The 114,637-nt window shown below is 71.3% G+C and carries 108 protein-coding genes and 4 tRNA genes (2 of these 112 cut by a window edge); 67 read left to right on the top strand and 45 right to left on the bottom strand.

Translation table 11 applies throughout. The features are described 5' to 3' along the window. The 3 genes in view from DB033_RS02520 to DB033_RS02530 are tightly spaced (each overlapping or abutting the next) and all read left to right on the top strand, a layout consistent with a single transcriptional unit that may run on beyond the window. Positions 1-303 carry the final stretch of an NAD-glutamate dehydrogenase gene (locus DB033_RS02520; protein ID WP_111765314.1) on the top strand. Its footprint begins 4,653 nt before the window's first position, so the window shows 303 of its 4,956 coding nt (coding positions 4,654-4,956); its start codon lies beyond the left edge, outside the window; it ends in the stop codon at positions 301-303. Further along, positions 300-836: an acyl-CoA thioesterase gene (locus DB033_RS02525; protein WP_111765315.1), complete on the top strand. Its 537-nt coding sequence runs from the start codon at positions 300-302 to the stop codon at positions 834-836. The genes DB033_RS02520 and DB033_RS02525 overlap by 4 nt, the downstream gene beginning before the upstream one ends. Then, positions 833-1,531 (top strand): DUF8185 domain-containing protein, encoded by a 699-nt coding sequence (locus tag DB033_RS02530; RefSeq protein ID WP_240615700.1) that lies wholly within the window; start codon positions 833-835, stop codon positions 1,529-1,531. The genes DB033_RS02525 and DB033_RS02530 overlap by 4 nt, the downstream gene beginning before the upstream one ends. 12 nt (positions 1,532-1,543) lie before the next feature. On the opposite strand, the gene DB033_RS02535 is transcribed toward DB033_RS02530, so the two are convergent. After that, positions 1,544-1,945, bottom strand: coding sequence for a globin (locus DB033_RS02535; protein ID WP_111767178.1), 402 nt, complete (start codon positions 1,943-1,945; stop codon positions 1,544-1,546). Positions 1,946-2,160: 215 nt separating this feature from the next. Between DB033_RS02535 and DB033_RS02540 the strand changes: the two genes are divergently transcribed. Next, the gene (locus DB033_RS02540; RefSeq protein WP_240615701.1) at positions 2,161-2,688 is read left to right on the top strand and encodes an HNH endonuclease; all 528 of its coding nucleotides are present in this window, start codon (positions 2,161-2,163) and stop codon (positions 2,686-2,688) included. Positions 2,689-2,970: 282 nt separating this feature from the next. On the opposite strand, the gene DB033_RS21590 is transcribed toward DB033_RS02540, so the two are convergent. From DB033_RS21590 to DB033_RS20495, 3 genes are all read right to left on the bottom strand, one after another. Continuing rightward, positions 2,971-3,093 carry a hypothetical protein gene (locus DB033_RS21590; protein WP_276309184.1) on the bottom strand — a complete coding sequence of 41 codons (123 nt, stop codon included), beginning with the start codon at positions 3,091-3,093 and terminating at the stop codon, positions 2,971-2,973. A gap of 76 nt (positions 3,094-3,169) precedes the next feature. Further along, positions 3,170-3,292, bottom strand: a complete 123-nt coding sequence (locus DB033_RS21595; RefSeq protein ID WP_276309185.1) for a hypothetical protein — start codon at positions 3,290-3,292, stop codon at positions 3,170-3,172. Between the two features lie 76 nt (positions 3,293-3,368). Next, positions 3,369-3,518 (bottom strand): hypothetical protein, encoded by a 150-nt coding sequence (locus tag DB033_RS20495; protein WP_157970464.1) that lies wholly within the window; start codon positions 3,516-3,518, stop codon positions 3,369-3,371. A 908-nt stretch (positions 3,519-4,426) separates the two neighbouring features. Here DB033_RS20495 and DB033_RS02555 point away from each other — a divergent pair. The 3 genes from DB033_RS02555 to DB033_RS02565 are packed head-to-tail and all read left to right on the top strand — an operon-like array spanning position 4,427 to position 6,572. After that, positions 4,427-5,857 (top strand): amidase, encoded by a 1,431-nt coding sequence (locus tag DB033_RS02555; protein WP_111765317.1) that lies wholly within the window; start codon positions 4,427-4,429, stop codon positions 5,855-5,857. A 27-nt stretch (positions 5,858-5,884) separates the two neighbouring features. Then, positions 5,885-6,109 (top strand): hypothetical protein, encoded by a 225-nt coding sequence (locus DB033_RS02560; protein WP_111765318.1) that lies wholly within the window; start codon positions 5,885-5,887, stop codon positions 6,107-6,109. Further along, a complete protein-coding gene (locus DB033_RS02565; protein ID WP_157970465.1) occupies positions 6,096-6,572 on the top strand; it encodes a DUF5130 family protein in 477 nt (158 codons plus the stop codon). The genes DB033_RS02560 and DB033_RS02565 overlap by 14 nt, the downstream gene beginning before the upstream one ends. A gap of 232 nt (positions 6,573-6,804) precedes the next feature. Here the strand turns inward: DB033_RS02565 and pepN are convergent, their stop codons facing one another. Continuing rightward, positions 6,805-9,357, bottom strand: a complete 2,553-nt coding sequence (pepN, locus tag DB033_RS02570) for an aminopeptidase N (RefSeq protein ID WP_111765320.1) — start codon at positions 9,355-9,357, stop codon at positions 6,805-6,807. Between the two features lie 209 nt (positions 9,358-9,566). Between pepN and DB033_RS02575 the strand changes: the two genes are divergently transcribed. Continuing rightward, a complete protein-coding gene (locus tag DB033_RS02575; RefSeq protein ID WP_111765321.1) occupies positions 9,567-10,217 on the top strand; it encodes a mycothiol-dependent nitroreductase Rv2466c family protein in 651 nt (216 codons plus the stop codon). A gap of 90 nt (positions 10,218-10,307) precedes the next feature. Next, entirely contained in the window at positions 10,308-10,790 is a 483-nt protein-coding gene (locus tag DB033_RS02580; protein ID WP_111765322.1) for a universal stress protein, read from the top strand. A gap of 28 nt (positions 10,791-10,818) precedes the next feature. Here the strand turns inward: DB033_RS02580 and DB033_RS02585 are convergent, their stop codons facing one another. From DB033_RS02585 to DB033_RS02600, 5 genes are all read right to left on the bottom strand, one after another. Further along, entirely contained in the window at positions 10,819-11,340 is a 522-nt protein-coding gene (locus tag DB033_RS02585) for a hypothetical protein (protein ID WP_111765323.1), read from the bottom strand. An 8-nt stretch (positions 11,341-11,348) separates the two neighbouring features. After that, entirely contained in the window at positions 11,349-12,581 is a 1,233-nt protein-coding gene (locus DB033_RS02590; RefSeq protein WP_111765324.1) for a pyrophosphate--fructose-6-phosphate 1-phosphotransferase, read from the bottom strand. 51 nt (positions 12,582-12,632) lie between these two features. Beyond that, positions 12,633-13,799, bottom strand: a complete 1,167-nt coding sequence (locus tag DB033_RS02595; protein ID WP_205843616.1) for a benzoate/H(+) symporter BenE family transporter — start codon at positions 13,797-13,799, stop codon at positions 12,633-12,635. Positions 13,800-13,827: 28 nt separating this feature from the next. Beyond that, positions 13,828-13,968, bottom strand: a complete 141-nt coding sequence (locus tag DB033_RS20500; protein WP_157970466.1) for a hypothetical protein — start codon at positions 13,966-13,968, stop codon at positions 13,828-13,830. A gap of 163 nt (positions 13,969-14,131) precedes the next feature. Further along, positions 14,132-14,581 carry a MarR family winged helix-turn-helix transcriptional regulator gene (locus DB033_RS02600; RefSeq protein ID WP_111765325.1) on the bottom strand — a complete coding sequence of 150 codons (450 nt, stop codon included), beginning with the start codon at positions 14,579-14,581 and terminating at the stop codon, positions 14,132-14,134. A 191-nt stretch (positions 14,582-14,772) separates the two neighbouring features. Here DB033_RS02600 and DB033_RS02605 point away from each other — a divergent pair, with 191 nt between their 5' ends. Further along, entirely contained in the window at positions 14,773-17,157 is a 2,385-nt protein-coding gene (locus DB033_RS02605; RefSeq protein WP_111765326.1) for an MMPL family transporter, read from the top strand. A gap of 65 nt (positions 17,158-17,222) precedes the next feature. Here DB033_RS02605 and DB033_RS02610 read toward each other — a convergent pair whose 3' ends face one another. Together DB033_RS02610 and DB033_RS02615 are read right to left on the bottom strand one after the other, a co-directional pair. Further along, positions 17,223-17,528: a Dabb family protein gene (locus DB033_RS02610; protein ID WP_111765327.1), complete on the bottom strand. Its 306-nt coding sequence runs from the start codon at positions 17,526-17,528 to the stop codon at positions 17,223-17,225. Between the two features lie 102 nt (positions 17,529-17,630). Beyond that, positions 17,631-17,704, bottom strand: a tRNA-Gly gene (locus DB033_RS02615). Between the two features lie 143 nt (positions 17,705-17,847). On the opposite strand from DB033_RS02615, the gene DB033_RS02620 reads away from it, so the two are divergent. From DB033_RS02620 to clpX, 6 genes are all read left to right on the top strand, one after another. Further along, positions 17,848-17,921: transfer RNA gene (locus tag DB033_RS02620), tRNA-Pro, on the top strand. Positions 17,922-17,984: 63 nt separating this feature from the next. After that, entirely contained in the window at positions 17,985-18,194 is a 210-nt protein-coding gene (locus DB033_RS02625) for a hypothetical protein (RefSeq protein WP_111765328.1), read from the top strand. Positions 18,195-18,345: 151 nt separating this feature from the next. Next, entirely contained in the window at positions 18,346-19,836 is a 1,491-nt protein-coding gene (tig, locus tag DB033_RS02630) for a trigger factor (RefSeq protein ID WP_111765329.1), read from the top strand. A gap of 173 nt (positions 19,837-20,009) precedes the next feature. After that, positions 20,010-20,651, top strand: a complete 642-nt coding sequence (locus DB033_RS02635) for a ClpP family protease (RefSeq protein ID WP_338066244.1) — start codon at positions 20,010-20,012, stop codon at positions 20,649-20,651. Positions 20,652-20,662: 11 nt separating this feature from the next. Further along, the gene (locus DB033_RS02640; protein ID WP_111767183.1) at positions 20,663-21,319 is read left to right on the top strand and encodes an ATP-dependent Clp protease proteolytic subunit; all 657 of its coding nucleotides are present in this window, start codon (positions 20,663-20,665) and stop codon (positions 21,317-21,319) included. Positions 21,320-21,703: 384 nt separating this feature from the next. Then, positions 21,704-22,972, top strand: a complete 1,269-nt coding sequence (gene clpX / locus DB033_RS02645) for an ATP-dependent Clp protease ATP-binding subunit ClpX (RefSeq protein WP_111765330.1) — start codon at positions 21,704-21,706, stop codon at positions 22,970-22,972. 91 nt (positions 22,973-23,063) lie between these two features. Here the strand turns inward: clpX and DB033_RS21600 are convergent, their stop codons facing one another. Next, complete coding sequence (locus DB033_RS21600) at positions 23,064-23,279, bottom strand: formate dehydrogenase accessory sulfurtransferase FdhD (RefSeq protein ID WP_111765331.1); 216 nt, start codon at positions 23,277-23,279, stop codon at positions 23,064-23,066. After that, positions 23,209-23,781 (bottom strand): hypothetical protein, encoded by a 573-nt coding sequence (locus DB033_RS02655; protein WP_111765332.1) that lies wholly within the window; start codon positions 23,779-23,781, stop codon positions 23,209-23,211. Before DB033_RS02655 ends, DB033_RS21600 begins: the two co-directional genes overlap by 71 nt. Before the next feature lie 279 nt (positions 23,782-24,060). Between DB033_RS02655 and DB033_RS02660 the strand changes: the two genes are divergently transcribed. From DB033_RS02660 to DB033_RS02675, 4 genes are read left to right on the top strand one after another with little or no spacing between them, the layout of a single operon-like run. Beyond that, complete coding sequence (locus DB033_RS02660) at positions 24,061-29,511, top strand: DUF3320 domain-containing protein (protein ID WP_111765333.1); 5,451 nt, start codon at positions 24,061-24,063, stop codon at positions 29,509-29,511. Positions 29,512-29,567: 56 nt separating this feature from the next. Beyond that, complete coding sequence (locus DB033_RS02665) at positions 29,568-32,003, top strand: AAA family ATPase (protein WP_111765334.1); 2,436 nt, start codon at positions 29,568-29,570, stop codon at positions 32,001-32,003. Continuing rightward, positions 31,988-32,362, top strand: a complete 375-nt coding sequence (locus tag DB033_RS02670; RefSeq protein WP_157970467.1) for a hypothetical protein — start codon at positions 31,988-31,990, stop codon at positions 32,360-32,362. Before DB033_RS02665 ends, DB033_RS02670 begins: the two co-directional genes overlap by 16 nt. Before the next feature lie 17 nt (positions 32,363-32,379). Beyond that, a complete protein-coding gene (locus DB033_RS02675) occupies positions 32,380-33,495 on the top strand; it encodes a type I restriction enzyme subunit R domain-containing protein (RefSeq protein ID WP_111765336.1) in 1,116 nt (371 codons plus the stop codon). A 149-nt stretch (positions 33,496-33,644) separates the two neighbouring features. Here DB033_RS02675 and DB033_RS02680 read toward each other — a convergent pair whose 3' ends face one another. The 6 genes from DB033_RS02680 to DB033_RS02705 form a co-directional block, all read right to left on the bottom strand. Continuing rightward, positions 33,645-34,907, bottom strand: a complete 1,263-nt coding sequence (locus tag DB033_RS02680) for a hypothetical protein (protein ID WP_111765337.1) — start codon at positions 34,905-34,907, stop codon at positions 33,645-33,647. 264 nt (positions 34,908-35,171) lie between these two features. Beyond that, positions 35,172-36,020 carry an HNH endonuclease gene (locus DB033_RS02685; protein ID WP_205843618.1) on the bottom strand — a complete coding sequence of 283 codons (849 nt, stop codon included), beginning with the start codon at positions 36,018-36,020 and terminating at the stop codon, positions 35,172-35,174. After that, entirely contained in the window at positions 36,007-36,273 is a 267-nt protein-coding gene (locus DB033_RS02690; protein WP_157970468.1) for a hypothetical protein, read from the bottom strand. The genes DB033_RS02685 and DB033_RS02690 overlap by 14 nt, the downstream gene beginning before the upstream one ends. 374 nt (positions 36,274-36,647) lie before the next feature. Next, positions 36,648-37,709, bottom strand: coding sequence for a restriction endonuclease (locus tag DB033_RS02695; RefSeq protein WP_111765340.1), 1,062 nt, complete (start codon positions 37,707-37,709; stop codon positions 36,648-36,650). A gap of 153 nt (positions 37,710-37,862) precedes the next feature. Further along, positions 37,863-38,684, bottom strand: coding sequence for a formate dehydrogenase accessory sulfurtransferase FdhD (gene fdhD / locus DB033_RS02700; protein WP_111765341.1), 822 nt, complete (start codon positions 38,682-38,684; stop codon positions 37,863-37,865). Positions 38,685-38,714: 30 nt separating this feature from the next. Beyond that, positions 38,715-39,197 carry a GNAT family N-acetyltransferase gene (locus DB033_RS02705; protein ID WP_157970469.1) on the bottom strand — a complete coding sequence of 161 codons (483 nt, stop codon included), beginning with the start codon at positions 39,195-39,197 and terminating at the stop codon, positions 38,715-38,717. Positions 39,198-39,528: 331 nt separating this feature from the next. Here DB033_RS02705 and recO point away from each other — a divergent pair, with 331 nt between their 5' ends. From recO to DB033_RS02725, 4 genes are read left to right on the top strand one after another with little or no spacing between them, the layout of a single operon-like run. After that, positions 39,529-40,266: a DNA repair protein RecO gene (recO, locus tag DB033_RS02710; protein WP_111767184.1), complete on the top strand. Its 738-nt coding sequence runs from the start codon at positions 39,529-39,531 to the stop codon at positions 40,264-40,266. After that, positions 40,263-41,036 (top strand): isoprenyl transferase, encoded by a 774-nt coding sequence (locus DB033_RS02715; RefSeq protein ID WP_111765343.1) that lies wholly within the window; start codon positions 40,263-40,265, stop codon positions 41,034-41,036. The genes recO and DB033_RS02715 overlap by 4 nt, the downstream gene beginning before the upstream one ends. Then, positions 41,036-42,046, top strand: coding sequence for a permease (locus DB033_RS02720; RefSeq protein WP_111765344.1), 1,011 nt, complete (start codon positions 41,036-41,038; stop codon positions 42,044-42,046). Before DB033_RS02715 ends, DB033_RS02720 begins: the two co-directional genes overlap by 1 nt. A gap of 25 nt (positions 42,047-42,071) precedes the next feature. Then, on the top strand, positions 42,072-42,860 hold the full coding sequence (locus DB033_RS02725; RefSeq protein WP_111765345.1) for a TIGR03943 family putative permease subunit: 789 nt from the start codon (positions 42,072-42,074) through the stop codon (positions 42,858-42,860). 350 nt (positions 42,861-43,210) lie between these two features. On the opposite strand, the gene DB033_RS02730 is transcribed toward DB033_RS02725, so the two are convergent. The 3 genes from DB033_RS02730 to lpdA all read right to left on the bottom strand — a co-directional run bounded on the left by DB033_RS02730 (position 43,211) and on the right by lpdA (position 47,518). Beyond that, positions 43,211-44,098, bottom strand: a complete 888-nt coding sequence (locus tag DB033_RS02730) for a TIGR01777 family oxidoreductase (RefSeq protein WP_111765346.1) — start codon at positions 44,096-44,098, stop codon at positions 43,211-43,213. A gap of 3 nt (positions 44,099-44,101) precedes the next feature. Further along, positions 44,102-46,003: a 2-oxoglutarate dehydrogenase, E2 component, dihydrolipoamide succinyltransferase gene (sucB, locus tag DB033_RS02735; protein ID WP_111765347.1), complete on the bottom strand. Its 1,902-nt coding sequence runs from the start codon at positions 46,001-46,003 to the stop codon at positions 44,102-44,104. Positions 46,004-46,147: 144 nt separating this feature from the next. Next, positions 46,148-47,518 carry a dihydrolipoyl dehydrogenase gene (gene lpdA, locus DB033_RS02740; protein ID WP_111765348.1) on the bottom strand — a complete coding sequence of 457 codons (1,371 nt, stop codon included), beginning with the start codon at positions 47,516-47,518 and terminating at the stop codon, positions 46,148-46,150. 251 nt (positions 47,519-47,769) lie between these two features. Here lpdA and DB033_RS02745 point away from each other — a divergent pair, with 251 nt between their 5' ends. After that, on the top strand, positions 47,770-48,111 hold the full coding sequence (locus DB033_RS02745; RefSeq protein ID WP_111765349.1) for a hypothetical protein: 342 nt from the start codon (positions 47,770-47,772) through the stop codon (positions 48,109-48,111). Positions 48,112-48,177: 66 nt separating this feature from the next. On the opposite strand, the gene DB033_RS02750 is transcribed toward DB033_RS02745, so the two are convergent. Beyond that, positions 48,178-49,629 (bottom strand): leucyl aminopeptidase, encoded by a 1,452-nt coding sequence (locus DB033_RS02750; RefSeq protein WP_111765350.1) that lies wholly within the window; start codon positions 49,627-49,629, stop codon positions 48,178-48,180. 136 nt (positions 49,630-49,765) lie between these two features. Between DB033_RS02750 and gcvT the strand changes: the two genes are divergently transcribed. Further along, positions 49,766-50,869 (top strand): glycine cleavage system aminomethyltransferase GcvT, encoded by a 1,104-nt coding sequence (gene gcvT / locus DB033_RS02755; RefSeq protein ID WP_111765351.1) that lies wholly within the window; start codon positions 49,766-49,768, stop codon positions 50,867-50,869. A gap of 47 nt (positions 50,870-50,916) precedes the next feature. Further along, complete coding sequence (locus DB033_RS02760; RefSeq protein WP_420814019.1) at positions 50,917-52,035, top strand: branched-chain amino acid aminotransferase; 1,119 nt, start codon at positions 50,917-50,919, stop codon at positions 52,033-52,035. Positions 52,036-52,096: 61 nt separating this feature from the next. Here DB033_RS02760 and DB033_RS02765 read toward each other — a convergent pair whose 3' ends face one another. The 4 genes from DB033_RS02765 to DB033_RS02780 all read right to left on the bottom strand — a co-directional run bounded on the left by DB033_RS02765 (position 52,097) and on the right by DB033_RS02780 (position 54,156). Next, the gene (locus DB033_RS02765) at positions 52,097-52,534 is read right to left on the bottom strand and encodes an NUDIX hydrolase (protein WP_111765353.1); all 438 of its coding nucleotides are present in this window, start codon (positions 52,532-52,534) and stop codon (positions 52,097-52,099) included. Between the two features lie 79 nt (positions 52,535-52,613). Continuing rightward, on the bottom strand, positions 52,614-53,027 hold the full coding sequence (locus DB033_RS02770) for a VOC family protein (RefSeq protein ID WP_111765354.1): 414 nt from the start codon (positions 53,025-53,027) through the stop codon (positions 52,614-52,616). Positions 53,028-53,065: 38 nt separating this feature from the next. Next, a complete protein-coding gene (locus DB033_RS02775) occupies positions 53,066-53,494 on the bottom strand; it encodes a helix-turn-helix domain-containing protein (RefSeq protein WP_205843619.1) in 429 nt (142 codons plus the stop codon). Then, positions 53,491-54,156 (bottom strand): NAD-dependent epimerase/dehydratase family protein, encoded by a 666-nt coding sequence (locus DB033_RS02780; protein ID WP_111765355.1) that lies wholly within the window; start codon positions 54,154-54,156, stop codon positions 53,491-53,493. The genes DB033_RS02775 and DB033_RS02780 overlap by 4 nt, the downstream gene beginning before the upstream one ends. Before the next feature lie 34 nt (positions 54,157-54,190). Here DB033_RS02780 and DB033_RS02785 point away from each other — a divergent pair, with 34 nt between their 5' ends. Beyond that, entirely contained in the window at positions 54,191-54,985 is a 795-nt protein-coding gene (locus tag DB033_RS02785) for a uracil-DNA glycosylase (protein WP_111765356.1), read from the top strand. On the opposite strand, the gene DB033_RS02790 is transcribed toward DB033_RS02785, so the two are convergent. From DB033_RS02790 to DB033_RS02805, 4 genes are all read right to left on the bottom strand, one after another. Next, a complete protein-coding gene (locus tag DB033_RS02790) occupies positions 54,970-55,332 on the bottom strand; it encodes a VOC family protein (protein WP_111765357.1) in 363 nt (120 codons plus the stop codon). The two genes, DB033_RS02785 and DB033_RS02790, sit on opposite strands and share 16 nt — an antisense overlap. Before the next feature lie 27 nt (positions 55,333-55,359). Further along, positions 55,360-56,817 carry a DUF2252 domain-containing protein gene (locus tag DB033_RS02795; RefSeq protein WP_205843816.1) on the bottom strand — a complete coding sequence of 486 codons (1,458 nt, stop codon included), beginning with the start codon at positions 56,815-56,817 and terminating at the stop codon, positions 55,360-55,362. Between the two features lie 210 nt (positions 56,818-57,027). Beyond that, positions 57,028-57,222 (bottom strand): 50S ribosomal protein L28, encoded by a 195-nt coding sequence (gene rpmB / locus DB033_RS02800; RefSeq protein ID WP_111765358.1) that lies wholly within the window; start codon positions 57,220-57,222, stop codon positions 57,028-57,030. A 204-nt stretch (positions 57,223-57,426) separates the two neighbouring features. Continuing rightward, the gene (locus DB033_RS02805; protein WP_111767187.1) at positions 57,427-57,861 is read right to left on the bottom strand and encodes a VOC family protein; all 435 of its coding nucleotides are present in this window, start codon (positions 57,859-57,861) and stop codon (positions 57,427-57,429) included. Between the two features lie 56 nt (positions 57,862-57,917). On the opposite strand from DB033_RS02805, the gene DB033_RS02810 reads away from it, so the two are divergent. From DB033_RS02810 to DB033_RS02880, 15 genes are all read left to right on the top strand, one after another. Then, on the top strand, positions 57,918-58,664 hold the full coding sequence (locus tag DB033_RS02810) for a hypothetical protein (protein WP_157970470.1): 747 nt from the start codon (positions 57,918-57,920) through the stop codon (positions 58,662-58,664). A gap of 120 nt (positions 58,665-58,784) precedes the next feature. Next, positions 58,785-61,043, top strand: a complete 2,259-nt coding sequence (gene recG / locus DB033_RS02815) for an ATP-dependent DNA helicase RecG (protein ID WP_111765360.1) — start codon at positions 58,785-58,787, stop codon at positions 61,041-61,043. A gap of 236 nt (positions 61,044-61,279) precedes the next feature. Then, positions 61,280-64,660, top strand: coding sequence for a pyruvate carboxylase (locus tag DB033_RS02820; protein WP_111765361.1), 3,381 nt, complete (start codon positions 61,280-61,282; stop codon positions 64,658-64,660). Continuing rightward, positions 64,657-65,220, top strand: coding sequence for a 16S rRNA (guanine(966)-N(2))-methyltransferase RsmD (gene rsmD / locus DB033_RS02825; RefSeq protein WP_111765362.1), 564 nt, complete (start codon positions 64,657-64,659; stop codon positions 65,218-65,220). The genes DB033_RS02820 and rsmD overlap by 4 nt, the downstream gene beginning before the upstream one ends. A gap of 31 nt (positions 65,221-65,251) precedes the next feature. After that, the gene (gene coaD, locus DB033_RS02830; protein WP_111765363.1) at positions 65,252-65,728 is read left to right on the top strand and encodes a pantetheine-phosphate adenylyltransferase; all 477 of its coding nucleotides are present in this window, start codon (positions 65,252-65,254) and stop codon (positions 65,726-65,728) included. 127 nt (positions 65,729-65,855) lie between these two features. Further along, complete coding sequence (locus DB033_RS02835) at positions 65,856-66,587, top strand: DivIVA domain-containing protein (protein ID WP_111767188.1); 732 nt, start codon at positions 65,856-65,858, stop codon at positions 66,585-66,587. A gap of 266 nt (positions 66,588-66,853) precedes the next feature. Beyond that, the gene (locus DB033_RS02840) at positions 66,854-67,423 is read left to right on the top strand and encodes a YceD family protein (protein WP_240615704.1); all 570 of its coding nucleotides are present in this window, start codon (positions 66,854-66,856) and stop codon (positions 67,421-67,423) included. 20 nt (positions 67,424-67,443) lie between these two features. Further along, positions 67,444-67,623, top strand: a complete 180-nt coding sequence (gene rpmF, locus DB033_RS02845) for a 50S ribosomal protein L32 (RefSeq protein WP_111765364.1) — start codon at positions 67,444-67,446, stop codon at positions 67,621-67,623. A 19-nt stretch (positions 67,624-67,642) separates the two neighbouring features. Next, on the top strand, positions 67,643-68,461 hold the full coding sequence (rnc, locus tag DB033_RS02850) for a ribonuclease III (protein WP_111765365.1): 819 nt from the start codon (positions 67,643-67,645) through the stop codon (positions 68,459-68,461). A gap of 3 nt (positions 68,462-68,464) precedes the next feature. Continuing rightward, positions 68,465-69,325: a bifunctional DNA-formamidopyrimidine glycosylase/DNA-(apurinic or apyrimidinic site) lyase gene (mutM, locus tag DB033_RS02855; protein ID WP_111765366.1), complete on the top strand. Its 861-nt coding sequence runs from the start codon at positions 68,465-68,467 to the stop codon at positions 69,323-69,325. Positions 69,326-69,373: 48 nt separating this feature from the next. Beyond that, positions 69,374-70,819: a bifunctional phosphatase PAP2/diacylglycerol kinase family protein gene (locus tag DB033_RS02860; protein ID WP_240615705.1), complete on the top strand. Its 1,446-nt coding sequence runs from the start codon at positions 69,374-69,376 to the stop codon at positions 70,817-70,819. A gap of 6 nt (positions 70,820-70,825) precedes the next feature. Continuing rightward, positions 70,826-71,107: an acylphosphatase gene (locus DB033_RS02865; protein ID WP_111765368.1), complete on the top strand. Its 282-nt coding sequence runs from the start codon at positions 70,826-70,828 to the stop codon at positions 71,105-71,107. A gap of 118 nt (positions 71,108-71,225) precedes the next feature. Next, positions 71,226-74,837, top strand: a complete 3,612-nt coding sequence (gene smc, locus DB033_RS02870) for a chromosome segregation protein SMC (protein ID WP_111765369.1) — start codon at positions 71,226-71,228, stop codon at positions 74,835-74,837. Positions 74,838-74,960: 123 nt separating this feature from the next. Further along, positions 74,961-76,193, top strand: a complete 1,233-nt coding sequence (locus tag DB033_RS02875) for a Gfo/Idh/MocA family protein (protein ID WP_205843620.1) — start codon at positions 74,961-74,963, stop codon at positions 76,191-76,193. 19 nt (positions 76,194-76,212) lie between these two features. Continuing rightward, positions 76,213-77,226, top strand: a complete 1,014-nt coding sequence (locus tag DB033_RS02880) for a LacI family DNA-binding transcriptional regulator (protein ID WP_111765370.1) — start codon at positions 76,213-76,215, stop codon at positions 77,224-77,226. Positions 77,227-77,328: 102 nt separating this feature from the next. Here the strand turns inward: DB033_RS02880 and DB033_RS02885 are convergent, their stop codons facing one another. Continuing rightward, positions 77,329-77,616 carry a YciI family protein gene (locus DB033_RS02885; RefSeq protein WP_111765371.1) on the bottom strand — a complete coding sequence of 96 codons (288 nt, stop codon included), beginning with the start codon at positions 77,614-77,616 and terminating at the stop codon, positions 77,329-77,331. Between the two features lie 395 nt (positions 77,617-78,011). Further along, on the bottom strand, positions 78,012-79,433 hold the full coding sequence (glnA, locus tag DB033_RS02890) for a type I glutamate--ammonia ligase (RefSeq protein ID WP_111765372.1): 1,422 nt from the start codon (positions 79,431-79,433) through the stop codon (positions 78,012-78,014). Between the two features lie 345 nt (positions 79,434-79,778). On the opposite strand from glnA, the gene DB033_RS02895 reads away from it, so the two are divergent. Beyond that, the gene (locus tag DB033_RS02895; protein ID WP_205843621.1) at positions 79,779-80,222 is read left to right on the top strand and encodes an RDD family protein; all 444 of its coding nucleotides are present in this window, start codon (positions 79,779-79,781) and stop codon (positions 80,220-80,222) included. Between the two features lie 118 nt (positions 80,223-80,340). On the opposite strand, the gene DB033_RS02900 is transcribed toward DB033_RS02895, so the two are convergent. The 4 genes from DB033_RS02900 to lipB form a co-directional block, all read right to left on the bottom strand. Beyond that, positions 80,341-81,126 carry a DUF4191 domain-containing protein gene (locus DB033_RS02900; protein ID WP_111765373.1) on the bottom strand — a complete coding sequence of 262 codons (786 nt, stop codon included), beginning with the start codon at positions 81,124-81,126 and terminating at the stop codon, positions 80,341-80,343. Between the two features lie 74 nt (positions 81,127-81,200). After that, complete coding sequence (gene lipA, locus DB033_RS02905) at positions 81,201-82,154, bottom strand: lipoyl synthase (RefSeq protein ID WP_111765374.1); 954 nt, start codon at positions 82,152-82,154, stop codon at positions 81,201-81,203. A gap of 18 nt (positions 82,155-82,172) precedes the next feature. Further along, on the bottom strand, positions 82,173-83,198 hold the full coding sequence (locus DB033_RS02910) for a hypothetical protein (protein WP_157970471.1): 1,026 nt from the start codon (positions 83,196-83,198) through the stop codon (positions 82,173-82,175). 131 nt (positions 83,199-83,329) lie between these two features. Continuing rightward, complete coding sequence (gene lipB / locus DB033_RS02915) at positions 83,330-84,094, bottom strand: lipoyl(octanoyl) transferase LipB (RefSeq protein ID WP_111765376.1); 765 nt, start codon at positions 84,092-84,094, stop codon at positions 83,330-83,332. A 98-nt stretch (positions 84,095-84,192) separates the two neighbouring features. Between lipB and DB033_RS02920 the strand changes: the two genes are divergently transcribed. The 5 genes from DB033_RS02920 to DB033_RS02940 all read left to right on the top strand — a co-directional run bounded on the left by DB033_RS02920 (position 84,193) and on the right by DB033_RS02940 (position 91,993). Then, entirely contained in the window at positions 84,193-85,797 is a 1,605-nt protein-coding gene (locus DB033_RS02920) for a serine/threonine-protein kinase (RefSeq protein ID WP_111765377.1), read from the top strand. A 70-nt stretch (positions 85,798-85,867) separates the two neighbouring features. Next, positions 85,868-87,055, top strand: a complete 1,188-nt coding sequence (locus DB033_RS02925; protein WP_111765378.1) for an exonuclease SbcCD subunit D — start codon at positions 85,868-85,870, stop codon at positions 87,053-87,055. Next, entirely contained in the window at positions 87,052-90,087 is a 3,036-nt protein-coding gene (locus DB033_RS02930) for an AAA family ATPase (protein ID WP_111765379.1), read from the top strand. The genes DB033_RS02925 and DB033_RS02930 overlap by 4 nt, the downstream gene beginning before the upstream one ends. Further along, a complete protein-coding gene (locus DB033_RS02935; protein ID WP_111765380.1) occupies positions 90,084-90,416 on the top strand; it encodes an antibiotic biosynthesis monooxygenase in 333 nt (110 codons plus the stop codon). The genes DB033_RS02930 and DB033_RS02935 overlap by 4 nt, the downstream gene beginning before the upstream one ends. Before the next feature lie 194 nt (positions 90,417-90,610). Beyond that, positions 90,611-91,993 (top strand): glycine--tRNA ligase, encoded by a 1,383-nt coding sequence (locus DB033_RS02940; protein WP_111765381.1) that lies wholly within the window; start codon positions 90,611-90,613, stop codon positions 91,991-91,993. 42 nt (positions 91,994-92,035) lie between these two features. Here the strand turns inward: DB033_RS02940 and DB033_RS02945 are convergent, their stop codons facing one another. Then, entirely contained in the window at positions 92,036-93,622 is a 1,587-nt protein-coding gene (locus DB033_RS02945) for a M1 family metallopeptidase (RefSeq protein ID WP_111765382.1), read from the bottom strand. A 173-nt stretch (positions 93,623-93,795) separates the two neighbouring features. Here DB033_RS02945 and DB033_RS02950 point away from each other — a divergent pair, with 173 nt between their 5' ends. Genes DB033_RS02950 through DB033_RS02965 form a run of 4 tightly spaced genes read left to right on the top strand, consistent with a single transcriptional unit; the run spans position 93,796 to position 98,226 of the window. Continuing rightward, complete coding sequence (locus tag DB033_RS02950) at positions 93,796-94,431, top strand: YdcF family protein (RefSeq protein ID WP_276309188.1); 636 nt, start codon at positions 93,796-93,798, stop codon at positions 94,429-94,431. Between the two features lie 31 nt (positions 94,432-94,462). Next, entirely contained in the window at positions 94,463-95,746 is a 1,284-nt protein-coding gene (locus tag DB033_RS02955) for a deoxyguanosinetriphosphate triphosphohydrolase (RefSeq protein ID WP_240615706.1), read from the top strand. Positions 95,747-95,782: 36 nt separating this feature from the next. Continuing rightward, complete coding sequence (gene dnaG / locus DB033_RS02960; protein ID WP_111765383.1) at positions 95,783-97,699, top strand: DNA primase; 1,917 nt, start codon at positions 95,783-95,785, stop codon at positions 97,697-97,699. Further along, on the top strand, positions 97,699-98,226 hold the full coding sequence (locus DB033_RS02965) for a hypothetical protein (protein WP_111765384.1): 528 nt from the start codon (positions 97,699-97,701) through the stop codon (positions 98,224-98,226). The genes dnaG and DB033_RS02965 overlap by 1 nt, the downstream gene beginning before the upstream one ends. 18 nt (positions 98,227-98,244) lie before the next feature. On the opposite strand, the gene DB033_RS02970 is transcribed toward DB033_RS02965, so the two are convergent. From DB033_RS02970 to DB033_RS02980, 3 genes are all read right to left on the bottom strand, one after another. After that, positions 98,245-98,439 (bottom strand): hypothetical protein, encoded by a 195-nt coding sequence (locus DB033_RS02970; protein ID WP_111765385.1) that lies wholly within the window; start codon positions 98,437-98,439, stop codon positions 98,245-98,247. 143 nt (positions 98,440-98,582) lie between these two features. Further along, on the bottom strand, positions 98,583-99,146 hold the full coding sequence (locus DB033_RS02975) for a PH domain-containing protein (RefSeq protein ID WP_111765386.1): 564 nt from the start codon (positions 99,144-99,146) through the stop codon (positions 98,583-98,585). Between the two features lie 172 nt (positions 99,147-99,318). Then, positions 99,319-99,391, bottom strand: a tRNA-Asn gene (locus DB033_RS02980). A 104-nt stretch (positions 99,392-99,495) separates the two neighbouring features. Here DB033_RS02980 and DB033_RS02985 point away from each other — a divergent pair. The 5 genes from DB033_RS02985 to DB033_RS03005 all read left to right on the top strand — a co-directional run bounded on the left by DB033_RS02985 (position 99,496) and on the right by DB033_RS03005 (position 106,517). Then, entirely contained in the window at positions 99,496-101,715 is a 2,220-nt protein-coding gene (locus DB033_RS02985; RefSeq protein ID WP_111767194.1) for a RecQ family ATP-dependent DNA helicase, read from the top strand. 158 nt (positions 101,716-101,873) lie between these two features. Next, positions 101,874-102,806 carry an NAD(P)H-binding protein gene (locus tag DB033_RS02990; RefSeq protein WP_111765387.1) on the top strand — a complete coding sequence of 311 codons (933 nt, stop codon included), beginning with the start codon at positions 101,874-101,876 and terminating at the stop codon, positions 102,804-102,806. After that, a complete protein-coding gene (locus tag DB033_RS02995) occupies positions 102,806-103,525 on the top strand; it encodes a CPBP family intramembrane glutamic endopeptidase (protein ID WP_111765388.1) in 720 nt (239 codons plus the stop codon). The genes DB033_RS02990 and DB033_RS02995 overlap by 1 nt, the downstream gene beginning before the upstream one ends. A gap of 1 nt (position 103,526) precedes the next feature. Further along, a complete protein-coding gene (locus tag DB033_RS03000) occupies positions 103,527-104,801 on the top strand; it encodes a kynureninase (protein WP_111765389.1) in 1,275 nt (424 codons plus the stop codon). 687 nt (positions 104,802-105,488) lie between these two features. Continuing rightward, entirely contained in the window at positions 105,489-106,517 is a 1,029-nt protein-coding gene (locus tag DB033_RS03005) for a glycoside hydrolase family 76 protein (protein WP_240615708.1), read from the top strand. Between the two features lie 651 nt (positions 106,518-107,168). Here DB033_RS03005 and DB033_RS03010 read toward each other — a convergent pair. After that, positions 107,169-107,456 (bottom strand): hypothetical protein, encoded by a 288-nt coding sequence (locus DB033_RS03010; RefSeq protein WP_111765391.1) that lies wholly within the window; start codon positions 107,454-107,456, stop codon positions 107,169-107,171. Positions 107,457-107,532: 76 nt separating this feature from the next. On the opposite strand from DB033_RS03010, the gene DB033_RS21605 reads away from it, so the two are divergent. The 3 genes from DB033_RS21605 to DB033_RS03020 all read left to right on the top strand — a co-directional run bounded on the left by DB033_RS21605 (position 107,533) and on the right by DB033_RS03020 (position 108,755). Next, complete coding sequence (locus DB033_RS21605) at positions 107,533-107,667, top strand: hypothetical protein (RefSeq protein WP_276309189.1); 135 nt, start codon at positions 107,533-107,535, stop codon at positions 107,665-107,667. Positions 107,668-107,724: 57 nt separating this feature from the next. After that, the gene (locus DB033_RS03015; protein WP_111765392.1) at positions 107,725-108,162 is read left to right on the top strand and encodes an OsmC family peroxiredoxin; all 438 of its coding nucleotides are present in this window, start codon (positions 107,725-107,727) and stop codon (positions 108,160-108,162) included. A gap of 131 nt (positions 108,163-108,293) precedes the next feature. Further along, positions 108,294-108,755, top strand: a complete 462-nt coding sequence (locus DB033_RS03020; RefSeq protein ID WP_111765393.1) for an SRPBCC family protein — start codon at positions 108,294-108,296, stop codon at positions 108,753-108,755. 19 nt (positions 108,756-108,774) lie between these two features. On the opposite strand, the gene DB033_RS03025 is transcribed toward DB033_RS03020, so the two are convergent. Further along, positions 108,775-109,908 (bottom strand): MBL fold metallo-hydrolase, encoded by a 1,134-nt coding sequence (locus DB033_RS03025; protein WP_111765394.1) that lies wholly within the window; start codon positions 109,906-109,908, stop codon positions 108,775-108,777. Between the two features lie 88 nt (positions 109,909-109,996). On the opposite strand from DB033_RS03025, the gene DB033_RS03030 reads away from it, so the two are divergent. From DB033_RS03030 to DB033_RS03045, 4 genes are all read left to right on the top strand, one after another. Beyond that, positions 109,997-110,070: transfer RNA gene (locus tag DB033_RS03030), tRNA-Ile, on the top strand. A 17-nt stretch (positions 110,071-110,087) separates the two neighbouring features. Next, positions 110,088-110,303 (top strand): hypothetical protein, encoded by a 216-nt coding sequence (locus DB033_RS03035; protein ID WP_157970473.1) that lies wholly within the window; start codon positions 110,088-110,090, stop codon positions 110,301-110,303. 168 nt (positions 110,304-110,471) lie between these two features. Continuing rightward, the gene (locus DB033_RS03040; RefSeq protein ID WP_111765396.1) at positions 110,472-111,443 is read left to right on the top strand and encodes an ATP-binding cassette domain-containing protein; all 972 of its coding nucleotides are present in this window, start codon (positions 110,472-110,474) and stop codon (positions 111,441-111,443) included. Further along, positions 111,440-112,285, top strand: coding sequence for an ABC transporter permease (locus tag DB033_RS03045; RefSeq protein WP_111765397.1), 846 nt, complete (start codon positions 111,440-111,442; stop codon positions 112,283-112,285). Before DB033_RS03040 ends, DB033_RS03045 begins: the two co-directional genes overlap by 4 nt. A gap of 28 nt (positions 112,286-112,313) precedes the next feature. Here DB033_RS03045 and DB033_RS03050 read toward each other — a convergent pair whose 3' ends face one another. Next, positions 112,314-113,558, bottom strand: coding sequence for an APC family permease (locus tag DB033_RS03050; protein WP_111765398.1), 1,245 nt, complete (start codon positions 113,556-113,558; stop codon positions 112,314-112,316). A gap of 177 nt (positions 113,559-113,735) precedes the next feature. Between DB033_RS03050 and DB033_RS03055 the strand changes: the two genes are divergently transcribed. Beyond that, positions 113,736-114,344, top strand: a complete 609-nt coding sequence (locus DB033_RS03055; protein WP_111765399.1) for a YdeI/OmpD-associated family protein — start codon at positions 113,736-113,738, stop codon at positions 114,342-114,344. A gap of 212 nt (positions 114,345-114,556) precedes the next feature. Continuing rightward, positions 114,557-114,637: the 5' portion of a sigma-70 family RNA polymerase sigma factor gene (locus tag DB033_RS03060; protein WP_111767195.1), read on the top strand. Its footprint extends 945 nt past the window's final position; only the first 81 of its 1,026 coding nucleotides appear in the window; it begins with the start codon at positions 114,557-114,559; its stop codon lies off the right edge, out of view.

Below are 114,637 nucleotides of genomic sequence, written 5' to 3' on the forward strand. Positions count from 1 at the left end.
ATCGGCCTCGACCGCATCCTGTCGTCGGTGTCGGCGCTGGACCGCGGCGACCGCTGGCACTCGCTGGCCCGCCAGGCCATCCGCGACGGTCTCTACACCTCCGTGCGGGCCATCACCGCCGATGTGCTGTCCACCACCGGTGCCGACCTGAGCGCCGCGGACAAGATCGCCCAGTGGGAGGGGGAGAATCGATTCCGCCTGGAGCGCGCCCGGATCACCCTCGGTCAGATCGCCACCTCCGGCGTCGGCGACCTGGCCGCACTGTCGGTGGCCGCCCGCGAGATCCGTTCGATGGCCCGATGACCTCTGGAGACCCCGCAGTGACCGCAGGAACCCACCCGACGGCACGGCGTCACGTCACCGACGTCCGGGTCCGCTACTCCGACCTCGACGCGCAGGGCCACGTCAACAACGCCCGGGTGATCACGCTCCTCGAGGAGGCCCGGGTCGACTGGCTCTACCCCGAAGCCACCCGCCGCGGGGCGCACCAGCTGGTGCGGGCGATCGTGGTGGCCAGCCTCGAGATCCAGTACCGACGGCCCATCCCGTTCGGCCGCCCGGCACGCGTGTCCCTCGGGGTCACCGCCGTCGGCGGCGCCTCGTGCACCGTGGACTACGTGGTCACCACCGACGGGGTGCTCTCGGCCACCGCGAGCACCGTGCTGGTGGCGGTCGGGCCCGGCGACGGCCGCCCGCAGCGGCTCGGGGACGCCGAGCGCGCCTTCCTCGAGAGCTACCGGGCGCCCTACACGCCGGGCGAGGCACCGACCCCGCGGTCCGAGACCGACGCGGACGACGAGACGCCGGCCCCCGGCTACGCAGCCTGGAGCCGGTGACCGTGGTCATCCGGCTGGACGACGCGGGCGACCGCGAGGACCTGGGCGCGTTCGTGGCCCGCGCGGTACGGATGGATCCGCAGGCGCTGGTCCGACTCCGCAACTCACCGTCGCGACCGCCCCGGCCGCCGGTCGACGGCGACGCGCCGGTCGTGGGCGGGTCCGACGTCGCGGCCCGGCTGCAGGTGTGGGCCACGACGCCGTTCGACGCGCTCGTCACCCGCAGCGTCGCGGGCCGGGTCGACCCACCGGACATCACCGTGCACGCGGCGAACCTGCTCCCCGGGATCGCCGTGTCGCGATCCACCGAGATCGACCCGGGGCCGGTGGTGGATCCGCTGTGGCGCACGCAGCTCCCACCGCTGGCGGGGTGGTCGCTGGTGGACACGGTGCCGGCGGCGGTGGTCACCGACCTCGTGGATCGCGGCAGCGCCAGCGCCCGGGACAACGTCAGCCCGGCCGGCGGCACGTCGTCGTCGTTGCTGGACCAGCAGGTGCTGACGGTGTCCGGGGCCGGCTACACGGTGGCCGTACCGATGCGCTGCCTGTTCGCGCTGTCGGGCATGGGTTTCGCCGGCGGCGGCGGGGACGCCTCGGACGTCCGGGTGTTCGCCACCGACGCCTGGCTGCGGCTGGACGCGCGCTTCGGCGCCGTCGTCCGGCGGCGCCACTCGCTGCTGCCGCTCGTCTTCTGAGCCCCCGGGTGGTCAGCCCGCCGGTCCGGTGACCGGGTTGCTGTTGACCATCGAATCCGCCGCCATCACCAGGTAGGCCCACATCCGCTCGTCCTGGGCGGGGGTCAGGGCGACGTCGTCCAGGCTGGCGCGCATCGCCGCCAGCCAGGCGTCCCGCTCGACCGGGCCGATGACGAACGGCAGGTGCCGCATCCGCAACCGGGGATGACCCCGCTGGTCGGAGTAGGTCCGCGGACCGCCCCAGTACTGCTCGAGGAACATCCGGAACCGCACCTCCGCCGGACCGAGATCCTCCTCGGGGTACAGCGGCCGCAGGACAGGGTCGTCGACGACCCTCCGGTAGAAACCGCCGACGATCGCGTCGAACGTCGGGTGCCCACCGATCTCGTCGTAGAAGGTCGTGGGTGCGTTCATGACGTCCATTCTCTCCCGTGGCGCACGGCTGGTCCCACCCCGGCCGGCCCGGGCGCGGTGACCGTCCCGGGCGATGTTCACCCGATCGTCACGGAGGTGACGCCGCGTCGAGCAGAAATATCTGCAGATCCGGGCCACGCCGTAGTTCACTGGACAGGAGAACCTCGCACGAGCGGACAAGCCAGTCCCGCTCGGCGGCGCCGAAAGGTGGCACGGTGGTCGGAAGTTCCGCAGCGACGCCCATCCACGTCCTGCTGCTCAACGCGAGTCACGAACCACTCGCCGTCGTCACCGGGCGGCGTGCGCTGGTTCTCATCCTGGCCGGCAAGGCCGTCAGCCTCGAGGACCGGGCCGTCGTCCTGCGGTCCGCGCAGCTGTCGATGGCGCTACCTGCCGTCGTCCGGCTCAACCGGTACGTCCGGGTGCCGTACCGCCCGCCCACGTCGGTCAGCCGACAGGGCGTGCTGCGTCGAGACGGCCGTCGCTGCGCCTACTGCCACCTGCGCGGGGACACCATCGACCACGTGCTGCCGCGGTCACGCGGCGGGAAGCACAGCTGGGAGAACTGCGTGGCCTGCTGCAGTCGTTGCAACACGCGCAAGGCCGACCGCACTCTCGACGAGCTGGGGTGGTCGCTGGGGTTCACGCCGGGTCCGCCGCAGCGGATGACGTCCGGTGAACTGTGGATGAGCGACCACACGGATCCGGCCTGGCACCGCTGGCTGGACAGCGCTGCCGCCTGACGGCGGGAGGACGGGGTGGAGCAGCGGACGCCTCGGGCGTGGTGTGCTCCCGGGCCTCGGGACCCCTGATGCGGCGACGCGTCCGGAGGCCGTCCGCAGGGTCTCGATGCGGGCCGGTGCGGGCGCGACGGTGATCCGCCGTGGCGCGCGGCGGGCCGGCAACGGTCGAGCGCTGGTGCGGGTGGTGCAGGTACTGCCTGGTGCGGGTGCTGCAGGTACTGCCTGGTGCGGTGCTGGAGGTGCTGCAGGTACTTTCTGGTGCCGCTGCGGTGTTCCGGTGCGTCAGCCCACCCGGACGGCGCGACCGACCCGGACAGCGTGACCGACGCGGACGGCGCGACCGACGCGGACGGCGCGGCCGACGCGGACGGCGGTGGGGGCGGTGGCGGTGCGGGTGTGCGACATGGGGAGCTCCTGGGTTCGGATCGTGGGGGATGAGGGGTGGTCCGGGACTGCGGAACGGCGGGTGGTGCGGCCGGGGTCAGCCCACGCGGACGGCGCGACCCACGCGGACGGCGCGGCCGACGCGGACGGCGCGGCCGACGCGGACGGCGCGGCCGACGCGGACGGCGGTGGGGGCGGTGGCGGTGCAGGTGTGCGACATGGGGAGCTCCTGGGTGCGGATGGTGGGGGATGAGGGGTGGTCCGGGACTGCGGAACGGCGGGTGGTGCGGCCGGGGTCAGCCCACGCGGACGGCGCGACCCACGCGGACGGCGCGACCCACGCGGACGGCACGACCCACGCGGACGGCACGGCCGACGCGGACGGCACGGCCGACGCGGACGGCGGTGGGGGCGGTGGCAGCGGTGACGATGAGGGTGTGCGACATGGGGAGCTCCTGGCTTCGGATTCAGCGGCGGGTCGGTGAGGGTGCTGCGGTGTGGGGCGAGAGCGGTGAGAAGGCCTGCGGGAGAGCAGTTGTCAGCCGACGCGGACGGCGCGACCGACGCGGACAGCCCGGCCGACGCGGACAGCGCGACCGACGCGGACAGCCCGACCGACGCGGACAGCCCGGCCGACGCGGACAGCCCGACCGACGGGGATGGCCCGACCCACGCGGACGGCGGTGGGGGCGGTGGCGATGTGCGACATGGGAGCTCCTGGCGAGGTGGCGGGGGAGGCCGGACGGACCGGGTGGTCGGGTGCTGCGGTGGTCCGGCCGGCGACCGGCGGTTCTGGGATGGCGGGCTATCGGTTTTGGTCACTCACTGCGACTGATCGATCGCGGCAAATGAAATTGTAATCGCCGTTCGGAGGCCCATAACAAGGCCGGACATTGCGTGATCACGGGTGGTCACGAAATGGGAAACGCCGCCACCTGTGCGAAGCAGATGCGTTAACAGCGAATGGGTGGTTTCCACCGGTTAGCGGTACAATGAGGTACAAAACTTCACTCTGATGATTTGTCTGTACCGCATTCTCCGTGCGTCCGAACCGGTGGGCGGCACCGACACGCAGCACCAACGAGGGATCTGCAGCTTAGGCCGACAGGGGGCGACAATCGGTCGTATCGGGCGCCGCGGCCAGGTGACGCGGCCCCTTTGAATGTCCCGCCGACATTGTTGTGAACCGACGATTACGACCGGTCGTCGTTGTGTGGGTGAACGCCGGATGATTACCCAGAGACACCGTCGGATCACCGCGGGCCCGCGAGGTCGCGGGTACAGCAGCTCGGACCCCTCCCAGAACGCCCGGGCCGCGGCGTCCGGTCGGCCGTCAACGGATACCGTCGCGCGGGTGACCCGCATCCACGACCTGACCGCGATCGAACTGGCGGCCGGCATCGCCACCGGTGAGCTGTCGTCGTCCGACGTCGTCGGTCACTATCTGGACCGCATCGCGCGGCACGACGCGGGCCTCGGTGCCTTCCGCACGGTGACGCCCGACCTCGCGCTGGCCGCCGCCCGGCGCGCCGACGCCGCCGTGGCGGCCCGACGCGGTCGCGGCCCGGAACTGCCTGCGTTGCACGGCGTACCGCTGGCGGTGAAGGACCTGACTGCGACGGCGGGGGTGCGCACCACCTTCGGTTCGGCGTTGTACGCCGACCTCGTGCCTGACGTCAGTGACGACGTCGTCGCACACCTGGAGACCGCGGGCACCATCAGCCTCGGCAAGACCAACGCCCCCGAGTTCGGTCTGCCCTGTTACACCGAGAACCGGCTCGGGCCCCCCGCGCGGACGCCGCACGACCCGGGGCGGATGGCCGGTGGCTCGTCCGGTGGTGCGGCGGCCGCGGTCGCCGGCGGTCTGCTGCCCTTCGCGCACGGCACCGACGGCGGCGGCTCGCTGCGCATACCGGCGGCGATGTGCGGCCTGGTCGGGCTCAAGACCACCCGGGGCCTCGTCTCCCGGGGACCGGTCGGCAGCGATGCCCTGGGGCTGTCCGTCCACGGGCCGCTGGCCCGGACCGCCGCCGACGCCGCCGCGCTGCTGGAGGCGATGCAGACGCCGGTGTGGAGCGAGCCCTACGTCAGTCCACGACAGAGCGGACTGGTGGCGGCGGCCGGCCGGGACCCGGGGCGGTTGCGCATCGGACGGTCCCTGGACACCGCCATCGCCGCGGTGGCCGACGTGGTCGTCGATCCCGAGGTGCGCGCCGCGTGGGAGGACACCAGTGCGCTGCTCGCGGAGCTCGGCCACGAGGTGGTCGACCTCGACATCCCCGATCCGCCCGGGCTGGTGCCCGCCTTCCTGACGGTGTGGGCCGCGTTCACCCATGCCCGTCCGCTGCCGCCGGAGGCTGTGGATCTGCTGATGCCGTTGACCCGTCATCTGTGGGAGCGGGGCGCGGGGGTGGGCGGGCCCGAGCTGGTGCAGGCGATGGGCACGGTGCAGGCCGCCGGCCGGACGCTGGCCCGGGCGATGGGCGGGTGCGACGCCGTGCTGTTCCCCACCGTGGCCCGACTGCCGCCGCCGGTGGGCTGGTTCACCGACCCCTGCGACCCGGCGGAGGACTTCCGGCGGCAGCTGGTCTTCACGCCCTGGACCGCGCAGATCAACATCACCGGCCAGCCCGCGGTCAGCGTCCCGCTGCAGTGGACCGCCGACGGTCTGCCGGTCGGGATGCAGTTCGTGGGCCGGCACGGCGCGGAGGCCCTGCTGCTGTCCCTGACCGGCCAACTCGAGCGTGCCCGACCGTGGCGACACCACCTGCCCGGCATGTGGTGATCGGCCGTTCTGGGTTAGGTTTCCCGGGTGAACTTCTTCGAGGGCCTACTCGTGTTCGTGGGCATTCCCGTCGTGGTGGTGCTCGGTCTGTTCCTGCTGACCGTGCTGCCCGGCCGCAGCCGGGCCCGCCCCCCGTACAAGCCGGGCGGCCCGTGGGACTACTCCGACCGCTTCTACACCGGTGACACGTCCGTCGACGTGCCCCCGCATCTGACCGATTCGCCGCTGGGAGGCGCACGTGGCACATGGTGAACTGTCCGCCCGCCTGACGGAGCTGGAAGCCCGGCAGGAGAGCCACAACCGCGGCTACGCGATCGTGGGACCGCAGGGTGACGTCGACTCACCGCTGGACCGTGAGCAGCTCGAGCTCCTGGACGACGTGCTGATCGAGGCCGAGCGCAAGACCGGTCTGCGGTTCACCGCCTACCTCGGCGGCCTGGGCAGCGACACCCGGTCGACCGCGGAGGACCTGTTGAAGTCCCTCGGCCACGAGGCTCCGGTCGCGGTGCTGCTGGCCGTGTCACCCGCGCAGCGGGTCGTCGAGGTGGTCACCGGTGGTGAGGCGTCCCGTCGGATCAGCGACCGGGCGGCGCGCCTGGCCGTGCTGACCGTGACCGCGGCGTGCGGCGTCGGGGAGATCGCCGACGGCATGGTCAACGGCCTGCGCATCCTCGCCGACCAGGCCGGCACGCTGCCCGACCGCTCGAACTGGTGACCCGTCCGCCGGCGGCGCCGGCGCCCTGAAGTCCTGCAGTACCGAGATCCTGGTGGTTCCTCCGTGTGACGGACGAACCACCAGGATCTCGTCGTTCGCGGGATCGGGCGGGGTCGACCGCTGGAGACGGATCTACCCTCCCCGCGATTCCGGCGGTCACCGCTCGCCTCGCGAGGGCGGCCGCCGGGATCGCGGAGCAGGATCCACCCGGACCGTCCGGGTCGGTCCGGGATCAGCCCCGGTCGGTCCGCTGCGCGGCCAGTGCCCGCTGCAGACCGGCGCGGCCCTCGGAGACCAGTCGGCGCAACGCGGCCGGATGGTCCTGCGCCTCCCACGCCAGCGCCCGGTCGATCGTGGCCTGATCGACCGACCAGCGCGGGAACAGCCCGACGGCGACCTTCTGGCCGACCTCGCTGGAGCGCCGCGCCCAGACGTCGGCGACGGTGTCGAAGTACTGGTCGGTGAACGGCAGCAGCAGCTCCCGCTGCGCCGGGTGGGCGAACCCGCTGATGGAGGCGTCCTGGAAGGCGTTGGCCATCGTGTCGTCGTGGGTCAGCCGGTCGAAGATCGCCTGCTTGGACTCCGGCGTGGGCACCAGCGCCCGGACCAGGGCGGCCTTGCGGTCACCGGATGCGGTCGCGTCGGCGGCCGCGGCGGCCGCGATGTCGTCCTCCCCGCGCCAGCCGTGGGCCACCAGCGCCCCCAGCATCGTCCACGACAGGTCGGTGTCGACGGTGAGGCCGTCCAGCGGTGCGCTCCCGTCGAGCCAGCCCGCCAGGGCGGTGAGCTGCTCGGGGCCCAGGCGTGCACCGGAGAGCGCGTTGACGCCGGCGAGCTGCAGGTCGCTGCCCGCCGGGGCGGCCAGGACGAGCCGGTGCAACCCGTCCGCGACCGTCGGCCACCCCACCGCGTCGGCCCACGCCGGATCGGCGTAGGACCCGACGGCCACCGAGAGCTGCGAGAGCACCCGCTGGACGACGCCGATCTCGTCCTCCGCCGGCAGTCCGCGCAGGGCCAGCGCCACGAAGTCGCGGGCCCGGGTCAGCGCGTCCCGGGTCATCTCCCAGGTGGCCGACCAGATGAGCGTCCGCGGCAGCGACTCGGCGAAGTCCCCGATCCGCTCGACCGCCGTCGCCAGCGACGCGTCGTCCAGCCGCACCTTGCCGTAGGTCAGGTCGTCGTCGTTGACCAGCACCAGGGCCGGCCGCCGGACCCCGACGAGTTCGGGCACCTCGGTGCGGGCGCCGGTGACGTCCAGCTCCACCCGGTGCACCCGCACCAGGGGACCGTCGGCACCCTCGCTGTCGTACAGCCCGACCGCGAGCCGGTGCGTCCGCAGCTCACCCGCACCCGGTGCCGCGCCCGTCTGCACCAGGGTGAACGCGGTGAACCTGCCGTCGTCGTCGACCTCGAACTCGGCGGACAACCCGTTCAGCCCGGTGGTCAGCAGCCACTGCGCGCTCCAGCCGGACAGATCGCGGCCGGAGGCCTCCTCGAGCGCGTCCAGCAGATCCTGCAGCTCGGCGTTGCCGAAGGCGTGGGCGGCGAAGTAGGCGCGCAGCCCGGTGAGGAACGGCTCGTACCCGACGTAGGCGGCGAGCTGCTTGAGCACCGACGCGCCCTTGGCGTAGGTGATGCCGTCGAAGTTCACCTCGACGGCCTGCAGGTCCACCATGTCCGAGGCGATCGGATGCGTGGAGGGCAGCTGGTCCTGCACGTACGCCCATGACTTCTCGATGTTGGCGAACGTGGTCCACGACGAGGTGAACTCGGTCGCGTCGACCTGCGCCACCACCGAGGCCCAGGTCGCGAACGACTCGTTGAGCCACAGGTCGTCCCACCAGCGCATGGTGACCAGGTCACCGAACCACATGTGCGCCATCTCGTGCAGGATCGTCTCGCAGCGCCGTTCGTGCAGGTAGCGGGTCACCCGCGAGCGGAACACGAAGTCCTCGCGGAAGGTGACCGCGCCGGCGTTCTCCATCGCCCCGGCGTTGAACTCCGGCACGAACAACTGGTCGTACTTGCCGAACGGGTAGCGCACACCGAACGCGGCGTGGAAGAAGTCGAAGCCCTGGACGGTCTGCTCGAACAGCTCGTCGGCGTCGAGGAACTCGGCGAGGGACTTGCGGCAGTACAGGCCCAGGTCGATGCCGTCGTGGGTGCGCCGCACCACCGCGTACGGCCCGGCGACCAGCGCGGTGACGTAGGTGCTCATCCGGGCGGTGGTGCGGAACGTGTGGGTGTTGGCGCGGCCGGCCGGGGTCACCGACGCGGTCGCACCGTTGGTGACGACCTGCCACGTCCCCGGGGCGGTCACCGTCATGGTGAACGTGGCCTTGAGGTCCGGCTGGTCGAAGCAGGCGTACATCCGCTTCGCGTCGGCGGTCTCGAACTGGCTGTACAGGTAGACCGCGCCGTCGACGGGGTCGACGAAACGGTGCAGCCCCTCACCGGTGTTGGTGTACACCCCGACGGCGTCGACGACGAGTTCGTTCTCGGCGGCCAGCGGCGGCAGCGCCAGGCCACCCTCGGTGGTCCATCCGGAGACGTCCAGCGACTCACCGTTGAGCGTCGCCGCGGTGACCGACTCGCCGACGAAGTCCACGAACGTCGAGGCGCCCGGTTCGGCGTCGAACCGGATGGTCACGTGCGTGGCGAAGGTCCGTTCGCCCGGGTCGCCGTGGCCGTCGGTGAGGTCGAGTTCGATGCGGTAGCTGTGGGTCCGAAGCACCGCGGCCCGCGCACGCGCCTGGTCACGGGTCAGATTGGGGGGTTGGGACACGGCGTGGTGATCCTTCGGGTCTGCATCACATCGGTCGGATCTGCGATGTCGGGGAATAAATCTAACCTCCCGGTCGGCTGTACCCCGACGAGCGGGCGGAGACCCGGACGACCGGATCCGCACCGGACCGGGTATCGGTCCGCCGACCGACCTTTCGGCCCACCGCACGACACGCCGCCCCGCGGGCGGCACGAGACCAGGGAGTTCCGTTGAGCACCGACACCGCTGCCACCCCCGACACCGCGCCCGCCGGCGGGACGAGGGACCGGGCCGACTTCTGGTTCGACCCGCTGTGCCCCTTCTGCTGGATCACCTCCCGCTGGATCCTCGAGGTCGAGAAGGTGCGCGACATCGAGACCCACTTCCACGTGATGAGCCTGGCCGTGCTCAACGAGGGTCAGGACATCCCGGCCGACTACGCCGAGATGATGAAGAAGGCCTGGGGGCCGGTGCGGGTCGCCATCGCGGCGGCGCAGCGGCACGGTGACGAGATCCTGTCGCCGCTGTACACCGAGATGGGCACCCGCATCCACAACGAGGGCAACAAGGACTTCGCCGACGTGATCGCCGGGTCGCTGGCCGCGCTCGACCTCGACCCGGAGCTGGCGAAGGCGGCCGACACCGACGAGTTCGACGGCGCCCTGCGCACCTCCCACCACGCCGGCATGGACAAGGTCGGCAAGGGTGTCGGCACCCCGACCATCCACATCAACGACGTGGCCTTCTTCGGCCCGGTCATCACCCGCATCCCGCGCGGCGAGGATGCGGGCCGGCTGTGGGACGCCAGCGTGACCCTGGCGTCGTTCCCGTACTTCTTCGAGATCAAGCGTGAGCGCACCGAGGCGCCGCAGTTCGACTGAGCCGGCCCGGCCACGCACCCCCGGGTCGGGTTCCGGCCCGGGGGTGTGGTGACCGTGCCACCCGGCCCACGGCGCGCGATACTCGGACCCATGACGAACGCATGGGGTGTGCGGCTGCCGCGGGACCTGCGCAGTGGGCCGGTGGTGGTCGGCATCGACAGTGCCGAGAACTCCGGCCGGCCGCTGCGAGCGGCCGCCTTCCTCGCCGAGTGCCTCGGGCGTGAGGTGGTGCTGGTGCACGTCCGGCGACGGTTGATGCCGTTGGCCGAGGGCTACCTGCCCGTCGGCGAGGACCTCCAGCTGTCGGCGGAGGTCGAACGCGAGCTCGACCAGGAGCTGATGGAGCAGATCACCGCGAGCGGGGACCTCGACGGTGTGCGCTGGCAGTTGATCTCCAGCTACGGCGAGGCCGCGACGGAACTCATCCGGATCGCCCAGGACCGGGACGCGGCGGTCGTGGTCGTCGGGAAGCGGCACTCCGGGTTCGCCGAGTTCCTGCACCGCATCACGTCGGGCTCGGTGTCCCGGGCGATCGTGGCGGCACAGAAGTGCCCCGTGATGGTGGTGCCCTGACGTCCGGTCGGCGGACGGCCGGCTGCGGTCAGCCGGGCCGGCGGCGGGGCCGATCGCCGGTGCGGCCGTTGCGCAACGGCTCCGGCGGCGTGTAGTTACGCCGCACGACGACCACTTCCTCCTCGGCCCTCGCGAGATCGTCGGCGGTGGGCCGGCCCACCTCGCGGGCCCGGGTCGCCGCCGCCCAGGGCACCTGGGTGCCCCGGGTGGTGACCAGACCGCGCAGGGCCCGCTCCGCATGGTCGACCCGCCGGTCGCGGCCGGACGCCGGTGGCGGTGGCGGTGGCGCGGAGGCGACCGTGGCCGTCTCCGGGGAGTCCGCGGCCCGGGGCGCGTCGGGTGCCTCCGGTCGTCCCACCGGCATCGGGGACGCGTCGGCCGACCGGAGGCGGGGGCGCTTGCGCAGCCGCGGTGGTCGATCCTCCGGGGCGGCCGCCGGGTCGGTGACGCCGGCGGGGCCGGCGTCGGGCGCCGGAGTGGACGGCGGGCCCTGCTCGCGGCGCGCGCTGCGACGCCGGCGTGGGGCCGGTCCGTCCGGGGTCTGCGACACGGCCGGACTCAGTGCGCCGCGGCCACGGCGGCCGGGACCGCGCGCGGCTGGCCGATCTCGGACAGCATCTCGGTGAACCAGTCGGTCGTCAGGTCGAACTGCTTCCCACCGCGGAGCCGGTCGAACTCGACCGCGCGCAGCTGCCCCCCGTGCTCCTCGTCGTGCCCGATCACCCCGGACTCGCCACGCAGCGCGCACTCCACCGCGTAGTCGGTCATCGACTTGATCAGCATCAGGTCGTCGGGGTTCGGCGGCGCGGAACGCGAGTAGTAGCCGGACTTCTGGACCATCACCTTCTCCGCGCCGAGCTTGGCCGCGAACTGCTTGGCCAGCCACGCGCCGGGGTTGACGAGGTCCAGCTTGACGTGGCCGAAGGGGTCCCGCGGCACGTCCTGGCCCGAGCGCTCCATCTCGGCGACGATGGTGTCCACGCCGGCGCCCTCGGAGACGAAGATCGTCACGTTGCCGACCCGGTCCATCACCTCGCGGAGGCGCTCCGCCTCCCGCTCGATGTCGAACTCCGCCTCGGGCAGGTACACCGCGTGGATGTCCCAGGCGGCCCGGTCCAGGCCGATCTCGGGCAGCCACTCGCGGCTGTCGAGCCACTCGCGGTACTTCTGCGCGGTGGCTGCGGTCAGCCAGCCACAGTGCCGGCCCATCACCTCGTGCACCAGCAGGGTCTTGACGTTGGCGTTGTGCTCGGCCACCACGTTCTGCGCGAACCGGGAGCCCTGCTCCGCGGCGGTCCAGGCACCCAGCGACTGCCGGATCGGCACGATGTCGTTGTCGATCGTCTTGGGCAGACCGACGACGGTCAGGTCGTAGTCGTTGTCCTTGAGGTACCGCGCGAGATCGGCGGCGGTGAGGCTGGTGTCGTCGCCGCCGATGGTGTGCAGCACGTCGACGCCGTCGATGGTCAGCCGGATGGCCGCCACCATCAGCGGGTCCTCACCCTCCGAGGTCAGCCCCCGCTTCACCAGGTCCTTCGCGTTGGTCAGCTTCACGCGCGAATTGCCGACCGGTGACCCGCCGTAGGAGTGCAGCAGGTGCGCCTTCTCCCGGACGGCCGGCGTGATCGTGCGGTAGCGGCCGGTCAGCAGGCCCTGGTAGCCGTTCTCGTAGGCGATGATCTCGATGTCGGGGGCCAGCTCGGTGTAACGCTCGATCAGGCCACCGACCGCCGAGGACAGACACGGTGCGAACCCGCCCGCGGTGAGCAGCGCCACCTTCCGGATGGTCATGGGTGTCATCAAACCTCTCTGGCCGAGATCTCCGAGCCACTCCGGCGAAGATCAACGAGCCACGGTACCTGCGCGCACGACCAGCAGGTACAGCCCGCCGGCGACGAGCGCCCAGAAGGCGGCGCTGACACCGCCGACGGCGATCCCGGAGGCGGCCACGACGAAGGTGACGGCTCCCGCCTCGCGGTGTCGCGCGTCGGCCAGGGCGGCACCGGCGGACTGCGCGAAGGCCCCGATCAGAGCGACCCCGGCGATGGCGGCGATGATGCCGGGCGGGGCGGCGACGCTCACCGCGGCGATGACCGCACTCAACGGCCCGAACGCGAGATAGGTGGCTCCGGCGGCGATCCCGGCGATCCACCGGCGGTCGGGATCGGGATGCGCCTCGGGTCCGGCGGCCAGCGCCGCCGAGATCGCCGCGAGATTGATGCTGAACCCCCCCAGGCCCGCGGTGGCCACCGTGGCGGTCCCGCTGTACAGCAGCGACGGCGCCAGCGGCGCCCGGTACCCGAAGGATCCCAGCACGGCCACGCCCGGGATGTTCTGCCCCGTCATGGTGACCAGGTACAGCGGGAGGCCGACCGCCAGCACGGTCGGCAGGTCCCACGCCGGTGTCGTCCACACCAGGGTCGGAGCGAGCCGCATCCCCGCCAGCCCGGCGAGCGAGCCGTCGAGGGCGATCACCAGCAGCGCCACCACGAACGCCCCCGGTACCGCCCAGCGCCGGTTGAAGCGCAGCAGCACCAACCAGGTGACGAGCACCGGGGCGACTGCCGCCGGTTGGTCGGCCAGCGCGCGGAACGGCTGCACGCACAGTGTCAGCAGCACCCCGGCGAGCATGGCGCTGGCCACCGCCGCCGGGATCCGTTCGACCCAGCGACCCAGCGGCCGGACCACCGCGGTGAGCACGTAGAGCGCCCCGGCGACCAGGAACGCGCCGATCGCGGTGGGGTAGCCCCCGGCAGGCAGCGCGGCGCCGGCGAGCAGGGCCGCACCCGGGGTGGACCACGCCAGGGTGATCGGCATCCGGTACCTCCACGACAGCAGGATGCAGCCCGCCCCCATGGTGAGACACACGGTGAGCAGCCCGGACGCGGCCTGGGCGTCGGAGGCGCCGACCGCCCGCAGCCCGGTCAGCACCACCGCGAAGGCGGAGGTGAAACCGACGATGCCGGTGACGACACCGGCCAGGACGGCCGACCCCCGCGAAGCGTTCACGCCGGGGGACTCTACGTCCCGACGGCGGTCAGCCCTGCGGTACGGGCTCGCCGCCGCCCACCGGCGCCGGCGGGACGTCCAGGAAGCGGACGACCCGGTCGATGCGGCGGCCGAGCCGGCGCGCGGACGCGGCGTCGGGGCCGACGGGGCTGGCCGGTGACGCCTTCATCAGGCGCAGCTGGTCGCAGGCCGGCCCGGGTGCCGGCCGGGGACGATCGCCATTCCCGTTCGATGACGGTGCAGCGGGTGTCGGCGGTGGCCAGATCCATGGGGGAGTCTCCTGAGGTCACCGCCGACGCCAGGCGGCAGCCGTCGCGACGGCCCGGGCGGCGTCAGGGCGCCGTCGGCGAGCTGGTCTCGTACGTCGCGATCAGACGCTGGAGCACCGCGCGGAACGCCGCGACGTCACCACCGTCGGCGGCGATGACCTCGTCGGTGGCACTCTCGCTGGCGGTGTACATCTCGGCCAGCAGGGCGCGGCCGCCGTCGGTGATCTCGACCACCCGACGGCGGCGGTCCCGGGGATCGGCGGTCCGGCGCAGGTGGCCGGTGGCCTCGAGGTGGGCGATGGTGCGGCCCGCGGTCTGTTCGGTCATGTGCTGCGAACCGGCCAGTTCGCGCTGGGTCGCCGGACCGCCGGCCAGCAGTGACAGCACGATCACCCCGGCGTGGCTGACCCGGGAATCGCGCAGCCGGTTGTTCCAGCTCTGCTCCACCAACCGGGCGGCCGTCGACAACAACCGACCCGTCGCCCAGGAGGCGCGCTCGTCGGGGGTCGTCATGGGGTCCCTCCAGGGTCGGCGGGGATGGCGGTGGGTGGGCGGCGGTGCGGTGGGGCCGGCTCATTGTGCCCGAGGGTCGTTTCGTGGTGAAATTACTCAGCACGCTGAGTATTCTCGTCCCCACCGATGCACAGCCTGCTGAGGTTTTCCGCTCCCTCCGCTGTACCCGCCGTCCGATCCGGAGAACCCCCATGAGTCCCACGTCGCCGTCCGGCGCCCCCGCACCTCCCGCACCGACCGCCGCCGCCGGTCCGGCCACCGGGCCGAGCCGGAAGCGGGCCGTCCTGCGGGCTCTCGGGGTGGTCGGGGTGATCGCCGTCTGGCTGGGCATCGCCGGCGTGGGCGGTCCGGCGATCGGTTCGCTGTCGACGGTGCAGTCCAACGACCAGGCGACCTTCCTGCCCGCCGGCGCGGAGTCGGTCGAGGCCGGCGACGCCGCCGCTGCGTTCACCGACGACGATTCGTTGCCCGCCTTCGTGGTCTTCGCCGCCGACGGCGCCGCGACGCCGGAGCAGCTCACGGCCTGGCAGGCCTTCGCCGCCGGACTGCCCGACCTGCCGGTGACGCTGCCGGCCGGGGAGGGAGTGGCCGCCGAGGAGAAGACGGTCGGGGACTACCTGCTCGCGCCGCAGGTGCCGCTGGTGCCCTCGGCCGACGGCGAGGCGGCGCTGGTCGTGGTGCCGCTGAACGCCGACCTGGTCAACGAGCCCGACGCCGCCGGCGAGCCGCCCCTGAGCACCGTCATCGACGCCGTCCGGGCGGCCGCGGTGGCCGACGCCGCCGGGGCGCAGGCCCACGTCGCCGGTCCGGCGGGCCTGATCAGCGACCTGGGGGCCGCCTTCGGTGGCATCGACGGGCTGCTGCTGCTGGTGGCGCTGGGGGCGGTGCTGGTCATCCTGTTCTGCGTGTACCGGGCGGTCGTGTTGCCGTTCGTGGTGCTGTTCACCTCGGTGAGCGCCCTGGCGCTGGCCGGCGGCGTCGTCTACCTGCTGGCCAGGGACGGCGTGCTGGAACTCAACGGCCAGAGTCAGGGCATCCTGTTCATCCTGGTCGTGGGCGCCGCGACCGACTACGGCCTGCTGCTGGTCGCGCGCTACCGCGAGGAGCTGGAGCGGACGGAGTCGAAATACACCGCCGTCGCGCGGGCCTGGCGCGCGTGCGTCGAGCCGATCGCCGCCAGCGCCGGCACCGTCGTGATCGGTCTGCTCTGTCTGCTGCTGAGCGATCTGAACTCCAACAAGACGCTCGGCCCGGTCGGGGCCATCGGGATCGTCGCCGCCCTGATCGGTGCGCTCACCCTGCTGCCCGCGCTGCTGATGGCCGGCCGGTGGCTGTTCTGGCCGCGCATCCCGCACGCCGCCCCCGCGGGCCGCCACCAGCTCGACACCGCCTCGGTGCCCGCGGCAGACCTGGTCGACGCCGATCGGCCCGCGCACGGCCACGCCGCCACCGGTGCGGCCGCCGGCCCGGGACCGGGGATCTGGGGACGGGTGGCCGGGTTCGTCGACCGGCACCCGCGCCGGATCTGGATCGTCACCGCCGTCGTGCTGGGCGTCGCCTGTCTGGCCGTGCCGACGCTGAAGGCGTCCGGTACCGCGCAGACCGACGTGTTCCTCACCGAGGTCGACTCCATCGCCGGCACCGACGAGCTGGTCGCGCACTTCCCGGGCGGCTCCGGCAACCCGATCGTCGTGATCGCCCCGCAGTCCGCGCAGCAGGAGGTGTTGACCGCGCTGGGCGGGGTGGGCGGGCTCGCCGGTGACGCCACCGTCGTGACGGCACCGCAGACCGGTCCCACACCGCCGACGGACCCGCTGGTCGTCGACGGGCGGATCCAGATCCAGGTCACCCCGGCCGCCGCCGCCGATTCCGAGGAGGCCGAGCAGGCGGTGCGCGACGTCCGCAGCACCCTGCACGCGCTGCCCGACGGCGACGACATCCTGGTCGGCGGCAACACCGCCATCCAGCTGGACACCGTCGACACCGCCGAGCGGGACCTGACGGTCATCATTCCGGCCATCCTCATCGCCGTGTTCCTGGTGCTGTGCCTGCTGCTGCGGGCGCTGGTGGCGCCGCTGCTGCTGGTGGCCGCCACGGTGCTGTCGTTCGGCACCGCGCTGGGGGTGTCGGCGCTGGTGTTCAACCACGTGCTGGACTTCCCGGGGGCCGACCCCGCGGTGCCGCTGTTCGCCTTCGTCTTCCTGGTGGCGCTCGGCATCGACTACTCGATCTTCCTGATGACCCGGGCGCGGGAGGAGGTGGCGCTGCACGGGCCCCGCCGCGGCGTGCTGAAGGCGTTGCGGGTGACCGGCGGGGTGATCACCAGCGCGGGCATCGTGCTCGCCGCGACCTTCGCCGCACTGGCCGTCATCCCCATCCTGTTCCTCGCGCAGATCGCGTTCATCGTCGCGTTCGGAGTGCTGCTGGACACGTTGGTGGTACGCACCCTGCTGGTGCCGGCGCTGGCCGTGGACCTGGGCAGGCGGATCTGGTGGCCCGTGACCCCGACGCCCAACCGGCACCAGCGGGAGCTCATCGCGGCCGGCCGGGCCAGCGGGGACGCCGACCGTCCCTGACGGCCCCGGCCGGCAGGGGCGTGCGGCGCCGCAGGTCCGTCAGGGACGGACGGCCTTCCGCGCCGTCAGAGCTCGAGGTCCACGACCAGCAGCCCGTCCCGGCCGTCGGCGGCCGCGGCGGTGATGGCGGCACCCGCGGTCCGGTGCTCGGGGTCGTCGGCGTAGCGCCGCAACGCGTCGTGGTCGGTGAAGTCGGCGACCAGGCCGTGGGTGTAGCCGCGTTCGAGGTCCTCGGGGCTGCGGCTGGGACCGAACGCGACCGCGAGCAGGCCGGTCAGCCGGCCCTGCAGGGCGGCGATGTCGCCGAACGCGGTGAGCAGGTCGTCGGAGGCGTCGGGACGGGCCCGGACGAGCAGGATGTGTCGGATCATCCGCCGACCCTAGAGCCGGCCACCGACAGCGGAGCGCGGCCGGGGTGGGCCGCTCACGCGAAAGGCCCGGCGGAAGGATCACGCCGGGCCGTGGAAGCGCGGTGGAGCGGGCGACGAGGATCGAACTCGCGTCATCAGTTTGGAAGACTGAGGCTCTACCATTGAGCTACGCCCGCAACGGCCTGATCGGCCGGAACTCGGTGCCGATCATACCGGACACGGCGGGCCGCTCCGCGCGCGGCGGCCGGGACGGCGGGCCACGCCTCCGTGCCGGGCTAGGGTGGGTCGGTACGCCGGTCCCCGACGGCCGCGCGTACGCCGGGGTGTAGCGCAGCTTGGTAGCGCATCCGCTTTGGGAGCGGAGGGTCGCAGGTTCAAATCCTGTCACCCCGACGGCAGGACCGGCTCCGGTGTCGCTCGGGCCCCGGCCGCGCCGCCGTCCGGGAGGGACATCTGATGAGTGACACCGCCGACGCCGTCTCCGAGTCCGTCCGGCAGGCCGATCCCGAGCTGGTGGAGGTGTTCCGCACCTTCGAGACCGCCCTGTGGGCCCACATCAACGCCCCCGACACCCCCGAGGGTCGGCGGGCGGTGGCGGCGGCGGTCGCGGCGGAACTCGCCCGCGTGCGCGGTGCGGTCGACACCGAGCTCCAGATCGTCTCCTGACCGCAACCCCGGGACCCGCGCCGCGCGACGGTCAGGGGCGTCTCGCGGGCTCGCCTAGACTCGCACGGGGAAATCGCAGGGATCGTCCTGCGGAAAGTCACACGCACACACGCAGATCGCGCACGTCAGCGCAGTCGAGGAGCAATACACAGTGAAGAGCACCGTCGAACACGTGAACCCGACCCGGGTCAAGCTCAACGTCGAGGTTCCGTTCGACGAGCTCAAGCCGCACTTCGACAAGGCCTACAAGACGCTGGCCGGCCAGGTCCGTGTCCCGGGCTTCCGTCCCGGCAAGGTCCCGGCGAAGATCATCGACGCGCGCGTCGGCCGCGGCACCATCCTGTCCGAGGTCGTGAACGAGGCGATCCCGCAGATGTACGGCCAGGCCGTCAACGAGAACGCGCTGACCCCGCTGGGCCAGCCCGAGATCGAGGTCACCGAGATCGAGGACGGTCAGACCCTGGCGTTCACCGCCGAGGTCGACATCCGCCCCGAGATCACCGTCCCCGACGTGAGTTCCATCTCCGTCGTGGTCGACGACGTGGTCGTCGAGGACGCCGACGTCGACACCGAGATCGAGGCGCTGCGCGACCGTTTCGCCACCGTCACGCCGGTCGAGCGGGCCGCCGTCGACGGCGACCTGATCAGCGTCGACCTGCGTGCCTCGGTCAACGGTGAGGCGCTGGACGACGCGACCGCCGACGACCTGAGCTACCGCATCGGCTCCGGCGACCTGGTCGACGGCATCGACGAGGCCGTCACCGGTCTGTCGGCCGGCGAGAGCGCCACCTTCACCACCAAGCTCGTCGCCGGTGAGCACGCCGGCAACGACGCCGACGTCACGGTCACCGTGAACTCGGTCAAGGAGCGCGAGCTGCCGGCCGTCGACGACGAGTTCGCCGCCGAGGCCTCCCAGTTCGACACCGTCGAGGAGATGCGTGCCGATCTGGTCGAGCGGGTCCGCCGGACCAAGAACCAGGCCCAGGGCGCCCAGGCGCGGGACAAGGTCCTCGAGGCGCTGCTGGCCGCCACCGAGGTCCCGGTCCCCGAGGCCGTCGCCAAGGCCGAGTTCGACTCCCGTGAGCACGACGTGATCCACGCGCTGGGCCACGACGAGGCCGCGCTCGCCGCCTGGCTCGAGGAGGAGGGCAAGACCAAGGACGAGCTCGACACCGAGTTGAAGGCCGCCTCCGAGCAGAGCGTGAAGACGCAGCTGCTGCTGGACGCGATGGCCGAGGCCTCGGGCGTCGGCGTCAGCCAGGAGGAGTTCACCGAGCGCATCATCTTCAACGCGCAGCGGTTCGGGGTCGCCCCCGACGAGTACTTCAAGCGCATCCAGGAGCAGAACCAGCTCGGTGCGGTCTTCGCCGAGGTCCGTCGGGCCAAGGCGCTGGCCGACGCCGTCTCCCGCGCGACCGTCACCGACGCGAGCGGCAACGTCCTGGACGTCGCGGCGCTGTTCGGCTTCGAGCCGGTCGCCGACGAGGCGACTGACACCGACGTCGTGGACACCGACGCCGTGGACTCCCAGGCCCCGGAACTCGACGACTCCGACGAGAACGTCGAGATCATCGACGCCGTCTCCGAGACCGTCCCCGCGGCAGACCAGGACTCGGACGAGGCGCGACCCGCCTCCTCCTGACCCGTGGCGGTGTGGTCACGCCGACAGCGAACACCGGCCCGACCGGCGACGAACCGGGGGCCCGCGTGATTACTGTCGGCGTGACGCACCACCGCTGTTGACGCAGTCCCGGCGCTGCGGATCCGCAGCGCCGCCGGTGCCATCAAGTCAACCTGGAAAGCAGGGAGAAGTCAGTGAGCAACCGCCACCCCCTGGCCGCGATCGAGGCGGCCGCCCCGGAGATCCTCCCCGCGGTGATGCGGGGAACCCCCGGCATGTCGTTGACCGACTCGGTCTCCGAGCGCCTGCTCCGTGAGCGCATCATCCTGCTGGGCTCCGAGGTCCGTGACACCAACGCCAACGAGATCACCGCGCAGCTGCTGCTGCTCGCCGCCGAAGACGGCGAGAAGGACATCACCCTCTACATCAACTCCCCGGGCGGCTCGGTCACCGCGGGGATGGCCATCTTCGACACGATGATGTTCATCGAGCCGGACGTCGCCACCATCGCGATGGGCCTCGCGGCCTCGATGGGTCAGTTCCTGCTGTCCGCCGGCGCGCCCGGCAAGCGGGCGGCCCTGCCGCACGCCCGGATCCTGATGCACCAGCCGAGCGCAGGCGTCGGCGGCACCCAGTCCGACATCAAGATCCAGGCCGACATGCTGAACCGGACCAAGAAGGAGATGGCCGAGATCATCGCCGGCCACACCGGTCAGACCGTCGAGCGCATCACCGCCGACTCCGACCGCGACCGCTGGTTCACCGCCCAGGAGGCGCTCGAGTACGGCTTCATCGACAAGGTCATCGCTCGCGCGTCGCAGAGCCCGGTCAAGTGAGCGAGAACATCATGAACCCGAACTCCTACGTCCCGACCGGCATCTCCTCGGGCCTCAGCGCGCCCCAGGCCCGGTACATCCTGCCGTCGTTCATCGAGCGCACCAGCTACGGGGTCAAGGAGTCCAACCCCTACAACAAGCTGTTCGAGGAGCGCATCATCTTCCTCGGTGTGCAGATCGACGACGCGTCCGCCAACGACGTGATGGCGCAGCTGCTGGTGCTCGAGTCCCTGGACCCGGACCGCGAGATCACCATGTACATCAACTCCCCGGGTGGCTCGTTCACCTCGATGACGGCGATCTACGACACCATGCAGTTCATCCGCCCGGCGATCCAGACGGTGTGCCTCGGGCAGGCCGCGTCGGCCGCCGCGGTGCTGCTGGCCGCCGGCAGCCCCGGCCGTCGGCTCGCGCTGCCGAACTCGCGCATCCTGATCCACCAGCCGGCCACCGAGGGCGTCTACGGCCAGGTGTCGGACCTGGAGATCCAGGCCAACGAGATCCAGCGGATGCGCACCACCCTTGAGGACCTGCTGGCCAAGCACTCCACGAAGTCCGCCGAGCAGGTCCGGACCGACATCGAGCGCGACAAGATCCTGACCGCGGCCGAGGCCGTGGAGTACGGATTGATCGACCAGGTCCTCGCCTACCGCAAGATCGACGGCTGACCGTCGCTCCCGGGTCGGCGGCCGCACCTCCGGTGCGCTGACCGGCGACGATGCACCCGTGCACTCTGGTGCGGCCCGGGCGGAAAAGCCTCGCGATTCCGCCCGGGCTGGCTAGAGTGGAAAGCGTCCGGCACCCTCCACCGCTCCCGACGTGATCCGTCGGAACGGCCGGTGACGGGGCTCGGGCGAGACGGTGGTGACACACGACACGGGACGATCCGTCCCGGTGTCCACGAGATCTTCCACAACGGCCGGAACACAGCGCCGTGCAGCAGAGGCGTCCCGCTTTTCCGGGTCGTCGAACGGTAACGTCGACTCCGAGTGCCCGCGATCATCCGACGCGGCGGACACGGCGGTCGGTCTTCTAGGTGATTGTGAGAGCACATGGCGCGCATCGGTGACGGCGGCGACCTGCTGAAGTGCTCCTTCTGCGGGAAAAGTCAGAAGCAGGTCCGGAAGTTGATCGCCGGGCCCGGCGTCTACATCTGCGACGAGTGCATCGATCTCTGCAACGAGATCATCGAGGAAGAGCTGACGGAGACCAGCGACGTCAAGCTGGACGAGCTCCCCAAGCCGACCGCGATCAACGAGTTCCTCGACCAGTACGTGATCGGCCAGAATCCGGCCAAGCGTGCGCTCGCGGTGGCGGTCTACAACCACTACAAGCGCATTCAGGCCGGTCCCGACCGCGGGCCCGAGCCCGTGGAGCTGGCGAAGTCCAACATCCTGATGCTCGGCCCCACCGGCTGCGGCAAGACCTACCTCGCGCAGACGCTGGCGAAGATGCTGAACGTGCCGTTCGCCATCGCCGACGCCACCGCACTCACCGAGGCGGGCTACGTCGGTGAGGACGTCGAGAACATCCTGCTGAAGCTCATCCAGGCGGCCGACTACGACGTCAAGCGCGCCGAGACCGGCATCATCTACATCGACGAGGTCGACAAGATCGCCCGCAAGTCGGAGAACCCGTCGATCACCCGCGACGTGTCGGGTGAGGGCGTGCAGCAGGCGCTGCTGAAGATCCTCGAGGGCACGCAGGCCTCCGTGCCGCCGCAGGGCGGCCGCAAGCACCCGCACCAGGAGTTCATCCAGATCGACACGTCCAACGTGCTGTTCATCGTGGCCGGGGCGTTCGCGGGTCTGGAGAAGATCGTCAGCGACCGGGTCGGCAAGCGGGGCCTCGGCTTCGGTGCCGAGGTGCGCTCGAAGCTCGACATCGACTCGTCGGACGTGTTCTCCGAGGTCATGCCCGAGGACCTCATCAAGTTCGGCCTGATCCCCGAGTTCATCGGCCGGCTCCCGGTCGTCGCGACCGTGACGGCGCTGGACAAGGAGTCGCTGATCTCCATCCTCACCGAGCCGCGCGACGCGCTGTGCAAGCAGTACAAGCGGCTCTTCGAGATGGACGGGGTGCAGCTCGAGTTCACCCCCGACGCGCTCGAGGCGATCGCCGACCAGGCCATCCACCGGGGGACCGGCGCCCGTGGCCTGCGCGCGATCATGGAAGAGGTCCTGCTGTCGGCGATGTACGACGTGCCCGGCCGCGAGGACGTGGAGCGGGTCGTCGTCACCGCGGAGACGGTGCGGGACAACGTGTATCCGACCATCGTGCCGCGCAAGCCCAAGCGTGAGCCGCGCGAGAAGAGCGCCTGAGCGTTCCCCGCTCGACCGGATCGTGGCGGTTCCTGCTCGCTCACCGAGCAGGAACCGCCACGATTTTCTTTTCACGGGTTCTCGCGGCCGGTCAGGTCCCGACGATGCGGTGCGCGCCACTGTAGACGTTGAAGCTCGCGTCCCGGGTGAACCCGATCAGCGTCAGCCCGCGGTCGCGGGCCACTCCCACCGCCAGCGACGATGGCGCCTTGGGTGCAACCTTTGCAACGTCGCGCTCAGACAGGGCGATCGTTCTCCCGCGCGCTGAGCTGTACCTGGAGCAGCTCGATTTGGACCGCGAGCGCACCGATGAGCTCCTCGTCGGTGATGTCGCCTATCACCCTGAACCCGTCGTTCTCCAGTCCGTCCTCGAAGATGACTTTGAGGACAATGAATGCTCCGTCAGCAGTGTCATCCGCATCGAGCGGCGTCGTCGCCAGATTGTCGACGAGGTCGTTCACTGGGACGAGCTCTCGCTTGACGGAGCCTTCGTCAATGTCCGCGCCTACGTCGGTTTCGGAGGGGGTCCATGCAGCGACTGACGCTGTCAGAATGCTTCGGTACTGCCTCGTCAACACTCCTAGCAACTCTGCTGGTTGACAGTGCTCTGAAGCGCGAGTGCACCATCCTGGTTCGCCGTCGGCGGTGCGGGTCCTCAGCACGGCCCAGGCCCAGTCCGCGAAGGCGGACCGTTCCAAGCTGCTCACCTCACCGGGAGGGAGCACAGTCGAGAAGCCGACCCAATCGTCCGAGAATGTGAACGATGCGTCGTCACTGACGGCGTCCTGAGGATCGAATTGATCGGTCATCGCCTGTCCTTCATCTGCTGCGGCCGGGATGGAGACCCTAGCAATGTGTGGCGAGGCCTTCTGAGCCAATCTGCGCTACCAGCAGTTCGACATCGGCTTCCCTGTGATGGTGGCCGAAGGTCGTAGCGGGTGCTGTCCTCCGGTGGTGTCCACCTGGTCAGGCGAACCGAGCAAGCGGGGTATTCGTGTGTCCGGATGCCGTCGCAGCGCAGCTGAACACGCATCGGCTGTGTCTGGGACCGGCTACGCTCCCCTCAAGCGCGCCGAACGGGGGAATCGATGACAGCGCAGACTGAGCTGACGGCATCACTCGAGGACAAGCTGAACCGCCAGCTGGAACAGTGGCGTCGCAGCCTCATCGCACTGGATCGTCGGCAGCGCTTGTTGTACTTCAAGCACACCAAGAGCAGCTCGTTCGAGGTCGTCGCACCGGGACCCGTGGAGATCGCCTCGGACCTGAACGGCGGCAGTGTTCTCCTCGCCGCCCGGCAGGCCGGATTGGCTGCGGATGATGAAGGCTACGACGGCTTGCATGCGCTGGTCAGCGATAAGACGCCGGTGGAAGTGGAACGGGGCCTGAAGAGGCTCGACACCGTGTCGAAGCAGGTCTACGCCGATCGCGGCCTGTGGACGCTCAATCTCGGCCTGGGAATGCTCGAATGGATCGACCCCGACGACGGCAAGCCCGCGCTGGCCCCGTTGGTACTGCTCCCGGTGGAGCTGTCGCGGGCAGGAGTCGGACAGCCATACGAACTCAGCCGAACCGAGGACGAGCCGATGTTCAACGCGGCTCTCCGACACAAGCTCGATGCACTCGGCATCGATCTTCCCGACATCGATATTGACGACGTCGATGTCGACGGGATCATGAGGAGTCTGGCGACGGCAATCCTCGACCGGCCGGGTTGGTCCGTGCTGGGGCGAACCGTTCTGACCACCTTCACCTTCCACAAGGAGGCGATGTTCCGTGACCTGGGTGAGAACCTCGCCACGGTCGCCGCACACCCGATGGTCCAGCTGCTGGCCCTCGGGCCAGATTCCCCTTCTGCGCATTCGCTGTCGTTCGATCCGGTGGACGAGTCGACGTTGGACGAAACATTCCCGCCGGAACAGCTGGTCAGCATCCTCGACGCCGACGGCAGTCAGCGGAGATGCATTCTCGCGGTGAAGGCCGGCCAGAGTTTCGTCATGGACGGCCCGCCCGGCACCGGGAAGAGCCAGACCATCGCGAATATGGTCGTCGAGCTGATGGCCGACGGCAAGACGGTGCTCTTCGTCAGCGAGAAGGCCGCTGCACTGGACGTGGTCCGGAACCGGATCGGCGGAGCCGGTCTGGACAACTTCCTCCTGGAGCTGCACAGCCATGCCGCAACGCGCAAGCATGTCGTCGAGGAGCTCCATGCTGCGCTGACTCAGCAGGTTCGCGTCAGCCATCGCTTCGGCGAGTCCGACGTCCAGACGCTGACCGAGGCCCGCCGACAGCTGACCCAATACGCGAACGCGATGAACGAAACCAGAAAGCCCTTCAATCGCACCATGTTCTGGGCGCTGGGTCGGATCGCCGAGCTTGACGCGCCCGTGCGGGTCACACCGCTACGAAGTCCCCAGCATGCCCAGCTGACAGGTGGCCAACTCGCCGAAGTGCTCGAGCACGCGCGGCGCCTGGGGTCGGCGTGGCGCCCCGTGGTAGAGGGCGACGACTTTCTCTGGGCCGGGCTCGCCGCCGACGACCTCGACAATGCGGACGCCCAACGCATGAGTAGCGCGGCCGCCGAAGCCGGCCGAGCCGCGGATGCGCTGATCAGCCGGATCCACGCGGTCGACGAGGATCTCGGAGTCGCGATGTCGATGTCGGAGCCCGACATCCGGCGGAGACTGCAGTTGCTGGATCTCGCCAGCCGCAACCCGAACCCACCCGACATGTGGCTCACCGCACCTGAGATCGCCCACCTTCTCCCGCTGATCGCCGCGCGCGAGAGCACAGTCGGTGATCTTCTCGGCGCCCGCGGCCGGCTCGAGGCGTCGGTCGGCGACCGCTGGCCGGACGTCGAGCACGAGAGGCTCGCCGACCTCGACACGCTCAGCCGTGCTTCCTGGAAGCCGGAACTGACCCTGAAAGCCACCGAGGTCGGGCATCAGGCGGGATTCCTCGAGGCGGCGGCACCCTGGCTGCGCGCCATGTCGCAGGACGCAGCTCGCCTCGCTCGCCTGCTTGGGATGCGGGAAGCCCGCATTGACGCAGCCAGCGCGATGACCTACGCGAAACTGGCCGGTCTGGGGTCGGCGCCGCAACGGCCGGAGGCGGAATGGCTCAACCCGGCCGTCTATCAGGCCGTCCAGGAGTCGATGACCGTTCTCGCGCCTCTGGTGGAGCTCGTCCGGCGCCGCGACGAGGCGATGCGGGAGGTGTTCAGTGCGCAGGCACTTGACCTGGAGCTGTCGACCCTGCACATCCGGTTCCGTGACACCTACAAGGGTTTCGCGAAATTCTCCGGTCCCGCGAGAGCTGACCGGAAGGCCCTGAAGGAAGTCACCATCAGCGGCAAGCTCGACAAGGGGGTACTGGCCCACCTCGGGGAAGCGGCGGAGTGGCAAAAGGCGCACCGCGAACTCGCTACCCGCGAGCAGCGGTTCGCGCCGGCACTCGGACCCCGGTACGAGCGCCTCGACACAGATTTCGCGCGTATCGCGGGAGCCGTCGAAGTAGCGGAGAAGGCGGTCCGTCTCGCCGGTGCCGACCTCGACAGTGCTCGTCTAGCTGGCCAACTCGCCGCAGGAGCGGTACCGGATCCGTCGCTGGTGCCGCTGTCGATGAAGCTCAGCGCAGGTCTGTCCCAATGGGAAGAGCAGTCCGCTGCAAATCTGGGTGTGACAGCACGACTCGCGCTCCGCAACCTCACCCTCGACGAGGCCGCGTCGTGGTGTGAGCAGCAGCGAGCGGCTCTGGTGGCTCCTCTCCAGGCCATCGAACACGTCGCCGTGCTGGCCGGTAGAGACGTGACCGTCGACGAGGCGAGAACGGTTCTGCTGACGGCCAGGGAGGTACAGATCGCCGCGACGACGCTCGAAAGTACCCGAGACGTCGATGAGTCGACTTTCGGAGCCTTGTGGGGCGGGACGGACACCGACTGGTCGGTGGTCAGGTCGGCCTTGTCGTGGTCCGAGCAGGTCCGGACGGCGCTGTCCGGGCCCGTCGCGCCCACGGTTGCCCAGAACTTCGGCACCGTCGCGATGACGCCGGTGCAGTTGGCCTCTCGGATCAACGACTGGGAACGTGCGCGCACTGCAATTCTGAACGACTTCGCGGTGGAGCGGCAACGTGAGCTGCGCATCGAGGTCAGCGCGGACCTGGAGGCGGCGGCCGTCCTCATGAGCGACATGGCGGCAACCGGCGTCGGTGACATCGACGAGTGGTGTCGATTCCAGCACGAACGAACCTGGTTCACGTCGCACGGGCTGGCCGACGTACTCGATGCCGTCCAGCAGGCGCGAACCGACAAAGATGTGCTGTCGGCCTGTTTCGAAACCGCGATGCTGCAGGCATGGGCCGATGAGACCATCCGAACCGACGACCGTCTGACGCAATACAGGTCGAAAGAGCGCGACGCTCTGGTCACCCACTTCCGGGATCTCGATCGACAGCTCGTCCAGGACAGCTACTCGGTCGTCGCCGAACGATGCAGCGCCCGCCGGCCTCGCTCGCTTCGCAGCAGGGCGGCCCAGGTCATCGCTCGCGAAGCGCAGAAGAAGACCCGGCACAAGCCCATTCGCGCGCTGTTGTCCGAGACCGCCGAGCTGGTGCAGGAACTCAAGCCGTGCTTCATGATGAGCCCGCTCTCCGTCTCGCAGTACCTCCCGGCGGACCTGCGTTTCGACGTCGTCATCTTCGATGAAGCCTCACAGGTGCTGCCGGCAGACGCGATCAACTGCGTCTACCGCGGTCAGCAACTCGTGGTGGCGGGGGACCAGAAGCAGCTGCCGCCGACCGACTTCTTCGCCAGTGGCGAGGACGAGGACGAGGACACCGATCTCGACTCCTTCCAGTCGGTACTGGACCTGGCCAAGGGTGCCGGAGCGTTGACCTCCCTGCCGCTGAGCTGGCACTACCGCAGTCAGCACGAAGACCTGATCACGTATTCGAACTATCGCTTCTACGACGGCAAGCTGAGCACCTTCCCGGGTGCGGTGTTCGATGCGCCCGACCTGGGTGTCGAGCTCATCGTGGTGAACGGGCAGTACCGACGTGGTGGTGCCCGCGACAATCCGGTCGAGGCAGCGAAGGTCGCCGAGCGGGTCGCGCATCATCTGCACGAGCATCCCGAGCTGTCGCTGGGGGTGGTGACATTCTCTGCGGCTCAGGAGGATTGCGTTCGGGCAGCGCTGGAACAGCGGGCGGACACGGACCCGGCTTTGCGGGGCTTGCTCGGTGACCACGACCGTCTCGACGGGTTCTTCGTCAAGAGCCTGGAGAACGTCCAGGGTGACGAACGGGACGTCATCTTCTTCAGCATCGGCTACGGGCCGGACGAGTTCGGCAAGATGACGATGAACTTCGGCCCGTTGAACCGCGAGGGTGGCTGGAAGCGCCTCAATGTGGCTATCACCCGTGCGCGCCGCCGCGTGGAAGTGGTGAGCTCGTTCCGGGCCAGTCAGATGACCGAAACGCAGTCGGAGGGTATTCGCCATCTACGCGGGTACCTCGACTTCGCCGAACGAGGAATGGCTGCTCTGTCCACGGACTCGGTCGAGAGCCTGGGCGATGCGGAGAGCCCGTTCGAGGAGCAGGTGCTGCAGGTTATCCGCTCGTGGGGTTACGACGCCGTCTCGCAGGTGGGAGCCGCCGGATATCGCATCGACATCGCGATCCGTCACCCGGATCGGCACGGTTCATTCGTGCTGGCCGTGGAATGCGATGGCGCTGCCTACCATTCGGCGAAGACCGCGCGCGATCGTGACCGACTGCGTGAGGCGGTGCTGGTCGGACTCGGCTGGACCGTGCACCGGATCTGGGGAATCAGTTGGTGGCGAGACCGCGTCGTCCAAGAGACTCAATTGCGGTCAGCCATCGAACAGGCCGTCGCCGCCAGCGATGGCGATGCGCTGCCGGCGCTCGTTCCGATGCGGAGTTCGACCGTCGAATTCGAGGTCGTCGACTTCGACGCCCGACCCGATTGGGCGTTGCCATATGTTGCCGCCGACATCGAGGCGGACTTTCTCTACGACCCGAAGACGCCGGACGCCCTGCCGTCGCTACGGCGGTACTTCGGCAAGGTCCTCGCGGTGGAGGCGCCCATTCATGAATCGTTGATCTACGCGCGCTTCAATGACGACTGGGGGGTCGGGCGGATGGGCAGCTTGATCCGAGGCAACGTCGACCGTGCCCTCGCGAAAGTCGTCATCGACGGGCAGTCCGTGGTCCGGGACGACTTCGGGTTCTACCGCGTGCGGGACGCACGTGCCGCTGCGGTCCGCGTGCCGGCCGATCACGGCACGGTTCGCAAAGTGATCCAGGTTCCGCCCGAGGAGCTGGAGTTGGCGGCGCTGAACGTCATCAGGGACGCGGTTCTGGCCGACCGCGAGGCAACGCTGCAGGCGGTGGCCCGACTGTTCGGGTGGCGGCGGGTTGGTGCCGACATCCACAGCGCGATTGAGAGCGCGATCTCACGTCTCGTTGGCCAGGGATCGGTGGAAAGCGTTCGCAACCAGGGCCTTCGGATCGCCGACGCGTGAGCCCGGCCACCACGCGGCGCGTGCTCCAAACCCCACCTGATCAGAGAGTTGACCCGATGACCGAAGATACCCTGATCACGACTGTCCTCGACCTGGCAGACGCCGACACATCGTTGTCCGAGGACGTCAAGCTGCTCATCTTGGCCGCGTTGGACAGCGACGAGACCCTGTCCTCAGTGATAGAGCTCGGCCCGGGTACGGCTGCGCCAGCGGCCCCTGAGCACGCTGACCCGGTGCAGCCGGTCGGTGCGTACTTGAAGTCGATCAAGGTTTCAGGGTTCCGAGGTATCGGTCCGCAGCTGTCGCTGGCGCTCAGCCCCAGCCCGGGCCTCACCGTCATCGCCGGCCGGAACGGGTCGGGTAAGTCGTCCGTCGCTGAGGCGTTGGAGTTCGCCATCACCGGTCAGAGCTACCGCTGGGCGAACAAGTCAAAGGTTTGGAAGGACAGCTGGCGGAATCTGCACACTGCGGACAAGGCGGAGATCCGTATCGAGATTGCGGTAGAGGGACAGGGCGTGACCACGGTCGGCCTCGATTGGTCTTCGACGGCTCATCTCGACGACTGCGCGCGGTGGGTCCAACGACAGGGGGCGCCCCGGCAGCCCGGGCTCGACAGCCTCGGATGGTCTGTCCCGATGGAGCTCTACCGGCCGTTGTTGTCCTACGACGAGCTCGGCGGCCGGATGGAAGCCGAGCCGAGCAAGCTCCACGACGCGTTGGAGAAGATCCTCGGTCTGCAGCAACTGAATGATGCGTTGACGCGGTTGACCGCGCAGTCGAAGGCGCTCAGCGCGCCACAAGCCGAGGCGAAACGACTTGTGGTGGGACTCAAGTCGAAGCTGGAAGCATCAGGCGATTCTCGGGCTGCGACTGCACTCGCGCAGCTCAGGAAGCGGGCACCGGACCTGGGCGCGATTTCCTCGCTTGTCACCGGGGCGTCCGGATCAGTCGATCAGGGCCTCGATGTACTCGAGCGACTGAGTCGGTGGTCGGTCCCTACAGAATCAGACGTAGCTGCTGCAGCTGAAGCTCTCGAGTCCGCCGTCCAGGGCATGGTCGACGTGGCGAACGCTGCCGGGCAGATGCTCCGCGAGCGATCACAAATCCTGAAGCGCGCGGTGGAACTCCACGCGAAGCACGGTGATCAGCTTTGCCCGGTGTGCTCACAAGGGGAGCTCAACGCGGAGTGGGCGACCGTCGCGCGCGCCGAGGTGGACGCGGCGCACGCCGAGATCGCCGACATCGATAGGGCGCAGGGGGCGCTGGAGGAAGCCCGGCGCGTCGCCGTGGACATCGTCCGCACCACCCGAGAACTGCCGGCCGTCACAGACGCAGAGCTCACGCTGCTCGGACCCGCCGCGGCGGCCCAAGCCAACTGGCTGGCCGCGCCAGCGGGGGATGTCCAGCTCGCCACGCATCTGCGAGAAGCCTTCGCGCCATTGGCGGAGGCGTTCGACGGCCTCCGCGTGCAGGCCGCCGAACTGCTGACGCAGCGGGAGGATCTGTGGTCGCCGTTGGCGCTCGAGCTGAGTTCATGGCTCAGGCTTGCCACTGCCGCCGGCGAGAACGGACCGATGACGGATCGGGTCAAGGCCGCGGCTGAGTGGCTCAAGCAGAACGGCGCCGCTCTGCGGAACGAGCGGCTGCAGCCTATCGCCGGTCGGGCCCGGGCGATCTGGGCGATGCTCCGTCAGGAGAGCAACGTCGACCTCGGAGCCATCAGGCTCACCGGTAGCGGTACACAACGCAAGGTCGACCTGCGCGCGGAGGTCGACGGCACCGAGGCGGGTGCGCTCGGGGTGATGAGCCAGGGGGAGTTGCACGCGTTGGCACTGTCCCTGTTCCTCCCGCGAGCCACCGCACCTCAGAGTCCCTTCCGCTTCGTCGTTCTCGACGACCCGATCCAGGCGATGGACCCGTCGAAGGTCGAGGGATTTGTCCAGGTCATCAGCGAGCTGGCCCTCGACCGTCAGGTCATCGTGCTGTCTCATGATGACCGGCTGCCGGAGGCGGTACGGCGATCCGGTGTTGACGCCGGGATTGTCGAGGTGACCCGCGGTGCGGACTCGCAAGTGACGATCAGCAGCGCCGCAGACCCTGCTAGTCGGTACCTCGATGAGGCTTGGGCGGTCGCCAGGGATGAGAACGTGCCGACGACCATCAAGGACAAGATCACCCCTGGCCTGTGCCGGATGGCGTTGGAGTCTGCGGCGCGAGACGTGTTCATGAGCAACGCTTTCAGCCAGGGACTGTCGCGGGTGGACGTGGAATCAAGGTGGCAGGACGCCAAGCGGACCGCCGAACGCGTGGCCCTGGCGCTTCACGGAGACCGCAAGGCGTCGATCGACGGATGGGTTGACGGCGACTCCAAGCGGAGGCGGGCGCTCCGCATCTGCGGACGCGGCGCGCACCAAGGCGCCAACGCTGACCACCTCGATGAGATCAAAGACGTGAAAGCAGCGGTACACGCCGTCAGATGGGCGAAGAAGTGACGGCCCCAGGCGCGCATCTGCTGGAACACGCCGCATCGGTGCTGGAGGGGACGGTGGTGATCCCGGGAGTGCGGGTGAGCAGGGCCGCGGCCTTCCTCGCAAGGCAGGCGGTTGAGGAGATCATCGAGGACGAATGCAGCTACCTCTCGCCTGACCTGCGGCACGCCAGCACCCGGTCGCGGCTGATCATTCTGAGCCAGTTGGCCGACCCCGACCGCGCCCGGTTGATGCTCCGGGCGTGGTCCGGGCTTTCCGAGGCATGTCACCACCACGCGTATCAGCTACAGCCGACGACGAGCGAAGTGCGAACGTTGACGGCACTTGTCGCCGCGCTGGTTGGCGAGCCCACCGATGCCTGAAGTCGCTCTTGAATCTAGTGGTCAACCCCGGGCTCAAGGGCCGCAGCCTGGACCGGGCGTTCGACACCGACGAGTACAACGTGATGCTGGTGGCCAACAAGTTCCAGACCGGCTTCGACCAGCCGCTGCTCGTCGCGATGTATTTCGACAAGAAACTCTCCGGGGTTACCGCCGTACAGACCCTGTCCCGCCTCAACCGCACTTTCCGAGGGAAGTCCAGCACGTACGTGCTGGACTTCGTCAACAATCCCGACGACATCCTCGCTGCGTTCGAGCCCTACTACCGGCAGACGACCCTGGCCGGCCCTTCGGACCCCAACGTCATCCACGACATCCGGGACAAGCTCGACGCCGCGCAGATCTACACCGACTCTGAGGTCGATGGCTTGGCCGCTGTCTATGGCAACGGCGAAGGTAACAACGCCCTCACGCAGGGGATCACCCCGGGCAAGTCTCGCTTCTTGACCCAGATCGACCAGGCGACCACCGCCGGGGACGGACCAGCGCTGGAAGCGCTCAAGCTGTTCCGTAGCGACCTCGGCGCGTACGTCCGCGCCTACGATTTCCTGTCGCAGGTCATCGACTACCGTGACCCCGCGTTGGAGAAACGGGCGCTGTTCTACCGGTTGTTGTCGCGCGTCATCGTCGACAAGACGGGCGCTGTTGGGATCGATCTTTCCTCGGTCGAGATGACCTGCTTCAAGGCGCATAAGCAGGACCAGGCGCAGCTCGCCCTCGGCGGCGGTGCCGACCCGCTGCGGCCGATGACCGCCGCCGGCGCCGGGACCGCCAAGGACCCCAAGCTGGCGCGGCTGTCGAAGATCGTCACCCAGCTCAACGGGCTCTTCGACGACGTCGCGTTCAGCGACGCAGACCGGGTTGCGATCCACAACCACATCCTGGGCAAGATGGCCGAGACCGAGTCCCTGCAGGAACAAGCCAAGGTCAACAACGAGAAGCAGTTCTCCGACAGCCCCGACGTTGGCAAGGCGTTTGTGTCCGCCGTTGTCGACGCGATGACCAATCACAGCGCCATGAGCGAGAAGCTCCTAGCGAACCAGCACCTCGCGTCCGAGTTTGTCGCCCTGCTCGTGCCGGACCCGTACCGACAGTTGAAAGACACCGCCGCGTGACTGCCGGCGGGCGAGCCCCGCGTGACAGCTGTCGCGCGGGGCTTGCCTGGATCACGGCGCGCAGGGGTGTGTCTTGAGCTCAGATAGCTGCATGGCCCAGCAACCGGCGCGGTGGTGGCTGCCGTATGAAGCGATGGTTGCAGACTGAGTCAAGCCGCAACGGCCGGCAGTACGAAGAGTGATCCGTTGGCGTGTTTTGCGATTTCGATGACCACATCGGAAGCGCGGCTGTCGAGGACGACGCCCTCTCTTAGTTCTCGTAGTCTGTGCGCCGCTGCGAGGAGTTCGTTGACATAACCTCGTGTCACCAATTGGTCCCAGAGCCCGTTCGGCGTTCGAATCTTCAAAGACGAGAGGCGGAGCAGCACAGACGCGATACCTGCTTCCAGTTGATCCACCCGTTGCTGGTCGGATTTGAGGATACGGAGGAAGTTCTCGAAGGGGTTACCGGCATCGGACTGACTGTGTTCGACAGCCTGAAGCACGATGACTCGGCGTTTTAGAGCAATGGCCAACGCCGAGAGTTGAAGGTGCGTACGGAACTCACCGCCAGCGGTCTCGATCCCCGGGAACGCTTCGGTGATCTGGTCCATGTCAACGGGACCTTCAGGAAGACCGTCAAGGGCAGCGGTCCAGCCGTCTAGGCGGTCACGTGCCGATTCGGTGGCTTTGCTGATCGCGTACACCGCGGAGTCGAGGCCGAGTGACGCACCGATCTTGCCTCGGTCGAGGAGCACGGTTGTCGCTTTGTCGATGGCGTCGCGGCAGCCGTTCAGAGCGGCGCGCTCTGCGTTGAGCTTGTCCCCGTGAAGCTTCTCAAGGAGTTCGGTGATGTGCTGGACCGCCTGCTGTCGCTGGTGATCGACGTAAGCGCTGACTCCAACAGCGACTGCCATCAATATGAGCGGCGCAGCGACGGTGAGACCGACAGCGGCAGTTCCGGCTGCTACGGGAACAAACGTTGCTTGGGCGGCGATGCCGGATCCACCGACCATCGCGCTGTGGATGCCCCCGGCTGCGGCTTTCGACGCCATGGGCTGGACGAGCCCTCGGCCGACCTGTGCTGCGACCTTAGCCGGCACCACCATTCGGTAGAGCACCTCGCCGGCGGCATCGACCTTTGCTGCTGCAGGCGCTGACTTCGCGGTCTGTGACAGGAGCTTGGACAGGTGCTGAGCCAGCGGGCTCATCGCATCGAGCCGAATGCCGGAGGAGGAGCGATCCAGCGTCTTCGGCAACGGATGTGCCTCAAGGGTGACTATCGGGGATTCGGCGAAGGCTGCGAGGGCTGAGCGCAGCTCGGTGAGCCGATCCGGGGTGATGGAGTCGCCGTCGGCGAGCGACGGAATCCTCGTCCCGCTTGAGGTGCACAGCGTCCATACCGGGACGACGTATTCATTGGAATCTGCCATGGGTTTCCTTGATGGTGGGCCCGCTCATGTTGAGGCGAGCTGGAGGTCGTAATGAGTCAGTCAGGGGTGTGCCCTGCGTGCTGTGGTGACGCCGGTCTCTTGTGTCTGGCGATTGGTGCCGGCTGAAGTATAGGAAGGGTGTCTAGAATGAGTCGGGTTGTCAGGTTCGCAGGCTTGCTGGCTAGTGTTGGGTGACCTGCGTCAGATGTTCTGTGAGCCAGGTCGACCGCGCCCTGTGGTGCAGAAGTGCCGGCTGGCGCATCACTACCTCGTGTAGCCGGCCGTAAGTGGGGTCGTGACGGATGCTGGCATGGTGAAGACTCTGCCGGTTTCGTCGATACCCAAGAGGTTGGCGTCGAAGAGCGCGTGGAGGTCTCGGCGGAGCAAGATGCCGTTATCTACCCGGTCATGGCGGGGTCCTCGGTAAGGCTTGATGTGGGCAGCCTCGAGCGCCACCTCGACATCACATCCGGTGATGGCGCAGCGGTAGCCATAAGCGTCCATGAGGTCTCCCCGGAACCGGGCGGCGCCTGGCCGGACGGCAATGATCGCTTCGCGCTTGCGGCGATTGTCATCGTCGCTGAGCGAAGGGTCCGTGCCGAGGTCAGGTCCAAGCGGGTCGGGACCGGCTGCATCAATCCACCGATCAATGACTTGGGCGGTTTCCGGATCGACGCGTCGGATACCACGGACGACCTTGCTGAAGCGGAACGGAGCCAACGTCCGGCGTGACAATTCGTGTACCTGCAGGGCTCGGGTGATGTCACGTCGCCAGATCCACAACGCCGTCCATGTCCCATCAGCCTGCGTGTGCACGTCGTCGACGGTTGCGGCGGCACACAGCGCGCCTTCACCGCCGGCATAGATCCAGACGATGTCGCCGGGGCGCATCGTGCGATAGCCGTTGAACAGCGGCCAACTGGTTTTCAGCGGCCCGTTCAGAGCCTCGTCAACAACTGCGAGCCGAGTACCCAGCGCGCGGTCGGTGTCGTTCCAGTAGTTGGGGGACGCCGTGTTGGTGGGAAACAGCCACTGCTGCCGGCCTGCTGGTGTCGACTTTGGGTCCGTAATGGGAGGTGCATCAAGTACCAGGCGCAGCTCAGTAACAATCAAGGGACTTCATCCGTTCGTCTGCGTACGTGGCGTAGGTGAGAGATACCGCCCGTAGCGCGTCGCCGGGCTCGCGTCGGTCGACGCTGGCCATCGCGACGTCGAACTCCTTCTGCAGGCCCGAGCAAAACGTCAGGCCAGCGATCCGCTGGTAGGCCGCCGGGTTGCCGGGCGACGACGGAACGTCTTCCTCCCCGGAGCAGCCTGTGAGCAGCACAGCTATCGAGGAGGCCACCAGAAACGGAGTTCGATGCATGCGACAAGCCTCCAGTCAGCGCAAGGTTCCGGTGGCGGGGTGGCCGACAGTTCCATCGATCGAGTTCCGACAACACCCGATCACGGAGCCCTGCTGACTGTGAGTAGACGCTGTGCGTCTTGGGGTGGGGGTGGGTTGACGGTGCGGCCTGCCGGTGCCACTCCGAGGTTTGTGCTTCCGCCATCTCTGCATGGCGATCTTGCGGGCTGGCTATGGCTGAGCCTCGCTGTGGCCAGACACCGTTCCGGTAGTTCTGAGCCTGCGCGCAATCGCCGGTGCCAAGGATACGGATCGATAGGAGTATCCGGGTGCATGTGAGAATGCCGCTAGTCTTCTGCCCACCTTGGTCACGGAGCGCGTGAAGATGACACAGTTCATGCGTCTCCGTCGCCAAGGACCCATATCAATTTGAGTGGGAGCTTCGTACGGATGTCGGCCGGTAGGCGAGAGTAGGTTCTCAGTACTGCATCCACGACATCAGCGGCCTCCCAAACCCTCACCCTAAGATGCTGATTCTTCATGACGTCCCTGGCGGGTTTCGACAGACCGCCCCACGCAACCAGAAGGCCCTGCTCTGCGCCGTGTGTAGTCATGACGCCGTGTAGTTGCGTGACTATTGGCGATCCTACTTGGCTCCCGGACTTGACCTGGGTGAGCAAGCGGGGCGAATCCAAGCCGAGTGGCCCCCGGCCGGCTGTAATGTCAATTCCACCATCAGGGCCTGGAGGCGCCTGAACGCACACATACCCCTCGGCAGTCAGGATGGCAGTGATGAGAGTTGCCAAATCGTGACCGGCGAAGTCTTCGGCGATTCGGCCAGTGATGCGGTCGAGGGCGACCTGTTCAATATCGGCAGCCAATTCGGGCTCATCCACTGAGGCCAACTGTGCATGATCATTACTGGTGCTGACGGGCGCAGCGGTCGTCGTCGCTGCTACCGAGCCGGGATCGATGCCAGTTTTGAGCAAGGCCTCAAGGCGTCGGACAGCGTGATTCTTACTGGGAGCGAACACTGACATTGCACTGCCCAGAGTGAATAGCAGATCCTGCTTGACTGCAGTCCGGGGCAGGTCTGTGACCAACCAATCCACCTTCACTACGTGCCGCCGGTCTGCTTCCACTTCGTCACCGAGAAAATGATAGCCCTTCGTTACGCGACCGATCGCGATTCTCTTAGTCGTTTTCAGTGGCATCACTAGCAAATCGCCAGCTGTGATCCTGTGACGCAGGGCCCACAGTTGGCCGGTGTAATTTGCACGCATACCGTCACTGCCGCCAGGAAAGCTAGCGCTGACGAGAGCGCTGATCGCGTCTTTTGTTGTACATGCCGACAGATCCGGAAGCTCTCTCCATCCGCCCCCAGAGACCCCGTTGTCCAGCGCCCACTGATCTCGTTCGCCAGATCTCCCGCTTCGAACTACCCAGGCAGTACTCATCGAATCTCCCTTGCAGTCCGTCGTGACAACTGAATCCACTGCTGTACTTCCCCATCGCCGCGGGACCCCTGCGAAGCGCGCGCTCCGACGGCCTGGCTCACTTGGAAGGATTACGGACCGGCGAAGCGTATCCGGCCACTTGATCCATGATCGTCAGGTGCCCAAAACCCGGTGCGCCCCGCTGTAGACGTTGAAGCTCGCGTCCCGGGTGAACCCGATCAGCGTCAGCCCGCGGTCGCGGGCCAGCTCCACGGCCAGCGACGACGGTGCGCTCACTGCGACGAGCACGCCGCAGCCGGCCAGCACCGCCTTCTGCACCAGCTCGAACGACGCCCGCGACGAGGTGACCAACACGGACTCCGCGAGCGGAAGACCACCGGACATCAGGGCGGCGCCGATGACCTTGTCCATCGCGTTGTGCCGCCCCACGTCCTCACGGACCAGCGTCATGGTGCCGTCGGCGGCGGCCAGCCCGGTGGCGTGGATACCTCCTGTGCGGTCGAACGAGGTCTGGCCGTCCCGCAGTGACCGGGGGAGCTGCAGCACCGCCTCCGGGGTCAGGCGCGGACCTTCCGGTGAGTCGTGGCGTGAGCGCTGGGCGATCGCGTCGATCGACGCACTGCCGCACACCCCGCAGGCCGATGTCCCGTCCACGGTCCGCTGCCGGGACGGGTCCAGAACGCGCCCGCCGGCCAGCGCCACGTCCATCACGTTGTAGGTGTTGCGGCCCTGGTCGTCGACGCCGTCGCAGTATCTCGCCACCACGACGTCGTCGGCCGCGGCGATGACGCCCTCGGCGTGCAGGAAGCCGTGCACCAGCTCCACGTCGTGACCGGGGGTGCGCATGGTCACCGCCATGGACGTGCCGCCGACGCGGATCTCCAACGGCTCCTCACCGGCGACGGCGTCCTCACGGAGCACGAAGCGCCCGTCACGGTAGGAACGGATCCGGGTACGGGCGACGGTGCGGCTCACCCGTTCAGCTTGCCACCGCGGCCCACCGGCTCAGCGACGGACGAAGCGGAGCTCCAGGATGCCCGAGGGGTCGATGCGCTCGGCGCCGTCCGGGATGAAGCCGCGGTTGACGTAGAAGGCGCTCGCCCGCGGGTTGTCGCGGTACACCCACAGCGACACGGGGGACTCCTGCGTGGCGGCGTTGAGCAGCTTCGTGGCGATCCCGGTGCCGTAGAACGCTTCCCGCACGTAGATGGCGTAGAGCTCGAGCTCGGTGGGGGAGTCGTCGTCGCCCGCGGGACCCGCCATCGCGATACCGGCGACTTCACCGTCCACCTCGGCCAGCCAGTGGTCGAACTCGCCGTCGGTGATCTCCTGACGGCGGATCCGGGCCAGCTCCTGCGGGTCCAGCGACGCGAAGCGCTCCGGTTCCCACAACTCCCCGTAGGCCTCCTGCCAACACGCGTAGTGGCAGGCCGAGAACGCCTCGGCGTCATCGGGAAGGGCCCTGCGGACCGTGGCCACGACCTCCATACGAGAATCCCCACTCCGTCGGTGCATCAGTGCAACGAGCGTAGTCCACGGTCTGTCGAGGTGGCTCCCGGTTCCGCCCTCGGCGGAGCGCCGGCGGGCCCCGAGTGAGGGCGACCGCAACCGGCACCGAAGTCGGCCGGGACCGTGGCCCGGGGGTCTGTCCGGAGCGCCGGTGGACGAGCGGGCGCCGGTCGCGGCGCGCGCACCGCCGGACCCGCCCGGAGCGGCGCCGGTCGCGGCGGCGCACCGCCGGACCGCCCGGTCAGTGCCCCCGGTCACCCCGGCGGTGTCGGACCGGGGTGGCGGTGCCCGGCGGTGGCAGGATGGTTCGGTGGCCGTCTACAGGGATACCGGGGTGGTGCTGCGCGTCGCCAAACTCGGTGAGGCGGACCGCATCGTCACGCTGCTGACCCGGCGGACGGGACGCGTGCGCGCCGTCGCCAAGGGTGTCCGCCGGACCCGCAGCAAGTTCGGGTCACGACTGGAGCCCTTCAGCCACGTCGACGTCCAGCTCTACGAGGGCCGCAACCTCGACATCGTGACCCAGGCCGAGTCGATGGACTCCTTCGGTCCGGCGATCACCGCCGACTACGGCCGCTACACCGCCGGCACCGTGCTGGTCGAGACCGCCGAGCGGCTCACCGCCGAGGAGCGGGAACCGAGCCTGCGGCTCTACCTGCTGCTGGTCGGCGCGCTGCGGGCGCTGGCCGAGACCGACCGCGACCCGTCGTTGATCCTGGACGCGTTCCTGCTCCGGGCGATGGGCCTGGCCGGCTGGGCGCCGGCGCTGTCGTCCTGCGCCCGCTGCGGCGAACCCGGTCCGCACGCCGCCTTCCACATCGCCGCCGGTGGGCTGCTGTGCCCCGGCTGCCGCAACGGTGCGGTGATGCGCCCGGCGCCGGCCAGTCTGGCGCTGATGCAGGCGCTGGCCGACGGCGACTGGGCCACCGCCGAGGCCGCCGAGCCGCTGAACCGCCGGGAGGCGTCCGGGCTGGTGTCGGCGCTGCTGCAGTGGCACCTCGAGCGCGGCCTGCGGTCGCTGCCGTTGGTCGAGCGGGTGGCCCCGTGACCCGGGTCCGCCGCACCCCGCTGCCGCCGGTCCCGCACGCCTCGGGTGAGCGGCCGCCGGACATCCCGCGGGACCAGGTCCCGCACCACGTCGCGCTGGTCATGGACGGCAACGGCCGCTGGGCGAAGGCCCGCGGTCTGCCCCGCACCGCCGGACACGAACGCGGTGAGGCCGCGCTGTTCGACGTGGTCGAGGGCTGCATCGAGCTGGGCGTGAAATACCTGTCGGCGTACGCGTTCTCGACGGAGAACTGGAAGCGCTCGCCCGATGAGGTGCGGTTCCTGATGGGCTTCAACCGTGAGGTGCTGCACCGCCGCCGCGACCGGATGAACGACCTCGGGGTCCGGGTCCGCTGGGCCGGCCGCCGCCCGCGGCTGTGGCGCAGCGTCATCAAGGAGCTCGAGATCGCCGAGGACATGACCGCCGGCAACGACGTCATGACCCTGACGATGTGCGTGAACTACGGGGGCCGGGCCGAGATCACCGACGCCGTCCGGGCCATCGCCGAGCAGGTCGCCGACGGGCGGCTCAAGCCCGGCAGGATCGACGAGAAGACCATCGGCCGGTTCCTCGACGAGCCCGACATGCCCGACGTCGACCTGTTCCTGCGGTCGTCGGGGGAGCAGCGCACCAGCAACTTCCTGCTCTGGCAGTCCGCGTACGCCGAGTTCGTCTTCCTGGACACGCTCTTCCCCGACTTCGACCGGCGTGACCTGTGGCGGGCCTGCGAGATCTACGCCGGCCGGCACCGTCGGTTCGGGTCGGCCTGATGAGCGCACCGGGCACCACCGACGTCCGTCCGGCGAAGCCCAACGGCTACCGCCCCGGCTCGCTGGAGATCTTCGGTCTGATCCTGCTGGCGGCGATCCTGCTCCGGGGACCGCTCGCCGAGCTGCTCAGCCGCGGTGCGCTGCAGACCTGGGCGACCGTCTTCATCGCCGTGGTCGTGCAGGCCACACCGTTCCTGGTGCTCGGCGTCCTGGTCAGCGGGGCCATCGCGGCGTTCGTGCCGGCGCGGGTGTTCGCCTCCCTGCTGCCGCGCAACCCGTCCCTGGCCATCCCGGTCGCCGGCGCCTGCGGGATCGCGCTCCCGGGGTGCGAGTGCGGATCGGTACCCATCGCCAACCGCCTGATGGACCGCGGCGTGCAGCCCAGCGCGGCGCTGGCGTTCCTGCTGTCCGCGCCGGCCATCAACCCGATCGTGCTGGTCGCGACCGCGGTCGCCTTCCAGTCCGACGGCCGGATGGTGTGGGCCCGGCTGATCGCCGGCCTGCTGACCGCGGTCATCGTCGGCCTGGTCTGGGAGCGGCTCGGCCGCCCCGAGTGGCTCAAGCCGCGGGTACCGGCACCGGCCGAGGACGAGGGCTCCCGGTTCCGCGTGTTCGTGTCCACCGTCGCGGGCGACTTCGCCCAGGTGGCCGGCTTCCTCGTCATCGGCGCCGCGGCGGCCGCGACCTTCAACGTGCTCGTGCCCGCGGCCTGGATGGAGCACATCGGATCCAGCCTGCTGCTGTCGGTGCTGCTGATGGCCGTGCTCGCGTTCATCCTCGCGCTGTGCTCGGAGTCCGACGCCTTCGTCGCGGCGGCCTTCTCCACCATCCCGCTCGTCGGCAAGCTCGTGTTCCTCACCGTCGGCCCCGCGGTCGACGTCAAGCTGGTGGCGCTGCAGGCCGGCACGTTCGGGCGTCGGTTCGCCGTCCGGTTCGCCCCGTTGACCTTCGTGGTCGCCGCGAGCACCGGCCTCGTCGTGGGCCTGCTGTTCTTCGGGGCCGGACGATGAGCCCGTCGCCGATCGGAGGACCGCGATGAACAAGGAGACCCGCGCGATCGTCACCGGCATGCTCGGTGGGCTGCTGCTGGCGATCACGCTGTCCGGGAAGTTCACCTCGTACGTCAAACCCGGCTTCCGGCCGATGCTGCTGATCGCCGGCGGCGTGCTGATCGTGCTGGCGATCACGACGCTGGTGCTGGCCGTCCGCGACGACACCCGTGCCACCGGGCATGATCACGACACCGACGGGGCCGACGCGCTGCCGGAGTCGTCGGAGGACCTGGCACACGCCGGACACCACCACAGCTCGCGCGCCCCGTGGCTGATGCTGGCGCCGGTCCTGGTGCTGCTCTTTGTGGCCCCACCCGCACTCGGCGCCGACGCGGTCGACCGTGGGATCAGTTGCGGCACACCGGCTCCGGACGGCACCACCTACGAGAGCCGCCGGGTCAAGGAGGCCGAGCCGCTGCCGGCCGGCAGCCCGGTGCCACTGAGCCTGCAGGACTTCGTCCAGCGCTCCCTCTACGACAGCGCGTACTCCACCGCCACCACCGACATCGAGGTCGAGGGCTTCGTCAGCCGGTCGAACTGCGACGGCGACGGCTACAGTCTCGTGCGCCTGAAGATCAGCTGCTGCGCGGCCGACGCGATCGCCATCCGGACGCACATCGACGGTCCCACCCAGTACCCGTCCGACACCTGGGTGCGGGCGGTGATCCGGGCGGTCAAGGACACCGGCGACCAGGGCAACAACTACGTACCGACCTCCACCGTCATCTCCCTGACGCCGATCGCACAACCGGCGGATCCGTACCTGACCTGAGGACGGCGGCGAAGACTGGTCCCAGGTCCACTGTGCTCGTCGGTGACACCTCGTATGCATGAAGGATGATCACCCGACGCCGCGGCCTCCGGGCGGTTCCCGCCGCGGCCGGGCGGGCTCGGCCGCGGACGTCGACCAGCGGATCGCGCCGCCCGAGGACCAACCCGCCGGCCGGTACGGACTTCGGACGGAACCGGGAGCGGCGGCGGGACGTGAGGACGACCTAAGACCCGCGGAACCCCACCCACCCGCAGGGCGAACCGCCCTGCGCCGGCTGACTCCGGGACCCCACGACGGAACCCGCCCCGCGGAGGGGCGGGGCGGGCTCCGTCGTGACGATCAGGACCGGATCAGCGCAGTTCGGCGCGCAGCGCCTCGGGCAGCGTGGCGTGGCTGAACACGTACCCGGCGTCCTCCAGTTTGGCCGGGACGGCGCGCTGGCCGTTCACCACCTCACCGGCGAACTCCCCGAGGGCGAGCTTCACGGCGAACTCGGGGACGATCCAGGGGGCCGGCCGGTGCAGGGCGCGGCCGAGCACCTTGGTGAACTCGGCGTTGGTGACCGGGTCCGGGCCGGTGAGGTTGACCGGCCCGGACACCTCCGGGTGCTTGAGGAGGAAGAACACCGCGTCGACCCAGTCGGTGACCGAGATCCACGGGAAGTACTGCTTCCCCGAGCCGAGCCGGCCGCCGAGGAAAGCCTGGGTGACCGTCCTGACCACCGGCAGCAGGCCCCCGCCCGAGCCCAGGACCAGCCCGGTACGCAGGTTCACCACCCGCACGCCACCGCGGGTGGCGTCGGCGGTGGCGGACTCCCAGTCGGCGCAGACACCGGCGGTGAAGGTCTGACCGACCAGAGCGGTCTCGTCGACGACCTCGTCGCCGCGGGGACCGTAGAAGCCCACCGCCGAGGCGTTGAGCAACGTCGGGACGCCGGTCTCCGCGGTGGCGGCGGCCAGCAGCTGGGTGGGCAGCACCCGCGACGTCCGGATCAGCGTCTTGTACTCGTCGGTCCAGAAGCGGTGGTTCAGCGGCACGCCGCACAGGTTGACCACCGCGTCCGCGCCGTCCAGCACCGAGCGGTCCAGCGTCCCGTTGTCCGGGTCCCACTGCACCTCCGACGCCGACGCCGGCGCCCGCCGCACCAGCTGGACCACGTCGTAGCCGTGGTCCGCGGCGGCGGCCACGAGCCGGTTCCCCAGGAACCCGCTCGCGCCCGCCGCTACCAGGGTCGGCATCCGTCAGAGACCGAGGTCGGCGGCGAAATCGCCCGCCTCGAGGCGCGCCTTGAGCGCACCCAGGAACCGCGAGGCGTCCGCACCGTCGATGTTGCGGTGGTCGTAGCTCATCGCCAGGTAGCACATGGAGCGGATGGCGATGACCTCGTTGCCGTCGGCGTCCTTGGCCACGACGGGGCGCTTGACGATCGCCCCGGTGCCCAGGATCGCCGACTGCGGCGGCACGAAGATCGGGGTGTCGAAGAGCGCCCCGACCGAACCGGTGTTGGTGACGGTGAAGGTGCCGCCGGACAGTTCGTCCGGGCCTATCTTGTTGTCCCGGGTGCGGGCCGCGAGATCGGCGATCTTGCGGGCGATGCCGCCGATGTTGAGGTCGTCGGCGCTCTTGATGACCGGCACCAGCAGGCCACGCGGGGTGTCGACGGCGATGCCGAGGTTGACGCTGCCGTGGTAGGTGATCTCCTTCATGTCGTCGGACAGCGACGAGTTGATCACCGGGTACAGCTTCAGGGCCTCGATGGCGGCCTTGACGAAGAACGGCAGGAACGACAGGTTGACGCCCTCCCGGGACGCGAAGCCGCTCTTGGCCTTCGCCCGGAGCGCCGCGATCCGGGTCACGTCGACCTCGATCACCGTGGTCAGCTGAGCGGCCGTCTGCAGGCCGTGCAGCATGTTCTTGGCGATCGCCTGGCGGATGCGCGGCAACTTCTGGGTGGTGCCGATCAGCGCCTTGGCGGCCTCGGTCGGCTCGGCCTTCGCTGCGGCCGGCGACGTCGGCGCGGACGCGGCGGCCGGGGCCTCGGCCGGCGCGGACTGCGCGGCGGCGGACGCCGCTTCCGCCTTCGCCGCGACGGCGGCGTTGATGTCCTCGCGGCGGATGCGGCCGCCGACACCGGTGCCGGTGACCGACCCCAGGTCGATGCCGTTGTCCGACGCCAGCTTGCGGATCACCGGGGTGACGTAGGTGCCGCCGGTGCTGGGCGCGGGCTGCCAGTTCGCCTTGGCGGCAGGAGGCGCAGTGGGCTTGTCCCCGGCGACGGCCGGGGCCTCCGCCGGGGAGGCGGCGCGGTCGGGTGCGGCCGGGGCCGGGGGCTCGGCGTCGCGCGGGGCCGGGTCGTGCGGCTTGGCCGGGGTCGGCGACGGGACGTCGCTGGGAGCGCCACCCGCGGGCTTCGGCGCCGCGGCGTTGGCGGGGGCGGGTGCGGCGGCGGGCTCGGGGGCCTTCGCCGGCTCCGGTGCGGGCGCGGGTGCGGCACCGGCGTCGCCGATGATCCCGAGCTCGCCACCGACCTGGACGGTCTCGTCCTCGCCCACGGTGATCGACAGCAGGGTGCCCGCGATGGGCGACGGGACCTCGGTGTCGACCTTGTCGGTGCTCACCTCGACGAGCGGCTCGTCGACGGCGACGTCGTCACCGACGGCCTTGAGCCAGCGGGTGACGGTGCCCTCGGTGACGGACTCGCCCATCTCGGGGAGCTTGACCGGGGTGCCGGAGCCCGAGCCGCCGGAGTTACCGGCGGGGGCCGCCGGCGGGGCCTCGGCGGGCTCCGGGGCCTTGGCGTCCGGTGCCTCACCCGGTGCCGGCGCATCCGTGGACGGGACCTCGGGGACGTCCTCGGCCGGGGCTTCCGCAGCCGGGGCGTCGCCACCGGCAGAGCCCGAGCCGGAACCGTCACCGATGATCGCGAGGTCCGCACCGACCTCGGCGGTGTCGTCCTCGGCGACCAGGATCTTCTCCAGCACACCCGCGAACGGGGAGGGGATCTCGGTGTCGACCTTGTCGGTCGACACCTCCAGCAACGGCTCGTCGACTTCGACCGAATCGCCTTCGCTCTTCAACCAGCGGGTCACGGTGCCCTCGGTGACGCTCTCACCCAGCGCCGGCATCTGTACTGATTGGGACATTCGGCGGATCTCCTACCTCGATGTACTGGTGGCTGCTGTGGGCGGCGGAGCGGGTGTCCCGGCGCCCGGGTTCGTCGACTCGTGGCCGGGTCGCGCCCGGCGACCCGGGAGGGTCGCCAGGACGCTACCCGGAAGTGGTGCGACCTAGTTGTGGACGTGCAACGGCTTGCCGGCCAGCGCCAGGAACGCCTCGCCGAGGGCTTCGGTCTGCGTCGGGTGCGCGTGGATCAGCGGAGCGACGTCGTCGGGGTGGGCCTCCCAGTTGACGGCCAGCTGGGCCTCGCCGACCAGTTCGCCGACGCGGGCGCCGACCATGTGGATGCCGACGACCTCCGCGCCCGGCTTGCGGACCACCTTGATGCCGCCGGAGGTCTTGAGGATCTGCGACTTGCCGTTGCCGCCGAGGTCGTAAACCAGCGTCTCGACCTCGCCGTACAGCTCCTTGGCCTTGGCCTCGGAGATGCCGACGGAGGCGATCTCGGGGTCGCAGTAGGTGACCTTGGGGATGTTCGCGTCGGTGACCACGCGCGGCGCGAGGCCGGCGATCTCCTCCGCCACGAAGATGCCGTGCTGGAAGCCGCGGTGCGCCAGCTGCAGTCCGGGGACGATGTCGCCGACCGCGTAGACGTTCGGGAGGTTGGTGGCGAGCCGCTCGTTGGTGATGACGAAGCCGCGGTCCATCGTCACGCCCGCCTCCTCGTACCCGAGGTTGGCCGTCGCCGGTCCGCGACCGACGGCGACGAGCAGGATGTCGGCGGTGAACTCCTTGCCGTTCTCCAGGCTCACGGTGACCGACGTGTCGTCCTGGACGGCCTTGGCGAACCGGACCCCGGTGGAGAACTTGATGCCGCGCTTGCGGTAGGCGCGCTCCAGCAGCTTGGAGGCCCACTCGTCCTCGACGGGGACCAGGCGGGGGAGGCCCTCGACGATGGTCACGTCCACGCCGAAGGAGCGCCACGCGGAGGCGAACTCGACGCCGATGACGCCGCCACCGAGGACGATCGCCGACTTCGGCACGTAGTCGAGGTTCAGGGCTTCGGTGGAGCTGATGATGCGGCCGCCGAGCTCGAGGCCGGGCAGCGTGCGGGAGTAGGAGCCGCTGGCGAGGATGACGTTCTTCCCGGTGTAGCGGTCGCCCCCGACGGAGACCGTGGTGCCGCCCTCGAAGCGGCCCTCGCCCTCGACGACGGTGATCTTGCGCGACTTGATCAGCCCCTGCAGGCCCTTGTACAGGCGGGCGATGATGCCGTCCTTGTACGCGTGCAGCGACGGCAGGTCGATGCCGTCGAACGTCGACTTCACACCGAACTGGCCACCCTCGCGGGAGTTGTCGGCGACCTCGGCAGCGTGCAGGAACGCCTTGGTGGGGATGCAGCCCCAGTGCAGGCAGGTGCCGCCCACCTTGTTCTTCTCGATCAGCGCGACCGACTGTCCGAGTTCTGCGGCCCGCAGGGCGGCGGCGTAGCCACCGGAACCCGCGCCGAGGATCACCAGGTCGAAGTTCGCATCCGTCATCGTCGTAGAAACTCCTCTGAATCAGGGAGTCGGCGGCGCGCATCCTGTGTGGAACGCCGGCCCGCGGACTCCGACGACCATCTTGGCACCCTTTACCCACAGCGTCGCGACGAGGGCGCGCGTCCGGACGCCCGGGGGCGCGCGTCCGGGTGACGCGACCTGCCCCGGTCGGGTGCGGATCGCCCCCGGGCGGCGGCCCGATGGGCGACACTGGGGCGCAGGACGCGGTACGACGAGCGAGGGGGTGGACCATGGCGTGGTTCCGACGGAAGCGCCGGGACGGGATGTCGGCGTCGGAGGCCAGGGACGTCGAGCGGGAGGCGGCCGAGCACTTCGTGGAGTGGATGAGCACCCGCCACGGCATCGAGATCTTCACCGAGCCACGCACGACGATGCAGGTGCCGACGATGATGCTGGTCGCCTCCGACGGTGAGTTCACCCGCCGCCCGGTGCGCTCACCCGAGGAGGCGGAGAAGTTCGCCCGCGAGCACGCGCTGCCGATCTACGACGCCACCGTGGTCGGATATCCGCAGCGGATGCGGGACTACTCCCGCCGCCAGACCGTGCAGAAACGCCGGGACGCCCGCGGCTGACGCGGGCACCGCGACCCCGGGGCGGCGGCGGACCGTGGGTGGTCCGCCGCCGCCCGGGCGCGACGCTCAGCCCTCGGCGGCGATGTCCTCGAGCACGGCCAGCAGGGTGCGCACCGGTACCCCGGTGCCACCGGCGGCGGTGTACCCGTGGGGCTTGCCGGTGTTGAAGGCCGGACCGGCGATGTCCAGGTGCGCCCACGGCAGCCCCTCGGGGATGAACTCCTTGAGGTAGTGCCCGGCGACCAGCATCCCGCCGAAGCGGTCGCCGGCCACGTTGGCGATGTCGGCCACCTGGGAATCGAGTCCCTCGCGCAGCTCCTCCGGCAGCGGCATCGCCCAGCCGCCCTCGCCGGTCGCCCGGGCCAGCTCGGCGACGCGGTCGCGGAACGCGTCGGAGCCCATGACGCCCATCGTGCGGCTGCCCAGGGCCACCAGCTGCGCACCGGTCAGGGTCGAGGTCTCGATCAGGTAGTCGGGCTCGTCGCGGGTCGCCCGCACGATCGCGTCGGCCAGCACCAGGCGGCCTTCGGCGTCGGTGTTGAGGACATGCACGGTCTTGCCGCCGAAGTGGGTCAGCACGTCACCGGGACGGTAGGACGACCCGGACGGCAGGTTCTCGGCCAGCGGGGCGTAGGCGATCACCGCGACCGGCAGTCGCAGTGCGGCGGCGGCGATCACGGTGGCCACCACGCAGGCGGCGCCGGACATGTCCGACGTCATGTGGTCCATGTTCTGGGCGGGCTTGATCGAGATGCCGCCGGAGTCGAAGGTGATGCCCTTGCCGACCAGGGCCACGGTCTTGACCGGGTTCGCCGGGGTCCAGGCCAGCCGGACCAGCCGGGGCGGCCGGGTCGAGCCGCTGCCGACGCCCAGGATGCCGCCGTAGCCGTCGCGGGCCAGCGCCTTCTCATCGAGCACCTCGACCGAGAGCCCGGCCTCCTTCGCGGCGGCGCTCGCGCGGTCGGCGAACACGGCGGGCGGCAGGTCGTTGGGGGCGGTGTTGATCAGGTCGCGGGCCAGGCCCACGGCCTCGGCGCCGATCATCGACCGGCGGACGATCGCCTCGGCGGCGTCGCCGGCGTCGGTCACGAACAGCGTGACGGTGCCGGCGGTGGCCTTGGCCGGGGTCTTGTACCGGTCGAACTGGTAGGCGCCCAGCAGATGGCCCTCGGCCGCTGCGGCCAGGTCGACCGCGCCGAGCAGGCTGCCCAGGGTGGCCACACCGGCCAGCGCGCGGGTCGCCGCACCGGCGCCCCGGCGGACCTTCTCGGGGGTGACGGCGTCGACCGGGCCGAGGCCGACGCCGACCAGGCTGGTCGCGCCGGTACCGGCCGGGGCGGGGATGCGGACGACCTCGCCGGCCTTCCCGGTGGCGCCGACCCCGGCGAACGCGGCGGCGCTGTCGGCGAGCCGTTCGTCGGCGACGGCGACGCCGTCACCGTCCGGGTGCAGCCCGACCACCAGGGCGTCGACGGCGGCGTCGACCGGGTTCGCGGTGGACAGGGACAACTCGGTCATGGGGGCTCCTCGGGGACGGGTGTGGGTCCGCCGCGGGACGGGGCGTCGGGTGAACGCCGGCGCGGCAGCCTCACGCTACTCAGCCCGCGGTCGCTGGGTTCGGTCCGGGCGGCGCGGGGTGGATACCGTAGCGGGCATGACCGCCGCGCTGCAGACCTCCCCCCTGGACGCCGCCCACCGTGCCCTCGGCGCGAAGATGGCCGCGTTCGGCGGCTGGTCGATGCCGATCTCCTACCCGGGGGGCGGGGTGGTGGGGGAGCACCACGCGGTGCGCACCACGGTGGGCCTGTTCGACGTCTCGCACCTGGGCAAGGCGTCGGTGGTGGGGCCGGGCGCCGCCGATTTCGTCAACCGTTGCCTGACCAACGATCTCGCGCGCATCGGGCCGGGGCAGGCGCAGTACACGCTGTGCTGCAACCCGACCGGCGGGGTCGTGGACGACCTCATCGCCTATCTGGTCGGTCCGGACGAGGTGTTCCTCGTGCCCAACGCGGCCAACGCCGACCTGGTCGTCGCCGAGATCGCCGCCGACGCCCCCGCGGGTGTCACGGTCACCAACCTGCACACCGCCTATGGCGTGCTGGCCGTGCAGGGGCCGCTGTCCGGCGAGGTGCTGGCCGCGGTCGGGTTGCCGGCGGCGCTGGACTACATGGCCTGGGCCGACGGCAACTGGAACGGGATGCCGGTGCGCATCTGCCGGACCGGCTACACCGGCGAGCACGGCTACGAGCTGCTGCCACCCGCCGAGGTCGCCCCGGCGCTGTGGGACGCGCTGCTCGCCGAGGTCACCGCCCGCGGCGGGCTGCCGGTGGGCCTGGGCGCCCGGGACACCCTGCGCACCGAGATGGGCTACCCGCTGCACGGGCAGGACCTGTCGCCGCAGATCACCCCGGTGCAGGCGCGGTCGGGCTGGGCGGTCGGGTGGTCCAAGGAGGCGTTCTTCGGACGGGACGCGCTGATCCGGGAGAAGGCCGCCGGACCGTCCCGGCTGCTGTGGGGCGTGGAGATGATCGACCGCGGGATCCCGCGCGCGCACCAGGTCCTCGTCCACGACGACCGTCCGGTGGGTGAGGTGACCTCCGGGACCCACTCGCCGACCTTGAACAAGGGCATCGGACTGGCGCTGGTCGACGCGGTCAGCGGCCTCGGGGCCGGCGACGCGGTCACCGTCGACGTCCGGGGCCGCACGCTCGCCGCGCGGCTGGTCAAGCCGCCGTTCGTGCCGTCCCGGGTCCGCTGACCGCCGCCCGTCCACAACGGTAGGGCTTCCTACCATCTGGCGATAAGGTGACGACCATGTCCCTCGCGTTCTCCCAGACCCCGTCGTCGGCCCCGCTGCCCGACTCCGAGCGCGCGGCCGTCCTGGCCGCTCCCGGCTTCGGCCGGTACTTCACCGACCACATGGTGATCATCGACTGGACGACCGAGAAGGGCTGGCACGACGCCCGTGTCGTGCCCTACGCGCCGTTCACGATGGACCCGGCGACGATGGTGCTGCACTACGCGCAGGAGATCTTCGAGGGCATCAAGGCCTACGCCCAGCCCGACGGCGGCGTGGCCACCTTCCGGCCCGACGTCAACGCGGCCAGGCTCAACACCTCCGCGCGCCGGCTCGGCATGCCCGAGCTCCCCGAGGACGTCTTCGTCGAGTCGCTGCACCAGCTCGTCACCGCCGACCGTGCGTGGGTGCCGACGGGCGGTGAGAGTTCGCTGTACCTACGGCCGTTCATGTTCGCCGCGGAGGTCGGACTCGGCGTGCGGCCGGCCAACCGCTACGTCTACGCGGTCATCGCCTCGCCGGCCGGCGCCTACTTCACCAACGGTGTGCACCCCGTCAGCGTCTGGTGGTCCACCGAGTACGTGCGTGCCGCCCCGGGTGGGATGGGCTTCGCCAAGACCGGCGGGAACTACGCGTCGTCGCTGGCCGCCCAGGCGCAGGCCGCCGAGGAGGGCTGCGACCAGGTGGTCTGGCTGGACGCCGTGGAGCGCCGCTGGGTCGAGGAGATGGGCGGGATGAACCTGTTCTTCGTTTTCGGCTCGCCCGGTCCCGACGGCACCGGGCACGTGGAGATCGTCACCCCCGAGCTCTCCGGCACGTTGCTCCCCGGGGTCACCCGCCGCTCCCTGCTGGCGCTGGCCCGGGAGAACGGCTGGACCGCCACCGAACGCCGGATCTCCACCGACGAGTGGGAGAAGGGTGTCGAGAGCGGCGATCTCACCGAGGTCTTCGCCTGCGGCACCGCCGCGGTCGTGACTCCGGTCGGTTCGGTCAAGCACGCCGGCGGCGGCTTCACCATCGGTGACGGCGGTTCGGGGGCGGTCACGATGAAGCTGCGCGAGTCGCTGGTCGCGCTGCAGCGCGGCGAGGCGCCGGACACCCACGGGTGGATGCACCGCATCTCCTGAGCCCCCGTGGGTTCGCGGGCCGACGCCCGGGTGGCGGCGGTGGCGGGAACCGGGACCCGCGTCAGCCGAGAGAGCCGGTCGGCGGCTCCCTGCGGTCCAGCTCCAGTGCGAGGTGCACCAGGTCGACCACGGGGAGGTCGCCGAGGGCGGTCAACGGCACCCACCGGGCGTCGTCGCTGCTGCCGTCGACCTCGATGACCAGCTCGCCCGGCTCGACCGAGGCACGGTAGACCACGCGCATCGCGTGCAGCGCGACGCCGCTGCCGTTCAACCGCCGCTCACCGGGGATGACCACGGTGTGGATGCCCAGCAGCCGCTCCAGCGAGGCGGTGAGGCCGGTCTCCTCCCGGATCTCCCGGATCGCCGCCTCGGTGGGCTCCTCGCCGAGCTCGAGCCCGCCACCCGGCAGCGTCCAGGCGCCGCCGTCGTGCCAGTGGGTGAGCAGGATCGAGCCGTCGACGATGATCACGCCGTAGGCGCCGATGCGGATGTCGGTCATCGCGTCAGTGCACCACATCCCCGGCGGGGCCCCCGGCGTGACCTGCCCGGGCGCCGGGCGGCGGCCGGGGGCTCCCGGTTCAGCGGTCGGTGCGGCTGCCGATGCGGATGGCGTTGCCGAACGGGTCGCGGAATCCGAAGTCGAGGCCGTAGGACTGCCGGGTCGGCTCCTCGGTGATCTCCACCCCCTTGGCCCTGAGCTCGTGCCAGGTCGCCCACACGTCGTCGGTGCGGAAGATGAGCCACCCGGCGGCGCCGCCTTTGGTGACCAGCTGCCGGGCGGTCGCGGCCGTCGCGTCGTCGATCGCGGGCGGACCGGGCAGCTCGAGCATGATCTCGCGGTCCGGATCGCCGGGGACCCGGACGGTCAGCCACCGCATGAACCCGAGGTCGGCGTCGGTGCCCACCTCCAGGCCCAGCTTGCCGACGTAGAAGTCCAGGGCCTCCTCGTGGTCCAGGACGTGCAGTCCGGTGATGGTCAGGGCGCTCAGCATGGGGTTCTCCCGGAATTCGTGCGGATGATGCCCCGACGCTAGGAGGCCGGGTCGGCCGGGCGCTTCTCCGGAACTGCTCCGGTCGGACGGGTGGCGACACGCACCCGGCACGGCGGCACGGCCAGCGGTGTCGCGGCCGCCCGGTAGCCGGTGGGCGTGCTGCCGATGATGTCGGTGAACGTCCGGCTGAACGTCCCGAGGCTGGAGAACCCGACCGCCAGGCTGATGTCGGTCACCGAGTGGTCGGTCTCGCGCAGCAGGAAGGTCGCCCGCTCCACGCGCCGCCGCTGCAGGTAGCGGTGCGGCGTCTCGCCGAAGGTCGCGCGGAAGGTCCGGCTGAAGTGCGCCGGGGAGGTGAGGGCGATCCGGGCCAGGGTGGGGACGTCGAGCGGTTCGGCGTAGCGGGCGTCCATCGCGTCCCGGGCCCGCAGCAGGCGGCGGTTGGCCTCCTCGGCGGGGTTGCTCACCGGCGGCCGGCCAGCGCGGCCAGGTCCGCCGAGTTCCAGATCCGTTGCTGCGGCCGTTCGATCGCGATCCGCACCATGGCCCGGGCGAGCTGGTCGGAGGTGAGCAGCTTGGACGGGATCAACCGCCGCAGCACCGGGTACAGCACCCCGCTGAGCCGGTACAGCGCCGCGTACAGCGGGGTCCTGGACCGTACTCCCGGCAGCGGCTGGATGAAGCCCGGGCGGATCGCGTAGCCGCCGGGGCGGGCCGTCACGGCGTTCTCGGTGGCGCCCTTGACCCGGGCCCACATGGTGCGGCCCTGTTCGCTGCTGTCGGTGCCCTCGCCGGACACGTACTCGAACACCAGCTCCGGGTTCCGCGGCACCAGCACGCCCGCGATGGAGATCGTCAGGTCGTAGGTCACCCGCCGGTAGGCCGGCTCCTTCATCCCCACCGAGGACACCCCGAGGCAGTACAGGCAGGCGTCGAGACCGACCAGCCGGTCGGCGATCCCGCTGAGGTCGAACAGGTCCGGCGTCACCAGCTGGATGAGTTTCGGGTGCTGCTGCGGCGCCGGCCGGCGACCGACCGTGAGCACCTCGGTGATGCGGCCGTCGGCCAGGCACTCGCGCAGGACCGCCTGCCCGACCATCCCGGTCGCGCCGAACACCACCACTCGCATCGGGTGACCGTACCGCGGGGCCTACGCTGCCAGGATGCCCGTCGCACCCGGAACCGGCTGGCCGGGGGACCCGGCGTCGCCGGACACCCCGGTCGCGCACACCCCGGCGGAGGTCGCGGCGTTGGCGTCGACCGCCGGCGACGTCGCCGAGCTCAGCGCCCGGGTCAGCGTCTGCCGGGCCTGCCCGCGACTGGTGACCTGGCGGGAGGACGTGGCGGCGGTCAAACGGCGCGCGTTCCTCACCCAGACCTACTGGGGGCGGCCTGTTCCCGGGTTCGGGGCGGCGGATCCGGAGATCCTCGTCGTGGGGCTCGCGCCGGCGGCGCACGGGGCGAACCGCACCGGCCGCAACTTCACCGGTGACCGGTCGGGGGACTTCCTCTACGCCGCGATGCACCGCGTGGGCCTGGCGAACCAGCCCACCAGCGTCAGCGCCGACGACGGCCTCACCCTGTTCCGCTCCCGCATCGTGCCGGCCGTCCGCTGTGCCCCGCCGGCGAACAAACCCACCCCCGGGGAGCGGGACACCTGCGCCCCGTGGCTGGTGGAGGAGCTGCGGCTGAGCCGCCCGACGCTGCGGGCCGTCGTCGTCCTGGGCGCCTTCGGCTGGGCGGCGCTGTGGCCCGCGCTACGGGCCGCGGGGATGGCCGTCCCGGCACCGGCGGTGCCGTTCGGGCACGGCGTGGAGGTGCCGCTACCGTCGGGGGTGACGGTGCTCGGGTGCTACCACGTGAGTCAGCAGAACACCTTCACCGGCCGCCTGACCCCGCCGATGATCGACGCGGTGTTCCGCCGCGCCGTGGAGCTGGCCGATCAGGACGCCCGGTAGACGATGTCGAAGAGGTTGCCCTCGGGATCGGCCAGCGTCGTCCAGCGGGTGCCGTACTCGTCGTGGTCGTCGAGCCGGCGGGCGCCGTGCTGCACCGCGCGGGCCACGTCCTCCTCGGGGGTGGCCGAGTCCAGATCGACGTGGACCCGGTTCTTGCCGCCACGTTCCTCGGGCACCTGCATGAACAGGAACGGGGTGGGCAGCGGCAGCGCGCCGGTCCGCCCCACCGACGCGAAGGCCGCGCTGGCCCCGGGGTCGACCGGCTGCTCCAGCAGCGCGGCCCAGAACGCGGCCAGGTCCGCGGCGTCGCGGGCGTCGAAGACGATCTGCTCCAGATTGACGGTCACGCGCTGTCCTCTCGTGATGGGTCCGGCTCAGTTGCGGAAACCGGTGCCGCCCGACGGGTACTCCACCGGCAGCACGCCCCGCTTGACGGCGCGTTCGAGTTCGTGGTGGTCGGCCTCGGTCTGATCGGCGTAGAGCCGGGCGAACTGGCACAGCGCGTCGTCCAGCCGCCCGCTGCGGCCCGCGTACCCGGCGATCATCGAGGCGCCGCTGGTGCGGGCGTGCCCCTTGGCCAGCAGGTGCCCCACGACGTCGGCGTAATCGCGCATACCGTCGTGGTCCACCGCGTCCAACGGCACGGTGCCCTTCATGTTGCGGAACTGCCGGACGTAGTACTGGCGGCCGTCGACGGTCGTCCAGCCCAGCAGCGGGTCGCTGACCGTCTGCAGGGCCTGCTGGTACTCCACCACCCGCTGTCCCTGGTGCGCGTGCCAGGCCGAGGTGCCGTGCACGAAACGGGCCAGCACGGACCGCCGGGCCTGTTTGAGCTGCAGGAAGATGACGTCGTCGGGGCTGCTGCCCTCGAGCAGCACCACGTAGGCGCGCAGCCCCACGCTGCCGACCCCGACGACCTTGTGCGCGATGTCGACGATGGTGTAGCCGCCCAGCACGCGTTGCCAGTGCCCGGTGACCGTGGTGAGGTACTCGTCGAGGCCGGCGGCGATGAGCTCGAAGTCGCGCTCGTCGACCCGGGTGAGCAGGGGCGGGGACTCGATGATCCGGCGCCGTCCGTTCTCCTCGGTGACGAAGCGGGGGAGGGCGCGGTCGCTGGTGCGGCGCTGCGCCCGCTTCGCGGCCCGCTCGATCTCCCCGCGGAGCGTCCGGTTGCTGGTGGTCTGGTTGAGCCGGTCGACGTCGACCCGTTCGTAGGAGCGGCTGAGCAGGGGCTGCTCGGACAGGTGCCCGACCTCCTCGCGGTAGGCCCGCACGCACGACTCCACCGACGACTCGCAGTGCGATTCGGAGAAGCCGTTGTGCCGACCGGCCACCCAGATGCTGGCGACCAGCCGCCGCAGGTCCCACTCCCAGGCGCCGGGGTGCGCCTCGTCGAAGTCGTTGAGGTCCATCACCAGGTCACGTTCGGGGGAGGCGTAGAAACCGAAGTTGCCGAGGTGCGAGTCGCCGCAGACCACCGGGAAGATGCCGGTCGACGGCAGCCGTGCGACGTCGTCGGCCATCACGATCGCAGTGCCACGCAGGAATCCGTACGGCGAGGCGACCATCCGGCCGACCCGGATCGGGATCAGGTGGTCCAGCCGGCCCTGGTGGGACTCGGTGATCAGGTCGACCGGGTGGGGCCGGTTCGACGGCGGTTTCCAATAGCCCAGGGTCTGCCGCGGCACCTTGTGGCGCAGCTCGCGACCGATCCGGAACCGCTCCTCGCGCGAGGTCGGCGTGCGGCGCAGCGACTGGAAGGCGTTGCTGTCGGCGGTGGCGAGCACCACGTGGCCGGTGAGGGTGCCCTCGGACGCGGAACCTCCGGTCACCGACCCGGCCGCGGGAGTGGGTGTGGTGGGAGGGGCGTCACCCGGCTCGACGTCAGTCACGCGGGTCAGTCAATCAGGCCGGTGTCGCCGCGGCCCACCCCGGTGCCCGGTGGCGTGCGGACCCCGGCCGGCTCCGGGGCGTCCGGCCGGAAACGACAGAAGACGGTGACCACCGGGGTGGTCACCGTCTCCGGTCGAAGCGGGGATGGATCAGGCGCTGCGGACGACCTTGCCGGCCTTCACGCACGAGGTGCAGGCGTTGACCTTGCGCACCGTGCCGGGCGCGATGAGCGCGCGGACCGACTGGATGTTCGGGTTCCAGCGCCGGTTGGTCCGACGGTGGGAGTGCGAGACGTTCATCCCGAAGCCCGGGCCCTTGCCACAGACATCACAAACGGCAGCCATCTGGCCTTGCCCCTATCGTTCTCGGAAGCGCCCGGTGTTGTGGCACCGGACGGCTCTGTTCTGGTTGGTCGTACGAGCCGGGAGTCACCACCGGCAGGCAGCGGACACACGAGCACCGCCCTCACGTGCAGGGCAACTCTCCCAGACTACCGGGCCCGCCGGGCGGGGCCAAATCGTGGCGGGCCTCATCGTCGCGGGCCGGGCTCAGCCGTCGACCGGCCCGATGTGCACGGTGCCGTCGTCGTCCACCCGCAGGCCCGGGTTGTGGGCGATCTCCCACCGGTAGCCGTCCGGGTCGGCGACGTAGCCGGAGAAGCCGCCCCAGTCGCGGCGGGCGCCGGGCACCAGCAGCGTCCCGCCGGCCGCGACCGCCGCCGCCAGCGCCTCGGTAACCTCGGTCTCCGACGACAGGTTCTGGGCCAGCGTGACCGGCGCCGGGCCCGAGCCCACCGGACCGACCTCGGCGACCATGTGATCCAGGTCCCACAGCGAGAGGAGCAGGCCGTGCCCGATCTGCACGAACAGCACCTCACCCGGGACGTACAGCGCCGCCGGCCACCCCAGACCGTCGACGTAGAAGCGGTGGGTCGCCGCCAGATCGGCCACCCCCAGGCTGATCAGACTCAGACGCGGTTCCATCCGGACCACGGTAGGCCGGGACCCCGCGTCGCACTCGCTGGATCGGGGGCCCACCCGTGACGGCACCGATGGTGGACGAGGAGCTCGTCACCGCCTGGATGGATGCGCTGGGCCGACCCGTCGCCGGGTCGATCCCGGAGACGCTGGTGGGCCGGTGGCGGTCGGTGCTGCTGGCCGCGGTGGCGGAGGCACGCGAACCCGCGCCCGCCGCGGTGACCGGCCGCTACCTGGTGCTGGACCGCTACCTCACCGGGGTGGCCGCGGGGCTCGCCGCGGCCGTGGGGACCTCCGGGCCGGCCGACGACGGCGAGTCGGACCCGATCATCCTGGCGGCCGGGCTGCTGGCCGGGTCGGCGGCACTGCAGGTGCTCCCGGCGGTCGCCGACTACGAGGTCGACGCCGGCCGGGCCGCCGCGGCGGCGATGGTGGACGCGGCCGCTGCGGGCGCGGGGCTGCTGGCCGGCATCGAGGAGGCCGTCCGGGCGGGCGGCCAGGTGCGTTCACGGTCGATGGTGGGCATCGCCCTGGAGGCGCTGCACCAGGGCCTCGTCGGGGATGCGGTCGAGTCCGATCCCGACGAGTTGTACGAGGTGCGGCTGCTGCTGGAACCCCAGGATCCCCGGTACGACCTGGAGACGGTGGCGCTGGACCGGATGCTGGACGGCCTCTCGGACGAGCGGCGGTGGATCCCCGACGAGACCGGATTCCGGTTGGTGGTGCTCACCCGACGCCCGGGCCCGCTGGTGGAGACGGTGTTCGGCTACGGCCGGGTCCGCCGACTGCGGATCCGCTACCTGCCCTGACCCGGCCTCCGGACCCACGGGGCGGACGCGGCACTGTCGGTGGGACTTGGCACCATGGAAGCCGCACCGACGACACCTCCGGGACTCCCCGGACCGGGACACACGCAGCAGGGGGACGGGATGACCACGCCGCAGGCGCGCGACGGCCGGCGCGTCGAGTTGCCGGCGCTGGAACGCCCGTTGGCGACGGTGCTGGACGCGCGGTGGGTCAAGCCCCTGGCCGAGGAACTGGACATCCACACGGTCGGACAACTGCTACGGCACTACCCGCGCCGGTACACCAAGCGCGGCGAGCTGACCCCGGTCAGCCGGCTGGAGGTCGGTGAGGACGTCACGCTGGTCGCCAAGGTGGCCAGGGTCAACTCCCGGGTCATCCCCAAGAACGGCCGCCGCCTGCAGATCCTGACGCTGACCGTCGGTGACGGCACACAGACGGTCGACTGCACGTTCTTCAACCAGAACTTCCTGGCCCGGGCGTTCCCGGTGGGCAGCGAGGGCATCTTCTCGGGCCGCGTCAAGCGCTTCAACCGCACGCTGCAGCTGGACGCCCCGCAGGCCGCGTCGCTGGACGGCTACCTCGACGAGGACGGCAAGGTCGAGCGGATCCGCTCCTTCGCCGGCATCTACCCGATCTACGGCGTCGCCGGAAAGCTCAAGCTCAAGACCGTCCAGGACGCGGTGGCCGCGGTGCTCGCCACGCTGGGCACCGTGCCCGACCCGGTGCCGCCGGAGCTGCTCACCCGGCACGGGCTCGTCGAGCTGACCGAGGCGCTGACGTCGATCCACCAGCCCGCCGGCGACCGCGACATCGAGCGCGCCCGTGAGCGGCTGCGGTACGACGAGGCCCTGTCGATGCAGTTGGTGCTGGCCCAGCGCCGGGCCCGCGCCCGGTTCCTGCCGGCCGAGCCGTGCCCGCGGATCGACGGCGGCCTGCTGTCGGCCTTCGACGCCCGCCTCCCGTTCGAACTGACCGCGGGCCAGTACGAGGTGGGCGAGACGATCGCCCGCGACCTCGCGACCCTGCACCCGATGAACCGGTTGCTGCAGGGCGAGGTCGGCTCGGGCAAGACCATCGTCGCGCTGCGGGCGATGCTGCAGGTGGTCGACGCCGGCCGGCAGACCGTGCTGCTCGCCCCGACCGAGGTGCTGGCCGCCCAGCACGCCCGGTCGCTGACCGCGATGCTCGGACCGCTGGCCACCGGTGGCGAGCTCGGAGCTCCCGAGAACGCCACCCGGGTGACCCTGCTGACCGGTTCGCTGTCGGCGCCGGCCCGTCGGCAGGTGCTGCTGGACATCGCGTCCGGCTCCGCCGGCATCGTCGTCGGCACCCACGCGCTGCTCGGCCGCCAGGTGATGTACGCCGACCTGGGGCTGGTCGTCGTGGACGAGCAGCACCGCTTCGGCGTCGAGCAACGCGACCAGCTGCGCTCGCGTGATCCGAACGCCAGCCCGCCGCACGTGCTGGTGATGACGGCGACGCCCATCCCGCGCACGGTGGCGATGACGGTCTACGGCGACCTGGAGACGTCCACGCTGACCCAGCTGCCGGCCGGTCGGTCGCCGATCAGCTCGACGGTGGTGCCGGTGGCCGAGAAGCCCGCCTGGTTGGACCGGGCGTGGCAGCGGGTCCACGAGGAGGTCGCCAAGGGCCGTCAGGTCTACATCGTGTGCCCACGGATCGGCGGTGACGGCGAGGAGTCCGATGGGACCGACGCCGACTTCGAGGCACCGGAACCGTCGTCCGCCGCGTCGGGCGACGAGCGGCGCCCGCCGGTTCCGGTCATCGAGACCGCCGCCATGCTCGCCGACGGGCCGCTCGCCGGGCTGCGGCTCGCGGTGCTGCACGGCCGGCTGCCGCCGGCGGAGAAGGACGAGGTGATGGCCGAGTTCAAGGGCGGCCGCACCGACGTCCTCGTGGCCACCACCGTCATCGAGGTCGGGGTGGACGTCCCCAACGCGACGATGATGATCATCCTCGACGCCGACCGTTTCGGGTTGTCCCAGCTGCACCAGCTGCGTGGCCGGGTCGGACGGGGCAGCGCCCCGGGGGTCTGCCTGTTGGTGAGCGAGAGCCTGCCGGGTTCGCCGGCCATGGTGCGGCTGACCGCGGTCGCCGCCACCAATGACGGGTTCGAGCTGGCCCGGGAGGACCTCAGACTCCGCCGCGAGGGTGACGTGCTGGGGCGGTTGCAGGCCGGCCGGTCGTCGTCGTTGCGGCTGCTGTCGCTGCTGGAGCACGAGGAGGTCATCCTCACCGCGCGGGAGGACGCGGGCGCTATGGTGACCGACGACCCGGAGCTGGACCGGTGGCCGGGCCTGCGCGCGATGGTGTCGTCGGTGCTGGACGAGGAATCACAGGATTTCCTCGAGAAGGGCTGACCGCCACGGCGCCGCCCGCGCCCCGGGACCGTGTGATGATGCGCACGTCAGCGCGGCGGGGTGGCGTACTGAATCGATGACGACGGTCACAATCGTCGCGACCCGGCCGTTCCCCCGGGCGGCCGGCCGGCGCCGTTCTCCTGGCCGGAAGCCGCCCGCGATACCGTGAACCGCCGTCGGACCGGACCCGGCTCGCTCCTGGCAGCCGGCTCCCCAGCGCAAGGAGAATCGCCCGCGTGTTCCGCAAAGTGCTTGTCGCCAACCGTGGTGAGATCGCGACCCGGGCGTTCCGCGCCCTGTACGAGCTGGGCATCTCGTCGGTGGCGGTGTTCCCGTACGAGGACCGCAACTCGCTGCACCGGCAGAAGGCCGACGAGTCCTACCAGATCGGCACCGAGGGGCACCCCGTCCGGGCCTACCTGGACGTGGACGAGATCGTCCGCGCGGCCGTCGAGAGCGGCGCGGACGCGGTGTACCCGGGGTACGGCTTCCTGTCGGAGAACCCGGACCTGGCGCAGGCCTGCGTGGACGCGGGCATCACCTTCATCGGACCGCCCGCGGAGATCCTGGAGATGGCCGGCAACAAGGCCACCGCGGTCACCGCGGCGCGGGCGGCCGGCATCCCGGTCCTGGAGTCGTCGGAGCCGTCGGCCAACGTCGACGAGCTGATCGCCGCGGCCGGGTCGGTGGGCTACCCGGTGTTCGTCAAGGCCGTCGCCGGGGGCGGGGGGCGCGGCATGCGCCGGGTCGACACCGCCGAGGAACTGCCGGACGCGTTGCGGGCGGCGATGCGCGAGGCCGAGTCCGCCTTCGGCGACCCGACCGTGTTCGTCGAGAGCGCCGTGATCGAACCCCGCCACATCGAGGTGCAGATCCTGGCCGACGGCCAGGGCACGGTGCTGCACCTGTTCGAGCGCGACTGCTCCGTGCAGCGCCGGCACCAGAAGGTCATCGAGGTGGCACCCGCCGTCGGCCTCGACCCGGAGCTGCGGGCCCGGATCTGCGCCGACGCCGTCGCGTTCGCCCGGCACATCGGTTACGTCAACGCCGGCACCGTGGAGTTCCTGCTCGACAGCGCCGGCCGCTACTTCTTCATCGAGATGAACCCACGCATCCAGGTGGAGCACACCGTCACCGAGGAGATCACCGACGTCGATCTCGTCGGCGCGCAGATCCGTATCGCCGCCGGTGAGTCGCTGGCCGAGCTCGGCCTGGCGCAGGACACCATCGTCATCCGCGGCGCCGCGCTGCAGTGCCGCATCACCACCGAGGACCCGGCCAACGGCTTCCGCCCGGACACCGGCACGATCATCACCTACCGCTCCGCCGGTGGCGCGGGGGTCCGGATCGACGGGGGCACCGTCGGTGCGGGCGCGGAGGTGTCGGCGCACTTCGACTCGCTGCTGGTCAAGCTGACCTGCCGGGGCCGGGACTGGCCGACGGCGGTCCGCCGCGCGAAGCGGGCGCTGGCCGAGTTCCGGATCCGCGGCGTGTCCACCAACATCCCGTTCCTGCAGGCCGTCCTGGACGATCCCGACTTCGCCGCCGGCGGCGTCACCACGTCGTTCATCGAGAGCCACCCGCAGCTGCTCAACTCGCGACGGTCCGCCGACCGCGGCACCCGGCTGCTGTCCTACCTCGCCGACGTGACCGTCAACCAGCCGCACGGCTCCGGCCGGGACCGCATCGACCCGGCGGGCAAGATCCCGCGGCTGGACCGGGCGGCGACCCCACCGCCGGGCTCCCGGCAGAAGCTGGCCGAGCTCGGCCCGGCGGGTTTCGCCGCCGACCTGCGTGCGCAGACCCGGCTGGCGGTCACCGACACCACGTTCCGCGACGCCCACCAGTCGCTGCTCGCCACCCGGGTACGCACCCGTGACCTGCTGGCGATCGCGCCCGCGGTGTCCAGGACGACCCCGGAGCTGCTGTCCATCGAGGCGTGGGGCGGCGCCACCTACGACGTCGCACTGCGGTTCCTCGGCGAGGACCCGTGGGAACGGCTGGCCGCGCTGCGGACCGCGGTGCCCAACATCTGTCTGCAGATGCTGCTCCGCGGTCGCAACACCGTCGGCTACACGCCCTACCCGACCGCGGTGACCACCGCGTTCGTCACGGAGGCGACCAGTAGCGGCATCGACATCTTCCGCATCTTCGACGCGCTCAACGACGTCGAGCAGATGCGGCCGGCGATCGAGGCCGTCCGGGAGACCGGCACCAGCGTCGCCGAGGTGGCGCTGTGCTACACCGGCGACCTGTCGGACCCGGCCGAGACGCTCTACACACTGGACTACTACCTCCGGCTCGCGGAGAAGATCGTCGCCGCCGGCGGGCACGTGCTCGCGGTCAAGGACATGGCCGGGCTGCTCCGCGCTCCGGCCGCGACCCGGTTGATCACCGCGCTGCGGGCGAATTTCGACCTGCCCGTGCACCTGCACACCCACGACACCGCCGGTGGTCAGCTGGCGACCTATCTGGCCGCATCCGCGGCGGGCGTGGACGCGGTCGACGTTGCGTCCGCACCGATGGCCGGCACCACGTCGCAGCCGCCGATGTCGGCCCTGGTCGCGGCGACCGACTTCTCCGACCGGGAGACCGGCCTGAGCCTGCGGGCGGTGGAGGACCTGGAGCCCTACTGGGAGGCGGTCCGTAGCGTCTACGCGCCGTTCGAGTCCGGGCTGACCGCCCCGACCGGCCGGGTGTACCAGCACGAGATCCCCGGCGGGCAGCTGTCCAACCTGCGGCAACAGGCGATCGCACTCGGCCTGGGCAACCGCTTCGAGGCCATCGAGGACGTCTACGCCGCCGCCGACCGGATGCTGGGGCGGCTGGTCAAGGTGACCCCGTCGTCCAAGGTCGTGGGTGATCTGGCCCTGCACCTCGTCGGCGCCGGGGTCCGGCCGGCGGACTTCGAGAACGACCCGTCGAAGTTCGACATCCCGGATTCGGTGATCGGCTTCCTGTCCGGCGAACTGGGGGACCCGCCCGGCGGCTGGCCGGAGCCGTTCCGCACCAAGGCGCTGGCCGGTCGCACCCGCAGGCCGGTCGTGGAGGAGCTCTCCGCGGAGGACACCGAGGCGCTCGCCACCCGCCCCCGCGAGACGCTCAACCGGCTGCTGTTCCCCGGCCCGGCCAAGGACTTCGCCACCACCCGCGCCGAGTACGGCGACCTGTCTCTGATCCGCACCACCGACTACCTGTACGGGATGCGCCGCGGCGTCGAGCACACCATCGACCTCGAGCCCGGCGTCACCCTCTACGTCGGCCTGGAGGCCATCGGCGACGCCGACGAGCGCGGCATGCGCACCGTCATCACCACGCTGAACGGGCAGATCCGGCCGCTGCAGGTACGCGACCGCAGCGTCGCCGTCGACGTCCCGACCACCGAGCGCGCCGATCCGAACGATCCCGGACAGGTCGCGGCCCCGTTCGCCGGTGTGGTGACCCTCGTCGTCGGGGAGGGTGACACCGTCGCCGCCGGTGCGGTGGTGGCCACCATCGAGGCGATGAAGATGGAGGCGTCGATCACCTCGCAGACCGGAGGTGTGGTGCTGCGCACCGCCATCCAGAAGGTGCAGCAGGTGGAGGGCGGCGACCTGCTGATCGTGCTGAAGCAGTGACCAGGATCGTCGCCGGGCGCTGGGGCGGCCGGGCACTCCGGACGCCCGACGGCACCACCACCCGGCCCACGAACTCCAAGGTGCGGGCCGCGCTCGGGAATTCGCTGCAGGCGTCGGGGGCGCTGGTGGGTGCGTCGGTGCTGGACCTGTTCGCCGGCACCGGCGCGCTGGGCCTGGAGCTGGCGTCCCGCGGGGCCGAGCGGGTGGTGCTGGTGGAGAACGACCGCGAGGCGCTCGCGATCGTCCGGGCCAACGTCGCCACCCTGGACGCCGGCGGCACCGTCACCGTGGTGCCGAGCTCGGCCCTCACCTACGCGGGGGCGGGCTCGGGCGGCGCGGGGTTCGACATCGTCGTCGCCGACCCGCCCTACGACCTGCCGAACGAGGACCTCACCGCGATGCTGCGCGGCCTGGTCGCCCACGGGCTGCTGAACCCGCACGCCGATCTCGTGGTGGAGCGTGCCCGGCGCACCGCCGACCTCGAGTGGCCGGAGCCGCTGGCGGCGGAGCGCAGCAAGCGCTACGGCGACACGGTGCTGCTGTTCGGGCGAGCGCCGTGACCCGGCTGCGGCGCTGCTACGGTCGCCCGTCATGACGCGCGCGGTGTGCCCCGGATCCTTCGACCCGCCGACACTCGGGCACCTCGACATCATCGGCCGGACGGCCGGCCAGTTCGACGAGCTCGTCGTCGCGGTGCTGGTCAACCCGGCCAAGCACGGGATGTTCAGCCTCGACGAGCGGCTCGCGCTGCTGCGCGAGACCACCGCCGAGTGGCCCAACGTCACGGTCGACTCGTTCACCGGGCTGCTGGTCGACTACTGCCGCGAGCGCGACATCCGGGCCATCGTCAAGGGCATCCGGGCGGTCACCGACTTCGACTACGAGCTGCAGATGGCGCAGATGAACAAGGGACTGACCGGCGTCGACACGTTCTTCCTGCCGACCAACCCCGAGTTCTCCTTCCTGTCGTCCTCGCTGGTCAAGCAGGTCGCGCAGTACGGCGGATCGGTCGACCACCTGCTGCCCGGGCCGGTCAACCGGGCGCTGGCGGCCAAACTCGCGGGCTGAACGTGTGCGCCTTCACCCCGCGAGGGTGCGGCGCGCCGAACGGCCGTCGGGCCCGGCCGAGGCCAGACTGGTCGGTGCGTGGGCTCAGCCATGACCACTGCGCGTGAAGGAGAAGGTGACTGCCGTCGTGTACCGGGTGTTCGAAGCTCTCGATGAGTTGGTGACCATCGTCGAAGAGGCGCGCGGCGTGCCGATGACCGCCTCGTGCGTGGTGCCGCGGGGTGACGTGCTGGACCTGCTGGACGACGTGCGCGACGCGCTGCCCGGGGAGGTCGACGACGCGCAGGACGTTCTCGACCACCGCGATCAGATGCTCAGCGAGGCGCGCACCTCGGCCGACAAGACGCTGGGCGACGCGGAGACCGAGGCCACCCGGTTGGTGACCGACGCACGCGCGCTGGCCGAGTCGACCGTGAGCGCCGCGCAGGCCGAGGCCGACCGTCGGGTGCAGGAGGCCACCGACGCGGCCGCCGAGATCCTCGCGCGTGCCCGGGCCGACGCCGACCGGGCCATCCGGTCCGGCCAGGAGCAGCACGACACCGCGGTCGCCCGTGGGCAGAGCCAGCACGACGCGCTGGTCGCGCGGGGCACCGACGAGGCCGAACGTCTGGTGGCGGCCGGGGTCGCCGAGCAGGCCCGGCTGGTGTCGCAGACCGAGGTCGTGCAGGCCGCGTACGCCGAGTCGGCCCGCATCCTGGACACCGCACACGCCGACACCGACCGGATGCGCAACGAGTGCGACTCCTACGTCGACGGCCGGCTGGCCAATCTGGAGGAGACCCTCACCCAGACGCTGCGGACGGTCGGCCGCGGCCGGACCGCGCTGCGGTCCGGGCTCGCCGCCGATTACCGCGACTGACACTGCGACGCCGGCCCCGGCGCCGCGGGTGCATCCCGTCGGCGCCGGCACGGCGCGATCACCCGGCGCGCCCGAGCGGCCCGCCGGAAGCCGCGGGCCGAACCCTGGCAGCGGGTTGGGATCCGCGGCCCCGATCGACTACTCTGGAACGGTTGCCTGTTGCAGGTGACGCGCGCCCGTCGCTCGTCGCATGCCGGGCCACCCGGAACCATCGAGCACCACTGCGAACCACCGAGAACCGTCGAGAAGTACCGAGCACCGAAGAGATGATGACTCAGAACCGCCCGAGCCCCGCGTCACCGTGGGTCTACGACACCCGACTGCTGTCCCGGCAGGCCGGTGTGATGAAGCGCGTCCAGGAGACCCTCACCTCCGACGAGCGGATGGGCATCGACGTGCTGGCGATCCCGGCGGGGGAGCCGATCAGGCTCAACCTCCGGATCGAGTCCGTCGTCGAGGGGGTGCTCGTCTCGGGCACCGCCATCAGCCGCGCCGTGGGTGAGTGTGCTCGCTGCCTGACCGTGATCGACCGGCCGGTCGGCGCCGACCTCCGTGAGCTGTACGCGTACCCGAACTCGGTGACCGCACAGACCATCGAGGACGACGAGGTACTGATCCTCACCGACGACTACATCGACCTGGAGTCGCTGGTCCGCGACGAGATCGTGGTCCAGCTGCCGCTCGCGCCGCTCTGCCGGCCGGACTGCCCCGGATTGTGCCCCACCTGCGGGGAGCGGCTCGACGACCTCGAGCCCGGTCACTCGCATGAGATACTTGACCCGCGCTGGGCCGCTCTGCGGAATCAGTTCGGCACCCAGAGTTCACGCCCAGAATGATGTTCGACAAGGAGTAAGTCGTGGCTGTCCCGAAGCGGAAGATGTCCCGCAGCAACACCCGTTCCCGCCGTTCGCAGTGGAAGACGACCGTCCCCACCCTGGCGGCGTGCTCGAACCGTGCCTGCGGTGCCCTCAAGCCGCCGCACGTGGCGTGCCCCACCTGCGGCCAGTACGACGGCCGCCAGGTCGTCGAGGTCTGACCCTCCCGGGTCGCCATCCGTGAGCTCGTCCACACCACAGCTGGTCGACGCGACCGAACTCACCACCACGCTCGGCATCTCCCTGGATGCCGAGCTGGTGGTGCTGGCGTTCACCCACCGCTCGTACGCCTACGAGAACGGCGGGCTCCCCACCAACGAACGCCTGGAGTTCCTCGGTGACGCCGTCCTCGGACTCTGCGTCACCGATGCGCTGTACCGCGCCCACCCCGACTTCAGCGAGGGGCAGCTGGCCAAGCTGCGCGCCAGCATCGTCAACATGCACGCGCTGGCCGGCGTCGGGCGGGCCATCGGCCTCGGCGCCCTGCTGCGCCTGGGCAAGGGCGAGGAACTCACCGACGGACGCAACAAACCGTCGTTGCTCGCCGACGCCGTCGAGGCGCTGCTGGGCGCTGTCTACTATCAGCACGGCCTGGAGACCGCCCGCGGCGTCATCCACCAGCTGTTCGGCGAACTCATCGCCTCGGCGCCGAGCGTCGGTGCGGGGCTGGACTGGAAGACCTCGTTGCAGGAGCGCACCGCCACCCTCGGTCTCGGCGTGCCGTCCTACCGCCTCAGCGAGGAAGGTCCCGACCACGCCAAGCAGTTCACCGCGACGGTCATCGTCAACGGTGAGGACCGCGGGGTCGGCCAGGGCCGGACGAAGAAGGAAGCCGAGCAGAAGGCGGCCGCGCTGGCCTACGGCATCCTGACGCCCACCTCCGTCGACACCGCTCCCGTCGGCGGCGCGACCCTCGTGGCCGAGGTGGCCACCGCGGCGGCCGACACCCCGCCGTCCACCGGTGCCCCGGTGACCGAGGGGTCTGTCGCATCCCGGTGACCGGTGCCTGAACTCCCCGAGGTCGAAGTCGTCCGCCGGGGCCTGGAGACCCACGTCCTTGGACGGACCCTCGCCCGCGTGGACGTGCTGCACCTGCGCGCGGTCCGCCGCCACCTGCCCGGACCCGCGGATTTCGCCGGTCTGCTCGCCGACCGCCGGATCGACGCCGTCCGGCGACGCGGCAAGTACCTCTGGTGGGCGCTGGACGACGGCGACGCGGTGATCGCGCATCTCGGGATGAGCGGCCAGTTCCGCGTCCGCGGCGCGCTCGACCCCGGCACCGACTCACCGCACCTGCGCGTCCGGTTCGCCTTCACCGACGGCGGCCCCGACGTGCACTTCGTCGACCAGCGCACCTTCGGTGGGCTGTCCTTCTCACCGGGCGGCGCCGTCCTGCCCGCCGAGATCGCCCACATCGCCACCGACCCGCTCGACCCCGCGTTCGACCTCGAGGCGGCGGTGGCCCGGTTACGCGCGCGGCGGACCGGGCTCAAACGTGCCCTCCTGGACCAGACGGTCGTGTCCGGGATCGGCAACATCTACGCCGACGAGGCGCTCTGGCGGGCACGGCTGCACTACGCCCGCGCCACCGACAAGCTGACGCGGCCGCAGGTCCGGTCGGTGATCGCCGCGGCCACCGAGGTGATGCAGCAGGCGCTCGCGCAGGGCGGCACGTCCTTCGACGCGCTCTACGTCAGCGTCAACGGCGAGTCCGGGTACTTCGACCGGTCGCTGAACGCCTACGGGCAGACCGGCCGGCCCTGTGCCCGCTGCGGGACGCCGATCGTGAAGGAGTCGTTCATGAACCGGTCGTCGCATTTCTGCCCGACCTGTCAGCCCCGACCCCGGATGCCGCACTACTGACCCTTGAGGGTGAGCCGGGCGGGTGACCGCCCGGCTAGAGTCGCCCGTGTGCGCATCCCCTTCCTGCCCCGTCCGGTGACCGACCAGCCCCCGCCCGCGGAGGTCGTGCAGGAGGTGAAGCCGACCTCCGAGCCCGTGGACGTCGCGCTGCGCGTCCTCACCCGGTCCGCCGACCACGGCCGGCTCTGGATGGGCTTCGCCCTGGCCGGGGTCGTCGCCGGCGGGGGATACCGCCGCGCGGGCATCCGCGGCCTCGGATCGCTGGCCGTCGCCTCGTTCGTCTCCAACTCGCTGATCAAGCCGCTGGTGGGTCGTCGACGTCCCGACATCGAACGCACCCAGCTCGCCCGCCGCATCGGCGAGCGGCCCTGGACGTCGTCCTTCCCGAGTGGCCATTCCGCGTCCGCCGCCGCCTTCGCGACCGGTGCCGCCGTCGAGATGCCCGTCGCCGGCCTGGTGCTCGCGCCGGTGGCGGCAGCCGTGGCGTACTCGCGGGTGCATGTCGGGGTGCACTACAAGTCCGACGTCGTCGTCGGTGCCGGTGTCGGGATCGCCGCCGCGTTGCTGGTGAAGAAGCTGTGGAAGGTCGGGGAGCACGGGCCCGCCAAGTCCCTGCACGCCGATCTCCCGGCACTGGCCGACGGGGCCGGGCTGACCGTCGTCATCAACCGCGCCAGCGGGTCGGCCAAGGACGCCGGCGAGGACATCGCCGCGTTGCTGCCGAAGGCGCGGATCTTCCACTGGGATCCCGAGGACGGACCCGAGGCGCTGAACGGGATCATCGGTCCCGACGTCACGGCGCTGGGTGTGGCCGGCGGCGACGGCACCTGCGCCTCCGTCGCCGGCGTCGCCCTCGACAACGACCTGCCGCTGGCCGTCTTCGCCGCGGGGACGTTCAACCACTTCGCGAAGGCGCTCGGGCTGCTGACGTACGCCGACACCGCGGACAGCGTGCGCCACGGCTCCGGCGGGGCCGTCGACGTGGCCCGCATCGACGGCGTGCCGTTCCTCAACACCGCGTCGATTGGCATCTACCCCGACTTCGTCGCCGAGCGCGACCGCCTGGCGGGCCGGCTCGGCAAGCCGCTGGCCGCCCTGGTCGCGCTGCCGCGGGTGTTCGCGAAGGCGGAGCCGGTGGTGCTGACGCTCAACGGCCGTCCCGACCGGATCTGGACCGTGTTCGTCGGCAACGGGCACTACACCCCGCGCGGCCTCGTGTCGTCCAGCCGCGACCACATGGCCGACGGGTTCATCGACGTGCAGGTGATCCTCGACCGTGGCCGGTTCTCCCGCACCCGGGCGACCATCGGGTCCCTGATCGGCCAGGTCGAGCGTTCCGGGGTGTACGCGTCCATGCACACACGGCGGTTGGACGTCACCATGGAGACCGAGGAACTGCGGGTCGCCCACGACGGTGAGATCACCGACCCCAAGGACTCCGTCCTGATCGACCTGGATCCCCGTCACCTGCGGGTCTACCGCACCTGGAAGTAGGCGTCCATGAGCGACGACAGCATCCGTGTCACCGCGTTCGTGCACGGTCACGTGCAGGGCGTCGGGTTCCGCTGGTTCACCCGTGCCAAGGCGCTGGAACTCGGTCTCGTCGGGACCGCCACCAATCTGACGGACGGCCGGGTGCAGGTCGTCGCGGAGGGGCCCGCGGACCGCGTCGACGCGCTGCTCGCGTGGTTGCGGTCGGGGGACACCCCGGGACGGGTCGACGACGTCGTCGAGCAGCGCACGGCACCGCGGCACGACCTGCAGGGTTTCCGGGAGCGCTGACGCTTCCGGGAGCGCTGACACCCGTCCGCGCCGGGCGCGGACACCGGAGCGCCCCGGGGCCCGCCGGTAGAGTCCAACCTTCGGGAACGGCCCACGGCCGCGGAACGGGAGGGCTGGCGTGTATCTGAAGAGCCTGGCCCTGCGTGGCTTCAAGTCGTTCGCGTCGGCCACCACCCTGCACTTCGAGCCGGGTATCACCGCGGTCGTCGGCCCCAACGGCTCGGGGAAGTCCAACGTCGTCGACGCGATCGCCTGGGTGCTCGGCGAACAGGGTGCCAAGGCCCTGCGCGGCGGGAAGATGGAGGACGTCATCTTCGCCGGCACCGCCGACCGGCAGCCGCTGGGCCGGGCCGAGGTGACCCTGACCATCAGCAACGCCGACGGTGCGCTGCCCATCGACTACGACGAGGTCGCGATCACCCGGCGGATGTTCCGCGACGGCGCCAGCGAGTACGAGATCAACGGCCGGGGCTGCCGGCTCCTGGACATCCAGGAGCTGCTGTCGGACTCCGGTATCGGCCGCGAGATGCACGTCATCGTCGGGCAGGGGCAGCTCGACGCCGTGCTGTCGGCCCGTCCGGAGGACCGCCGGGCCTTCATCGAGGAAGCGGCCGGGGTGCTCAAGCACCGCAAACGCAAGGAGAAGGCGCTCCGCAAGCTCGACGCGATGCAGGCGAACCTGACCCGTCTGGGCGACCTGACGTCGGAACTGCGGCGGCAGCTGAAGCCACTGGGTCGGCAGGCCGAGGTGGCCCGCCGGGCCATGACCATCCAGTCCGAGCTCCGCGACGCCCGGTTGCGGCTGCTCGCCGACGACCTGGTGACCCTGCAGCGGCAGGTCGCCACCGAACAGGCCGAGGAAGCGGCGGCCCAGCAGAAGCGGGAGCGGGTGCAGGCGGCCCTCGCCGTCGCCACCGAGGAGCAGGAGTACAGCGCGGCCGCGCTGGCCGACGCCGCCCCCGCCCTGCAGGAGGCGCAGGAGACCTGGTTCGCGCTGTCGGCGCTGTCGGAGCGGTTCCGCGGCACCATCAACCTGGCCACCGAACGCGCCCGCAATCTCGCCGCCCCGCTGGAGGAGTCGCGGCCCGGGCGGGACCCGGACGAGCTCGAGGAGGCCGCCCGCGCGGCGGACGTCGAGCAGGCGGCCAAGGACGCCGCCGTCGGATCCGCCCGGTCCGCGCTGGACGAGGCCGTACGGGAGCGCGCCGAACGTGAGGCCGCCCTCACGCGGGCCGAAGCGGAGCTGCTCGCCGCGACGCGGGCGATCGCCGACCGGCGTGAAGGTCTGGCCACCCTCAACGGGAAGGTCAACGCGGCCCGCTCGCGGCTGGCCGCCGTCGCCGACGAGATCACCCGGCTGTCGGCCGCGCTGGCGAGTGCGCAGGACCGCGTCGGTACCGCCCGGCAGGAGTTCGCCGCCCTCGAGGAGTCCGTCGCGGCACTCGGCGACAACGAGTTCGGGCTGGACGAGACCTACCAGTCGGCGCGCGAGGAGGCCGACCGCGCCGCTGACCGGATGCGCGAACTGGTCGAGGCGCAGCGGGCGTCGATCAGCGAACAACGCTCGCTGCGGGCCCGCGTCGAGGCCCTCGGTCTCGGGCTCAAGCGCCGCGACGGCACCGGGGCGTTGCTGGCGGCGCACGACCAGCTCGACGGGCTCCTCGGGCCCGTGTCGGAGCTGCTCACCGTGCGGGCCGGCGCCGAGGCCGCGCTCGCCGCGGCCCTCGGACCCCTCGCCGACGCGGTCGCCGTCGCCGACCTGGCCGTCGCGGCCACCACCCTGGGCTGGCTGCGCACCTCCGACGCGGGCCGCGCGGGCCTGCTCATCGGCGGCACCGGAGCCGGCCGTGCGGACCGGCCCGCGCTCCCGGCCGGTCAGTCGTGGGCCCTGGACGCCGTGCAGGCACCGCCGGAGCTGGTGCCCGCGGTGACGCGCGTCCTCGACCGGTTGGTCCTCGTCGACGATCTCGAGGCGGCGGCCCGGCTCGTCCGCGAGCATCCCGAGCTGCGGGCCGTCACCACCGACGGCGAGCTGCTGGACGCCCACACCGCCACCGGCGGACGCGCCGGTCAGCAGTCGCTGCTGGAGATCCAGGCCGCGGTCGACGAGGCCGAGGCGCGGCTCGCCGAGGTGACGTCGGGGCTGGAGCGGGTGGAGGCCACCCTGTCCGGGGCCCGGGCGGACGCGGAGCAGCGGGAACGTGACGCCGAACGGGCGCTGCAGGCGCTCAACGACTCCGACGCCCAGATGAGTGCCGTCGAGGAGCAGCTCGGCCGGCTCGCCGAGACCGCCCGGGCCGCCGCGGCCGAGGCGGAGCGGCTCGACCGGCAGCGGCAGACCGCCGAGGAGTCCCGGGGTCAGCAGCAGCAGGCGCTGGCCGACCTCGAGTCCCGGCTCGCCGCCGTCCAGGACCAGGACGTCCCGACGGTGGTCGACTCCACCGACCGGGACCGGCTGGCCGAGCAGACGGCCCTGGCCCGCCAGCGCGAGATGGACGCGCGGCTGTCGTTGCGCACCGTGGAGGAGCGCGCCCGCGCGTTCGCCGGTACTTCGGACAACCTGCGGCGGGCGGCGCGCGCGGAACGCGAGACCCGGGCCCGCGCGGAGGCCGCCCGCACCCGGCGGGCCGTCGCCGCAGCCGTCGCGGCGAAGGTGGCCGACCGGGCGACCGCCACCGCCGACGTCCTCACCGCGTCGCTGCGGTCCGCCTCGGCCGCCCGGGACGCCGCGGTGGCCGCCCGGACTGCCGCCGAGCAGGCGGCCACGGCCGCCCGCCAGCGCGTCGCCGAGTTGTCGTCGGAGTGGGAGAAGCTGACGTCGGAGGTGCACCGCGAGGAGGTGCTGCGCGCGCAACAGGCGATCCGCATCGAGCAGCTGATCGACCGCGCCACCACCGAGTTCGCCATCACCGTCGACGATCTCGTGGCCGAGTTCGGTCCGGACGCGCTCACCCCGCCCAGCGCGGTGGAACTGGCCGAGTACGAGAAGGCCAAGGAGCGCGGCGAGCAGGTCTACGCCCCGCAGCCGATGGCCTTCGACCGGGCCGCCGCCGAACGGAAACTGCGCAGCGCCGAACGCGACCTGACGACGCTGGGCAAGGTCAACCCGCTGGCCCTGGAGGAGTTCGCGGCGCTGGAGGAGCGGCACGCCTTCCTGTCCACCCAGCTCACCGACCTCAAGGACACCCGGCGCGATCTGCTCACGGTGGTGGGCGAGGTCGACCAGAAGATCCAGGAGGTCTTCGCCAGCGCCTTCGCCGATGTCGCCCGGGAGTTCGTCACCGTGTTCCAGACGCTGTTCCCCGGTGGCGAGGGATCGCTGGTGCTCACCGATCCCGACGACATGCTGACCACCGGCATCGAGGTCAACGCCCGGCCGCCGGGCAAGAAGGTCAAGCGGTTGTCCCTGCTGTCCGGCGGGGAGCGCTCGCTGACCGCGGTGGCCATCCTGGTGTCGATCTTCCGCGCCCGGCCCAGTCCGTTCTACGTGATGGACGAGGTCGAGGCGGCGCTGGACGAGGTGAACCTGACCCGGCTGGTGACCCTGCTGTCGCAGCTGCGGGAGTCCAGCCAGCTGATCATCATCACCCATCAGAAGTTCACGATGGAGGCCGCCGACGCCCTGTACGGCGTCTCGATGCGCGGCGACGGCATCACCCAGGTCATCTCCCAGCGGATCCGCGGCGTCGTGTCGACGCCGCCGACCGCGGAACCCGTACCCGCCCGCTGACAGCGGTCGTCCCGCGACGGCCGGGGGATCGTCGGCGACGGATCTATTCGTGTAGATTCCGTCCGGTCGGCTGCCCGGCCACCGTCGCCGCAGCCGGCCACCCCCACCACGACGAGGAGTCCCGTGTTCTCACTCGGCATCATCGGGGCCGGTCAGTTCGCCGGCCAGTTCGCCAAGCTGTTCCAGCTGCACCCCGCCGTCAGCGAGGTGCGGGTCACCGATTTGCTACGGGAACGTGCCGAGGAACTCGTCACCCGCGAGAAGCTCGCCGCGGTGGTCGACGACGTCGACACGATGCTGGCCTCCGACGTCGACGCGGTGGCGATCTTCACGCAGCGCTGGACCCACGGTCCGCTGGTCGTGCAGGCGCTGCGCGCGGGCAAGCACGTGTACTCGGCGGTGCCGATGGCGTTCACCGTCGACGAGGTGCGCGACATCATCACCGCGGTCTCCGAGACCGGCCTGACCTACATGATGGGGGAGACCAGCTACTACAACCCCGCCACCGTCTACGCCCGGGACAAGATGGCGGACAATGCTTTCGGGCGCGTCTTCTACGCCGAGGGCGACTACGTGCACGACATGGACCTGGGCTTCTACGCCGCCTACCGGTACAGCGGCGGCGAGAACTGGAAGGCCACCGCCAGCTACCCGCCCATGCACTACCCGACGCACTCGATCGGCGGGGTCCTCGGTGCGTTGCCCGGCCACGCGGTCAGCGTCAGCTGCATCGGTGTCGTCGACCAGCGCGGCGACGGCGTCTTCGACCGCGAGGTCAGCCAGTTCGGCAACGACTTCTCCAACGCGTCGGCGTTGTTCGAGCTCGACGACGGCGGCGTGATGCGGATCAACGAAATGCGTCGGGTCGGCTACCCGTCGCACATCCGGGAGTCCCGTTTCCGCTTCTTCGGCACCGAGGCGAGCTTCGAGCAGTTGGCCACGGTGACCTACTGGCAGGACAAGGAGGGGGTCACCGACATCTCGGGGCAGATCGACTCCCGTCCGTCGATGTCGGCCGACGACCCGTCGCTGGCGCACGTCGCCCCCGAGCTGCGTGACGCGTTCATCTCCGGACACGCTGCGGTGCACGACACCTCGCGGCTGCCCGAGACGTTCCGTGGGGTGCCGAGTGGTCACGAGGGCAGCCACCACTTCCTCGTCGACGACTTCGCGGTGGCCGTGGACACCCGCACGTTGCCTCCGGTGAACGCCTGGACCGCCGCCCGGTACACCGTCCCCGGCATCGTGGCGCACCAGTCGGCGCTGCAGGGTGGTGCGCGACTTCCGGTGCCGGACTTCGGCGACGCCCCGGTCGCGGTCGGTGCGCCGCTGGGGAGGGCCGTCGCCACCGGCTGACCGGGTAGGTTCTGCGCCCATGGGGGATGCGCCGCACACACCGCCGCGCCGGGCGGCGACCCGATCCGACGTCGCCCGGGCGGCGGGGGTCTCCACCGCGGTGGTGAGCTACGTGATCAACGGCGGGCCGCGCGGGGTCGCCCCGGCCACCGCCGCCCGGGTCCGTGCGGCCATCGAGACCCTGGACTACCGGCCCAATCTCGCCGCGCGCGCGTTGCGGACCGGCACCACCGAGATGATCGGACTGGTCGTCCCCGACTCCAGCAACCCGTTCTACGCGGAGTACGCGGTGGCCGTGGAACGGCGCGCCGCCGTGCACGGTCACGCGCTGGTCGTCGCCAACAGCGGTGACGACCCCGACCGGGAGAGCCGGCTCGTCGAGGGCCTCGCCGGCCGGCGACTCTCCGGGGTGCTCCTCGCCACCACCGGCCGCCCGGCCGGACGCGACCTGACCACGTACGACGTGCCGATGGTCCTGCTCGACCGGGACGGGCCGGTGCCGGGATTCGCCGCTCTCGGGCCGGCGTTCACCGCCGGCGCGGCCGCGGTCGTCGGCCATCTGGTGGACCGACACGGCCTGTCATCGGTGGCGCTGTGCACCGGCCGGCGGGGCCCGTTCGGGGCGAACAGCCCGGAACAGGGCTGGCGCGAGGCGTTGGACCGCCGCGGCCTCGATGGGTCGACGGTCGTGCGGGCTCCCTTCGACCGTGCCGGTGGCTACGCCGCGGGACGGGAGCTGCTGACCGGGACGCTGCCCGACGCGGTCTTCGCCGCCTCCGACCTGCTGGCCGTCGGCGTGCTGCGGGCGCTGCACGAGGGCGGCCTGCGCGTACCGGAGGACATCGCGGTCGTGAGCTTCGACGGCACGAGCGAGTCGGAGTACTCGTGGCCGACGCTGACGGTGGCCAGGCAGCCCGTCGCCGAGATGGCGGGCGCCGCGGTCGACGCCCTGCTCGCGGGAATGCCGGCGGGGGCGTACCGGGCCTTCGACACCGACCTGGTGATCCGCCGGTCCTGCGGTTGCCCGACCTGACGGCCTTCGACACCGAACTGGTGATCCGCCGGTCCTGCGGTTGCCCGACCTGACGGCGGCCCGACGGCGGTACCCGTTGCCCGGCAACGGGTACCGGCGGTCTCAGGCCCAGGGACCCATCGTCTGGACCCACTCCCGCACATCGGCGTTGCTGACCAGACCGTTGGCGACGAACGGGTCGATGGTCAGCTGCGCGACGACGACGTCGGCGGACGCGGCCTGGAAGATCAACAGCGCACCCGGGTTCTCGTCGTCCACGTACGGGCCCGCCGCCAGCAGGCTGCCCTCGGCCAGCAGCTCACGCAGGTAGCCGCGGTGCGCCGCCCGGTACAGATCGCGCTGCGCGGCCTGGTCCTTGTCGTAGGTGTAGTGGACAGCGAAGACGGCCATGCGGATGGGACCTCCGGTCGGATCGGTTGCCTCGACCCTATCGTCCGTGCGTGCGCCCGGATCACGTCGACCGGACGGTGGGCGGGCACCGCCTTGCGGGCGCAGGTGTCCGGGTGCGTCGGCCGCCGCCCGGGCGGCCGTCGTCCACCCGCGGGTCGTCGAGACTGTCGGGACCCGGACCGGCAGGCGGTGGCGGCCGCGCCGTCGTCGTCGGCGGAATCGGTCATCCCGGCAGGTCCGACGCCCCCCGCCGTCGGGCCGGCTGTGCTGCTCCGTGATCCACGACCCGACGGTCGGCGCGACTTTGTTCCCCGGTCGGGTGGTCGGCCACACCGCCACAACGCCGGAGGCCCGCAACGCGAGCAGCGTTGCGGGCCTCCGGGACGACGGACGACTCAGATGTCGTAGTACATCGCGAACTCGTGCGGGTGCGGGCGCAGCCGGATCGCGTCGATCTCCTCGCGCTTGAGGCGGATCCACATGTCGATGAGGTCCTCGGTGAAGACGCCGCCCTCGAGCAGGTAGTCGTGGTCGGCCTCGAGGTTGTTGATGACGGCCTCGAGCGACGACGGCACCTGCGGGATGTTGGCGGCCTCCTCCGGCGGGAGCTCGTAGAGGTCCTTGTCGACCGGGGCCGGCGGCTCGATCTTGTTCTTGATGCCGTCCAGGCCGGCCATCATCATCGCGGCGAACGCGAGGTAGGGGTTGGCCGACGGGTCCGGGCAGCGGAACTCGAGGCGCTTGGCCTTCGCGTTCGTGCCGGTCAGCGGGATGCGGATGCAGGCGGAGCGGTTACGTGCGGAGTACACCAGGTTGACCGGCGCCTCGTAGCCGGGAACGAGCCGGTGGAAGGAGTTCACGGTCGGGTTGGTGAACGCCAGCAGCGACGGCGCGTGGTGCAGCAGACCGCCGATGTAGTAGCGCGCCAGGTCCGACAGGCCACCGTAGCCGGCCTCGTCGTAGAACAGCGGCTTGCCGTCCTGCCACAGCGACTGGTGGGCGTGCATCCCCGAGCCGTTGTCACCGAACAGCGGCTTGGGCATGAAGGTGACCGACTTGCCGGCGGCCCAGGCGGTGTTCTTGATGACGTACTTGAACAGCATGACGTCGTCGGCCGAGTGCAGCAGGGTGTTGAACTTGTAGTTGATCTCGGCCTGACCGCCGGTGCCCACCTCGTGGTGGCCGCGCTCGATCTCGAAGCCGCTCTGGATCAGGTTGGCCGTCATGTCCTCGCGGAGGTCGGCCTGGTGGTCGTACGGCGGGACGGGGAAGTAGCCGCCCTTGACGCGGGTCTTGTAGCCCTGGTTGCCGCCCTCCTCGCGACGGCCGGTGTTCCACCAGCCCTCCTCGGAGTCGACCTCGTAGAACGAGCCGTTCATCTTCGACTCGAAGCGGACGTCGTCGAAGACGTAGAACTCGGCCTCGGCACCGAAGAAGCAGGTGTCGGCGAAGCCGGTGGTGGCCAGGTACTCCTCGGCCTTGCGGGCCACGTTGCGCGGGTCGCGCGAGTACGGCTGCAGCGTGAGCGGGTCGTGCACGAAGAAGTTGCAGGTCAGCGTCTTGCGGCGGCGGAACGGGTCCAGCCGCGCGGTCGCCACGTCCGGCAGCAGCGTCATGTCCGATTCGTGGATCGACTGGAAACCCCGGATGGAGGAGCCGTCGAAGGCCATCCCCGCGGCGAGCGACTCGACGGACACCGTCGAGGCAGGCACCGTCAGGTGGTTCATGATGCCCGGCAGGTCGCAGAAACGGATGTCGAAGACTTCGACTTCGTTGTCCGCGATGTAGGCAACTAGCTCTTCGGGAGTGGAGAACAAGGACGAGCTCCTTCGCGTCAGGATGACATCCCGGCCGCATGGGGCGGCCCGGGACGGAGAGGCTACGACGGCGTCACGGTCACCCGGGACGGTAGTACATGCTGTCTCGCCCGTGTTTCGCCGTTGTGAACGGCCCGTAACGCGGCGCGGGTCACCGCGCCGGGTACTCCCGTCCGTGGTCAGCAGCAGTATGACGCGGTGGCGTGACCGGGTGGTGACGTCGGTGTTTCCGTCACGGATGACGGGCGCCGGCGCCGTCGGGAACCCGTCCGTGGCGCCCGGGTCGTGTTGAATCGCAGCAGAGGACGGTGCCGCGACGGCGTGCGCCGCACGAACGGAGCAGGGGTGGGCGTGGCGGCAGGACAGCGCGGAACCGCAGGTGGCGCGGCGGCGGAATGGCCGGGCAAGGCGTTCGGCATCCCGGCCGCCGGACCCGGTGCCGTCGCCGGACTGGGGCAGCGCATCGGGGCGTTCGTGGTCGACGCCGTCGCGGCGGCCCTGGTCGCCTGGGCGTTCACCGCGCCCGATCCGCCGCAGAACTGGAGCCTGCTGGTCTGGGGGCTGGTGACGGTCCTGGGGGTGGGTCTGCTGGGCACCACCCCGGGACACCTGGTGGCCGGCACCCGGGTCGCCACCCTCGGAGCCGCCGACCGCGGCCCGCTCGTGGGGTTCTGGGCGCTGCCGCGGACCGCGCTGATCGGTCTGGTCGTGCCACCCCTGATCCAGGACGGCGACGGCCGCGGGCTGCACGATCGGCTGTGCCACACCGTCGTGGTACGTACGCGCTGACGGCCGGTCAGCTGTGCCTGCGGCGGGCGTGCCCCGGGCAGCCGTCCATCCGGCGGGTGAACGCACGACGCCCGTGACCGGGGTCCGGTCACGGGCGTCGTGATGCTGCTGAGCGGCGTCAGCGGCGGCGGGCCGCACGCTGGATGTTGCGGGCCTTGACGTTGGACGGCACCGGGCCCTTCGGCATGCCGGCCTGCGGACTGCGGCCGGACAGCGCCTTCAGCTTGGTGTCCAGCTGCTCGACCTGCGCCGGGGAGATGTTCCGGGGGAGCTTGGTCAGGGTGGAGTTGAGCTTCTTCAGCGGGGTCTGCTTCTCGTCGTTGCCCACCACGATGTCGTAGATGGGGACCGAATCGCCGACGATGCGGGCGACGCGCTTCTTCTCCTGGGCGAGCAGCGGGATCACCCGCTGCGGGACACCCTCGGCGATCAGCACCACGCCCGGACGCCCGACCACCCGGTGCACCGCGTCGAACTGGGCGGTTCCGGCGATGGCGGGGGAGATGCGCCACTTGCCACGGAGGTTGTTCTGCAACGACCACGCGGCCGCGCCCGGGCTGCCCTCGGCCTGCCGGTAGACGTTGGCCTGCACCCGGCGGGCGAAGATCAGCATCGCGCCGAGCGCACCGAGGGTGAGGCCCAGGATGGGCCCGAAGATGAAACCGAACAGCCCGCCGCCGAACAGCAACGCGATTCCCAGGCCGACGAGGAGGCCCAACAGCAGGGCACCCACCATGAGCGGGATGAGCTTCTTGTCGTCCTTGCGCTGCATCTGGAACGCCTGCCACAACTGCTTGCGGCGCTCCTTGGAGGCGGCCTTGCGGGCCACCTTCGCGGTCTTCTTCTCGTCCTTGGTCAGCGTGACCTTGCTGGATCCCGCTGAGCGTGCTGCTGCCTTGGCCATGGCTCAAGAATACGGCTCGACGACCGCCCCGCTCGCCGTTCGGCGAGGCGGGGCGGCCGGTGTCGGCGGTCGGATCAGGCGGTGGTCGCGGCCGTGACCGCACCGGTGGAGCGACGCTCCTGGGCCTGGCGGTAGAGGCTGCCGGCCTTGTACGAGGATCGGACCAGCGGGCCGCTCATGACGCCGCTGAAGCCCATGTCCAGGGCCTCGTCGCGGAGTTCGATGAACTCCTGGGGCTTGACCCAGCGATCGATCGGGTGGTGGCGGGGGCTGGGCCGCAGGTACTGCGTGATGGTGATCAGGTCGCACCCGGCCTCGACGAGGTCGCGCAGTGCGGACGAGATCTCCTCGCGCGTCTCGCCCATCCCCAGGATGAGGTTGGACTTGGTGATCATTCCGGCCTCGCGGGCCATGGTGATGACGTCCAGCGACCGCTCGTAGCGGAAGGCGGGACGGATGCGCTTGAAGATGCGCGGCACCGTCTCGAGGTTGTGCGCGAACACCTCGGGGGCGGCGTCGAAGACCTGCTGCAGCAGGTGGCGGTGCCCGGAGAAGTCGGGGGTGAGGATCTCGACGCCCGTCTTCGGGGCGAACTCGTGCACCTTGCGGATGGTCTCCGCGTACAGCCAGGCGCCCTCGTCCTCGAGGTCGTCGCGGGTGACGCCGGTGATGGTGGCGTAGTTGAGGTCCATCGTGGCGATGGACTCGGCCACCCGCCGCGGCTCGTCCCGGTCCAGCGCACCGGGCTTGCCGGTGTCGATGAGGCAGAAGTCGCAGCGGCGGGTGCACTGGTCACCGCCGATGAGGAAGGTGGCCTCGCGGTCCTCCCAGCATTCGTAGATGTTCGGGCACCCCGCCTCCTGGCACACCGTGTGCAGACCCTCGCGTTTCACGAGGGACTGCATCTGCGTGTATTCGGGCCCGGTCTTCATCCGGGTCTTGATCCACTCCGGCTTTTTCTCGATCGGCGTCTGCGCGTTGCGCACTTCCAGCCGGAGGAGCTTCTTGCCTTCGGGGGCGAGGGTCACGAAATCAGTCCTTGTCGGTTACTTGGTCGCGTTCTTGGCAGCGTCGGCGACGTGGTCGGCGGCACTCTTGGCATCGGACGAGGCGGCCGCGAGGTCGCCCTTGGCGTCGGCGGTCTTGTCCTGGGCGCCGGCCTTGGCCTCGGCGGCGGCGCTCTTGGCCTGCTCGGCCACGTCCTTCGCACCGGCCTTGGCCTCGGCCTTCGCGGCGGCCGCCGTGTCGGCGAGGTCGTTCTTCGCGCTGGCGGCGGAGTCCTTGGCCTTGTCGACCGCGTCACCGAGGTCGTCGGCCACGTCGGCGGCCTTGTCCTTGACGTCCTCGACGACCGACGACACCGTGTCCGCGGCCTTGCCGGCGGCGTCCTTGGCCTTCTCGACCCCGTCGGAGACGGCGTCCTTGACGGCCGCGACCTTCTCCTGCACCGGGCTGGCCGGCTTCGGGGTGGCGGCCGTGTCGGTCGGGTTGCCGCGGGCGGGCGCGGTCGGCTGCGCGGTCAGCTTCTTCACCAGCACGGCGACGCCGGCGGCGATGAGGCCGACGAGCAGGAAGTTGCGCAGCTTGTGCGAGGCGGGGGCGACGGCGTCGCCGGCCTGGTGCAGCTTCTTGGCGCTCGTCGCCCGGAGCTTGTACTCGCTCTGCGCGGCCAGCGCGGTGGCCTTGGCCAGGGCGCCGGCCTCGGCCTTCTTCGCGTGCTTCTTCGCCCGTGCGGTCGCCCGCTTGGCGGACTTGTCGGCGGCCTTGCGGGCCTGCGCCGCGGACTTGGCGGCGGCCTTGCGGGCGCGCCGGCTCAGGGTCTTGGCGTTGTCCTGCAGCGAATCGGTCGCCTTGGCCACGAGCGGTGCGACGGCGGCGCCGGCGCTGGAGGCCATCTCGGCGGCCTTCTCGGAAACGGTCTTGGCCACGTCGTGACCCAGCACGGTGACCTTGTCGAACACGTCGTGGCTGACGTCGGAGACGCGGCCGGCGACATCGTGGCCGGCCACGGCGACCTTGTCCGCCACATCGGACGCGCGCGCGTTCAACTCGGTTCCAATGGTCTTTGCCATGCTGTTCCCCTCACGAAGGTCGATACACCGCGACGAGGTCTGACGCGGTGCGGGACTGGATTGTGGCTGGTCGCAGTACCTGCGACCGGCACTGTACCCATCCAGTCTCCCAGGAGCCTTGCCCTGCGGTGTCATGAGCTACGCAGTGCGGGCGCGAGGGCCCACTGCACGCCGTCGGGGGCCGGGGTGGCGGTCGGTGCGGGGATCGTGACGGGACCGGGCCGGTCGGACCGCCGGGCCGGTTCGACGGGCAGGTCACCGTCCAGGGCTGCGGTGAGATGACGCACGATCACCGGCGTCACCTCGCCCACGGTCACCCGGCGGCCGAGCTCGGCGGTGAGCGAGGTCACGCCGGCGTCGGCGATGCCGCACGGCACGATCCGCTCGAACGCGCTGAGGTCGGGATCGCAGTTCAGCGACAGACCGTGACTCGTCACGCCTTTGGCGACCCGTACTCCGAGCGCGGCCACCTTCCGTTCCGGTCGCCCTGCGTCGGCGGCGAACCACACCCCGCTGCGTCCGGGCACCCGTATCGGGTCGAGACCGAGTTCACGGCACGTCGCGATGATCGCCTGCTCGAGCACCCGGACGTAGGCCACCACGAACATCGCCTCGGCGAGCCGCACGATCGGGTAGGCCACGAGCTGGCCGGGGCCGTGGTAGGTGATGCTGCCGCCGCGGTCGACGTCGATGACCGGGGTGCCGTTGACCGGTCGGTCCACCGCGTTGGTCCGTCGGCCGGCGGTGTAGACCGGCGGATGCTCCAGCACGATCAGCGTGTCCGGGCCGGTCCCCGCCACCCGGGCGTCGGCGATGCTGCGTTGCAGGTCCCACGCCTGCTGGTACTCCATCAGCCCGGGCGCGACGATCGCCAAGGGTTCCCTGCTCTCCCGCATGGTGGTGAGCGTACGCCTGCATAGCGATGACGTACAGGAATATCCACCCGTGTGGACAACGCCACGGCCGTGCCACCGGTTCTCCGTACGGTCGCGGCATGACGCTGCAGGTCGGGTCGGACGTCGGCCCCTACACCGTGCTCCGTGCCGCCCGTCGCACGGCGCGGCACGCCCGCACGGACGTGCCGTCCCGACCACCCCGGGTGTGGGCGGCCGAACCGTTCGCGGGCGGCACGCCGGTGGCGCTGGTCGTGGAGCCGGACGCGGACGGGGGGCCCACCGTGGCGGCGCCGGCCGCCGCGAGCGGGGGCGGGGTCACCGGCGCGGGGGCCGGCCGGCTGCGGCGTGAGTGGGCGCTGTCCGGATCGCTGAAGCACCCGCACCTGGCCGCCGTGCACGATCTGGTGGAGACCCCCGACGGGCCGGTGCTGGTGACGGAGTGGGCCGACCGCGGCGGTGTCGCCGACCTGCTGCGGGCGGGGCCGTTCAGCGCGGGGCAGACGGTGACGGTGCTGGCCGGCGTCTGCGCGGCGTTGACCGCCTGTCACGAACGCGGCCTGGTCCACGGTGACGTGAATCCCGACACCGTGCTGGTGACCGCGGACGGGCGTCCCCTGCTGGCCCGCCCCGGGCGCACGACCGCGGCGGTCGACAGCGGCGTGACCCCGGCCGCCGAACCGCGGTGCGCCTCGCCGGACGTCGCCCGGGGGCGGGCGGCCACCGTGGTCGACGACGTCTTCTCGCTCGGGGCGGTCGCCATGCAGTGCCTCACCGGTCGCCCGGCCTGGCCCGCGCAGGACCTGCGTGACGTCGTCGTCCAGTCCGAGTACGGGCAGTGGCCGACCGTGCCGGCCGACGATCCGACCGGACCGGCACTCGCGGGGCTCGTCGACGCGATGCTGGCCGCCGACCCGACGGTGCGTCCGACCGTCCGTGAGGTACTCGGCCGGCTGGCGGGCTGCCCGCCGCCGGAGGCGCTGCCCGTGCCGACGACGGCGGACGCCGGACGCAGCGGTCCCGGTCGGCACGCCGCAGCGGTGCCGGTCGACCCGGCGGGCCTGCCGGCACCCGCCGCGGCGCGTCCGTCCCCGCGGCGGCCGGCGGCAGCGCCGATCGGGCACCACCACCGTGGCACCCCGCCGCGCTGGCGGCGGGCCGTCGTGCCCGCCGTGGTGCTCGCGTTGCTCGTCCTGGCCGCCGCCGGCGTGGGCATCTGGTGGGCGGGGGGCGACCGTCCGACCGCCGCTGCGCTCCCCGCGGCCGACCCGGCGACGGTGCCGGCCGCGTCCCCGGTGTCGGACGGGACGCCGACGGTGGACTGGGCCGCGGTCGTGCACCGGTTGGACGGGCGGCGCGCCGCCGCCTTCGCCGCCGGCGACACCGGGCTGCTGCGCGAGGTCTACACGGTCACCGCGCCGGGACTGGTCGAGGACGCCATCCGCATCCGGGCGCTGACCGACGGCGGATTGCGGGTCGACGGGTTGGTGCACACCGTCTCGTCGGTCGAGCGGCTGCCCTCCGACGATCCCGATGCGGCCCCGCGGGTGGCGGTCACCGACGCCCTCCCGGCCGCGCCGATCCTCGACGCGGACGGCACCGAGGTGGGCGCGACCACGCCGGTGGGTCCGACCCGCCGGGTCCTGACGCTGGTGACCGAGGGCGGTGGGTTCCGCATCGCGTCGGTGACCGTCACTCCGGGGTGAGACGGGCCGGTCCCGTCGACCGCGGCCTGCCTCCGCCTCACTGTCGGTGCCCCGCCCTAGCGTGAGGTCCATGCGGCTGCTCCACACCTCTGACTGGCACATCGGCCGGACGTTCCACGGTCGTGCGCTGCTCGGCGACCAGGAGCAGACCCTCGCCGCCGTCGCCGACCTCGTCCGCGACGAGCGCATCGACGTGGTGCTGATCGCCGGCGACCTGTACGACCGCGCGGTGCCGTCGGTGGACGCGGTCCAGCTGGCCACCCGGGCGCTCCGCCGGATCCGCGACGCCGGGGCGGAGATCGTGCTGTCCACCGGCAACCACGACTCCGCGGCGCGGCTCGGGGCCTTCGGCGACTTCCTCGCCGCCGGCGGCCTGCACATCCGGTCGTCGGTCGACCAGCTCGACGTGCCGGTGATGTTCTCCGACGCGCACGGCGAGGTCGCCGTCTACGGGATCCCCTACCTGGAGCCCGACATCGCCCGCCAGTCGATGCAGGTGCCGGACGCCCGCGGTCACGCCGGTGTGCTGGGGGAGGCGATGAGCCGGATCCGCGCCGACCTGGCCGGCCGCCCGGCCGGCACCCGATCCGTCGTGCTGTCGCACGCCTTCGTCGTCGGCGGCGCGGCCACCGATTCCGAACGCTGCATCGACACGGCCGAGCCGTCCGCCGGGGACGCGCTGTTCGAGTTCAAGCGCGGCACGGTCGGGTCGGTGCCCGGCGACACGTTCCGGGGCGTCGACTACGTCGCGCTGGGTCACCTGCACCGTCGCCAGCAGCTCGGCGCGCGGCTGCGGTACTCCGGTTCGCCGCTGCCGTACTCGTTCTCGGAGGCCGGGCAGACCAAGGGCGGGTGGATCGTCGACCTGGGGGCCGGCGGGACCCCCACGGTCCGGGCGTTCGACCTCCCGGTGGTACGCCCGCTGGCCACCGTGCGGGGCACGCTGGCCGAGGTCCTCGCCGGGCACGCCGAGTTGCGGGGGCACTACCTGGCCGTGGAACTCACCGATGCGCAGCGGCCGACGGACCCGATGCGCCGGCTGCTCGAGGTCTTCCCGTACGCCGTCACCATGGCATGGCAGCCGCCGGCGACCACCGGGCCCGGTCCCGACTTCCACATCTCCCGACGCGGACTGCCCGACGACGCTCTCGTCGACGCCTTCCTCGGCGACTGCCGCGGCAGTGGTCTCACCCCGGGTGAGCGGACGCTGGTGGCCACCTCCCTGACGGCGGCCCGGATCGCCGAGGCCGCCGCGTGAAGCTGCACCAGCTCGCGCTGTCGGCGTTCGGTCCCTATCCCGGGCAGCTGGAGATCGACTTCGACCGACTGGGCGCCGACGGCCTGTTCCTGCTGCACGGCGACACCGGGGCCGGGAAGACGTCGCTGCTGGACGCGGTCGCGTTCGCTCTGTTCGGCACCGTCCCGGGCGCCCGGCAGGAGGCCGGACGGCTCCGCTGCGACCAGGCCGCGCCGAAGGCGGAGACCCGGGTCACGCTGGAGCTGACCGTCGCCGGCCAACGCTTCCGGGTCAGCCGGACCCCGAAGTACGAACGCCCCAAGTCGCGCGGCACCGGCACCACGGTGAGCCAGGCGACCGCCAGCCTGGCCTGGATCGGAGCGCCGCCGGCCGGTCGCACGGCCGGTGGTGTCGACCGGATCCCCGAGGTGGCGATGATCGTCACCGAGCTGCTGGGGATGACCGCCGACCAGTTCTTCCAGGTCGTCCTGCTGCCGCAGGGCGATTTCGCCCGGTTCCTGCGCGCGGACACCGACCAGCGTGAGCGACTGCTCGAACAGCTCTTCGACACCGGACGCTTCGGCACCATCGAGCAGTGGTTCGCCGAGCGCCGCCGGGTCAGCGGTGCGGCGGTCCGCGAACGGTCCGACGCCCTGGGCCGCATCGTCGCCCGCACCGTGCAGGCCGCGGGCTGGCGGGGTGACGTGCCCGCCCAGCCGGACGCCGACTGGCTCGACGGGGTACGGGATCTGGTCGACGCCCGCCGCGCCCTGACCGCGGAGGTGGCCGTGACGGCCGCCGCGGAGCGCCGGGCCGCCCAGGAAGCCCTCGGACGCCAGGCGGCGCACCACGAACAGGCCAGGCGGCTGACCCGGTTGCGGGAACAGCAGCGCCTGGTGACCTCGACCGCGCCGGCGCGCCTGCGATGGAGCACCGAGATCGAGCAGGCGCGCCGGGCCGCGCCGGTCCTCGCCGCGGTCTCGGCGTCGGAGCGCGCCGAGCGCGTCCACCGCGCCGCCCGGGTCGACCGCGACCGCAGCGTGGACGCGGTCCTGCGGGTTCTCGCTCCCGCGGAGCACGACATCGTGCCCACCGACGCCGACCGCCTCACCGCACCGGACGCGGCCCGGGCCGCCAGCGCCGCCGTCCGCGATCGTGCCGGCCATCTGGGTGGGTTGGTCATCGAGTCCGAACGGCAGGCCGCCGACCTGCGCGACCTGGCCGCGCTGCGGACCGCGGTGGCCGCCGCGACCGCGCAGCGGGACGCGTTGGCCGCCGAGGTCGCCACCCTGCCGGTCCGCATCGACGTGCTCGCCGACCGGCACCGCTCCGCCCTGGACGCCGCGGGTCGGCTGCCCGACCTCGAGCACCGGGCCCGGACGCTGGCCGAGGCGGTGTCCGACGCCCGCCGGCTGCCGGCGGCCCGGACGGCGGCCCGACGCGCGGTCGACGCCGCCCAGGCAGCGGTCGACGCCGCCCAGACCGCGACCGCACACCGGCTGCAGCTCACCGCACGTCGCATCGACGGGATGGCCGCCGAGCTGGCCCGCGCGTTGACCGACGGCGCGCCGTGCGCGGTGTGCGGTGCGTCCGAGCATCCGCACCCGGCGGCCGGAGCGGCCGACGCGGTCAGCACCGCCGAGGTGGCCGCGGCCCACGACCGGGAGGTCGCCGCCGCCCGCCGTCGTGACGAGGCCGTCTCGGCCCGCGCCGCCGCCGAGCAGTCCGTCGCCGTCCTGGAGGCCACCCTCGGTGGACGCACCCTCGACGAACTCCGGGCGGCGTCGGCCGTCGCCACCGGGGCGGCCGCCGACGCCGCCGCCCTCGTCGCGGCGCTGCCGGCCCTGGAACGCGAGCTCCGCGACCTCGAGTCCCGGGCCGCGGAATCGGCCCAGCGGATCGCGGAGCTGACCGCCACCGTCACCGAACGCACGGCCCGACTGGAACCGCTGCGCCGGGAGGTCGAGCGCCGCGCCGCCACGCTCACGGCCGCCGCCGCGGGCCACTCCGACGTGCCCGGTCGGCGGGCCGCGTTGCTGGCGCTCGCCGACGCGCTGGACGCACTGGACACGGCGGGTCACGTGGTCCGCGCGGCCCGCGACGGCGTGACCAGCGCCTGGGCGCTCGTCACCGCCGCGTTGGACGACTCCGGGTTCGACGACGTCGACACCGCCCGGGCGGCCGGCGCCGCCGACCTCCGGGGGACCGAGGAGCGGCTGCGGGACGCCGACCGCACCGCGGCGGCCGTCGAGGCGCAGTTGGAGGACCCCGAGTTCGCCGGTCTCGACGACGCCGGGATCGACCTCGAGGCGGTCGAGGAGGAGCTGACCCGGGCCGCGGTCCGGGTCACCGCCGCCGAGACCGCGGCCACCACCGGTTACGCCGACGCCCAGGCGGCCGCGTCCCGGCACCGGGAGGTCACGCTGCTGGCCACCGAGCTCACCGACGCGTGGCGCGAACTGGCCCCGCTGCAGGCGGCCGACCGGGAGCTCAGCGAGCTCACCGAGGTCATCCTCGGTCGGGGCGCGAACCGGCTCGGCATGTCGTTGCGCTCCTACGTGCTGGCCGCCTGGCTGCACGAGGTCGCCGCTGCCGCCAACGACCGGTTGCGGGTGCTCTCCGGCGGCCGCTACACCTTCATCCCGTCCACCTCGCGCGAGAGTCGCGGTCGCAGCGGCGGTCTCGGCCTGGACGTGCTGGACGAGTACTCCGGCAAGTCCCGGCCCACCAAGACCCTCTCCGGAGGAGAGTCGTTCCTGGCGTCGCTCGCGCTCGCGCTCGGGCTGGCCGACGTCGTGGCCGGGCAGACCGGGGTGGGGCTGTTGAACACCATGTTCATCGACGAGGGTTTCGGCACCCTGGACGCCGACTCGCTCGATCTGGTCATGGAGACCCTCGACTCGCTGCGCGGGGAGGGCCGTGTGATCGGCGTCGTCTCCCACGTCGACGAGCTCCGGCAGCGCATCCCCAGTCGCCTGCGGGTGCAGCGCTCCGCCGAGGGGTCGACGGTGGAGCTGACCGCACCCGGTGCCGGGGCGGAGCTGTTCGCGTGATCCTGCTGGTCTGTCGTTTCGCCGGTGCCGGCCCCGACTTCCTGGACAACGCCCGGGAGCCGGTCGCGCTGCTGGCGGCCCAGCCGACCTGCCGGAACGTCCGGCTCGGCCGGTCCACCGACGACGCCGAGGTGTGGACGCTGACCGCGGAGTTCGACAGCGTGCCCGCCTACCGGCGGGCGCTGGGCCCCTTCGACGTCCGCACCGTCGTGGTCCCGTTCCTGTCCACCGCCGAGCAGGGCACCTCGGGCGTGTTCGAGGTCGCGCTGCACTCGGGCGCCGACCCGTCGGACCCGCTGACCGAGCCCACCCTGCTCGTCCGACCCTGACCCGGCGGTCCCGCACCGGCGGTCCATGTATCTGCGAACCCCGGGTCCGGCGGCCGTCCACGCACGGGTGGACCCCGGTCCGGCGGCCGTCCACGCACGGGTGGACCCCGGTCCGCTGGCCCGGACCGTTCGGTCGGGCGGGCCGGGACCACTAACGTTGGCACGTCATCTGCATTCGTTCGAGGAGATCTTCGTTGCCTGCGTCCGTACTCGATTCCGTCGTCAGCCTCGCCAAGCGCCGTGGGTTCGTCTTCCCCGCCGGTGAGATCTACGGCGGCACCCGCTCGGCGTGGGACTACGGCCCCCTCGGTGTGGAGCTGAAGGAGAACATCAAGCGGCAGTGGTGGAAGACGATGGTCCAGGGCCGCGACGACATCGTCGGTCTGGACTCCTCGGTCATCCTGCCCCGCCAGGTGTGGGTCGCCTCCGGGCACGTCGGCGTCTTCACCGACCCGCTCGTCGAGAGCCTCATCACCCACAAGCGGTACCGCGCGGACCATCTGTTGGAGGCCTACGAGGCCAAGCACGGACGGTTGCCGGAGAACGGCTGGGACGACATCCCGGACCCGGAGACCGGAGTCCGCGGCAACTGGACCGAGCCGCGCGACTTCAACATGATGCTCAAGACCTACCTCGGCCCCGTCGAGGAGGAGTCCGGCCTGCATTACCTGCGGCCCGAGACCGCCCAGGGCATCTTCGTCAACTTCGCCAACGTCAGCACCACCGCGCGCAAGAAGCCGCCGTTCGGGATCGGCCAGATCGGCAAGTCGTTCCGGAACGAGATCACCCCCGGAAACTTCATCTTCCGCACCCGCGAGTTCGAGCAGATGGAGATGGAGTTCTTCGTCAAGCCCGGCGAGGACGAGCAGTGGCACCAGTACTGGATCGACGCGCGCACCGACTGGTACACCGACCTCGGCATCGACCGCGACAACCTGCGCCACTACGAGCACCCGCAGGAGAAGCTGTCGCACTACTCGAAGCGGACCGTGGACATCGAGTACCGCTTCGGGTTCCAGGGTTCGGAGTGGGGTGAGCTCGAGGGCGTGGCCAACCGCACCGACTTCGACCTGTCGACGCACAGCGAGCACTCCGGCAAGGACCTGTCCTACTTCGACCAGGAGTCCGGTCAGCGCTGGACGCCGTACGTCATCGAACCCGCCGCCGGCCTGACCCGCTCGCTGATGGCGTTCCTCATCGACGCCTACGCCGAGGACGAGGCGCCCAACACCAAGGGCGGGGTCGACAAGCGCACCGTCCTGCGGCTGGACCGCCGACTCGCGCCCGTCAAGGCCGCCGTGCTGCCGTTGAGCCGCAACGCCGACCTGTCGCCCAAGGCGCGTGACCTCGCCGCGGAGTTGCGCAAGAACTGGAACGTCGAGTTCGACGACGCCGGTCAGATCGGCAAGCGCTACCGCCGCCAGGACGAGGTCGGCACCCCGTTCTGCATCACCGTGGACTTCGAGACCCTCGACGACCAGGCCGTCACCATCCGCGAGCGGGACAGCATGAGCCAGCAGCGGATCGCGCTGGACCAGGTCCCGGCCTACCTCGCCGGCGAGCTGCTCGGCTGCTGAGACGCCGGCCGGCGGGGCCGTCACCGACCCCGCCGCGCCGCCTCACGGCGTCAGATCGCCCGGGTAGAGGTACTCGTCGGCCGGGATCGTGGTGCCGTGGAACCAGGCCTGCAGGAACGCGGTCTCGTCGCGGCCGGCGATGGTGGACACCAGGGTCTCGAACTCCGCCCAGGTCGCCCCGCTCCCGGAGTGCTCCTCGATCCAGCTGAGCAGCAGTTCGTCGAACTTCTCGTCCCCGAGCTGGTGGCGCAGCGCGTGCAGGGCGAGCGGGCCGCGGGAGTACACGGCGCCGAACTCGTTGCCCGCACCCATGTCGTACAGCGGGCTCGCCCAGAACGCCGCCCGGTCGCGGGCGGTGGCCACGGTCTGCCGGTACTCCGCGTCCAGATCGGCGCCGCCGTTCTCGGCCCAGAGCCACTCGGCGTAGCTGGCGAAGCACTCGTTGAGGCAGATGTCGGCCCATCGCTGCACGGTGACCGCGTCGCCGAACCACTGGTGTGCCAGTTCGTGCACCACAGTGCTCGCATTGCCCATCCCGGCCGAGTACACCGGCCGGGTCTGCGTCTCCAGCGCGAAGCCGAAGCTCTGCGCCAGGTAGATCCCGCCGGTGGAGGTGAACGGGTACGGGCCGAACTTGCTGGCCAGGAAGTCGACGAACTCGCCGGTGCGGTCGGCCTCGGTCGAGTCCGCGGCCAGGCCCTTGCCGAACGCGTTGATCACCGGCAGCCCACCGGGGGTGGTGTCCTGGGTCTGGGTGAAGGTGTCGATGTAGATCGTCGACAGGTAGCTCGCCATCTCCGACGGCTCCGCCCAGCCGAACACGGCGTGTCCGTCGGTGGCCTCGGGCAGCCCGTCGGTGACCGGCAGGCCGTTGGAGATGACCTTCCAGCCGTCCGGCACCTGGGCGGTGACGGCGAACGTCGCCCGGTCGGTCGGGGTCTCGTTGACCGGATACCAGGCCGACGCCGAGAACGGCTCCCCGATGACCACCGCGCCGCCCGAGTCGAGCGCGAACCAGCCGCCGTCCGCCAGCCCGGACGTGCCGCTGGTGATCGGACCGGGGCGGCCGCCGTAGGTCACCTCGACCACGGTCTGCGCCCCGGGAGCGAGCCCCGCCGTCGGGGTCACCACGAGCTTCGCGTCCTCGTGGGTGAAACCCGCGGCGGCACCGTCGACGACGACCCCGGTGACCTCGAGGTCGGGCTGCAGGTCGAAGGAGAACCGTCCCAGCGTCTCCGCCTCCGTCACCGTGGCGCTGATCGACGTGACCGCGGCGAGGACGCCGCTGTCCGGCTCGAACGACAGACCCACCCGGTAGGCAGTCACGTCGTAGCCGCCGTTGCCGGCGTCCGGGTAGTAGGGATCCCCGGACGTGGCGGCGCCCACGGCGCCGTCGGGTTCGACCTCGGGCGGCGGTTCGACCGTCGGCGTCGGGTCGGACGTCGGTGCCGGCGGGACGACCGACGGCGGGGTGATCGTCGTGGGCGCGGAGCCGGTGGGGGCACCCGCGGCCGAGGTCGCCGTGCCGGGCACGGTCCGGTCGGGCCGGAAGGCGAACACCAGCACGGCCGCGGCGAGCGTCGCGAGCACCAGGGACAGTGCGTACCAACGGTGGCGCGTCGACGACATAGCGCGACGATAGCGGGCGTCGGTGTGGTGGCGGTGGTGACGGCGCCCGGGATCCGCCGGGCCGGGGTGTCGGGACGGATCCGCGGCGGGCGTGCGGCGGACACGCGACGGGCGTGCGACGACGCGGGGGACAGCGGAGAGGCCGGCCGGACCCGGACTGGCAAGATCAGGGGATGGACGGGCGGCGGCAGACGGCGGGACGGATGATCGGGCGCTACCTCGCCGGCTCCGTGCTGGTGGCGGCGCTGGTGGTCGCCGGGGTCGCGGTACGGGTGACGGCCACCGCCGGGGTCGACCAGCGGGAACCGGTGGACGCGATCCTCGTGCTGGGTGCGGCTCAGTACGACGGCGACCCGTCGAGCATCTTCCGGGCGCGGCTGGACCACGCCCTGACGCTGTTCCGGGAGGGCGTCGCGCCGCGCATCGTCACCGTCGGCGGCTCGCAGGCCGGGGACACCTTCACCGAGGCGTCGTCGGGTCGCACCTATCTTCTCGAGCAGGGGGTTCCCGCCGACGCCGTCGACGCCGTCGGCGAGGGCAACGACACCCTGGTGAGCCTGCGCGCCGGCGCCGATGCGCTGCGGTCCCGCGGTCTGGACTCGGTGGTCCTGGTCACCGACCCGTGGCACGCCCATCGCAGCAGCGTGATGGCCCGTGATCTGGGTCTGACCGTCGAGGTCTCCTCGGTCGACCGCGGACCGGCCGCCGGAACGTCGATCGCCCCGCGCTACGTCCTGCGGGAGACCCTGGGGACGCTGTACTACACGCTCGTCGGCGGCTCGTCGGGCCTGGGGTACGAGGTCCTGTGACGGGCACGCGCATCGGTCCGGGGGTGCGCCGGTGACCGGGTACCCGTTGGCCGCCTACGCCCCCGAGGACGCCGAGCGGCGGCTCACCGAGGGCCGCAAGGAGGCCGTGCTGCCCGGCGCCGACGCGATCACCCCCCGTGGGCCGTTCGCCCGTGACCGGGCCCGGGTGCTGCACTCGGCGTCGTTCCGCCGGTTGGCCGGCAAGACCCAGGTCGTCGCCCCGGACGAGGACGAGGTGCCACGCACCCGGCTGACCCACTCGCTCGAGGTCGCCCAGATCGCCCGCGAGATCGGCGCGCTCCTCGGCTGCGACGCCGATCTGGTCGACCTGGCCGGCCTCGCCCACGACATCGGCCATCCGCCGTTCGGCCACAACGGTGAACGCGCGTTGGACGAGGTCGCCGCCGGGATCGGTGGTTTCGAGGCCAACGCGCAGAACCTGCGGCTGCTGAGCCGGCTCGAGGCCAAGGTCATCGCCCCGGACGGAGCACCGCTGGGTCTCAACCTCACCCGCGCCGCGCTGGACGCGGTCGTCAAGTACCCGTGGACCCGGCCGCCCGGCGGCGGCAAGTTCGGCGTCTACGCCGACGACGCCGCCACCTTCGCCTGGGTCCGCGAGACGGTGCCTGCCGGGGTCGTGGCCACCGCCCGCTGCCTGGAGGCACAGGCGATGGACTGGGCCGACGACGTCGCGTACTCGGTGCACGACGTCGAGGACGGCATCCACAGCGGCCGCGTCGATCTGCGCACCCTCACCGACCCGGCCGAGCGGCACGCCGTGTGCGTCAACGCGACCGGACGGCATTCGGCGGAGTCGGCGGACGACCTCGAGCAGGTGCTGCTGGACCTGCTCGACCTGCCGGTGGTCGACGCCGCCCGGCGCCTGCACGGCACCCCGGCCGGGGAGAGTGCGCTGCTGCGGATGACCAGCGAACTGACCGGCCGGTTCGCCACCGGGGCGGTGCTGGCCACCCGGCAGGCCGCCGGCGACGGACCGCTGCACCGCTACGACACCGATCTGGTCGTCCCGCGGGTGCTGAGCGCCGAGGTCGCCGTGCTGAAGTCCATCGCGCATCTGTACGTGATGCAGGACCCGGTCCGCCAGGAGCTGCAGAACCAGCAGCGACGGCTCCTCGCCGAGCTCGTCGAGCGGCTGGTGGACGTGGGCGCACCCGCGCTGGACCCGGGTTTCGCGGTGCTGTTCCTCGCCACCGACACCGACGCCGAACGGCTCCGGGTGGTGGTCGACCAGGTCTCCCTGCTCACCGACGCGCAGGCGTTCGCCCGTCACCGGCGCTGGGTGCTGCCCGACTGAGCCGCGTCGCCGGCGGCCGCCACTAGACTCGCCACCGTGGCGGGTCGGATAGCGGACGGGGACAAGGAACGCGTCCGCGAGCTCAACCGCATCGAATCGGTGGTCGGTGACTACGTCGCGCTCCGCTCGGCGGGTGGCGGCAACCTCAAGGGTCTGTGTCCCTTCCACGACGAGAAGTCACCGTCGTTCAACGTCCGGCCCACCCACGGCACCTACCACTGCTTCGGCTGCGGCCAGGGCGGCGACGTCTTCAGCTTCATCGCCGAGATCGAGCACCTCACCTTCCCGGAGGCCATCGAGCGGCTCGCCGACCGGGTCGGTTTCGTCCTGACCCGGGTCGAGGGCGGCTCCTCGGTCCAGGTCGAGCGGGGCACCCGGTCGCGGCTGGTGGCGGCGAACAAGGCCGCCGCGGCGTTCTACGCCGATCGGCTGCAGACGCCGGAGGCCGCGCCGGCCCGGGAGTTCCTGGCCGAGCGGGGCTTCGACCTGCCCACCTCCCTGTCGTTCGGCTGCGGGTTCGCCCCCGGCGGCTGGGACGAGCTCACCAGGGCGCTGCGCAAGCAGGGTTTCACCGACAAGGAACTCGTCACCGCCGGGTTGTCCAAGGAGGGGCAGCGCGGCATGATCGACCGCTTCAACCGTCGGCTGCTCTGGCAGATCCGGGACGTCACCGGCGACGTCGTGGGGTTCGGCGCCCGCCGCATCTTCGACGACGACCGCATCGAGGCCAAGTACCTCAACACCTCCGACACGCCGCTCTACCACAAGTCGCAGATGCTCTACGGGCTCGATCTGGCCAAGAAGCAGATCCGCAAGGAGCGCCGGGCCGTCGTCGTCGAGGGCTACACCGACGTGATGGCCATGCACGCCGCCGGCGTCACCACCGCGGTGGCGTCCTGCGGTACCGCTTTCGGCGACGAGCACATCGGTGTGCTGCGTCGGTTCCTGATGGACTCCGAGGTGATCCGCGGCGAGGTGGTGTACACCTTCGACGGGGACGCCGCCGGCCGCAACGCCGCCCTCAAGGCGTTCGACTCCGATCAGAAGTTCGCCGCCAACACCTTCATCGCCGTCGCCCCGGACAACCTCGACCCCTGTGAGCTCCGGCAGAAGGCGGGGGACGCCGCCCTGCGCGACCTGATCGAGACGAAGAAGCCGCTGTTCGCCTTCGCCATCGGGTCGACGTTGTCCGGGTACGACCTCAACACCGCCGAGGGACGGGTGGCCGCCGGCCGGGCCACCGTGCCGCTGGTCGCCAAGATCAAGGAGTCCGATCTGCGGGACCAGTACGTGAACGAACTCGCCCCGCAGATCGGGGTGGATCCCGCCGAGCTGAAGCAGCGCGTCAAGGCTGCCGTGGCCGACCAGGTGCGCGCCGCCGCGACAGCGGCCCGCAAGGCGTCGCAGCCGGCCGAGCGGACCGCCACCACCGGGACGTCCACCCCCGCCGCGCCGCCGGTCGATCTACCCCGGAAGGGGGACCGCGCGTTGTTCTCCGAGCGGGAGGCGCTCAAACTCGCGTTGCAGCAACCCGCCGAGGTCGCCGGTGCCTACGAGGAGTTGGACGCGAGCGTCTTCACCCACAAGGCCTACGTGGCCGTGCACGAGGCGATCATCGCCGCCGGCGGACCGGCCGCCGCACCGACGGGAGCTGCGTGGGTGCAGCTCGTCCGTGAGCAGCTGACCGTCCCGGCCCTGTCGGCGCTGGCCAGCGAGCTCGCCAACGAGCGGATGAGCACCGGCTCGATCGGTCCCGATCCGGTGTACGCCGGGTCGATCCTGGCGGCGCTGAACGTCGTGGCGGTGAACGACCGCATCCGCGACATGGAGGCGGAGCTGAAACGGGCCGAGGCCGCCGGGGACCCGGACTGGCGGGAGCAGCTGCAGGCCGACCTGTACGCGATGCAGCTCTACCGGCGGGCGCTGGTCGAGCGCGCGAACCGGCAGAACTGATGTTCGGCTTCCGGAAACGGCCCGCGCCGCCGGCCGCACTGACCGCGGCGCTGGCGCCCGGGGAGGAGATCCTGGCGTCGGCGCAGGAGGCCGCCGGGGGTTGGCTCGCCGTCACCCGGTTCGGGATCTGGAAGCTGCCGGTCGACGCGGCGCCGAAACTCGTGCCCTGGACTTTGATCTCGAAGGTGTCCTGGCAGGCCCCGATCCTGCACGTGGTGCGCGCGGACGTGGTGGGGGAGCTGGCCGGCGCCGAACTCATCGTCGACCGGCACCCGTACAACTACGAGATCGCCGAGCCCGGCAAGCTCACCGACACCATCCACGCGCGGGTCCGCAGCGGCATCATCAGCTCCACCCACCACGACTTCCCCGGGGGCGGCGGCTGGGTGGTGGTGCGCCGGGTCCCCGGTCGGGACGGGCCGACCGTCCAGGTGCGGCTGGACCCGGGCACCGGGGTCGAGGCGGCCCGACCGTGGCTGGCCGGACCCGTGGCCGAGGCGCTGGCGCCGTTCCGCGGAGAGCCCTGACCGCGACCGACGGTTCGGTCAGATCCGGTCGGCCGTGTGGAAGACCTGCTGGACCGCACGGCTGACCTGAGCGCGGACGAGACCGGCGACGCCCTGCACCGCAGGATTGTCGGCGACCCGGTGCGACCACCGGACGATCTGCTCGTACCGCTCTCGGCCGGCACGCGACCCCAGGACGTAGCCGGTCGCCGCGCCGGCGAGGAATCGGATCACGAAGGCACCTTCATTCGTTCGACGACGGCCGGGGGCGCGGGGTCGGCGCAGGACCGTCGGTGTGGACGTGTGCGACCAGTCTGCGGTATGCGCGCCGGCGGGTTCGACCGCGGCGTGCCCGAGCGGGTGAAACGGGGGCCGGATCACCGGGCCTCCGGGGGTACCGCCCGGAACGTCCGGCCGTCCCCGGGCCCGCGTCGCGCGAGGCGGGCCGTCAGCATGGTCGCCGCCCCGGCGGCCAGTCCGGCCCAGGCGTCCAGCCAGGCCGTGACGGTCAGGGCCAGGACGACCAGGGCGACCGCGAGCGCCGAGGCCACCGGACGGGGCAGACGGGCCGCGGGAGACTCCACCGGTGCGTCCGGCCCGGCCGGGCCGGTCCGGTAGTGGCGCTCGCCCCAGCGTTGGATCTCGGCGGCGACGCGGTCGGTGGACAGGTCACCGAGACCGCGGTAGTGCAGCAGGTCCACCTCGCGACCGTCGGCGAGCCTGGCAGCCAGCAGCACGTGGTCCCGGGTGCCCAGGGTCGCCACCTGGGCCCAGGCGTAGCGGCGGGTACCGCCGATGCCGCGTGCGGTCATCCCCTCGGCATCGCAGGTGACGCCCATCCGGACGGCCCGCACCCCCAGCCAGGCCGCCGCGATGCCGACCAGCGCGGCGCCGGCCCGCAGCCTGCTGTGGACGACCAGGCGGCCGGGGGAGGTGCGCATCCGGGCCTCCTCGGCGGTGGGGACGGGCGCCCGCTGTCGCGCCCGGCAGCGGCGGGGTGTCAGTCGCGGGGGACCTCGTGGCGGTGGTGCGGCGGGGACCCGGTGGCGCGATGTCGGCGGTGACGTGCCCGCCGAAAATGACGAAAGGCCAGGTCGATGACCTGGCCTTCAGCTCCCCCCATTGGACTCGAACCAATAACCGTCCGATTAACAGTCGGATGCTCTGCCAATTGAGCTAGGGGGGATCACCGCCCCCGGGTCGCCCCGAGTGCCTGTCAATACTAGCCCATGTCCGACGGTGCCCGAGACCGTTCCGGCTCTGTCGGTGGGCTTGCGTAGCGTCGTGGCCATGCCTGCCGCCGCTGTCTCCGCCGACCCCACGACCCTGCGTGCCGACGCCGAGGCGGCGTTGCGCGCGCTCGTCGGTCGCGCCGACGCGCAACTGCGGGACGACCAGTGGACGGCCATCGAGGCGTTGGTGGCCGATCGCCGCCGGGCGCTCGTGGTGCAGCGCACGGGCTGGGGGAAATCGGCGGTGTACTTCGTCGCGACCGCACTGCTGCGGGCCGGCGGTGCCGGCCCGACGGTGATCATCTCGCCGTTGCTGGCGCTGATGCGCAACCAGATCGAGGCCGCCCAGCGGGCCGGCATCCGGGCGGTGACGGTCAACTCGGCGAACCTGCACGAGTGGGGTGCGGTGCACGACGCCATCCGCAACGGCGAGGTGGACGTGCTGCTGGTGTCGCCCGAGCGGCTGAACAACCCCGGCTTCCGGGACGAGGTGCTGCCGACGCTGGCCGCGTCCGCGGGTCTGGTGGTCGTCGACGAGGCGCACTGCATCTCCGACTGGGGTCACGACTTCCGCGCCGACTACCGCCGGATCCGCACCCTGCTGGCCGAGCTGCCCACCGGTATCCCGGTTCTGGCGACCACCGCCACCGCCAACAGCCGCGTCATCGCCGACGTCGCCGAGCAGATGTCCGTCGGCGGCACGGCCACCGGCGAGACCGAGCTCGCCGCCCAGGGGGTGCTGGTGCTGCGCGGCACGTTGGACCGCGACTCGCTGCATCTCGGGGTGCTGAAGCTGGGGGACCAGCCGACCCGGCTGGCGTGGCTGGCCGAGAACCTGCGCACGCTCACCGGTTCCGGGATCATCTACTGCCTCACGGTCGCGGCCACCGCCGAGGTCAGTGAATACCTGACCGGCGCCGGCTACGACGTCGCGAGCTACTCCGGGCAGACGGCGCCGGCCGACCGTGAGCGCGCCGAGCAGGATCTGCAACAGAACCGGGTGAAGGCGCTGGTCGCCACCTCGGCGCTCGGGATGGGCTTCGACAAGCCCGATCTGGGCTTCGTCATCCACCTCGGGGCGCCGCCGTCGCCGATCGCCTACTACCAGCAGGTCGGTCGCGCCGGCCGTGGAGTGGCCGACGCGACGGTGGTGCTGCTCCCGGGCTACGACGACAAGGCCATCTGGGACTACTTCGGCTCCCTCGCGTTCCCGCCCGAGCACGAGGTCAGAGCGGCCATCCGCGCGCTCGAGGAGAGCCCCAAGCCGCTGTCCACGGCCGCCATCGAGACCCACGTCGGACTGCGGCGCACGCGGTTGGAGACCCTGCTCAAGGTGCTCGACGTCGAAGGCGCCGTCCGCCGGGTGCAGGGTGGCTGGACCGCTACCGGGCAGCCCTGGGAGTACGACGCCCAGCGGTACGGGCGGGTGGCGTCGACGCGCAAGGCCGAACAGGACGCGATGCTGGACTACATCGCCACGGACCGGTGCCGACTGCAGTTCCTGCGGCTGGCGCTCGACGACGCCGAGGCCCAGCCCTGCGGGCGTTGCGACACCTGCGGAGGACTGACCCTCCCCGGGGCGCCCGAGGGGGCGGGCGTCGAGGCGGCCCGGGAGGTCCTGCAACGTCCCGGGGTCGGCGTGGAACCCCGCAAGATGTGGCCGACGGGGATGGCCACGTTCGGCTCGTCCTTCACCGGCATGAGCGGCAAGATCCCCGCGGCCGAGCAGTTCTCACCCGGCCGGGCCGTCGCGCGACTCGACGGTATCGGGTGGGGCACCGCCCTGCGGGAGCTGCTGGCCCCGGATCAGCCGGACGGCGAGGTGCCGGTGCCGTTGCGGTATCCGATGGCCGATGTGCTGCGGTCCATGAACGGTCCTGACCGTCCTGACGGCCCTGGCGGCCCTGGCGGTCCTGACGGCTCCTGGGGCGCCGGCGGATCCGCGTTCGACGGCGTGGTCTACGTGGACTCGACCGGCCGGCCGACCCTGGTGGGCCACCTGGCCACCGGCGCCGCGCGGGTGCTGGGAGTTCCCGTGCTCGGCCGGTTGACGCCCCGACCCGACCGGCCGTCGGGCTCCCACGACGTCAACTCGGCCCAACGGCTCCGCGCCGTCGCCGATCGCTTCGAGCTCGACACGGACGCGCCGCTCACCGGCCGCCGCGTGCTGCTGGTCGACGATCGCACGGACTCCGGTTGGACGCTGGCCGTCGCCGCCCGGGTGCTCCGCGCCGCCGGGGCGTCGACCGTCGTACCGTTCACACTGGCGATCGGGTGAGACCGGATCGGATGCGTCCGCGCCGGTGATCCAGGACGCACGCGACCGCACGCATGGTCGTCCGGGGCGTGGGGCACAAGTGGAGTGACGGCCGCATCGGCGGCCGCACCGGTCGTCGTCGGTCACCGTCGTCGTATGTCATGGAAGGAGCAGCCCGGATGCCCCTTTCTGTGCTGGTCACCGGAGCCTCCGGCTTCATCGGATCCCATCTGGTCCCGGCCCTGCTTGCCCAGGGACATCACGTCAGGGCGATGACCCGTCATCCCGACACGTACCAGGGTCAGGGCGAGGCCGTGGCCGGTGACGTCTTCGACCCGGACAGCCTGATCGCGCCCCTCGAGGGCGTCGACGTCGCCTACTACCTGGTGCACTCGTTGGATTCCAACGACTTCGTGGACAAGGACGCCAAGGCCGCGCAGGCGTTCTCGGCCGCGGCGGCCGCCGCCGGGGTCCGCCGCATCATCTACCTGGGCGGCCTCGGCAGCGACGACGACGCCCTGTCCCCGCACCTCAAGTCCCGCCGCGAGGTCGAGAAGCTGCTGGCCTCCGACGGCATCCCGGTGACGAGCCTGCGGGCGGCGGTGGTGATCGGCAACGGCGGTATCTCCTGGGAGATGACCCGGCAGCTGGTCAAGCACCTGCCTGCGATGCTGGCGCCGAAGTGGGTCTACACCCGCACCCAGCCCATCGCGCTGCCGGACGTCATCCGCTACCTCGTCGGCGTGCTGGACAAGCCCGAGAGCGAGGGTGTGTCGTACGAGATCGGCGGGCCCGACGTCCTGCGCTACATCGACATGATGCGGCGCGCGGCGAAGGTGATGAAGCACCGCAAGCTGCCGATCATCCCGGTGCCGCTGCTGTCGCCGCGTCTGTCGTCGGGATGGCTCGCGCTGGTCACCGACGTGGACATGGCCACCGCGCGCAACCTGATCGACTCCATGACCAACGAGGTGGTCGTCAAGGACGACAAGATCACCCGGCTGCTGCCCGGGCGGCTGATCGGCTACGACGAGGCCGTGGAACTCGCGCTGCAGAGCCAGGCGGAGGAACGCGAGCACGAGACGCAGGAGGAGGCGGCCGAACCCGCATGATGCGACGCCTGCCGGATCGCTTCACCCGCTCGGTACGCCCACTGCTGATCGACCGCGTCGAACGCGATCACCGGCAGTCCGACAGCGCGTTCCGGCGACGACGGATCGTCGTGGCGATCACCCTGGTGATCGGCGCGACCCTGCTCGGGGTCTCCCTCGCGGTGCGACCGGGCGATCCGGTCTTCTACCTCCTGACGTTCGGACTGGCCGCGGTGTGGGTCGTCGGTGGTTTCGCGTCCGGTCCGTTGCACCTGGGTCGGATGTCGTGGCGAAACGCGTTGCGGCGGCCCGTGTGGCCGCCGATCCTGCTCGGGATCGCCGCCGCCGCGGTGTTCATCGCCGGTTCACTGATCGTCGCGCAGATCCCGTCGTTGCGGGAGTACACCGAGAACGTGCTGGCGCACGCCCGGTACGGCTCACTCGCGCTGGTCGCGTTGATCACCGCGCTGAACGGCATCGCCGAGGAGATCTTCTTCCGGGGGGCGCTGTTCGCCGCGATCGGCGTGCAGCACCCGGTCGCGATCTCCACCGTCGTGTACGGCTTGGCCACGGTCGCGTCGGGCAATCCGATGCTCGTGTTCGCCGCGCTCATCCTCGGAGTGGTCGTCGGCCTCCAGCGGCGGGCGACCGGCGGCATCCTGGCCCCCATACTGACTCATGTGACCTGGTCCTCCATCATGCTGTTCGCGCTCCCTCCGCTGTTCTCGGCGGTGGGCTGACATGACCGACACCCTCCGCCCGACGGACGTCGCGCCGTCCGACCCGGCAGCGGTCGACTGGGCGGCGCGCGCCGCCGCACTCGACGCCGACGACCCGCTCGCCGCCCACGTCGCCGAGTTCCTTGTCGGTCCGCACTCCGACGTCGTCGCCTACCTCGACGGCAACTCGCTGGGCCGGCCCCTGCGCGCCACCGCCGAGCGGATGGCCGCCTTCATCGACGAGGAGTGGGCGGGCCGGCTGATCCGGGGCTGGACCGACGGCTGGCTGGACCGGCCGCTGGAACTGGGCGACCGACTCGGGGAACTGGCGCTGGGCGCCGCACCCGGACAGGTCGTCCTCGGTGACTCCACGACCGTCTGGCTCTACAAGCTGGCCCGCGCCGGCGTCGCTCAGCGGCCGGGCCGCAGCGAGATCGTCGTCGACACCGACAATTTCCCGACCGACCGCTACGTGATGGACGGCATCGCCGGCGAACTCGGGATGACGGTCCGCTGGGTCGAGACCGACCCGGAGCTCGGCCTCACTCCCGAACTGCTCGCCCCGGCGCTCGGCCCGCAGACCGCTCTGGTCGTCTTCAGTCACGTCGCGTACCGCTCGGGCTACCTCGCCGACGCCCGGGCACTGACCGAGCTGACGCATGCCGCCGGCGGTCTCGTGCTCGCCGACCTGTCGCACTCCGTCGGCTCGGTGCCCGTCGAGCTCGACGACTGGGGCGTCGACCTGGCCACCGGATGCGGCTACAAGTACCTCAACGGCGGTCCGGGCGCACCTGCCTTCGGCTATGTGCGTGCCGAGCACCAGGCCGCCATGTCGCAGCCGATCTGGGGCTGGCTCGGGCGCAAGGACTCGTTCGTGATGGGGGCGGGCTACGAGAAGGCCGACGGCATCCGCGGTTTCGTCTCCGGGACCCCGCCGATCCTGGGACTCGTGCCGCTCGCGGCATCTCTGGAGCAGCTCGGCCGCGCGACGATGGCCGAGGTCCGCACCAAGTCGACGGCCCTGACCACCTTCGCGGTAGACCTGTCCGACGCCTGGCTCGCGCCCCTAGGCGTCCGGCTGACGACGCCCCGCGAGCCGGCGGCCCGCGGCGGGCACATCACCCTCCAGCGGGCGGGCTTCCGGGAGGTCAACGACCGGCTCTGGGCCGACGGCGTGATCCCGGACTACCGGAACCCCGACGCGATCCGCATCGGGCTCGCACCGCTGTCGACCACCTTCACCGAGGTGCACCGCGGTCTCGCCGCGCTGCGGGACGCCATCCGCGACGTCGATTGAGCTATGCCGCCGCGGGGCGATGCGGTGGCCGCCCGTGTCAACGGTCGAAACCGTGGGGGCTGACGGTGGTCGAGGGTCCCGGCAGGAAGTCGTGGGGGCGGCGGTGGCCGGGTGCGATGGGGACCGCGGTGGTTGTGTGGTCGGGTCGAATGCCGTGGGCGGCGGTGGCCGTGTGTCCCGGTCGGGTGCCATGGGGCCCGCGGCGGTTGTGTGGTCCGGTCGAATGCCGTGGGCGGCGGTGGCCGTGTGTCCCGGTCCGGTGCCATGGGGCCCGCGGCGGTTGTGTGGTCCGGTCGAATGCCATGGACGGCGGTGGCTGGGCGTCCCGGTCGGGTGCCATGGGGACCCGCGGCGGTTGTGTGGTCCGGTCGAATCCCGTGGGGGGCGGTGGTCAGGTGCTCCAGGCAGTAGCCGTAAGGCCTTGTGGTGGTCGGGTGATTCCAGCGCGGTGCCGGGGTCGGCGGTGGTCGGGGTGGTCCGGTCGGGATCCGTGGGGGCCAGCGGTGGTCGAGTGGTCGAATGCCGTGGGCGCCGACGGCGATCGGGTGTCCCGGCCGGGCCCGGAGCGCGCCGTGCAGGACGGGCACCATGACCGGTGATCCGACGGACGTTCCTGCGGACGCACCGGCGCGCGCGGCGCTGGCCGAGCGAGCCGTGATCAGCCGGCATGTCCGGTCGCTTTACGGGATGCCCGGGACCGCGCTGGGTGTGGTCGGCTGGCCGCCGAGCCGGTCGGACCGGACCTACCGGCGCTGGCACTACTGGTGGCAGGCCCATCTGCTGGACTGCCTCGTCGATGCCGAGTTGCGAGACCCCGACCCGGTCCGCCGGGGGCGTGTCACCGCGGTGGCGCGGGGGATCCGCTGGCGTAACGGCGGTCGTTGGACGAACAACTACTACGACGACATGGCATGGCTGGGGTTGTCTCTGGAGCGGGCGCGGAGCGCGGGGATCGTCGACGCCTCGGGCGCAATCCGTCGGCTGACCGCGGAGCTGCTCGGCTCCTGGTCGGACACCGACGGCGGAATCCCGTGGCGTCGCGGCGACGACTTCCGCAACGCGCCCGCGAACGGGCCGGCCGCGGTCCTGCTGGCGAGACTCGGACACGTCCGTCGGGCGGCCGACACCGTCGATTGGCTGCTGGACCGGCTGCTCGATCGACCGACCGGGCTGATCATGGACGGGATCCGCGCCGGCGGGGTCCTGCAGCGCGAGATCTACACCTACTGCCAGGGCGTGGTCCTCGGGGCGTGCGTGGAGCTCGCCCACCGGGGCGACGGGGATGACGCCACGCGTTTCGCGGCCCTGGTGCCGCCACTGGTCGCCGCCGTGGAGCGTCATCTGGCACCGGCCGGGGTGCTGCGCGGCCACGGTGGCGGTGACGGGGGACTGTTCACCGGCATCCTGGCCCGTTACCTGGCGCTGGTCGCCGTCGGGCTTCCGGGGGACGGAGCGGAGGCCGTCGTTACCCGCCACGCCGCCGGTCGGCTGGTCACCGCATCGGCTCAGGCTGCGTGGACCCACCGGGCCGAGGTCGCCGGCCTGCCGCTGTTCGGGGACGACTGGTCGAACGGCGCGCAGGTGCCCAGCAGCACCGGGGCCGGCTGGTTGGACGACGGGGCCACCGGCTCGTCCCGGCAACCTCAGCGCGATCTGTCGGTGCAGCTCGGCGGCTGGATGCTGCTCGAAGCGGCGGCCACGCTGCCGGTGGGCTGAAGGCCGAGCTCGCGGCGTTCGCGCGACGGTGGCGATCCCTGACAAATGCGAGCGCGTCCGCGGGCACCCTCCCGGCGGCTGCAGGGCGAGCGGCGAGGGGCGAGCGTGCCCGGCCCCCACGCGGGCGGCCGCCCCGCAACCGACCCGGCCGTCATCACCTGCGAGGACGTGGTCCTGCGTCAGCGCACCGGCGTCCGGAGCACCTGCCCGGGGCTTCGGCCGTCACGCGCCGGACGCGCTCGTCGCACCTGGGCGCGCCGGCATCAGGAGCACCTGCCCGGGGGCTTCCGCCGTCATGCGCCGGGCGACCTCGTCGCGCCTGGGCGCGCCGGCATGAGGAGCACCTACCCGGGGGCTTCGGCCATCACGCGCCGGACGACCTCGTCGCGCCTGGGCGCGCCGGCATGAGGAGCACCTGCCCGGGGCTTCGGCCGTCACGCGCCGGACGACCTCGTCGCGCCCGGGCGCGCCCGCATGAGGAGCACCTGCCCGGGGCTTCGGCCATCACGCGCCGGACGACCTCATCGCGCCCGGGCGCGCCGGCATGAAGAGCACCTGCCCGGGGGCTTCCGCCATCACGCGCCCAGCGCGTCACCGCACCGGCGTCAGGAGCACCTTCCGCCATCACGCGCCGGACGACCTCGTTCCGCCTCAGCGCACCGGCATCAGGAGCACCTGCCCGGGGGACTCCCGGTACGAGGGCGTCCGTCGCGGTCGGCGACGAGGAAGCCGCCGCTGCATCCGAGCCGTGCCGGGGTCGGAGAGCGCCGCGTTGGACAGCCACACGGGTGGGACGTCCTCGAGCGCGGTGGCGTCGGGACGGGTGTAGTGGTCGATCTCCAGCAGCGGCTGGCGGTGCGACCGGCACAGCGGAACGCGGCGGTGGACGCGCTCGAAGGCGAACGAGCACAGGACCACGTCGACCCGCGAGCCGCACATCGCGCACGGGTGGGCACTCGGTGGTGGGAGGGGGTGAAGCGTTCGTATGTTCGACTCGGTGACCATGGCGCGAAGCATGGCACGCACCACCGACAATGCCGTCTGGCGAGCTCCGCGGCCGCTGGAGCGCCCCGCTCCCACGGCGTCGCAGCGCATCTGCCCCGACGCGGTCACCGTCATCGGCGGGCGCGGTCGCTTCCCGCCCGCGTAGCGTGGGTACCTGCCCAGAGCCGGCGACCGCCGTACTTCTGTGACCCGTGGAGGAATCATGCCTGTCCGTACCGCCCGCACCGCCTGGAACGGGACCCTGGAGGCCGGCAGCGGCCAGGTCGAGCTGTCCAGCTCCAAGGTCGGGACCTTCGAGGTCTCGTTCCCCAAGCGCGCGGCCGACGACGCCGGCGGGACCACCAGCCCCGAGGAACTGATCGCCGCCGCCCACTCGTCCTGCTACGCCATGCAGCTCTCGGCGCTGATCGGCCAGGCCGGCGGCACCCCGGAGTCGCTCGAGGTCACCGCAGACGTCACCCTCGGCCCGGACAACCCCGGCTTCAAGATCAGCACCATCAAGCTGACCGTCCGTGGTGAGGTCAGCGGACTGGACGCGGCGGGCTTCGCCCAGGCCGCGCAGGCCGCCAAGGAGACCTGCCCGGTCTCCAAGGCGCTCGCCGGTGTCACCATCACCCTGGACGCCTCGCTCGAGAGCTGAACCGAGCCGCACGGCCGACGGAACCGGCGTCACCCTCGCGGTGGCGCCGGTTCCGTGCTTCCGGGACCCGCGTAGGGTCCTGGGACGGTGAAACAGAGCGCCTGACGTACTGCTCGAAAGGCAGGGGCAGGATGAGCAAGAACCAACGTCTGTTCCGGTGCAGTCCCGCGGCCGTGTTCCGGGTGATCAGCAACGGCTGGCTGTACCCGTCGTGGGTGGTCGGCGCCTCGCGGATGCGCCAGGTCGACGCCCACTGGCCGGCGGAGGGTTCTCAGCTGCACCACTCTTTCGGCACCTGGCCCGTGCTCATCGACGACGTCACGACCGTCCTGAAATTCGTCCCCGACGAACTGATCATGATGCGGGCCAAGGGCTGGCCCGCCGGTGAGGCCGACGTCATCATCGAAGCGACGCCGGCCCCGGGCGGCTGCACCGTGTCGCTGTACGAGGACGCCGTGAAGGGGCCGGGCACGCTGGTCCCCGGGGTCGTCCGGCACCCGGTGCTGAAGTGGCGCAACGTGGAGACACTGCGGCGACTGGCGTTCATCGCGGAGGGGGAGTCCGGCCACACCAGCCCGGAGGCCGAGGACTGAGCGACCGACGGGCTGTCGGTCAGGACCGCTCGGCGAACTCCCACCAGGCGTCGTCACGGCTGTCGGTGACGGCGGTGACCCGCTCACCCGGGCGGGGGATCAGCACCGACACCCCGTGGGCGGCGGCGGCGGTCAGCAACCGGGTGACCGGTTCGACCCAGGCGTGGAAGGCCAGGTCGAACGTCGCCCAGTGGATCGGCATCAACACCCCGCCCCGGACGTCGAGATGGGTGCGGACCGCCTCCTCCGGATTGAGGTGGATGTCGGCCCACCGCGGGTCGTAGGCACCGATCGGCATCAGCGTCAGGTCGAACGGGCCGAGCGCCGCGCCGACGTCGGCGAAGGTCGGCGTGTAGCCGGTGTCGCCACCGAAGAACACGCGGTGCCGCGGGCCGACCACTGCCCACGACGACCACAGGGTGTCGTCCCGTTTCAGGCTGCGTCCGGAGAAGTGCCGCGCCTGGATGCAGGTGAAGGTGAGGTCGCCGACGCGGTGCACCCCGTCCCAGTCCAGCTCGACGACACGGTCGTCCGGGACCCCCCACGACCGCAGGTGGCCGCCCACGCCGAGGGGAACCACGAAGGGTGCCGAGTGCCGGTCGCGCAGCATCCGCACGGTGTCGAGGTCGAGATGGTCGTAGTGGTCGTGCGAGATGACGATCGCGTCGATCGACGGCAGGTCGTCGAAGGCGATCGGCACCGCGTGCATCCGCTTCGGCCCGACCTGCTGCGACGGCGACACCCGCTCCGACCACACCGGGTCGGCCAGCACGCGCATTCCGTCGATCTCCAGCAGCGCGCTCGCGTGCCCCAGCCAGGTCACGGCGAGGTCCGCCGCCGGGCCGCGGTGGTCGGAGGCGACCAGTGGCACGGGGCGCGGCGGCTTGCCGATGTCGCCCCGCGTGAGCATCGCCGCCACCATGCCGGGCATCGACCCTGGGGAGATGACCCCGCTGGGCAACAGGTTGTGGAACGACGTGCCGTCGAAATGGTCGCTCACCGGCAGGCCGGCGGACGTGCGGCGCCAGCTCGCGCCGAACGCGGTGGTGACGCTGCTCCCCGTCCGGACGAGGAGGCCGGCGCCCACCGCGGCCGCCGACGCGGTGACCAGACGGGCGACGCACGGCAACAGGGAACGCGGGACGGAGACCATCCCGACATTGTCACCCGGCCGCGCAGGCGGCCAGGCGGGTTCGGCGCAGGGCGCAATCCCCCGCTGAACTGCCGCTAGGCTCTCCGGCGGGGCGGTAGCTCAGTCGGTCAGAGCAGCAGACTCATAACCTGCCAGGCGAGGGTTCGAGCCCCTCCCGCCCCACACTCGTGGTCGCCGACGTGACCGTGACCGAACCCGGCGCGCCCGGCACCATCGCGGCGTTCGCGGGACCGGACCGACCCGATGTCTCCGACCTGAACTTCGAGGGCGGCCAGACCGTGCCCGATCTGGTGGCAGTGCCCCGCGCCGCCGACGGCAGCGTCACCCTGGCGGACAACAGCACCGGTCCCAGCCACCTGATCGTCGACGTGGCCGACTGCTTCCGGGGCTGGTGAGGCCTCATCCGGTGGCCCGGACAGCGCCATCTGCCGTGATCGGGGTGACTGTCGGTGGGCGGTGCCATCATCGAAACCGGTTGACGAGGGCGTGACCGCGCGGGTGGACTGACCAGCGGCGACGTTTCGCGCAGGGTCAGCCGCCGGCATCGACGAGAGGGGTCCGTCATCACCGCACCTGCCATCGAGGCGATCAATCTGGTCAAGCAGTTCGGCGACAACCGGGCTGTCGACGACGTGAGCTTCACCGTGCCGCAGGGCACCGTCCTGGGCCTGCTCGGGCCCAACGGCGCGGGCAAGACGACGACCGTCCGGATGATGACGACGCTGTCCAGGCCGACCTCGGGCCGGGCCCGGGTCGCCGGGTACGACGTCGCGACCCAGCCCGACGAGGTCCGCAGGTCGATGGGCCTCACCGGCCAGGCCGCCACCGTCGACGAGTTGCTGACCGGCCGGCAGAACCTCTGGATGATCGGCAAGCTGTACGGCCTGTCGACGAAGGACACCCGGCGGATCGCCGACGACCTGCTCGACCGGTTCGCGCTGTCCGACGCTGCCACCAAGGTGGTCAGGGAGTACTCCGGCGGCATGCGACGCCGCCTCGACCTGGCCGTCAGCCTGGTCGCGGTCCCGCCGGTGCTGTTCCTGGACGAACCGACGACGGGTCTGGACCCCCGCAGCCGGTTGGAGTTGTGGGAGGTGCTGCGGCAGCTGGTGCGCGACGGGACGACGTTGCTGCTCACGACGCAGTACCTGGAGGAGGCCGACCGGTTGGCCGACGAGATCGTCGTCATCGACCACGGACGGGTCATCGCCGCCGGCACCCCGCTGCAGCTCAAGGATTCGTCGGGGGAGGCCGCGGTCGTCATCACCGTCTCGCACGTCGAGGACCTGCCGGCCGCGGCGGACCTGGTGCGCGCCCACGTCAGCGAGGTCTTCGTCGATGAGTCCGCCCGCCAGATCACCGCACCCGCAGGCGGTCTCGCAGACATGACCAGGATCGCCGTGCTCTTCGAGAACAGCACCATCGAGATCGACGACCTCGGGCTGAAGCGCCCGAGCCTGGACGACGTGTTCCTCGCCCTGACGGGTCACCGGGCCGAGAACACCCCCACCCACACGACGGGAGCCGCCTCATGACCACCACCACGGTCCGCAGCTTCGACGCGGTCGAGCGACCGCAGGCACGGCCCACCGGCGTGCTGCGGCAGGCGGGTGTCCTCGTCCGCCGCAACTTCACCCACATCCGCCGTCAGCCCGAGATGTTGATGGACGTGACCATCCAGCCCGTCATGTTCGTGCTGTTGTTCGCGTTCGTCTTCGGTGGTTCGATCCAGACCGACTCCGGCAGCTACCGGGAGTGGCTGCTGCCCGGGATCATGGGCCAGACCATGGCGTTCGCGGCCTTCATCGTGGCCATCGGGCTGACCGCCGACCTTCAGAAGGGCATCATCGACCGCTTCCGGTCACTGCCCATCGCGCCCAGCGCGGTCCTGGTCGGCCGCAGCGTGTCCGCGCTCATCCACTCGAGCATCGGCATCGTGGTCATGGCGGTGACGGGCCTGCTGATCGGGTGGCGGATCCGTACCGGCGTCGGCGAAGCGGTCCTGGGGTTCGCGCTTCTGCTGCTGTTCGGCTTCGCCACCATCTGGCTGGGCATCTGGGTGGGCTCGGCCATGCGGTCGGTGGAAGCCGTGAACGGGGTCATGTTCACCACCATCTTCCCGGTGACCTTCCTGGCCAACACCTTCGCGCCGACCGACAACATGGTGACCTGGCTGCGCACCATCGCCGAGTGGAATCCGATCTCGGCGTTGGTGCAGGCCATGCGGGAGCTCTGGGGCAACGTGCCCGGACCCACTCCGGGCGCCGCCTGGCCACTGCAGCACGCTGAACTGGTGTCCGTCGGCTGGTCGGTGCTGCTGACCGCGATCTTCGCGCCGCTGGCCATCCGGTCGTACCGCCGGCGGACCACCGACTGACCGGGTGTCCCGGTCGCGGCGGGTCGGGTCAGCGGCGGCGCAGAACGTACGAGAGCCCGCCGGCGGCCACCACGGCGGCGCCGGCGAGTACCGACGCCCCGGGGAGGGTGGCGGCGAGGACGAGGCAACCGACGACACCGGTGACGGGGACGAGCCGGGGCGGTCGGCCCTCGGCGGCGGACAGGGTCCACGCCGACACGTTGGCCACGGCGTAGTAGACGAGCACACCGAACGACGAGAAGCCGATCGCCGAACGGAGATCGACGACCGCCGCCACCGCCGCCACCACCACGCCGACGGCGAGCTCCGCACGGTGCGGTACGTGAAACCGCGGGTGCACCGCCGCCAGTGCCTTCGGCAGATGCCCGTCCCGGGCCATCGCCAAGGTCGTCCTGGACACCCCGAGGACCAGCGCGAGCAGGGAACCCGCCGCGGCGGCGACCGCGCCCGCCCGCACGACGGGCGCGAGTCCGGGGACACCGGCCGCCGATACGGCCCGGGCCAGCGGATCGGTGGCCGCGGCCAGACCGCCGGCGCCGAGCACGTGCAGCAGCGTGAGCAACACCGCCAGGTAGACCGCCACCGTCACACCCAACGCGATCGGGATCGCCCGCGGGATGGTCGTCGCCGGCTCCCGGACCTCTTCGCCGAGGGTGGCGATCCGCGCGTATCCGGCGAAGGCAAAGAACAACAGCCCTGCCGCCTGGAGCACGCCCGCGACGCCGACCGGAGCGACCGCATCGCGTGCGGCACCACGATCCGCGCCGGCGCCAGTCACGACCACTGTGATCAGCACCAGTAGCACGAACGCCACCACGAGTCGGCTCGCCAGCGCCGACTTCTGCACGCCCACGTAATTCACCGCGGTCAGCGTGAGCACCGCCGCCACCGCGACCGCGTGCGCATGGTCGGGCCTCAGGTAGGCGCCGACGGTCAACGCCATCGCCGCGCACGACGCCGACTTGCCCACGACGAACGACCACCCCGCCAGATGACCCCAGAACGGGCCGAGCCGCTCACGGCCGTAGACGTACGTGCCGCCGGACGCCGGATACCGGGCGGCCAATCGGGCCGACGATGTCGCGTTGCAGTAGGCCACCACGGCGGCCACGGCCAGGGCGGCGGGCAGCCAGGCTCCGGCCGCCGCAGCCGCCGGCCCGAACGCGGCGAAGACGCCGGCTCCGATCATCGCGCCCAGCCCGATCACCACGGCGTCGAAGGTGCCCAGCCGCCTGCTCAACGACGGACCGCCCGATCCGTCCGGTGCAGACATCGATCCCCTCCCGGTCGGCGGACGTCCGAGCCACATCCTGCCCCGAGGCCGTCCGTCGGCCGCATCCGACGGCGGTCCGCTGGTGGTCGTTCCCACCGGACACCGATCGGTCGCACCCGCCGGACCGGGCGCCCGAGGGCCTGCCGCCCACCGGCGGGCTCGTCTAGGGTTTCGGCTGTGCCGGAGCCCAAGCCGCAACAGCCCGAGTTGCTGCTGCCCGACGTCGCTGCGTGGCGGGACTGGCTGGCCGCCCACCACACCGAACCGCTCGGGGTGTGGCTGCGGCTGGCCAAGAAGGGCACCACCGACCCCACGTCGCTGACCTACCAGCAGGCCCTTCAGGAGGCGTTGTGCTACGGCTGGATCGACGGTCAGGCGCGTTCCTGCGATGCGGCCACGTCGTTCCAGCGGTTCACCCCCCGGCGGGCTCGCAGCCCGTGGTCGCAGCGCAACGTCGACTTCGTCGCCGCGCTCACCGCTGAGGGACGGATGCAGCCCTCGGGTCTCGCGGAGGTCGAGCGGGCCAAGGCCGACGGCCGCTGGGCCGCCGCCTACTCCCAGGCCAGCCTGGCCGATCCGCCGGACCTGATGGCTGCGATCGCCGAGGTGCCGGCGGCGGCCGCGATGTACGAGATCCTCACCAAGCAGAACAGGTTCGCGCTCGCGTTCCGGCTGAACAGCCTGAAGCGACCCGAGACACGGGCCCGCCGCATCGCCGAATTCGTCGACATGCTGGCCCGCGGCGAGACCCTGTACCCGCAGAAGCGCCGACCCACCGACAGCTGATCACGGCGCCGTCGCGCCGCGGTGGCGCCGCCCAGTACTTCGCGCAACCGCGGCGCGACGCCGGCCGGGTCGTCGGCGAGGCGGTGCGGTGCGGCCGCAAGGAGGCGGTGTCGGGTACTGGTGGTGCTCATCGGGACTCCCCGGTGCGGGGACCGGGCCGGGCCTTTCACGCACAGACCCGCCGGGTCCGGCAGACTCCTCGGTCGTGGGCGATCTCTGACGTGGACGCCGCCCCGGCGAACGACCTGACCCTCGCGCGGGCCGGTGACGACGACGCCTTCACCCGACTGGTC

Source organism: Nakamurella deserti, from assembly GCF_003260015.1.
Classification (GTDB): domain Bacteria; phylum Actinomycetota; class Actinomycetes; order Mycobacteriales; family Nakamurellaceae; genus Nakamurella; species Nakamurella deserti.

Excerpts from the sequence above, each read along its gene's own strand:
- sucB (WP_111765347.1), bottom strand. The coding sequence starts at position 46,003 with ATGTCCCAATCAGTACAGATGCCGGCGCTGGGTGAGAGCGTCACCGAG.
- coaD (WP_111765363.1), top strand. The coding sequence starts at position 65,252 with ATGACGCGCGCGGTGTGCCCCGGATCCTTCGACCCGCCGACACTCGGG.
- DB033_RS21595 (WP_276309185.1), bottom strand. The coding sequence starts at position 3,292 with ATGTCGCACACCTGCACCGCCACCGCCCCCACCGCCGTCCGCGTCGGC.
- DB033_RS02605 (WP_111765326.1), top strand. The coding sequence starts at position 14,773 with ATGAGTCCCACGTCGCCGTCCGGCGCCCCCGCACCTCCCGCACCGACC.
- DB033_RS20500 (WP_157970466.1), bottom strand. The coding sequence starts at position 13,968 with ATGAAGGCGTCACCGGCCAGCCCCGTCGGCCCCGACGCCGCGTCCGCG.
- gcvT (WP_111765351.1), top strand. The coding sequence starts at position 49,766 with ATGACCGCCGCGCTGCAGACCTCCCCCCTGGACGCCGCCCACCGTGCC.
- clpX (WP_111765330.1), top strand. The coding sequence starts at position 21,704 with ATGGCGCGCATCGGTGACGGCGGCGACCTGCTGAAGTGCTCCTTCTGC.
- DB033_RS02690 (WP_157970468.1), bottom strand. The coding sequence starts at position 36,273 with ATGCATCGAACTCCGTTTCTGGTGGCCTCCTCGATAGCTGTGCTGCTC.
- DB033_RS21605 (WP_276309189.1), top strand. The coding sequence starts at position 107,533 with ATGGCACGCACCACCGACAATGCCGTCTGGCGAGCTCCGCGGCCGCTG.
- lipB (WP_111765376.1), bottom strand. The coding sequence starts at position 84,094 with ATGCGGGAGAGCAGGGAACCCTTGGCGATCGTCGCGCCCGGGCTGATG.
- DB033_RS02920 (WP_111765377.1), top strand. The coding sequence starts at position 84,193 with ATGACGCTGCAGGTCGGGTCGGACGTCGGCCCCTACACCGTGCTCCGT.
- DB033_RS02665 (WP_111765334.1), top strand. The coding sequence starts at position 29,568 with ATGACCGAAGATACCCTGATCACGACTGTCCTCGACCTGGCAGACGCC.
- DB033_RS02720 (WP_111765344.1), top strand. The coding sequence starts at position 41,036 with ATGAGCGCACCGGGCACCACCGACGTCCGTCCGGCGAAGCCCAACGGC.
- DB033_RS02945 (WP_111765382.1), bottom strand. The coding sequence starts at position 93,622 with ATGTCGTCGACGCGCCACCGTTGGTACGCACTGTCCCTGGTGCTCGCG.
- DB033_RS02695 (WP_111765340.1), bottom strand. The coding sequence starts at position 37,709 with ATGAGTACTGCCTGGGTAGTTCGAAGCGGGAGATCTGGCGAACGAGAT.
- DB033_RS02805 (WP_111767187.1), bottom strand. The coding sequence starts at position 57,861 with ATGGAACCGCGTCTGAGTCTGATCAGCCTGGGGGTGGCCGATCTGGCG.
- recG (WP_111765360.1), top strand. The coding sequence starts at position 58,785 with ATGACCACGCCGCAGGCGCGCGACGGCCGGCGCGTCGAGTTGCCGGCG.
- DB033_RS03005 (WP_240615708.1), top strand. The coding sequence starts at position 105,489 with ATGCCCGGGACCGCGCTGGGTGTGGTCGGCTGGCCGCCGAGCCGGTCG.
- DB033_RS03045 (WP_111765397.1), top strand. The coding sequence starts at position 111,440 with ATGACCACCACCACGGTCCGCAGCTTCGACGCGGTCGAGCGACCGCAG.
- DB033_RS02885 (WP_111765371.1), bottom strand. The coding sequence starts at position 77,616 with ATGGCCGTCTTCGCTGTCCACTACACCTACGACAAGGACCAGGCCGCG.
- DB033_RS02525 (WP_111765315.1), top strand. The coding sequence starts at position 300 with ATGACCTCTGGAGACCCCGCAGTGACCGCAGGAACCCACCCGACGGCA.
- DB033_RS02990 (WP_111765387.1), top strand. The coding sequence starts at position 101,874 with ATGCCCCTTTCTGTGCTGGTCACCGGAGCCTCCGGCTTCATCGGATCC.
- DB033_RS02770 (WP_111765354.1), bottom strand. The coding sequence starts at position 53,027 with ATGCTGAGCGCCCTGACCATCACCGGACTGCACGTCCTGGACCACGAG.
- DB033_RS02660 (WP_111765333.1), top strand. The coding sequence starts at position 24,061 with ATGACAGCGCAGACTGAGCTGACGGCATCACTCGAGGACAAGCTGAAC.
- DB033_RS03015 (WP_111765392.1), top strand. The coding sequence starts at position 107,725 with ATGCCTGTCCGTACCGCCCGCACCGCCTGGAACGGGACCCTGGAGGCC.
- DB033_RS02840 (WP_240615704.1), top strand. The coding sequence starts at position 66,854 with ATGATGACTCAGAACCGCCCGAGCCCCGCGTCACCGTGGGTCTACGAC.
- DB033_RS02985 (WP_111767194.1), top strand. The coding sequence starts at position 99,496 with ATGCCTGCCGCCGCTGTCTCCGCCGACCCCACGACCCTGCGTGCCGAC.
- DB033_RS02745 (WP_111765349.1), top strand. The coding sequence starts at position 47,770 with ATGGCGTGGTTCCGACGGAAGCGCCGGGACGGGATGTCGGCGTCGGAG.
- DB033_RS02910 (WP_157970471.1), bottom strand. The coding sequence starts at position 83,198 with ATGGCAAAGACCATTGGAACCGAGTTGAACGCGCGCGCGTCCGATGTG.
- DB033_RS02925 (WP_111765378.1), top strand. The coding sequence starts at position 85,868 with ATGCGGCTGCTCCACACCTCTGACTGGCACATCGGCCGGACGTTCCAC.
- DB033_RS03050 (WP_111765398.1), bottom strand. The coding sequence starts at position 113,558 with ATGTCTGCACCGGACGGATCGGGCGGTCCGTCGTTGAGCAGGCGGCTG.
- DB033_RS02680 (WP_111765337.1), bottom strand. The coding sequence starts at position 34,907 with ATGGCAGATTCCAATGAATACGTCGTCCCGGTATGGACGCTGTGCACC.
- DB033_RS02535 (WP_111767178.1), bottom strand. The coding sequence starts at position 1,945 with ATGAACGCACCCACGACCTTCTACGACGAGATCGGTGGGCACCCGACG.
- DB033_RS02780 (WP_111765355.1), bottom strand. The coding sequence starts at position 54,156 with ATGCGAGTGGTGGTGTTCGGCGCGACCGGGATGGTCGGGCAGGCGGTC.
- DB033_RS03010 (WP_111765391.1), bottom strand. The coding sequence starts at position 107,456 with ATGTGCGGCTCGCGGGTCGACGTGGTCCTGTGCTCGTTCGCCTTCGAG.
- DB033_RS02590 (WP_111765324.1), bottom strand. The coding sequence starts at position 12,581 with ATGACCATCCGGAAGGTGGCGCTGCTCACCGCGGGCGGGTTCGCACCG.
- DB033_RS02965 (WP_111765384.1), top strand. The coding sequence starts at position 97,699 with ATGTTCGGCTTCCGGAAACGGCCCGCGCCGCCGGCCGCACTGACCGCG.
- DB033_RS21590 (WP_276309184.1), bottom strand. The coding sequence starts at position 3,093 with ATGTCGCACACCCGCACCGCCACCGCCCCCACCGCCGTCCGCGTCGGC.
- rpmB (WP_111765358.1), bottom strand. The coding sequence starts at position 57,222 with ATGGCTGCCGTTTGTGATGTCTGTGGCAAGGGCCCGGGCTTCGGGATG.
- DB033_RS02580 (WP_111765322.1), top strand. The coding sequence starts at position 10,308 with ATGACGAACGCATGGGGTGTGCGGCTGCCGCGGGACCTGCGCAGTGGG.
- DB033_RS02600 (WP_111765325.1), bottom strand. The coding sequence starts at position 14,581 with ATGACGACCCCCGACGAGCGCGCCTCCTGGGCGACGGGTCGGTTGTTG.
- DB033_RS02725 (WP_111765345.1), top strand. The coding sequence starts at position 42,072 with ATGAACAAGGAGACCCGCGCGATCGTCACCGGCATGCTCGGTGGGCTG.
- DB033_RS03000 (WP_111765389.1), top strand. The coding sequence starts at position 103,527 with ATGACCGACACCCTCCGCCCGACGGACGTCGCGCCGTCCGACCCGGCA.
- DB033_RS02995 (WP_111765388.1), top strand. The coding sequence starts at position 102,806 with ATGCGACGCCTGCCGGATCGCTTCACCCGCTCGGTACGCCCACTGCTG.
- DB033_RS02655 (WP_111765332.1), bottom strand. The coding sequence starts at position 23,781 with ATGACCGATCAATTCGATCCTCAGGACGCCGTCAGTGACGACGCATCG.
- DB033_RS02865 (WP_111765368.1), top strand. The coding sequence starts at position 70,826 with ATGAGCGACGACAGCATCCGTGTCACCGCGTTCGTGCACGGTCACGTG.
- DB033_RS02625 (WP_111765328.1), top strand. The coding sequence starts at position 17,985 with ATGAGTGACACCGCCGACGCCGTCTCCGAGTCCGTCCGGCAGGCCGAT.
- DB033_RS02880 (WP_111765370.1), top strand. The coding sequence starts at position 76,213 with ATGGGGGATGCGCCGCACACACCGCCGCGCCGGGCGGCGACCCGATCC.
- DB033_RS02640 (WP_111767183.1), top strand. The coding sequence starts at position 20,663 with ATGAACCCGAACTCCTACGTCCCGACCGGCATCTCCTCGGGCCTCAGC.
- DB033_RS02950 (WP_276309188.1), top strand. The coding sequence starts at position 93,796 with ATGGACGGGCGGCGGCAGACGGCGGGACGGATGATCGGGCGCTACCTC.
- DB033_RS02975 (WP_111765386.1), bottom strand. The coding sequence starts at position 99,146 with ATGCGCACCTCCCCCGGCCGCCTGGTCGTCCACAGCAGGCTGCGGGCC.
- DB033_RS02900 (WP_111765373.1), bottom strand. The coding sequence starts at position 81,126 with ATGGCCAAGGCAGCAGCACGCTCAGCGGGATCCAGCAAGGTCACGCTG.
- DB033_RS02670 (WP_157970467.1), top strand. The coding sequence starts at position 31,988 with ATGGGCGAAGAAGTGACGGCCCCAGGCGCGCATCTGCTGGAACACGCC.
- DB033_RS02750 (WP_111765350.1), bottom strand. The coding sequence starts at position 49,629 with ATGACCGAGTTGTCCCTGTCCACCGCGAACCCGGTCGACGCCGCCGTC.
- DB033_RS03020 (WP_111765393.1), top strand. The coding sequence starts at position 108,294 with ATGAGCAAGAACCAACGTCTGTTCCGGTGCAGTCCCGCGGCCGTGTTC.
- DB033_RS02785 (WP_111765356.1), top strand. The coding sequence starts at position 54,191 with ATGCCCGTCGCACCCGGAACCGGCTGGCCGGGGGACCCGGCGTCGCCG.
- DB033_RS02765 (WP_111765353.1), bottom strand. The coding sequence starts at position 52,534 with ATGACCGACATCCGCATCGGCGCCTACGGCGTGATCATCGTCGACGGC.
- DB033_RS02610 (WP_111765327.1), bottom strand. The coding sequence starts at position 17,528 with ATGATCCGACACATCCTGCTCGTCCGGGCCCGTCCCGACGCCTCCGAC.
- lpdA (WP_111765348.1), bottom strand. The coding sequence starts at position 47,518 with ATGACGGATGCGAACTTCGACCTGGTGATCCTCGGCGCGGGTTCCGGT.
- DB033_RS02705 (WP_157970469.1), bottom strand. The coding sequence starts at position 39,197 with ATGGAGGTCGTGGCCACGGTCCGCAGGGCCCTTCCCGATGACGCCGAG.
- DB033_RS20495 (WP_157970464.1), bottom strand. The coding sequence starts at position 3,518 with ATGTCGCACACCCTCATCGTCACCGCTGCCACCGCCCCCACCGCCGTC.
- DB033_RS02730 (WP_111765346.1), bottom strand. The coding sequence starts at position 44,098 with ATGCCGACCCTGGTAGCGGCGGGCGCGAGCGGGTTCCTGGGGAACCGG.
- DB033_RS03025 (WP_111765394.1), bottom strand. The coding sequence starts at position 109,908 with ATGGTCTCCGTCCCGCGTTCCCTGTTGCCGTGCGTCGCCCGTCTGGTC.